The sequence below is a fragment of the Tenggerimyces flavus genome, from assembly GCF_016907715.1.
Classification (GTDB): domain Bacteria; phylum Actinomycetota; class Actinomycetes; order Propionibacteriales; family Actinopolymorphaceae; genus Tenggerimyces; species Tenggerimyces flavus.
The window spans coordinates 7,910,965-8,023,853 of record NZ_JAFBCM010000001.1 but is presented as its reverse complement, the minus strand read 5'-3'; the positions used below and the strand labels follow the sequence as shown (position 1 = coordinate 8,023,853).

The following is a 112,889-nucleotide window of genomic DNA, read 5'->3' as shown; positions in this document are numbered from 1 at the left end:
ATGTCGATCACGTACGACAACGTCGACTCGTCGCTGTTGCCGAACATCGTGGGCAAGGAGCCGGAGAAGCGGATGAAGAAGGGGCCGGGTACGTGCACGTTCTTCACGTACCTGGACGTCCGGAAGATCCCGCTCGAGGTGCGCCGCGCGATCCTGGTGGCCTGGCCGTACGACTCCGAGCGGCAGGCGGCGGGGAACAGCCCGCTGACGTCGGAGCCGGCGACCACGATCATGCCGCCGACCACGCCGGGCTGGCAGAACTTCGACGTCGCCGGGTACAAGAGCAAGGGCAAGGGTGACCCGGAGAAGGCCAAGTCGATGCTCCAGGCGGCGGGCAAGCTGAACTTCGAGCTGATCTGGAACTTCGTCTCCGACGACCCCGTGTCGCCGCAGGTCTCGGAGGTGCGGAAGCAGGCCATGCAGAAGGCCGGCTTCAAGGTCACCGCGATCCCGCTCCAGCAGGCGCAGGCCCGGATCGAGGCGAACAACCCGAAGTCGCGGACGAACGTCAACCCCGGTGGCGGTTGGTGCCTGGACTGGCCGTCGGGCGGGACGATCTTCCCGGCGATCCTGTACGGCCCGCTGATCGCGGCGAACCCCGACGGCGTACCGAACGGCTCGTTCCTCGACGAGGACAAGGTCGACAACGCGATCGACAAGGCGCTGGTCCTGCCTTCGGAGGAGCAGCCGGCGGCCTGGGCGGCGATCGACAAGATGATGATGGAGGACTTCGCGCCGGTCGTGCCGGACTACTACGCGAAGAACGCGTTCCTGCACGGCTCGAAGGTGGGTGGCGTGCGGCTGGACGTGTACGCGAACGGGCCGGACTTCACCCGGCTGTTCGTCACGCAGTAGTTGGTGGGAAGGTGACCGCCGCTGTCGGGGCATTGGCCATCTGGGGGTGCCCATGGCCCCGGCAGCGGTACGGGGGAGAGATCGTGAACGCGCTCAGACGAGGCGGCGGTCGGTGGCCCAGCGGGTGAGCTCGTAGCGGTTGGACAGCTGGAGCTTGCGCAGCACCGAGGACACGTGGGTCTCGACGGTCTTGACCGAAATGAACAGTTCCTTCGCGACTTCCTTGTACGCGTACCCGCGCGCGATCAGCCGCAGCACCTCGCGCTCGCGCTGGGTCAGGCGGTCGAACTCCTCGTCCACCGTGCCCGGGTCCACCGCTCCGGCGAAGGCGTCCAGCACGAAGCCGGCCAGCCGCGGCGAGAAGACCGCGTCCCCTTCAGCGATCCGGCGCACGCCGTCGACGATTTCCTGGCCGGTGATCGTCTTCGTCACGTACCCACGCGCCCCGGCGCGGATGACACCGATCACGTCCTCGGGCAGGTCCGACACCGACAGCGCGAGGAACTTGATGTCCGGGTTGCGGTCCAGCACCTGCCGGCAGACCTCGGCGCCACCGCCGCCTGGCAGGTGAACGTCGAGCAGCACGACCTCGGGCAGCGTCGCCAGCACGACCTTCACCGCGCTGTCCACGTCGCCGGCCTCGCCCACGATGTCGACCTGGTCGCCGATCTCCGTGCGCACGCCGGTACGGAACATCGCGTGGTCGTCGACCAGCACGACCCGCTTCTTGCCGTCGGCAGCGGGAGCGGGACCGGGAGCGGCAGCGCCCTCAGGCGTCGGGGTAGTCACGGTCGAATCCTCTCACCCTCGGTGCGATCCACAACCAGCTTGACCTCGGTGCCCTCGCCGGGCGAGCTGCGGATGTCGGCCTTGCCGCCGTGGCGTTCCATCCGCTCGTAGATGCTGCGGCGCACGCCCAACCGGTCCTCGGCCACCGTGTTCGGGTCGAAGCCCATCCCGCGGTCGCGTACGAAGACCTCGATCCGCGCTGGCTCCACCTCGACGAACACGTCGATCTTCGGCGCGCCGGAGTGCTTGGCCGCGTTCGTCATCGCCTCGCGCGCCGCGCGGACGACGGCCGTCAGCGGCTCGTCCAGGGGAGCGTCGCCGACCGCGACGACCTCGACCGGTACGCCGTGCAGGTCCTCGACCTCGGCGGCCGCCTTCTTCAGCTCCGAACGCAACGTCGCGTCGACGTCGTTCGGCGAGCCGTACAGCCAGTCGCGCAGCTCCCGCTCCTGCGAACGGGCCAGCCGCGCCACGGCCTTGGGGTCGTGCGATTGCTTCTGGATCAACGCCAACGTCTGCAGCACGGAGTCGTGCAGGTGCGCGGCCATGTCGGCGCGTTCCTGTGAACGGATCCGCTCCTGCCGTTCCTCGGTCAGGTCGCCCGCGAGCCGCCAGACCCACGGCCCGACGATCAGGCCGACGCCGAGCAGGCCGACCGCGACGGCCGCGAGCACCGTGCCGAGCGCCGACATCTTGCCGGACGCCGCGAGCAGCAGGACGGCCGCGCCGATCACCAGCGCGACGCCGAACGCCGAACGGACCAGCGTCGACATCCCACCAGAGCCGGTCAGCAGCCCGAACCAGCGCACCCGCTCCGCGTCGCCGCGCCGCGCCCGCTGCGCCTCGTCGGCCTGCCGCCACAGCAGCGCCAGCCCGACGCCGCCGAGCACGATCGGCCAGAACACACCGGCCGGTATGCCCACCCACTGCTGGAACAGCAGCAGGACACCTGCGGCCAGGACGCCGACAGCGACCAGCTGCCCGGTGTCCTCGCGCTTGCGGCCCGTCCGCGTGGTGCTGAAGTTCTTCCGTTCGGCCCAGCCCGCCGGCCCCGCCACGCCCTTGACCGCGGACTCCTGGGGCAGGAACACCCAGAGCGCGGCGTAAAGCGGCAGGCCGAACCCGCCGATGATCGTGAGGGCGATGAACGCGAGGCGTACGTGCAGGGGCTGCAGGCCCAGATGGTCCGCGAGGCCGGCGGCCACACCGCCGAGCATCTTGCCGTCCGTACGCCGAACACAGCGCGGGGCGAGCTCGCCCGGCGCTTCCATGGTCGACGCGGTGCCAGCGGTGGTGGTGCCGGCCGGATCGGTGAAGATGACAGCTCCTTCGCAGGTGGGATGCTGATCCAAGGGTCACACGCGCGGGCGCGCCCCGCCACCAGGACGCTCCCCCAGCGGTTCCCGGTCCGTCCAGGGTGTGTCCCAGGGACATCCCCGATGGCGGACCCCGGCCCCAGCGCGGAGGATCGGTTTCGTGGCCGTTCTCTGCGGTCCGCATCGACCACTTACCGTGACGAGAAGGAGCCGGCAGGCGTCATGAGCTCCGCGACACCACCGCCCAGACCGCCGGGTCCGCCCGACGGATCGGGCTTCCGAGTCGACGCGACCCTCGCGTACCTGCGCAAACTGCGTCGCGTCCGCGACGGCCGCGTGCTCGGCGGCGTGTGCGCCGGCATCGGCCGGGGCCTCGGCGTCGACCCGGTCGTGATCCGGGTCGCGCTGGCGGTGCTCACGTTCTTCGGTGGGGTGAGCGCGCTGCTGTACGGCGCCGCCTGGCTGCTGATCCCCGAGGAGGGCAAGGACCGTTCGGTCCTCGAGCACCACCTCGGCCGGCGGCAGAACGGTTCTCCGGACAACGCTGTCGTGATCGGCGGCGTGGTGCTGGTGGCGATCGTGCTGCTGTCCACCCCATGGTGGGGCCTGCCGTGGCAGGCGCCAGTGCTCCTGCTGCTCGCGATCGTGGGCCTGATCGTGCTGGCCCGGCGCAACGTCGTGGCCGGCGGGACCGACCCCGGCGCGCCCGGCGTGCCGGCGAGCCCGGGCGACCCGAACGCGCCGACCCAACCGCTGGCCGGCTGGCCCGCCGCACCGACCACCACCGTGGACGAGGTGACCGGCGTCGTCGCCGGCACCGGCTCGTGGCGGGACGCGGTGCCCGCGCCCGCCTCGTTCTGGAACCACCCCGACCCGTTGGGGCTCGCCGACCCCGATCCCGATCCGACCCAGGCGTTGGTGGAGGCCCCGCCGCCTCCGCCGTTGCCGGTCAAGCGCCGGTCGGCTGTGTTTCCGGTGACGATCGCCTCGACGCTGATCGCGATGGGTGGGCTCGCGGCCGTCGCGGAGGCCAACGGCTGGAGCCTCGAGCCGGGGGCGTTCATCGCCACCGCGCTCGCGGTCGTGGGCGGCGGCCTGCTGGTGGGGACGTGGTACGGCCGGGCCCGCGGGCTGATCGCGATCGGCGTGCTGCTGACGATCGCGCTGATCCCCGCGACGGTCGCCGAACGCGTCGACACCGGCGACTTCGCCACCCAGGCGACCGGGCACAGCCCGACGACGGCGGAGGACGTGATGAGCCGGTACGACATCGAGGCCGGCGACTTCACCCTCGACCTGTCCGGCGTGACGTTCGACGACCGGACGAACCTGACGACGAAGCTCGACGTGGGTGCGGGGCACGCGATCGTGATCGTGCCCGACGACGTCGACGTCCAGCTCAGAGGTGACGTGGGGCTCGGCAGCCTGGAGTTCTTCGGCGTGGAGGAGGGCGGCGTCGACCTGCGCCGTTCGCACCAGAACCTGGGAGCAGACGGGGCCGGTGGCGGGACGCTCGTCCTGCAGCTCGACCTCGGCCTCGGCGCCGCCGAGCTGTATCGGACGTCAATGGCTCCGCCCGAGGCGTTCCGGATCGAGCCGCCTGAGGCACCCGTACCCCCTGAGCCCCCGCAGCCGGCCGACAAGCCGACGCCGAAGGGGTTCCGATGAGCAAGACACGTACTCCTGCCGGGCGGCACACGGCGAACGTCGTGTCGCTCGTGGCGGGCCTGATCTTCTGTGGGATCGCGTTCAGCTGGATGCTGATCGCGACCGAGGTGCTGAGTACGAACGACCTGGCCTGGATCGTGCCGACGCTGCTGATGGGCGCCGGCATCACGGGCGTCGTCGCGTCGATCAGCCGGAACAAGAAGGGACAGCGCCGATGACCGGGGAGACACCTGAGCGCGGTCAGGGGCAAGTCGGGGATGGGCCAGGACCGTTCCCGATACCCGACGGGACCGCCGAACGGCAAGCTGAAGACATGACCGACACGATGACTCCCGCGACCACCACGTACAAGAAGCTCCAGCGGACCCGCGACGGCCGGCTGATCGCCGGTGTCGCCAGCGGTATCGCCCGCTACCTGGGCGTCGACCCGGTGCTGGTCCGGCTCGCGTTCGTGATCCTCACCGCGTTCGGCGCGGCCGGGATCCTGCTCTACGCGGCCTGCTGGATCCTGATGCCCGAGGACGAGCCGGCGCCGACCGCCCCGTCCATCTACGACGACCCCAGCTCGCCGATCGCCTGACCGTGTCGGGCGCACCCGCCCCGGCAGTCCACCCCGCAGCAGACCCGCATGAACAGGCTCGGTCGCCCCTGACGCCTCTTCATGCGGGTCTCTTCGCGTTTGGCCCGATTTCCCTGAACCGGTTCCTCTCACTCGTTGTAACCAAATCCGAGTCTGATCCGTCTCACTACCAAGGCGGCGGGGGCGAATCGGAGGGGGAGAGCGAAATGGTGGACCTGACCGAAGAGATCGAGCACCTGGCCGAGCAGCTGCACGACGTCGAGTGCTGCGGCGGCCGCTGCGGAAGCATGGACCGGCGCTCCTGTTGGAAGTGGACGAGCGGCATCTTCCACCGCGCCGTCGAGCACCAGGTGTTGCTCGTTCGTTCTGCTTAGACCCCGGGGTGCGTCAGCCGGTGCGGGCGACGAAGAATGGTTCGGCGAGGTGGCCGTCTCCGAGGTCGAAGGAGCGGGCGACGCGGCCGAACGCTTCGGTGAGGCGAGGGCGGATCGCATCCGGGCTGGGGTGTTGGCTGGTGTGCTCCAACACCGCGGCCAGCTTCAGTTCGAACGTCTCCGTCACGTCGACAGCGTGGTTGTACGTCGGATGCCCCGACACCCACACCTCCCGTACGGTCCACGGCTCCAGCCCCTCCGCGGCGAGCTCGGGGAACGCGAACGGGTTCCGCGCGGCGGGGTAGACCGCGCGGTACGCGGCCTCGCCGGCCGCCAGGTGGTCGGGGTGGCTGCGCCCCACGGTGGACCAGTCCCGCTCCGGGCTCTGGATCACCATCCGGTCCGGCCGCACCTGGCGGATGACCCGCGTGAGGTCCCGAACCAGGGGAAGAGCAGGCGTCAGCTCGCCGTCCACGTACCCAAGGAAGTGCAGGTCCGAGACCCCCACCACGCTCGCGGCCGCAGCCTGCTCCAAGCGGCGGATGCGCGGGATCTCGGCCCGGTCCAGGGCGGGGTCGAAGCCGCCGGCCTGGCCGTCGGTCACGACGCAGTACTCGACCTTGATCCCCGCGGCGGTCCAGGTCGCCACCGTTCCGGCACACCCGAAGTCGACGTCGTCGGGATGCGCGGTCACCACGAGAACGCGGGAGACCTCGTCGGCCGGCAGCAGGTCAGGGGCGGGTTCCGAGTCACGTTTCACAGCTTCAGAACCTACCGCTGCAGAACCCCTACACCGCCGACTGGCGCAACGGCGTCGGCAGCAACGACAGCCGGTACCCGACGCCGCGGATCGACGCGACGACGAGCTCGCCCGTCACCGACGTGAGTCGGCGCCGCAGCCGCTTGACGGCCGACACCACCGCCTCCACGTCGCCGAGGTACGGCCGCCGCCACACCGCTTCGGTCAGGTCGGCGAACGTCCACACCCGGCCGCCGTCGCTCACCAGCGTCGCCAGCAGGTCGAAGTCCCGAGTCGACAGGTCCAACGCCCGCCCGCGCCAGGTCGCCTCGCGCAACGACGAGTCGATCAGCAACGGGCCGAACTCGACCGGCCGCGAGACCACCGTCGGAGCAGGCGTCGCTGTAGACGACCGCGCGTTCTGCAGGACCCGCAGAGCGGCACCGGCGTCGGCGGCCATCATCACCACCGCGTCCGGCCCCACACTTCTCAACACAGCTGTGCATTGGTCGGCGGTCGTGCCGACACACAGAATGAGCGCGGGTGCGGCGTCGGCGAACTCGGCCGCACCATCGAGGATGTCGGAGTACAACTGATCCTCCCCCTTGGGGGAACGCCGGACAAAGTCGGCGGGATCTCCACCAAATGCCCTGCATCCCCAACGCCACGTAACCCCTTGGTGACTGCAGGATTCTGACACGGAGAATGTTTCGGGCGTAAGTACTTCGCGAGCCAGATGGGGCAAACGTCGTGTCCTGATCCGGTCGTGCCCCGGTCAGGGCGAATTCCCTTATTTCGTACGCAATCCGGGCGTATTGATTCGCCAAAGCAACCTTCGGCCGAGAACTGCCCGCCGTACGACCGACAGCGAGCCTGGCCGGAGCGACCCCACCGCAGCAATGTCGGTTCCCACACCTGCAACCCGCCGCCGATCCCCCGGGGCGGGTCCGATGCGGGTGCCCTTGGGAGGGGATCGTGGCTCGACTAGACCCAGGCGGCGGACGCGCTGCCTTCAAACGGACGTTCGCGGCGGTGGCCATCGCGTCGATGGCCGTCATCGGCGGCCTCCTCGCGCCCACCGGCGCCGTAGCGGCGGGGAACGACGGCAAGGCCGACGACCCGCAGTCCGCACCGATCGCACCGAGCGTCGAGAAGGCGCTCGACGCGAAGGGCTCGACGGACATCTACCTGGTCTTCAAGGACAAGGCGGACCTCGACGCCGCCTCGAAGATCAAGGACTGGACCGCGCGCGGCGACGCCGTCGTGAAGGCGCTGCAGGACACCGCGAACGCGAGCCAGGCCGAGGCGCGAGCAGAGCTGACCAAGGCCAAGGCCGACTTCACTCCGTTCTGGATCTCCAACCGGATCCTGGTACGGAGCTCCACGGCGGCGCAGACGAACAAGCTCGCCGCGCTGCCCGGAGTCGAGCGCGTCGCGGCCAGCCAGACGGCCGACCTGATCAAGCCGGAGCCGGCCGCCGCGTCGGCGCCGACCGCCGTCGAGTGGGGCATCGCCGCGATCAAGGCAGACCAGGTCTGGGGCACGTACGGCGTCCGGGGTGAGGGCATCACGGTCGCCAACATCGACTCGGGTGTGCAGTACACCCACCCCGCGCTGGTCGGGAAGTACCGCGGCAACCAGGGCGGCGGAACGTTCGACCACAACTACAACTGGTTCGACCCGTCCCGCGTGTGCGGCAACCCGTCGCTCGCGCCGTGCGACCCCGACGACCACGGCAGCCACACCATGGGCACGATGGTCGGCGACGACGGTGGCGCGAACCAGATCGGTGTCGCACCCGGCGCCAAGTGGGTCTCGGCCGTCGGCTGCGACTCCCCGCTCGGCTGCTCGGAGAACGCGCTGCTGACCTCGGGCCAGTGGGTGCTCGCGCCCACCGACCTGCAGAACCAGAACCCGCGTACCGACCTGCGCCCGAACATCGTCAACAACTCCTGGGGCGCGCCGAACGGTCCCGAAGAGGACCCCTGGTACGACGACATCATCTCCGGCTGGACCTCCTCCGGCATCTTCGGTGTCTTCTCCAACGGCAACGCCGGACCGGGTTGTGACACGGCGGGTTCGCCGGCGGACTCCGCACTCGCCTACGGCGTGGGCGGTTTCCAGTCGAACGGTGCCGTCTACAACAACTCCAGCCGTGGCCCTGGCGCCAACGGCGAGATCCGGCCGAACATCTCCGCCCCCGCGGTGAGCGTCCGTTCGTCGATTCCGGACAACTCGTACGCGAACTTCACCGGAACGTCGATGGCCGCACCGCACGTGGCGGGCACGGTCGCGCTGATGTGGTCCGCGGCTCCCGCCCTCGTCGGCGACATCGCCACCACGCGGACGCTGCTGAACCAGACCGCGATCGACACCGACGACACCACCTGTGGCGGAACGCCGACCAACAACAACGTGTGGGGTGAGGGCAAGCTCGACGCCCTGGCCGCCGTGACCGCGTCGCCGCGAGGCGAGTCGGGCACGTTGACCGGTACGGTCACCAACGCCACGACCGGCGCGCCGATCTCCGGCGCCCAGGTCAAGATCACCGGTGCCAGCTCGCGCACGCTCACCACGACCGCGACCGGCACGTACACGGCGAAGCTCTCGACCGGCGACTACAACCTCGAGGTCTCGGCGTACGCGTACGGAACGGCGACCGGAACCGCCACGGTGGCGACCGATGCCACGGTGACGAAGGACTTCGCGCTCACCCCGGTCGGCTCGTGGCCGGTCCTCGGCGAGGTCTCCGACTCGCGCGGCGACCCTGTCGCGGGCGCGGTCGTCAAGGTGAACGGCACTCCGCTGGCTCCGGCGACGACCGACGCCGACGGTGTGTACGAGTTCGCGCAGGTGCCCGTCGGCACGTACAACATCTCGGTCACCTCGCCGGGTGGCTGCAGCGCCGACGCCTCCAAGGACGTCGTGGTCAACGCCCGGAAGATCGTCAACTTCCGGCTCGCGGACCGCGTCGACGCGTACGGCTATCACTGTGAGAGTGCCGCACCTGCTTACCAGCAAGCAGATACGGGTCTCGCGCTCACTGGTGACGACGCCGTTCAGGCCGTCAACCTGCCCTTTACGGCGGTGCTGTACGGCCAGGCGTACACGAAGGCGAACATCAGCACGAACGGTCTGGTGAACTTCGCGGCACCCGCGACCTCGTTCACCAACACCGCGATCCCGGCCCCGGCCGCCCCGAACGCGTCGGTGTACGCGTTCTGGGACGACCTGGTCATCGACGCGACCGCCAAGGTCTACACCAAGGCCGTGGGGACCGCGCCGAACCGTTCGTTCATCATCGAATGGCGGAACGCGTTGATCCGCAGCACGACCTCGCGCGTCGACTTCGAGATCGTGATCAACGAGAACAGCGACATCGTCGTCCACTACCGCAACCTCGACCCGAACAACTCCCGTGAACGAGGCGACTCCGCCACGGTCGGTGTCGAGAACTCGGCGGGCAACGTCGCGGTGCAGTACTCGTTCAACTCTGGTGTGCTGAGCGACAGCAAGTCTGTCAAGTTCACCTTGCCCCCGAACGGCTTCGTCTCCGGAACGATCACCGACGCCAACGACGGCCTGCCCGTCACTGGCGCGGCGGTGACGCTGACGCCGGAGACCGGCGCGGCGCAGACCGTGTCGACCGGCGCCGACGGCAAGTACTTCGCCCAACTGTGGAACGGCGTTTACAAGGCAACGGTCAAGGCGCCGAACTACACCAACGCGGCGGCGAACAACCTCGTCGTCACGTCGAACAAGTGGATCGCGAAGAACTTCGTGCTCAAGACCGGTCGCGGAGAGATCGACACCGAGGGTCTGCGCTGGGTGTTGCCGCAGGGCAACAAGCAGCAGACGACCTTCACGCTCTCCAACACCGGTAGCGCCGCGATGAACTGGAGCACGGTCGAGCTCGGTGGCTCCAAGGTCACGGCCGTCGCTGCCAAGCAGTCGAAGGCGCTTGCGGCCAAGGAGAACCCGGCCGCCCGCAGTGCCGCTGGCAGCGTCCCGTCTGCCGAGAAGTCGAAGGCGGTGCCGTTCGCCGCCGGTGACGTCCTCGACTCGTGGCCGACCGGGCTGTCGGTCGCGTGGGGTGTCGGCAAGAGCACGTCGAACGTGTGGGTTTCGAACCCGGAGACGGTACGCAACAAGGAGTTCGCTCCCGACGGCACCGCGACCGGGCGCGACTGGCCGGGCGGTTACGGCAGCGCGCAGTGGAACGCCGACATGGCGTTCGACACGCGTCGCAACCTCATGTGCCAAGTCGCCGTCCTCGGTGACAACGCCATCCACTGTTGGGATCCCGCGACCGGCAACGAGGTCTACTCGTTGGCCGGTGGGGCCAGCACGACCGCCCAGCGTGGACTGGCGTACAAGGCCGACGACGACACGTTCTACGTCGGCGGATGGGTGCAGGACGTCCTGTTCCACGTCGCGGGCGCGTCGCATGCCACGCCTGGTGCGGTGCTTTCCCAGTGCCCGTTGGCTTCCGGGATCGCCGGACTGGCGTACAACCGGGCGTCCAACACGCTCTGGGTGACGAACAGCGACGAGGGCAACACCATCACCCAGCACAACCCGGACACGTGCGCTCCGATCTCGTCCCTCTCGCTGGACGAGCCCGAGGGCTTCGCGCTCGCGGGTGCGGATCTGGACGCGGCCGGCAACGTGTGGGCGACATCGCAGAACACGCAGACCGCGTACCTGCTCGACACGGGCGTTCCGCAGGAGACCAACGTTCCGTGGCTGACGCTCGCGCCGGCCAAGGGACGCGTCGCGGCGGGTGGTTCGGTCGAGGTGACCGCGAAGGTCAACACGACCGGGCTCGCGGCTGGTGTCTACCGCGCGGTCGTCGAGATCCACACGACCTCCGGGCGGCAGCCGGTCATCAAGGTGCCGGTCGAGGTCGTCGTGTCCGGCTATTGGAAGGGTGTGAACTCCGCGGGTGCCGCGGGTGTCGACACCGGCGGAATCCCGTGGGTCGCCGACAAGGCGTACACGGCGGGAACGTTCGGCTGGATCGGTGCTTCGACGACTGCCGAGGCGCCGGCTGGTACGGACATCCGCGGGACCGAGGACGACGCGCTGTACGTGAACCAGCGCATCGGCATGGACGCTTACCAGTTCGACAAGCTGCCGGGCGGGAGGTACGAGGTCACCCTCGACTTCGCCGAGCTCGAGCTGTCGCCGCGGGTCGACTGGCGAGCGTTCGACGTGGAGGTCAACGGCCAGTACGTGTTGGTCAACTACGACATCGCGGACGCCGTCGGTGGGCAGCGTGCCGACCGCAAGTCGTTCGTGGTGGACGTGCCGGCGAACGGGAACCTCAAGGTCGGGTTCCACGACCGTCGGGGCTACGAGCCCTCGGTCGTGAACGCGATCCGCGTGGTGCACCGTCCGGACCTGTAGGAGTCTGACTCTGTAGAAGGGGCGATCGAAAGAAGAGGCTCCCCGTCCCCAGGCTTTCGGCCTGGGGACGGGGAGCCTTCTGTTCGTCCTACGCGTGCTCTTCCGGCTTCTCCCAGAAGTAGGCCTCCGGGTCGTACACCGCCGGCGAGGGCTGGATCCACGGGTTGACGAAGCCGCCGAGGGCGAGGTTCTCCTTCATCGGCACATTCTTCAGCCCGTCCCGCACCAGCACGGTCCGCGGGTAGTTCGACACGAAGCCCAGCATGAACGGGCCCTCGTTGATGTGGACCTTCACGATCTCCCACAGCAACTGGTTGCGCTTCATCGCGTCCGACTCGACCCGTGCCTGCGCGTAGAAGTCGTACAGCTTCGCGATCGGCGAGCCCTCCTCCGGGAGGATCCACCGCGGCGTGCGCTTCCAGGGATCGATGTTCGCCTCGGACTCGATCTTCTTCGGGTCACCGGTCTGCAGGATGAACGCCTGCCCGTGCATCGGCGCCCAGTGCGACGGCTCGACCGGGATCACCCAGCCGGGGTACACCAGGATCTGGTTGTCGCCGATCTCCCACGTCGTCGTGGTCTGGAACTCCGAGTTCTTCCATCGGTCGCCCCACGCCTCGGGCGGGCTCGGGCTCATCTGGACGTCGAGGCCGATCGCTTCCCAGTCCCGCTTGAGGAACTCGTTCTTCCGCAGGTTCTCGCTGCCGGTGTCGGCCTGGAAGTCGAGCGAGATCTTCAACGGCGAACCGTCCGGGTGCTCGCGCTTGCCGTCGCCGTTCTTGTCGACCACGCCGATCTCGTCGAGCATCGACTTCGCCAGCGCCACGTCGTACTTCACGGCGAGGTCGCGCCACTCCTCGTAGAGCTTCTTGCCCTCGTCGTTGATGTTGAAGATCACGCCCTTGACGCTCAGCGTGCCGGTCGTCGCCTCGCCGGTGTCGTAGTAGATCGCCTTGCGGATCTCGGCCCGGTTGACCGCGTGCGACAACGCCTTCTGGAACTTGTTGTTGCGGAACAGCGCGCGCAGCTTCGCGTCGGGGTGGTCGTAGTTGAAGAACAGCATCGAGCCGGTGCCCGATCCGCTGTCCCAGAAGCGAAGCCGCACACCGGTCTTCGCCTCTGCCTGCTTGAAGGTTGACACGTCACCCAAAACGATCGGGTGGTGGCCGCCGTGGATGTAGTCGTACTTGCCCTGCGTCATGTTGAGCTTCTGGACCTGCTCGTCCTTCACGACGCTGAAGTTGACCTCGTCGATGTACGGAAGCTGCTTGCCGTCCTTGTCGACCACCCAGTAGAACGGGTTGCGCTCGAGCGTGAGGCTCTGCGCCTCGCGATAGGCCTTGCCGCGCCAGCCGGTCATCGTCGGGCAGTCCGGGTTGCGCTGGAAGTCGGACTTGAGGTCGTGGTTGGAGAACCAGTCGCTCCCCGCCTTGATCGCGGTGTTGTACTTCGGGTGGAACTGCTGCACGTAGTGCTTCGGCAGCATCCAGAGCGGGCCGAGCGTGCCGGTCTCCGCGTACTGGTTGACCCAGGCCGCGATCCGCTCGGGCGTGATCGGGGCTGGCGCGTCGAAGGTGAGCACCATCGTGGTGTCGTCGGGACAGGTCAGCTTCGCGACCGTGTTCTTGCCCGAGCGGACGTCGTCCGGCGGGGTGAACGGGTGGTCCTCGTTCTGCACGAGGTCCTCCCACCAGTACATGATCGACTCGGTCGTCCACGGCTTGCCGTCGGACCACTTCAGGCCCTTGCGGAAGTTGAACGTCCACTCCGAGGCATCCGCGTTCGACTCCCAGGTCTCGACCAGACCGGGCCCGATGTCGAGGCCGTCGTTGAGGAAGCGCAGTGGCGAGCCGCCGTACATGTACTCCTTGACCGCGCTGGACTCGCTCTTGCCCTGCACCATCTGCAGCACGCCGCCGTAGTTGCCGGGGACGAGCCAGCGGTGCGGCACCACGTACGGGTTTTCCGGCAGGCGTTCCTCGACGGCGGGCAGCTTGCCGGCCTTGACCTGCTCGGCGAGAGCGGGCGCCTCGCTGTACTTCGCGGGCTTCGGCAGCGGCTTGACCTCCGATCCCTTTCCGGTCGGCGCGGACGGCTCTCCGCTGCTGCCGGTTCCGCTGCCGGAGCCGGCCCCTCCGTTGCCGCTGGAACACGCCGCGAGAGCGGCGCCGCCGGCCGCCACGGCCGAGCCATAGAGAAGCGAACGTCTGGTCAATCCCTGCAACTGGGCCATCAGTGGCGCACCCTTCGCATCCGTGGTTTCTGGCACGCGGGACCCCCGAGCCCGCCTTGGCGGGAAGTTACGAAGACTTTACGGGCGTGGAACGTTAAAGCGCTACCCCGGAAAGAAATTACCGTTGCGGCCTGGACCGATGCCGAGAAACCGCTTGCTCACGTATAACTCAGCTACGGAGCGAGATACCGATTACTGACCGAAAACGGCCGAGTCACGTTTCGGTCAACGTCGCGGTCATGACCTGGAAGTTTCGGGTGACCCGAAAGCCGGCCTTCGTGTAGAGGTGGCCGGCGGGTGAGTCGGCGGTGGTCCAGAGGAACCAGGCCTTGGTGGCGCCTGCGGCGCGCATGCGTGCGAGGGTGCGGTGCAGCAGGATCCTGCCGAGTCCGGCGCCGCGTTGGCTCGGGTGGACACCGAACGGGCCGAAGCGCTCGATCGCGTTCGCGTACGTCCCGTGCATGGCCCAGCCGACGAGCTCGCGGGCGGCGCCTCTCGCCACGACGATGCGCTCGAGTGGACTGCCCTGGGCGAGGCTCTCTCGGATCGCGCGTGCCCAGTCGGCGCTGAACTGTCTCGCGAGCCCGATCAGGGCGGGGAGCTCGTCGGTCTCGGGGGTGCCGAAGTCGTAGCCGTTCCTGGCCTCGAGGTGCGGCGGCTCGTACGCGGTGAGGTCGCGTTCCATCGCCACGGCTTCGTACCTGGTGGTGAAGCCGAAGCGCTCCAGCAGTGCACGGCCTTCCGGGTAGGCGGTGGCGTCGAGGCCGGGGAGGAGGTAGTTCGGCGTGTACGGCGAGAAGTGCACCTGCGTCGCGCCGCGCTCGCGGAGCCAGTCGAACGCGTTCGACAGCAGCCCGGAACCGACTCCACGCCGGCGCACCGCGGGGTCGACGAAAGCGAACGTGATCCAGCCGTGCTCGGGTTCGAGGTCGCCGCCTTCCATCGCGACCTGGCGGCGCATGGCCGCGACCGCGCCGACGACGCGCCCGTCGACCTCGGCCACCCGCAGCCCGTCCGCATCGAAGTTCGGGTCGAGCAGCACGAGGTCGCGGAACCGTTCGGCGGTGATCGGATCGCGCGGCATCGCCTGCTGCCACGCGTCGACGATCGCCGCACCGTCGCCAACCTGGAACCCACGAAGCCGCATCCGGGCAACGTAGCCGACGACGAACGTCCACCCTCATCTCCATCGTTCGGAGGACGCCAGCGTCGCGGCAGCGTCCGTAGCGTCCCTGGCATGAACAGAACGACTACACGACACCGCAAGGTGTGGTTGACACGGGGAGTCGTGTCGCTCGCGCTCATCGCCGGCGTGGCTGGCGTGGTGCCCGCGTACGCGGATACGGCGCCGGACCTGCGGGCGGACGTCAACCGGGACGGCTTCCTCAGCCCGAACGACGAGAACGGCGAGGCGACGTGGACCAAGGACCGCGGCGCGATCTTCCTGCCCAACCTGGACGACGACCAACGGCGCTGCAAGGTCGCGCCTTCCGATCTCGACGAGCCCGGGCTGGCGATCGACCGCCGATTGGCCGCCTGCAACGACGCCGCGGACTCCGTCGTCAATGGGCGCCGGGACGCAGCCGACCTCGCGCCCGTACGGATCCAACCCCTCGCGGCAGGCGCGTCGCTCAGCATCGACCGATCCGACAAGGTGCGGGTTTTTGTCAAGCAGGGCGGCGCATTCCACGACACTGACGGCACGTTCACCGCTCGCCAGCTCCGGTTCGGGGTCGAGCTCGCGGTCGAGGGGCGCGACATCATTCGCGACGCGGAGAAGTGGGACGGTGTCGTACGCCTGACGCTGACCGGCGCTGGCGGAGCGAGCGACACCGTGGCGATGCGCGTCGCCCCGCTGCTGTTGCAGAACGACCTGCAGCGTGCGACGACCGTGTTCGCCGGCAAGCCCGGTCCTGGCGCTGGTTGGCCGGCGACCGCGGCCGAGGCTCCCTGGCAGTACGACGAGGGCCGGCCGGGGGAGTGGGAGCCGTTCGCCGCCGGTCTGCGCTCAGCGACCAAGGCCGCTGGCGTACCCGCGCCGCGCTTCGTCGAAGGCACCGCGAGGTGGTGGAAGGACGTCTGGTGGCAGGACACGTACGAGCCGGCTGTGGCGACGATGCCTGCTGTGGGCGGTCCGCGGACGATGCGGGTCGCGATCCGTTCGGCGAACCGGTGGAACCTCGCCGGCTCCGACGGCGTGGTGCGGCCGACGCTCCGCCCGGCTGGGCGGCTGCTGTTCCGCGACCTGCGCGGGCCTGACGTGGCCGTCGTGCAGGAGTTCACCGACGAGGACCGCGAGCCGATGCACGATCTGCTCAACATGGGCGGGAACATCGAGTCGTTGCCGCCGTACTCGCACGCCGGAAAGTCTTACCCACAAGGGCGGATCGTCTACGGCTCCGGTGTGCGGAAGCCGGACCACGCGTTCGTCGGCATGCTCGCCGCGCAGGGGTACCAGAAGCCGGTGGTGATCGACACGTCGTGGTTGCTGGTCGGGCATGCCGACGAGACCATGCACGTGGTCCCGGCGCGCACCAAGCACGGCTGGACGCTGATGGTCGCGGACCCGCGGCAGGCGGTCAGATTACTGCGTTCGGCGCAGGCCGCGGGTGCTGGCAAGGCTCGGTTGTTCGAGGGGACGAACGTTTCGGACCAGCCGACCGTGGACTCGTTGCTCGCCGATGCGAAGTTCCTCGCGGAGAACGAGCTCGCGGCGAAGCAGATCGACAAGCAGATCGCTCGGATCCTTGCGGAGACCGGGCTGCGACGTTCGGACCTGGTGTCCGTACCCGTGCCGTTCCGTCAGCTCGACTTCGCGCCGGTGTTCCGCGCGGTGACGCCGGGCATCCCGAACGGGCTGTCGCTGACGCCGCGTGAGTTCGCTCCGCCGGACCCGCACGGGCCGCGCGTACACGGCCGCGATGTGTTCAAGGTCGCGACCGAGCGTGCCCTGGGAGCTCATGGCGTGCGCGTCCGTTGGGTCGAGGACGCGTTCTGGGCGCACCTCAACGGCGGCGAGGTGCACTGCACGACGAACGCCTGGCGGGACGTCGGTTCGATCGCCCGCTGGTGGGCCGCGCGTTAACTGTCAGCGGCGACGGGGACCATGGGCTCATGTTCATCAAGCATCGAGGGCATGAGCCCGAGGTCCACCCGTCGGCGTGGGTGGCGCCGAACGCGACGCTGGTGGGAGCCGTGCGGGTGGGGCCGCGGGCGCGGATCATGTACGGCGCGGTGTTGGACGCGGAGGGCTCGCGGGTCGAGGTCGGCGAGGCGTGCGTGATCGCCGAGCACGCGGTGCTGCGGGCCTCGGCGATCGGCGACGAGGAGCGGCCAGTGGTGGTGGGGGACCATGTCCTGGTCGGCCCGCACTCGACCGTGCTCGGCTGCGTGATCGAGCGCTGCGCCTACCTCGCGGCCTCCGCGACCGTGCTGCACGGGGCTGTTGTGGGCGCTGGGGCCTGTGTGGCGGTTGGGGCGTTGGTGCACGCCCGATCGGTGGTGCCGACGGAGTTCTTCGTACCCCCGAACACCGTCGCGATCGGCGACCCGCTGCGCGTGATGGCCCCCGACCAGCGCGAGGCGGTGGTCGCGGCGATCGGGAACGTCGGCTTCACCTCGGCGGCGTTCGGGGTGTCGACCCGCTTCGAGGACCGCGTAGCGCGCTACCAACAGGTGACCGAGGCACGGGTGGCGGAGTTCGGCGAGCACGCGAACGACGAGCTCCTCTGACCGCCGGCTCGCTTCGAAACCCCCACGCCGTCCGCGGGCGCCCGTGATCATGAACGTGATCATGTAGGCGTTGCAGCTCCCTGCGCCAGATTCGCTTCATGATCACGTACATGATCACCGGCACATCGGCCCTGTCGCGTCCGCACCACGCGTCGCCGGTTGGATGAAGGGCACCTTCATCCAACCGGCGAGCGCGTCTCATGGGGCCATGAACCGTGCCTGGTGGTTTGGGTCGGGGGCACCCCGGTCCCATAGGTTCGGACCAGGGTGCCCCCGACCCAGCCAGACCTCGCCCCCACCCCCGCCACGTCTTTGGATGAAGGGCACCTTCATCCAATAGGTTTGGATGAAGGTGCCCTTCATCCAAACGAAGCGGCGGTGGCGGCGGACGTGTCGCTCGCGAGCTTCCATGATCGTTGGACACACGTTCGAAGAGTCGCCGAGCCTTCGTCGGTGCTCGACCGTAGGCTGGTCTGCACGATGACTGCGCTGCCCACCGAAACCCAGCTGCCCCTCGCGGTCACCGTCGAGGGGGCCGACGACGCCGACCGGCCTGCCCCGGCGCCGCGTCGACGCGACCCGGACTCGATCCTCGAGGGGCTGAATCCTGCCCAGCGAGCCGCGGTCGTGCACGAGAAACACCCGCTGCTCGTGGTCGCCGGGGCGGGTTCGGGCAAGACCCGCGTGCTGACCAGGCGCATCTCCTGGCTGCTCGCCCAGCGCAACGCCCGGCCGAGCTCGGTGCTCGCGATCACGTTCACCAACAAGGCCGCCGGCGAGATGCGCGAACGCGTCGCCGAGCTGATCGGGCCTAAGGCCGCGTCGTACATGTGGGTGAGCACGTTCCACTCCGCCTGCGTCCGCATCCTGCGCCGGGAGATCAAGCGGTTCGGCTACCCGAGCTCGTTCTCCATCTACGACGCCGCCGACCAGCGCCGCCTCATGACCCTCGTCTGCCGCGACCTCGATCTCGACGCCAAGCGCTACAACCCAAGAGCGATCCTCAACTGGGTCTCCGACCGCAAGAACGAGCTCGTCGACTACGAGGAGGCCGCGCGGGTCGCGCAAAACCACCTCGAGAAGACGTACGCCGAGTGCTACGCGCTCTACCAGCAGCGGCTCCGCGAGTCGAGCGCGCTCGACTTCGACGACCTGATCATGACGACCGTGCACCTGCTGCAGGCGTTCCCCGAGGCCCGGACGTACTACCGGGAGAAGTTCGCGCACGTCCTCGTCGACGAATATCAGGACACCAACCACGCGCAGTACGTCCTCGTCCGCGAGCTCACCGAGGTCGACCCGACCGCGCCGGAAGTCCCGCACGGCGAGCTGATGGTGGTCGGCGACGCGGACCAGTCGATCTACGGCTTCCGCGGCGCGACGATTCGCAACATCCTCCAGTTCGAGGAGGACTTCCCGGACGCCAAGGTCATCCTGCTCGAGCAGAACTACCGCTCCACCCAGACGATCCTGTCCGCCGCCAACGCGGTGATCAGCCGCAACGAGGGCCGCAAGGCGAAGAACCTCTGGTCAGACGCGGGTGCCGGCGACAAGATCGTCGGGTACGTCGCGGACGACGAGCACGACGAGGCGCAGTTCGTGGCGGAGGAGATCGACCGGCTGGGCGACGAGAAGCTAGCGAAGCCCAAGGAAGTCGCGATCTTCTACCGGACGAACGCGCAGAGCCGGGTGTTCGAGGAGATCTTCATCCGCGTCGGCATGCCGTACAGGGTCGTCGGCGGCGTGCGCTTCTACGAGCGGCGCGAGGTCCGCGACGCGCTCGCGTACCTGCGGCTGCTGTCCAACCCCGAGGACACCGTCTCGCTACGGCGCATCCTGAACGTGCCCAAGCGCGGCATCGGCGACCGCGCCGAGGCGTGCATCGAGGCGCTCGCCGCGCGCGACCGGATCACGTTCTGGCAGGCGCTGCGCAGGGCCGGCGACGCACCGGGCATCGCGACCCGGTCGCAGACGAACGTCGAGGGGTTCGTGACGCTGCTCGACGAGCTGCTCGCGATGGTCGAGGCCGAGGTGCCGCCGGCGGAGATTCTCGAAGCGGCGATGGCGAAGACGGGCTACCTCGCGGAGCTCGAGGCGTCCGACGACCCGCAGGACAAGACGCGGATCGAGAACGTAGGCGAGCTCATCGAGGTGGCACGTGAGTTCTCCGACGCCGCGGTGGTGAACGGCACGCCGGGTCTGCTGTCGGACTTCCTCGAGCAGGTGTCGCTGGTGGCCGACGCCGACCAGATCCCCGACTCCGAGGAGCAGGAGGAGGGCGAGCACGCGGAGGACGGCGGCGTGGTCACGTTGATGACGCTGCACACCGCGAAGGGCCTGGAGTTCCCAGTCGTTTTCCTTACGGGCATGGAGGAAGGCGTCTTCCCGCACAGCCGTTCGGTGAACGATCCCTCCGAGCTGGAGGAGGAGCGGCGGATCGCGTACGTCGGCATCACCCGCGCGGAGAAGCGGCTGTACGTGTCCCGCGCGATCTCGCGTGGCTCGTGGGGCGCGCCGCAGCAGAACCCGCCGTCGCGGTTCCTGCCGGAGATCCCCGAGGACCTCATCGAGTGGCGGCGTACGGAGGCCGACCAGACCTCCTGGCATTCGAAGTCGTCCTCGTCCCGCCGGGCCGAACGCCGCGCGGCCCGCACCGCCGGCGGCGGCGCGGTGCCCTCGCTGGAGCCGGGCGACCGCGTGGTGCACGACACGTTCGGCCTGGGCTCGGTGGTGACCGTGCGCGGCGTCGGCGACAACGCCGAGGCCACGGTCGACTTCGGCTCCGAGGGCGTGAAGCGGCTGCTGCTCCGGTACGCGCCGGTGCAGAAGCTCTAGCCTCGCCGGGCAGGCTGAGGGATGCGCAGCACAGACACCGAGGTCGCCGTCAGCTACGGGCGCTTCCTCCTGTCGATCGGCACTACCGGCGAGCTCACCAACATCTTCGAGATCGACCTGCACGGAGAGATCGCCGGGCACGGATCCGGATGGATCGTGTTCGACAGCGGGACGCATGACCACTCCCCGGCGGTGTGCCTCGAGCTCCACGACGAGGAGCCACCGCCGGATGCGGATGCTGAGGCGTCCTGGCTCAGCAGCTTCACCCGCGAACGCGGCGACGTCCTCGAGATCCTCGACGACTCCTACGTGCCGCGTCACGATGCTCCCGTCCTGCACCTGCCGCAGGGCGGGCCGCACGAGATCCGCGTGACGGTCCGCGGCCGCGAGGCTGCCCGTGCGCTCGGGGAGGGGAGCTTCGCGCACGGCGTCGAACGGTGGCGCATCCAGATCTGGCCCCGACGCCTGGCAGGCCCGCGCTGAAAACCCTTTGCCCGCAAGGGTAAACGTGGCTACCGTCGAGAGCGTGAGTCGACTACTCCTACGGATCAGGCAGGCGAGCCCACCGCAACGGTAGGTCCTCGCCCAACCCCCAGCCGCCCGCCTGGACGCGTGCGCGACCGCTGCGGCCATCCGTACTCACGTATCGACTCATCGCGGAGTTCTCCCATGCCTGCTGACGAAAACCTGCCCGAAGAGGTCGAGCAGCTGCTCGCTCTCGGCAATCTCGACGGCGCGATCCTGTTCCTGTTCAGCCGACCGACCTTCCTCGCGAACCGCTTCTTCGCACTGTTCCGCCGAAAGCCTTGACAGGTCCCGAGCATTGCTATCTGCGGAAATCCCCATGTGCGTAAGGGGAAATTCCGCCCTACCCTCGCGGGATGACGATTCTCGTAACCGGGGCTTCCGGCAATATCGGTCGCTGTGTCGTACGCCAACTCGTCGGCGCGGGGCAGCGTGTGAGGGCGATGTCCCGCACCCAGCTCGCCGCCGGTGTCGAGGTCAGGTACGGCGACTTCGAACGTCCCGCCAGCTGGGCGCACGCGCTCGACGGTGTGCGCCGCGTCTACCTGTTCTCTGCCGCACCCGAGGGCTTCATCGAGGCAGCGGTGAGCGCTGGCGTCGAGCGGTTCGTGACGCACTCCGCCGCCGCGGCTGGTTTCGAGGAGCACGACTCGGAGACCGCGCTCGGCAGACATCTCAACGAGGAAAGGGGATTCCACCGCGACCTCGAGCTCGCGGTCGAGGCCTCAGGGGCTGAGTGGACGCACGTACGACCCGGCCTGCTCGCGGTGAACGCGCTCGGCTGGGCCGAGCAGATTTGCGCCGAGGGCGTCGTCCGCGGACCGTACGGGGCTGCCGGCTATCCGTGGGTGCACGAGGCGGACGTCGCGGAGATCGCCGTTGCCGCGTTGGTCACCGACGACCAGCTGGGTGCGGCGTACACGCTCACCGGGCCGGCGAAGGTCAGCCAGGCCGAGCAGATGCGAGCGATCGGAGCGGCGATCGGGAGGGAGCTGAGGTACGACGAGGTCGGACCGGACGAGGCTAGAGCGCAGTGGCAGAGGGAGGGCCTGGACGAGGGGACTGCCGAGTGGCTACTGGCGCTCTACGCCGACGCGGTCGAGGGGTGCGGCGCGTTGCCGCCGACGCGGACGTACGAAGGACTGACCGGGAGATCACCACGCACGTTCGCCCAATGGGCGCGAGATCACGTACGGGACTTCGGCTAGCGGGGAGGACTCAGACGTCGAGGCCGAGATCGCGGAGCCAGGGCTCCGGGTCGATCGGTTCGTCGGCGTCCGGCCGTACCTCGAGGTGCATGTGCGGCCCGGTCGAGTTGCCGGTCGACCCGACGTACCCGATGACCTCGCCGGCCTCGACGTGGCCGCTGCGGCGCTCGTAGCGCGACATGTGGCAGTACCAGAGCTCGGTGCCGTCTTCCAGGCGGACCTTGATCCGGTTGCCGTACGACCCGGAGTATCCGGCCTCGACGATCTCGCCTTCGCCGACCGAGCGGATCTTGGTGCCGGTCGGGGCGGCGAAGTCCAGGCCGGTGTGGTCGGCCTTCCACAGCGAGCCGGCGTCGCCGAAGCGGCCGGTGAGCCGGTACTTCGCCAGCGGGAGGGACCACTTGATGTAGCGGTCGAGAACGAGCGGCCGGTCGTCGATCCCGGCGGCGAGCTTCTCCTGCTTGGCGATCTCGGCGCTGCGCGAGGCTTCCCAGGTGGCCCGGGCCTTGAGGTCGGCGGTCCGCTCGGCCTCTTGCTTCTGCAGGTCGGCCAGCGTCTGGCGGCGTTCCCGGTCGGCGCGGTCGGCCGCGGCCTTACGGGAGTTGCGGAGCTGGTTGAGGCTGGCAGCGACGTCGCTGGCGCCCTCGGCCTTGTACTTCGGCTTGATCGGGTTGCCGGCTGCGGCGGCGAGGGAGTCGTTCGTGTGGAGGGCGATCGCTCCAGTGGCGGCGGCGACGATGGTCGCGAGGCCAGCGATGGCGGGAACGGCACGGATGGGGCGACGTTCTACCTGTTTCTTGCGCTGGCCGGGCTTGCGGTGGCGACCGGCCGACTGGCTCCGGCGGCCTTGCGCTTGCTCCGGCACGTGCGGGAAACCCTTCCGTGGGAAATCTTCCATGGACGATCTACCGATCCAGACCGGCAGGACGATAACGGATCGGACTACCGCTGCCAAATCCCCACGCACAGAAAGTGCCGAATTCGGCCTTCGAATTACGCCATATCGGACAAATTGGACGAAAAATCTGTCTCAGGGTAGCCGCTCGTGACCGAAGCGTGACCTGTTCTCTCGCTACCGAACGTGACCACCGTGTCGCTGGCCGAGTCGAGTTGGGCCAGCATGCGGGCAAGTTCACGTGCCACCCGGCCGTCGATCGGCAGCGTCAGGTGCCCGACGCCATGCACGGGAACGTTGCGTACGTGCAGGTCGGGGTGCTCGAGCTGGGCGTTGGTCTGCGGGTGGATGACCTCGTCGAGGTCGCTCCAGAAGGCGACGAACCGGGTCGCAACCTCCGGCGCCGGCGCGGCGAGCTCGGTCAGCAGCGTGCTGCCCGGGCGCAGCTGCTTGAGCAACGGGAGGGGCAGGATCTTGGCCGCGTTCGTGCCGAGATGCGGCGTCCCGAGCGTGACGAGCGTATGGACGCGTTCGTGGCCGCCCAGCTTCTGGACGCAGTAGCGGGCGATCAGCCCGCCGAGGCTGTGCCCGACGAGGTGGATCTTGTCGTACCCGGTCTCCTCGCAGACCTCCTCGAGCGCCTCGCGGAGCGCCTCGGCAGGCTCGCGTACGTCGGTCGGGAGGGGTCCGTACGAGAACGACAGCACCCGGCCGAACCCGCGCCGGTGCAGGCTGGCGCGCAGCGGCCCGAAGATCGAGCGGTTGTCGACGATGCCGTGCACGAGCAGGATCGGCGTGCCCGCGGCCTCAATGTTGCCGACCAGCAGCCCGCGCTGGATCGGTGGCAGGCGGTCGATGGAGAACGGGTGGCCGGGTGACGGCTCCTCGCGGAGCAGGCCGAGCGGGTACGTGGCGAGGTGCACGCCGATCCAGGTGGCCTCGATCGCGGCAGCACGTACGCCGACAGCCACGTCGGCGCACACCTTCCATACCGGTTCGAGCACTCGTCCTCCGACCCATCCCGCTTGTTACCTGTAAGTACCCCTCAGGTCATGATCGGCAACCGGTTGCTGGACGGCAACCTCGGATTCGTGGGGTTAGGCTCCACCTCGTGACTGGCGGAACGCCGGCTACCAGCCCGATCCGGGTCGTGGTGGCCAAACCCGGACTAGACGGACACGACCGCGGTGCCAAGGTCGTCGCCCGGGCGCTGCGCGACGCCGGCATGGAGGTGATCTACACCGGCCTGCACCAGACGCCGGAGCAGATCGTCGAGACCGCGATCCAGGAGGACGCGGACGGCATCGGCCTGTCCGTCCTGTCGGGCGCGCACATGACGCTGTTCCAGCGCACAGTCGAACTGCTGCGCGAACGCGGCGCCGAGGACATCGCGGTGTTCGGCGGCGGGATCATCCCGGACGCCGACGTACCCCTGCTGGAGAAGATCGGCGTCGCCAAGGTCTTCACTCCGGGCACGCCGACGCACGACATCGTGGCCTGGGTCCGCGCGCATCTTGGGGACTCGGCGGGCAGCTAGCTGCCAGATCCCTGGCTCCGTGGGCGCCGGCGCTGGGACGCTTCCGGGTACGAGCGGAACTCGATCCGGGGGTGGACGATGAGACGTACGTTCCTGCGCGCTTTCGGTGCATCGCTTCTGGCGCTGGTTTGCGTCGCTGGCCCGGCTGTTGCTTCGGCTGTGCCGGACGTGGATGGATCGTTCCTGATCTCCGACCCCGACACGCGGCGCTTCGCGACGGCCGAGACCCAGACGGTGGATCCTCTGGTCTCGATGCTGGACCGCGGCCTGCCGGCTCAGACCTGGGGGATCACGTCGGACCCTCGTGGGAACCATGAGATCCGGAACACGTCCACGAACACGTGCTGGGCGGTGCCGCGGATCACCGTCGGGCCTGGGTCGCTGGTGAAGCACGTGGCTTGCACGGGGGCGAGCGAACAGCAGTGGGAGATCCAGACGATGAGTACGGATGGGACCACTCGGCTGATCAGCGTCCACTCCGCCCGGTGTGCCGGCTTGGCCTTGACGGAGCCTGGCAACAAGCCGGTGCTGCGAGAGCTGGACTGCACGGGCGGGGCGAACCAGAAGTTCTTGCTCCTCCGGCTGACCTGACGGCGCGGATGGAGCCGGGGCCGCGGTCGCTCCGTGCTCTGACCCCGGCGCCCTTCGTCACTGGTGGCGGGGTTAGGCTCCGCTTCGCTGGGGCGTTCGAATGCCGGAGCCGAAAAGAAGTGCGGGAGAGCATCCGTGGACCTGATGGAGTACCAGGCGAAGGAGCTCTTCGCCAAACACGACGTTCCGGTCACTCTGGGCCGGGTCGTGCAGACCCCGGAAGAGGCCCGTGCCGCGGCTGAGGAGTTCGGCGGGCTGGTGGTGGTCAAGGCCCAGGTGAAGACCGGCGGCCGCGGGAAGGCTGGCGGCGTCAAGCTCGCCAAGACTCCCGACGAGGCCGAGACCCATGCCCGCGCCATTCTCGGGATGGACATCAAGGGTCACATCGTCCACCGCGTGCTGATCTCGCCCGGTGCCGAGATCGCCGAGGAGTACTACTTCTCGTTCCTCGTCGACCGCGCCAACCGTGCCTACCTCTCGATCGCGAGCGCCGAGGGTGGCGTGGAGATCGAGGAGGTCGCCAAGACCAACCCCGATGCCGTCGCGAAGGTGTCGATCGACCCGATCACCGGCGTCGACGAGGCGAAGGCACGCGAGATCGCGACGGCCGCGAAGTTCCCGGCCGACATCGCCGACGACGCCGCGGCGACGATCCAGAAGCTGTGGACGGTCTTCATCGAAGAGGACGCGACGCTCGTCGAGGTCAACCCGCTCGTCAAACTCGGCGGCGCCGGGGGCATCGAGGCGCTCGACGGCAAGGTCACGCTGGACGAGAACGCCGCGTTCCGGCACGAGGACCATGCCGCCTTCGAGGACAAGGCCGCGAACGACCCGCTCGAGCAGGCGGCCAAGGAGAAGGACCTCAACTACGTCAAGCTGCAGGGCGAGGTCGGCATCATCGGCAACGGTGCCGGGCTGGTCATGAGCACGCTGGACGTCGTCGCGTACGCCGGTGAGGAGTTCGGTGGGGTCAAGCCCGCGAACTTCCTCGACATCGGTGGCGGTGCCTCCGCCGAGGTGATGGCGAACGGGCTCGAGATCGTGCTGTCCGACCCGGACGTACGGGCCGTCTTCGTCAACGTGTTCGGCGGAATCACCGCCTGCGACGCGGTCGCGAACGGCATCGTCGCCGCGCTGAAGCTGCTCGAGGAGCACGGCCAGGCCCTGACGAAGCCGCTCGTCGTACGGCTCGACGGCAACAACGCCGAGCTCGGGCGGCAGATCCTCACCGAGGCGAACCACTCCCTCGTGGAGCAGGTCGACACGATGGACGGAGCCGCGCGCCGCGCGGCCGAGCTCGCCGCGCAGGCGAAGTAGAGGGGCTGGCTTACTCGCATGGCGATCTTTCTCAACGAGGAAAGCCGGATCATCGTTCAGGGGATGACCGGCGCCGAGGGCTCCAACCACACGCGCAAGATGCTGGCGGCCGGTTCGCAGATCGTCGGCGGCACGAACCCGCGCAAGGCCGGTCAGCACGTCGACTTCGACGGCACGAAGCTACCGGTGTTCGGCACCGTGGCGGACGCGATGTCGGAGACCGGCGCGAACACGTCGGTGATCTTCGTACCCCCGGCGTTCGCGAAGGCCGCCGTCCTCGAGGCGATCGACGCCGAGATCGGGCTGGCGATCGTGATCACCGAGGGCATCCCGGTGCACGACTCGGCGACGTTCGTGGCCCGTTCGCTGGTCGAGGGCTCGAAGACGCGCGTGATCGGGCCGAACTGCCCGGGTGTCGCGTCGCCCGGCAAGTCCTACGCCGGCATCATCCCCGCGTCGATCGCCGGCCCGGGACGGATCGGGCTGGTGTCGAAGTCGGGCACGCTGACGTACCAGATGATGTACGAGCTCCGCGAGATCGGTTTCTCGACGTCGGTCGGCATCGGCGGCGACCCGATCGTCGGCACCACGCACATCGACGCGCTCGCGGCGTTCCAGGAGGACCCCGAGACCGACGTGATCGTGATGATCGGCGAGATCGGCGGCGACGCCGAGGAGCGCGCGGCCGACTTCATCAAGGCGAACGTGACGAAGCCGGTCGTCGGCTACGTCGCGGGCTTCACCGCACCCGAGGGCAAGACGATGGGCCACGCCGGCGCGATCGTGTCGGGCTCGTCGGGTACGGCGGCGGCCAAGCAGGAGGCGCTCGAGGCGTGTGGCGTGAAGGTCGGCAAGACGCCGTCCGCGACCGCCCAGCTCGTCCGCGAGGTCGTCCAGTCGCTCGGCTGACCACCGCCCGCTCGGTTGGGTCGGGGGCACCCACGTCCCATAGGTTCGGACGAGGGTGCCCCCGACCCATGCTCGGGTGGCGGTGACCGCTGGGTGAGGGGCACCCCGGTCCCATAGGTTCGGACGAGGGTGCCCCCGACCCATGCTCGGGTGGCGGTGACCGCTGGGTGAGGGGCACCTCGGTCCCATAGGTTCGGACGAGGGTGCCCCCGACCCAAACTCGGCTCGGGTGCCCAGGCTCTGCGTGTCAGTCCCGAGCACGTGCCCGTTCGGCTGCGACGATGGCGGGGATGACCGGCGTACTCACCCGACCGTTCCTGCGCGACCCAGGTGATCGGGGCGAGGAACAGAGTCCCCGTGAGCTCCGCCCGCCGGTCGTCGGGGGACTGCTCGCCGCCGGCTGGGCCGCGCTCGCCGGCAGCCTGCTCTGCGGGGCGCTCGCCGTCATCGGCTGGTTCACCGCCAGCGGGGGTACGGCCCACGCCGCGCTCCGCCTCGGCCTCGACGCGTGGCTATTGGCCCACCGCGTCCCGCTCGAGCTCACCGACGGGCACCTCGCGCTCCCGCCGCTCGGGCTGTCGATCCTGCCGCTCGCCCTGCTCTACCACGCCGGCAAGTGGGTCGGCCGCACCTGCGTCTTCCGCGTCCGCACCGACCTCGCCGTCGGCGCCATCGCCCTCGCCGCCGGGTACGCCGCACTCTCGGAGCTGCTCGGCCTCCTCGCCCGTACGCACGGCGCCATCCCGCACCCCGGCTGGGCCGCCGCGGCTCCCGCCGCAGCCGCGCTCGTGGCCGGCGGAATCGGCATCCTCGCCGGCAGCGGCCGGCTGAGCCGAGCCTGGGCCCAGCTCCCCGAAGAGATCCGGGCGACCGTCACCGGCGGAGCCGCCGCCCTCGCCACCCTCCTGGCGGCGGGCGCGATCGCCCTGACCGCGGCCCTCGTCCTCAACTTCGGCCGCATCGTGTCCCTCACCGAAGCCCTCGGCGCCGGCTTCGTCGGCGGCATCCTGCTGCTGCTCGTCGGCCTCGCGTACGTCCCGAACGCCGTCGTCTTCGCCGCCGCGTTCGTCGCTGGCCCCGGCTTCGCCCTCGGCACGGACACGGCCGTGTCCACCACCGGCGTCACGCTCGGCCCGATCCCCGCGTTCCCGCTCACCGCCGCGCTCCCGACACCGGGTGCGCAGCCGACCTGGATGTACGGGCTCCTCGCGCTCCCGTTCCTCGCGGGGCTGGCCGGCGGCGCGCTCGCCGTACGCCGTTTCCCCACCCAGACCGTCGACCGCGCGGCGATCCGCGGCGCGCTCACGGGCGCCGCGGGCGGCTTGGCGTTCGCCGCCGTCGCCACCATCGCGGGCGGGGGAGCCGGCCCCGGCAGGCTGAGCGAGGTCGGCCCGCCGCCGCTCGAGACCGCGCTGCTCGTCACCGTCACGTTCGCCCTCGCCGCGGCCATCGCCGCGGCAGCTGTCACCGGCTGGAAACTCTGGCGCGAAGCCAAAGCGATGAGTTTTCCCGCCGAGTCCGTCAGTACTGAGCAAGAACCGACGGACTGAAGGAGAAGACCATGGGCAAGGTTCTCTGGCACCGCTCGACGTCCCTGGACGGCTTCATCGCGGGCCCGAACCACGAGATGGACTGGATGGGCACTTACACGCACGACACCGATCTGGTCAACGAGGTGATCGCGACGACCGGCGCGATCCTCAGCGGCAGGCGCGCGTACGACTGGGGCTCCAAGCTCTTCCCCGGCGAGACGGCCAAGCAGGCATACGGCGGCGCCTGGAACGGTCCGGTCTTCGTACTCACGCACCATCCCGAGGACACCGTGCCCGAGGAGGGCCTCACGTTCCTCGACTGCAGCCTGGAGGAGGCCGTCCGGATCGGGCTGGAGGCCGCGAACGGGAAGAACCTCGAGATCTTCGGCGGCGACCTCGCCCATCAGGCCGCGCGGCAAGGCCTGATCGACGAGCTGATCATCCATCTCCTGCCGGTGATGATCGGCACCGGCGTGCGGCTGTTCGAGAGCGAGGAGCTGGTGCGGCTCCAGTGGGAGCGGACCGGGGTCTACACGTCCCAGGACCAGACCGTCAGCCTGCGCTACCGTCCGCTTCCAAGCGCTCAGTGAGCCGCTTCCGCATCGTCTCCTGGCAGCCCTCCTGCGAGGTGCGGGTGTTCGCCCCCTCCATGCAGGTGTAGTACTCGCTCACCTCGTCCCAGAACACCGCGGCGGTCACCGCGACGAAGCTGGCGAAGACCGTCGCGACGATGCCGAGCACGATGCCTGGCACCGCTCCCGGAGCGCGCACCCGAGCAGGGCGCGCGCTCCGGCGGGCCAGCGCACCGAGCACGATCGCCGCGACGCCGAGGATCAGGCCGAGCGGGAACGCGAGCACGGCGAAGATCAACGCGCCCGCGCCGAAGATGACGGCCAGCCGCGCGCGGATGCGCAGCTTGCGGTCGTCCGCTTCCGACAACTTCACTGGCGGCGGCCCGTCGCCGCCAGGGCCGCCGGCCGGAGCACTGAATGGATGCGACGGCGGCGCCTGTCCGAACACCCGGTTCGCGTCCGGGGGCGCCGAGGTGCCCTCGGACGGGATCGGTGCGGGGTCGCCTCCCGCACGTTCGTCGCTCACGCCGGTCTCCTCATCCTGTGTCCGTGATCGATTTCGGCTCCCGCTATCGTGGCCGACGGTCCCGCACTTCAACGCACCGCGGTCCCGCCGAAGTTTCAGAGCAGTCCCAAGGAGCCCACGCTGAGCGCCCGCCTCGTCGTCCTCGTGTCCGGTTCGGGCACGAACCTGCAGGCCCTGCTGGACGCCACGGGTGACGCGTCGTACGGCGCCCGCATCGTTGCCGTCGGCGCCGACCGTACCGACATCGAGGGCCTGCGCCGAGCCGAACGCGCCGGCATCCCCACGTTCGTCGTCCGCGTGAAGGACTACGAGACCCGCGACGACTGGGACGCCGCGCTCGCGGCCAAGGTCGCGGAGTACGAGCCGGAGCTCGTCGTGTCGGCCGGGTTCATGAAGCTCGCGGGCAAGGCGTTCCTCGAGCTGTACGGCGGCCGGTTCGTCAACACCCACCCCGCACTGCTGCCCTCGTTCCCTGGCATGCACGGGCCGCGGGACGCGATCGAGTACGGCGTGAAGCTCAGCGGCGTCACGCTGTTCGTGGTCGACGAGGGCGTCGACAGCGGACCAGTCGTGGCGCAGGCCGCCGTTCCGGTCGAGGACGACGACACCGTCGACGCCCTGCACGAACGGATCAAACGGGCCGAACGCCAGCTGCTCGTCGACACCGTGGGCCGGATGGTCCGCGAAGGCTTCACCGTGAACGGCAGAAAGGTCACCATCCCTTGAGTACTCAGGACGGCCGTCGCCCGATCCGCCGGGCGTTGGTCAGCGTGTACGACAAGACCGGCCTCGAGGACCTCGCCCGCGGCCTCGCCGCGGGCGGCGTCGAGCTCGTCTCGACCGGCTCGACCGCGGCGACGATCGAGGGCTTCGGCCTCGCGGTGACGCGGATCGAGCAGGTGACCGGCTTCCCCGAGTGCCTCGACGGACGCGTGAAGACGCTGCACCCGAACGTGCACGCCGGCCTGCTCGCCGACCTGCGCAAGCCCGAGCACCAGCAGCAGCTGGACGAGTTCGGCATCGCCCCGTTCGACCTGCTGGTGAGCAACCTCTATCCGTTCCGCGAGACCGTCGCCTCCGGCGCCGGGCCGGACGAGGTCGTCGAGCAGATCGACATCGGCGGGCCGGCGATGGTCCGTTCCGCGGCGAAGAACCACGCCTCGGTCTCGGTCGTCGTCTCGCCGTCGCGGTACGCTGACGTGCTGGCGGCGGTCGAGGCGGGCGGCTTCACGTTCGACCAGCGCAAGCGGCTCGCGGCGGACGCGTTCTCGCTGATCGCGGAGTACGACGTGGCCGTGGCGGCCTGGTTCTCCGCGCAGTACGCGCCGTCCGACAGCGGCTTCCCCGAGTTCACTGGCGCGACCTGGTCGCTCGGCGCGGTGCTGCGGTACGGCGAGAACCCGCACCAGCGCGCCGCCCTCTACACGCACTGGCGGCCGGGGCTGGCGACGGCGGAACAGCTGCACGGCAAGGAGATGTCGTACAACAACTACGCCGACACCGACGCGGCGCTGCGGGCGGCGTACGACTTCACCGACCCGTGCGTGGCGATCATCAAGCACGCCAACCCGTGCGGCATCGCGGTGGGCGCCTCCGTCGCGGAGGCGCACGCCAAGGCGCACGCGTGCGACCCGGTGTCGGCGTTCGGCGGCGTGATCGCGACGAACCGCCCGGTCTCGACCGACATGGCGACGCAGGTCGCCGACGTCTTCACCGAGGTCGTGTGCGCGCCGGACTTCGAGCCTGGTGCGTTGGAGATCCTGACCAAGAAGAAGAACATCCGGCTGCTGCGATGCCCGGAGCCGGCGCCGCACGGGTTGGAGTTCCGCCAGATCTCGGGCGGCGTGCTCATGCAGAGTCAGGACCGCATCGATGCCCCGGGCGACGACCCGGCCGAATGGAAGCTCGCGACCGGCACGGCGGTGGACGACGCGACCCTGGCGGACCTCGCGTTCGCCTGGCGGGCCGTTCGGGCCGTGAAGTCGAACGCGATCCTGCTCGCCTCAGGTCGCGCGACGGTCGGCGTCGGCATGGGCCAGGTCAACCGGGTCGACTCCGCGCGGCTCGCCGTGTCGCGGGCAGGGGAGCGGGCGGCCGGCTCGGTCGCGGCGTCGGACGCGTTCTTCCCGTTCGCCGACGGCCTGCAGGTGCTGCTGGACGCGGGCGTGAAGGCGGTCGTCCAGCCCGGTGGCTCGGTCCGCGACGAAGAGGTCATCGCGGCGGCCGCGGCGGCCGGCGTGACGCTCTACCTGACCGGGACGCGGCACTTCTTCCACTAGGTGGGCGTGCTTCACCTGGCCGGCCTGGGACGTTCATGTCGATCTTGGTCGGTACCCGTTACTACTGTGTCGCAAGATGCGCGTAGGTGTGTACGTCGACGGCTTCAACCTCTACTACGGAGCACGGCAGTCCTGTGGTCGGGGTACTTCCGGCTGGCGTTGGTTGGACGTACGCGCGCTCGCCTGCGACCTGATCGGCGAACGGCGGAACTGGGAGGACGCGCAGGTCGAGCGCGTCGTCTACTGCACGGCTGTGATCGACGGCGCGAGCAACCCCAAGGGCCAGCAGGACCAGGACGTCTACCTCAAGGCCCTGCTCGCGAGCGGGAGCGTCGACCACATCGAGTACGGCTACTACGTCTCCCGCGTACGCACCTCGCCGCTCGCCACCCGGGACGCCAAGGGCCGCCCGTTGCTCGTCCGTTCGGACTGGCCGGTCGTCGTGCACGACGGGCACAAGCGGATCAGCGGCGGGATGTTCATGGTGTCGTACGCCTATCGCGAGGAGAAGGGCTCCGACGTCAACGTCGCGAGCCACCTGCTCGTCGACGCGCTCGGCGGAAAGATCGATGCGGCCCTGGTCATCTCCAACGACAGCGATCTACGATTCCCCTTGCAGGAAGCGCGTCAACGCGTTCCGGTCGGCCTGGTCAACCCGAGCCCGACCTATCTCGCCGGCGCGCTGCGCGGTCTGGCACGCGAAGGCGCCGGCAGACATTTCTGGCGACAGTTGGTCGCACACGACTTTCGGGACCACCAGCTTCCGGACCCAGCCGCTACCTATTCCCTCCCCGAGGGATGGTGAAACTTCGATCCATTGAAAACTTTACGTTTCGTCCCTGTCCGGCCAGCCCCAGACCGGCTAGGGTTCCTCACGTATACCACCCGGCTCCTCGTGGGCCGGGTTTTCTTTTGCCCGCATGCCGCCGACTGCCGAGCGAGTGAGGCGGGCGCCGAGGTCGAGGACCGCGTCGCGGAGCACGTCCGGTGACAGGACTTCGAACTCCCAGGGAATCATCGTGACCGCCCCGACGAGCGGGCCGAGCTCGTTCGCCGCCATGCGGACCAGGCAGGTCGACTCGTCGATCGGCTCGACCACGCCGCGGCCCGGCGGGATCTGCCGGCGCGCCGTCTCCGCGGGTACGTGCACGCGCAGCGTCGCCTTGATCTCCCACGGCGTAACGCCCGTTCCCTCCGCGACGAGCGCGACCGCGTCGGGGGGATCCTCGAGCCGGTACCGCATTCCGGTCAGCTGCGGTGCGGAGATCCGGTCGATCCGGAACGTCCGCCACTCGCCGTGCGAACGGTCCCTCGCCACCAGGTACCAGCGGCGGCCGGTGTGCACGATCTGGAACGGCTCCACCGACCGCTCCGACTCCTCGCCACTGTGCCGGCGGTACCGGAACCGCAGCCCTTCGGTGTGCCGGCAGCCGGCGGCGAGCGTGACGAGGACGTCGGCGTCGACCTGCGGCAGGTCGCCCTGCGGCAGCTGGACCATGCTCGCGCCGATCGCGGTGACCCGTTCGCGCAGCCGCGCCGGCAGGACCTGGTGCAGCTTGGCCAGCGCCGCGATCGCACCGTCCTCGACGCCCGACACCGTCGTGGTCGTCGCCACCCGCAGCCCGACGGCGATCGCCACTGCCTCGTCGTCGTCCAGCAGCAACGGGGGCAGCCGCCCGCCTGGGCCGAGCCGGTAGCCGCCGCCGAGCCCGGCCTCGGCGGAGACCGGGTAGCCGAGCGAACGGAGCCTCGTGACGTCGCGGCGGACCGTACGCGTGGTGACCTCCAGCCGGTGGGCCAGTTCCTCGCCGTCCCATTGCGGGCGGGACTGGAGCAGCGTCAGCAGCCGGAGCAGGCGCGAGGCGGTGTCCACGTTCTCCATTGTCCCCGCTCTGCGGACCGATCCTGTCCGCAGAGCGTCCTAACGTTGAGCCCATGACCGAACTCAGAGAAGACCTGTTGGGACTGTCCGACTTCGCCTGGGAGCGCCTCCGTACCCGCGTGGAGGGCCTGACCGACGAGGAGTTCTCCTGGGAGCCCATGCCGGGTTGCTGGTCCATCCGCGACGGTAAGGCGGACGGGGACGCACTGCCGCCCGACCCGCCGCCGTTCACCACGATCTCGTGGCGGCTGAACCACCTGATGGACGTCCTGCAGGCCGAACGGACCGCGACGTGGTTCGGCCACCAACCCCTGCCGGACGACGGGCTGCCGACGACGCGCACCACCGCCGCCGCGGCCATCGAGGGGCTCGACCACGCCTACGCCGTCTGGCGTCGCCGGCTCGCCGCGCTCAGCCAGGACGACCTCGACCGCCCGATGGGCGAGCTCGCCGGCCGATACGGCAAGGACAGCGGCAACACGTTCGCCCTGCACATCCTCGACGAGCTCATCCACCACGGCGCCGAGGTCGGCGTGGTCCGCGACCTCTACCGCGGTCAGCAGTCCGAGGACCCCTCGGTCACCGCCCTGCTGAACGGCGACCGCCCGGCCGACCTGGACCGTGTCCGCACCGAACGCCCCAGCCTGGTCGCCGAGGCGGCCGCGGCCAAGCGCTGGGACGCGGTCCCGCCCCTGCTCGCGCTCGGCTTCGCCATCGACGCCCGCTCCGCCCTCGGTCGTACGGCAGTCCAGCTCGCCGCCGGCTCCGGCGAGTTGGAGACGCTGAAGCTGCTGGTGGAGGCCGGTGCCGACCTGACTGCCGAGGATCCGGCGTTCCACGCGACGCCGCTCGGCTGGGCCCGGTACTTCGACCAACCCGACGCCGCCGCGTACCTGCTGGAGAAGGGCGCGCGGTGACCGTCCTCGGCGCCCGGACCCGACGACCATTCCCCGTGTAACAACTGTCTGCAATCATGCGTTGGTGCGGACGCGAGGGGTCGGCTGGTGCCTGGCGGTGGTGAGCGTGCTCATCGTGCTGCCCGCCGGGTCGGCGTTCGCCTCCCCGGATCCCGACCGCGCGGTCGGTAGGTCCGCGAGCACGGACTTCAACTGCGACGGCTACGCCGACCTCGCGATCGGCGTTCCGTACGACGCGGTCGACGGCGTCGAGGACTCCGGCGGCGGGGCGGTCGAGATCCTGTACGGCGGCACCAAGGGGCTGTCCGGCAAGGGCGCGCAGTACCTGACCAGGGACACCCCCGGCGTCCCCGGCACCCCCGCGCCGAACGAGAGCTTCGGCGGCTCGGTCGCCGCCGGTGACTTCGACGGCGACGGGTGCAGCGAGCTGGTGGTCGGCGCTCCCGGAACGGACGGGCGGGCCAGCGAGGTGCTCGTGTTCGAGGGCGCGTCCGCGGGCGTCGAGGTCTCGCGCGACCAGCCGGCCCGCGTGATTCGCCAAGGTGCGTTGAACGTTGGCGCGGACTGGAACCCGGCGGCCAAGTTCGGCTCAGCGCTCGCGGTCGGCGACTTCGACGGCGACGGCCGCGACGACCTCGCGGTCGGTGCCCCGGACGACAACGTGGACTGGATGTTCGGCGCGGTCGACGAGGCGGGTTCGGTGACTGTTCTGTACGGAACGCCGCACGGCCTGCCGATCGTGTCCAGCCGCAGCCAGTACTGGAACCAGAACAGCGAGGGCGTCCCCGACGCCGCCGAGCCTGAGGACGGCTTCGGCAGCAGCCTCGCCGCGGGCGACTTCGACGGCGACGGCGCGGAGGATCTCGCGATCGGCGTACCAGGCGAGGGCGTACGCGGCATCGACGACGCCGGCGCCGTCCAGGTGTTGTCCGGCTCCTCAGCCGGGCTGGTCGCCGGTCCCTCCGCCTTCCCCTGGAGCCAGGGCGAGGATGGCGTGGCCGATGTCGCCGAGGACGGCGACCGGTTCGGCGAGAGCCTCGCCGCGGGCGACTTCGGCGCCGACGGGCACGACGATCTGGCGGTCGGCGCCCGGTTCGAGGGCATCGGCGCCGCGCGCGGCGCCGGCGAGGTGGACGTGATCGAGGGCTCGGCAGTCGGCCTGGTCGGGCGCGGTGGGATTCTCCATCAGGACTTGGCGAACGTGCTCGGCATCGCCGAGGCGGGCGACGTGTTCGGCACCGCGCTCGCGGCCGCGGACTTCAACGGCGACGGCGCGTGCGACCTCGCGGTGGGCGCGCCCAGCGACGAGGACACGGCGCAGGGTTCGGTGACGGTGTTCTACGGCAGCGAGTCCGCGGGGCGGCTGACCGTACGCGGGAACGTGCTCGACAGCCAGGACAGCGGCTCGGTGCCAGGCGAGGCGGGCGAGAACGAGAGCTTCGGCGAGGCGCTCGCGGCCAACGACTTCGACCGCGACGGCCGCGCGGACCTCGTCGTCGGCGTACCGAACGACAAGCGCGACGCTGGCGCCAGCTCAGCCGGCGTGGTGAACGTCCTGTACGGCTCGGCGAAGGGCGTCCAGACCACGTCACGTGCGCAGCTGTGGTTCCAGGGCTCGGGCGGCCTCGGCGGTAAGCCGACCGCCTTCGAGTTCTTCGGTTCCGCTCTCTATTAAGGCCAGACGACGTCGTCGAGGAACGTCTCGACGGCGGCCACGACCTGACCGAGGACGGCCGCCGACTCACTCAGCGGACCGGGCAGGAACATGCCGTGGTCGGCGCCCTCGATCTCCAGTACGTACGGCGTCAGCTCGCGGGCGAGGTCACCCACCCACAGCTTGTCCGCCGTACCGCCCACGAGCAGGAACGGTGCGGTCGCGCGCCGCAGGCCCTCCACGCAAGGCGCCTCGGTCAGCAACGGCGTCAGCCACACCGCCGGCAGCTCCCGGTCGGCGGCGAGCGGGGCGCTCAGTGTGCCGAGGGACTTGCCGACGACCAGCGCGCCAGGCCCGGCCTCGTCGAGCACCGGCGCGACCCGTTCGTGCACCCACGGCACTCGCCGGTCCGCCGGGGTGTCGAGCGGGTACTCCCAGTCGATCGGATGCACGACCGCGCCACGACGTTCGGCCGCCTCGCCGGGGTAGAACAGCAGCGGCGCGGACGGGCCGTACCGCCCGCCCGGCGCGATCACGACGTGCCGCTCGCTCATGGCGCGACCTTCCACACGTAGAGCCCGCCGACGAGCTCGCCCTCCTCGCCAAGGAGCTCGTCGACCGCGGTCTTCAGCTCGTCTCGGTGCGGTTGGTCGCCGAGCACGACCACGGACGCCTTCCAGAACTCCAGATCGGCCTTCGCCTGCGCCTTGTCCGCCTCGTTGACCGTCAGTCCCTCGCCGTCGCGGATCCGGCGCAGCAGCCACGACATCGGCCGCGGGTAGGCGCCGTACGACGCGCGCCCGGTCTCGTCCCACGGCCCGACGAAGTAGCCCTCGGGGATGTGGAACTCCATCCCCGTCTTGACCTGCCAGTCGTACGCGTCCACATCGCCCGGCACCGTTGGCGGAACGGGGATCACGGTGCCGCCCTCCGGGACGTACGCGCGGTACGTTCCGTCGGCGAAGAACTCCGGTAGCGGCTCGCGGTCGGCGGCCCGCAGGGGAGTGGGGAAGATCGGCAACAGGGCAAGGGCAATCGCCGCGTACCCGACCACCCGATAGCGTGTCGGCGCGGTCGACTTGCGCAGCCGGTCGATGCCGAGCGCGATGAGGATGCCCATCGCTGGCACGCAGATCATCGCGAGCCGCGACTCCAACAACGAGTCCAGCAAGGGCATATGGCGGAACAGGATCCACGGTGCGGGCATCCAGGTGGCCTCGCCGTTGAGCACGACCCTCGGGCCTAGCGAGAGCGCCGCGGCGACGACGATCACGATCATCAGGACGCGCGCGACCTTGCGCTTCCACAGCCACACGACCAACGCGATCGTCAACGCCAGCAGGGGCCAGCCGAAGAACGAGTTCTCCTCGGTCCGGTTCATCGACAGCTGTCGCGCGATCTCCGCGTGGCCGAGCAGCGACTCGGTCGAGAACGACCAGAACGACTCGAGCGGGTTGCCGGAAGGCCCGTGCAGCAAGGCGCTGTAGCTCTGTGGTCCCGTGAACTGGAACCACAGTGGGTACGCGCAGATCACCAGCGAGACGGCCGCGCCGATCGCGACGCCGAGTGCGGTCGTACGGAATCGGGCGCGGAACTCCGACCAGTGCATCGCGGCCCACGCGACGATGAACGTCGCGATCCCGATCGCCGCGATCATCAACGCCTCTTCGCCGATGAACAGCTGCCACGTCACGATCAGCCCGAGCAGGATCCCGTTCAGCACGATGCGCTGGCCGCGATACAGCTTGATCAGTTGGATGATGATGAACGGGACGGGGAACAGCACCATCATCTGCGGGTGCGCCTGTGCCTGCGAGATCATCGACGGCGCGAAGCCCGCGAGGCCGGCGCCGATCGCCGCGCCGAGCCGCGAGGTGACGAGGTAGCGCGACATCAGCCAGTACCAGCCGATCGCCGTACCCGCGAGGCCGACGAGGAGCACGATCGCCCACGTGACCGAGGCGCCGAGCGTCAGCGTCACTGGTGCGAGCGGGATGGAGAGCCCGAAGCTCGCGGTGTTCGCCATCACGTTGATGCCGGTCGGGAAGTTGATGAAGTTCGAGAACAGCAGGTCGTCGCCGCGCACGAGCGCGTGTGCCGTCTGCGCGAAGAACCACTCGAACAGCTGCTGGTCCGACGCGCCGTCGATCAGGTAGCGGCGGGTTGGATCGACCCACAGCCTGGCGAAGACGAGGAAGGCGAGCGCGACCATGCTCCCCATCGCCGCGAGGTCCGCGAGCAGGCGTCTGCCTCGCTTCGGCTGTTCTGCTGTCGTGGCGGGCGATTGAGCGGTCAGCGTTCCCACGTCTCCCAAGACCCCAAGCCTGTCCAGTCCGTTATGTGACCTGCGTCACTCCGGGCTCCCTGTGTTGCGCTGCAGCGTAACGGGAAATCCTGGGACGGCTGGTGTGGCGGGCTCGTAGTCCCGCAACGTGATGGACTCGATCGCCTTGGCCACGCCGCCCTGGAAGTTCGACAGGGTTCGTTGGAGGCTGATGGGGAGCTTGGGAACGACGCGCAGCATGGCCGCGGTGGTGGCGATCTGGGCCTTGGTGCGCGGGACGATCGTCTTCATCGTCGTCGGGCCGACCGTGCGGAAGCGGGTGACGATCTGCCTCATGGCTTGCTCGTACTCCGGGAACGCTGTGGTGTGGTCGCCGTTCGCCTGGCGGAGCTCGCCGGCGAGGACGTACGCGCCGACCATCGCGATGCTCGTACCGCCGCCGACCGCCGGCGCGGGGGAGTAGCCGGCGTCGCCGACGAGCGTGACGCGGCCGCGCGACCAGGTGTCCATGACGATCTGGCTGATCGAGTCGAGGTAGAAGTCGTCGGCGTGCTCCAGCTCTTGAAGCAGTCTGGGGATTTCCCAACCCACGTTGGCGTATTCGCGTTGGACGAGGCGCTTCTGCTGCTCGGTGTCGCGGTAGTCGTAGTCGAGTTCGTCGTCGCGCAGGAAGATGAACGCGGCGCGCGCCTCGCCGGTTTGGCGGACGCCGTAGAGGCCGGCGAGCTTGCCGGGCGTGTTGTACGCGCGCATCTCGCCTTGCAGGTCGAGGTAGTTGGGGACGGTGAACGCGGCGAGGTAGCCGCCGAGGAAGGTGCGGTAGTCGTTCTCTGGTCCGAACGTGAGGCGTCTGACGTTCGAGTGCAGACCGTCGGCGCCGATGACGAGGTCGAACGTGCGTCGTGCCGAGCTGTGCTCGAACGTGACGTGGACGCCGTTTGCTGTGTCGTCGAGCGTGGCGATGGAATCGCCGAAGACGTACTCGACGTCGTTCTTGGTCGCGTCGTGCAGGATCGTCGCGAGCTCGCCGCGCATGATCTCAACGTGCTGGTCGGAGATGCCGGCGACGATGCGCTTCAGGTCGACCTCGAGCGGGCGCTTGCCTTCGCGGTCGAAGAAGAGGCGCTCGGTCATCGTTCTGGCGGCTTGTACTCGCGGGAGGACGCGCATCTTGCTGGCGATCTCGACGGCCGGGCCGAACAGGTCGACGGCGTGGCCGCCATACCCGGCCCTGAGCTCTTGGGTGCGCTCGAGGACGGTCGTGTGGAAGCCGTACTTGTGGAGCCAGTAGGCGAGGGTCGGGCCGGCGACGCTGGCGCCGGAGATCAGGACGGTGGTCATGGCGCGGTTCCTTACCGGGAGTTCGTTTACTTACCGGAAGGTAAACGTCGGTTTCTGGCTGCGTCAAGGGTTTACTGAACGTTAAGTAAGTGATCTAGGATGCGTAGCCATGGCGAGGCCTCGATCCACCGACACGCGTGACCGCATCCAGGCGGCGGCGATGGAGCTGTTCCTCGAGCGTGGGGTGCAGCGGACGTCCCTGCAGGACATCGCGGGCCGGCTGGGGATCACCAAACCGGCGCTGTACTACCACTTCGACTCGCGCGAGGCCCTGGTGCGATCGCTGGTGCAGCCGCTGGTCGACGAGTTCGAGGCGTTTCTCGCCGAACGAGAGGCGGGCGACCCGCTGCCGAAGCGGGAGCTAATCGGGGTGTACTTCGACCTCACGTTCCGGAACCGGCACATCAGCCAGTTCATCCTGCGGGACCTGAGCACGTTGCACCTCGTGCGGGACAAGTTCGAGGGGTGGCGGACCCGGATGATGCTGCTGCTCATGGGTCCGACGCCGACCGTCGAGGAGCGGGTGGCCGCGATCGTGGCGATCGGCGGGATGGCGGACACCACGGTGATGTTCCCCGACCTCCCTGCCGACGACCTCCGCGCCGCCGCGGTCAAAGCCGCCTGCGCCACCCTCGGCCTGCCCCCGGATCGCTAGCGGGCGCTGACTTGTTGGACAGATCTCGGGAAAGAGACCGAGATCTGTCCAACAAGTCCAGCCACTCCGTCGGCTAAACCCCACCTGCGGCGTCTGGCTGGTGGCACTTCGCCGTCGGGGCGGATGGCGTAACCTGCGGGGCAGATCCCAGAGGCTTTCCAGGAGGACCCCGATGTCGGACCAGCCGGTCCGGGGGGCTGCGCCGGCGCGTCCGTCGGTGCCGGCCGAGGTGCGCTCGAACGGTGGTCCTGTCCACGCGGTCCCCGCCGCCCAGCAGGAGCAGGAGCAGGCGCAGGAGCAGGAGAACGAGCCCCAGCATCGGCAGCCGCGACGACCAACCCACGCCGCGCCCACGCCGATCAACGAGGCATCCATCGACCCGCGCGAAGCAAGAAGAGCAGCCCGCGCGCGAGCCTGGCGCTACGGCAAGTACTCCTGGCTCCGCCGCCAGTGGCCACTCCTGCTCGTCCTCGCCGTCGTCGCCGTCGGACTCGTCGTCGTGGTCGTCGACGACTTCCGGACCGGCGCCATCCTGTTCGCCGCCGCGGTGATCCTCGCGGCCGCGTTCAGGCTGTTCTTTCCGTCGAGAATCGTCGGCCTGCTCGTCCTGCGCAGCCGCGCCATCGACGTCGTCACCCTCACCGTTCTGGGCGTCGCCGCGCTGGTGCTCGCGCTGATCGTCCCAGACATCCGGTGAGCACCACCCAGCTGTTATCTTGATGCCAAGAGATTTCGTCAGGAGGCGAACAGAACCATGGCGCGCAAGGGCAAGGTAGCCGTCGTCGGAGCCGGCTTCTACGGGTCCACGACCGCCCAGCGACTCGCGGAGTACGACCTGTTCGAAGAGGTCGTCCTCACCGACATCATCGAGGGCAAGCCCGCGGGCATCGCGCTCGACATCAACCAGTCGCGGTCGATCGAGGGCTACGAGACCAAGGTCACCGGCGTCACGACGACGCCCGACGGCGGCGGGTACGAGGCGATCGCCGGATCCGACATCGTCGTGATCACCGCCGGCCTCCCGCGCAAGCCCGGCATGAGCCGCATGGACCTGATCGAGACCAACGCGAAGATCGTCCGCAGTGTCTCGGAGAACGTCGCCAAGCACGCGCCGAACGCCGTCGTGATCGTCGTCTCCAACCCGCTCGACGAGATGACCGCGCTCGCCCAGCTCGCGACCGGCTTCCCGAAGAACCGCGTGCTCGGCCAGGCCGGCATGCTCGACACGGCGCGCTTCACGAACTTCGTCGCCGAGGAGCTCGGCGTCGACACCGGCTCGGTCACCACGCTGACGCTCGGCTCGCACGGCGACACGATGGTGCCCGTTCCCTCCCGCAGCACGGTCGACGGCAAGCCGCTCACCGAGGCGCTCCCTCAGGAGAAGGTCGACGAGCTCGTCGACCGTACGCGCAACGGCGGCGCCGAGATCGTCGCGCTGTTGAAGACCGGCTCGGCGTACTACGCCCCGAGCGCCGCGGCCGCCCGCATGGCCAAGGCCGTCGCGGAGGACTCCGGCGCGGCCATGCCGGTGTGCGCCTGGGTCGACGGCGAGTACGGCATCTCCGGCGTCTACCTCGGCGTCGTCGCCGAGCTCGGCAAGGAGGGCGTACGCAAGGTGTCCGAGGTCGAGCTGACCGACACCGAGCTCGCCGCACTCAAGGAAGCCGCCGAAGCCGTCCGCGCGAAGCAGGCCGACGTCCAGAACCTGTAGTTGTACCTACACAGTGGTACCCTCACGTAGGTACAACTGCGAAGGGATGGTGACCGGATGACGACGGTGACTGTTCGGGAGTTCTCCTACAACCCGAGCGCGATGTTCGCGCGCGCGGAGCAAGGAGAGACCATCGAGGTGACCAGGCATGGCAAGGTCATCGCGACACTGATTCCCGGTCAAAGAGAATACAGCCGTTACGACGAGCTCGTGGCTAGTGGTGCGATCCGACCGTCCGGCAAGACGTCGGCCGACGTCGACACGTTCACGCGGATCGAGATCCCGGACGACGCCGACCCGCTCCAAAGGCTGCTCGCGGACCGTTACAGCGAGTCGGACTGGGAGCGGGAGTTCCGGGAGGAGCTCGAGCGCGGTCAGGGGAACGGCGCGTGATCTACTACGACGCGTCGGCGCTCGTCGTGCTGATCACAGGCCGACCGCCAGCCTCGGAGCTTCGCGCCTACTTGAGGGAGCGAAGCGAGCCGGGCGCGACGAGCACGGTCGGCTTGATCGAGACCGTGCGCACCTGCGACACGTACGGGAACTTCCCCCAGCTGATGGCCCGACTGCTCCGGGACTACGACGAGATCGAGATCACGTCGCAGGTGCGCGACCGCGCCGCTGGATTCCCTATCCTCAGGACGCTGGACGCGATCCACGTGGCCTCCGCGGAGCTTCTTGGCAACGAGCTGTCGGCGCTCATCACCTATGACAAGCGCATGGTCGAGATCGCGGAGTGGCGCGGCATTCCCGTGGCGTCGCCCGGCATGACGACGTAGCAAGCACCGATCAAGAGGAGATCCACGTACCGATGGCGAAGATCAAGGTAGCGAACCCGGTCGTCGAGCTCGACGGCGACGAGATGACGCGCGTGATCTGGAAGGAGATCAAGGACCAGCTGATCCTTCCGTATCTCGACGTTCCGCTGGAGTACTACGACCTCTCGATCGAGAACCGCGACGCGACCGACGACCAGGTCACCGTCGACTCCGCGAACGCGATCAAGCAGCACGGTGTCGGCGTCAAATGCGCGACGATCACGCCGGACGAGGCGCGGGTCGAGGAGTTCGGGCTGAAGAAGATGTGGCGGTCGCCGAACGGCACCATTCGCAACATCCTCGGCGGCGTGATCTTCCGCGAGCCGATCGTGATCAGCAACGTGCCGCGGCTCGTGCCCGGCTGGACGAAGCCGATCATCATCGGCCGTCACGCGCACGCGGACCAGTACAAGGCGACGGACTTCGTCGTTCCCGGTGCGGGCAAGCTGACGGTGTCGTTCGTTCCGGCCGACGGCTCGGAGCCGATGGAGTTCGAGGTCGGCGAGTTCCCCGGCGGCGGCGTCGCGCTGGCGATGTACAACTTCGACGACTCGATCCGCGACTTCGCGCGGGCCTCGCTCAACTACGGCCTGCAGCGCAAGTACCCGGTCTACCTGTCCACGAAGAACACGATCCTCAAGGCGTACGACGGCCGCTTCAAGGACCTGTTCCAGGAGGTCTTCGAGGCGGAGTTCAAGGCCGACTTCGACGCCGCTGGGATCACGTACGAGCACCGGCTGATCGACGACATGGTCGCGCAGGCTCTCAAGTGGGAGGGCGGATTCGTCTGGGCGGCGAAGAACTACGACGGTGACGTGCAGTCCGACACGGTCGCGCAGGGCTTCGGCTCGCTCGGTCTGATGACGTCGGTGCTGATGACGCCAGACGGTTCGACGGTCGAGGCCGAGGCAGCGCACGGTACGGTCACGCGGCACTATCGCCAATGGCAGAAGGGCGAAAAGACGTCGACGAACCCGATCGCGTCGATCTTCGCCTGGACCCGTGGCCTCGCGCACCGCGGCAAGCTGGACTCGCAGCAGGAGCTGATCGACTTCGCCGCGAAGGTCGAGGCCGCGTGCATCGAGACCGTCGAGGACGGCCAGATGACCAAGGACCTCGCGCTGCTCGTCGGTGGCGACGCGCAGTGGCAGACGACGGACGAGTTCCTGTCCGCCATCGCGACCAAGCTGGCCTCGAAGATCTCCGCCTGAGCCAGCCGCATCCCCACGGCACCAACTGTGGGGTTCTGGTAGGGACACGCCGGTGTGTCCCTACCAGAACCCCACACTTTGCAAGGTGAGAGGACGTGATGATGCGGGTCACCGAAGTCCGCGTGCGGTACGAGAACCGTCCGCACGCGGCCAACCCGATTCGCGATGCCCTGCAAACGTTGACCGGCGGTGGTTCGGTCCACGTCGAGATCCAGACCGACGACGGGCTCGTGGGCGTCTCGTCCTCGAGCTTCGGTCGCGGTGACGGTGCGCCGCGTTCGCTCGCGGTGCTGATCGAGTCTGAGCTCGCACCGGTGGTCGTCGGCCAGGACGCCGCCGAGATCGGCGCGATCATCGAAGCGTTGAAGGTGCAGACCGAGTACTACGGGACGTTCGGCCTGCCCACGTTCGGGATCAGCGCGATCGACGTCGCGTTGTGGGATCTGCTCGGCAAGGCGCACGGCGTGCCGACGTACCGGCTGTGGGCGCCGTACCGCGACCGCGTGCCGGCGTACGCGATGGTCGGCTGGTCGAACTACTCGCTCGACGAGCTGAAGCAGGTCGCCGTGAAGGCGGTCGAGCAGGGCTTCCGTGGCGTGAAGATGAAGGTCGCGGCGTCGACGTTGGACGAGGACGTCGAGCGAATCTCCGCCGTACAAGCCGAAGTCGGCGACGGCGTCCGCGTGATGGTCGATGCCAACCAGGTGTTGACGCTCGACGACGCGGTGCTCTACGCGTCGGTGTTCGCCGACCTTGGCGTGTACTGGTTCGAAGAGCCTCTCCGGGCGGACGACATCCGCGGGTACGCGGAGCTGAAGCAGCGTTCGCTGACGCCGATCGCGACAGGGGAGAACCTCTACTCCGCAAGGGAGTTCCGCGAGCTCTTCGAGCAACGTGGGGTTGACATCGTGCAGCCGGACCTGCGCCGAGCGGGCGGTCCGACGGAGATCCGCGCGATCGGCGGGCTGGCCGGGGCGTACGGGATCCCGTACGCGTCGCATGGTGGCGGTCCGGCCGCCCTGAGCCTGCTGATGTCGGTCCCGACGGCGACGTGGCTCGAGACCGGGCTGCGGTCGTCGGAGCGGTCGTTCCCGCTGCTCGAGGACGGCTGCGCACTGGCGCCCACGGGCGCCGGATTCGCCTGGGAGTAGGGCGATTGTCGGCTTGCTGCGGTCCGTCGCGCGAGGATGAGGTCGGCGACTTCACCACGGGCTATGTGGTGTCGACGCCGTTTGACGTGCCGGCGCGGTTCGACACCGACGTGCTGCGCGGCATGGTTCGCCTGCCGGCTGGCATGTTCCGCATGGGTGGCGACGATCCCGACGCCTTCGTCGACGACGGGGAAGGTCCCGTCCGCACGGTGACGGTGCGGCCGTTCGCGATCGACGCCACCGCGGTGACCAATCGGCAGTTCGCCGCCTTCGTCAAAGCGACGGAGTATGTCACCGAAGCGGAACGCTTCGGCTGGTCTTACGTCTTCCACCAGTTCGTGGAGCCGGGCGCGCCGCTGGTGGACGGATCGGTGCCGGGCGCGCCCTGGTGGCGGCCCGTTCGTGGCGCCACCTGGTGGTCGCCGGAGGGGCCGGGCTCGTCGGTCACGACCCGGCCGCAACACCCTGTCGTGCACGTGTCCTGGACCGATGCGCTGCTCTACGCGACGTGGGCCGGGAAGCGGCTGCCGACCGAGGCCGAGTGGGAGTATGCGGCCCGCGGCGGGCTGGACCAGGCTCGGTTCGCCTGGGGCGACGAGCTCACGCCGCGGGGCCGGTGGCGGTGCAACATCTGGCAGGGCGAGTTCCCTCGGTCCAACACCGAGGACGACGGACACGTCGGCACGGCGGCTGTGAAGTCCTTTGGTCCCAACGACTTCGGCCTCTACGAGGTCGCTGGCAACGTGTGGGAGTGGTGCATGGACTGGTTCAGTGCGGACTGGCATGTGGAGGAGAGCGGGCCTACTCGGATCGACCCGCAAGGCCCGGTTGACGGCACGTCTCGGGTGATGCGCGGCGGCAGCTATCTCTGCCACGAGTCGTACTGCAACCGCTACCGCGTCGCCGCCCGTACCTCCAACACACCGGACAGCTCGACGGGCAACCTCGGTTTCCGCTGCGCGTTCACACCGAGATGACGACCTTCGCTCGCGCGTGTTCGTTCTCCACGTAGCGGATCGCGTCCGGGACTTCGCTCAACGAGTACTGGCGATCGATCGCCGGCGTGACCCGGCCCGCCTCGATCAGCTCCCGCAACTCCGCCAGGCTTTCGCCGCTCGGCGCGACGGTGATCTCCAACAGGCGTTGGGGAACGAACCGCGCGGACAGCTTCGCCCACAGGAACAGCCCCATCGGGCCGACCAACGATCCGCCCTTCGACGTGCCACCGCCGGACAGCACGACCGCGGCCTCGGGTGTCGCCACGCTCCGGAGTGTTGTCAACGAGCGGTTGCCGACCAGGTCGAGCACGATGTCGTACCGCTGCCGGGTCTTGGCGAAGTCCTCGTGGGTGTAGTCGACGACGTGGTCCGCGCCGAGCGATCTGACGAGCTCGACGTTGCGGGTACGGCACACCGCCGTGACGTGCGCGCCGAACGCCTTGCCGAGCTGCACGGCGTACGTTCCCACGCCGCCGGTAGCTCCGTTGATCAACAGGCGTTGGCCAATCTGGACGTTCGCGACATCGCGTAGCCCGATCAACGCGGTGTTCGCCGCGATGGGTACGGCCGCCGCCTGCTCGAACGTCAGGTTCGCCGGCTTCGTCGCGACCAGGTTCTCGGGGGCGCAGACATACTCGGCGAAGGCTCCGTTCGCGTCGCCGACGTCGCAGTACACCTCGTCGCCGGGCTTCCACTGCGTGACGTTCGCGCCCACTGCCTCGACGATCCCCGCGACGTCGCGGCCGCGGATCCGTCGCTTCGGCGCGCGGAGCCCGAACACGGCCGGAGACGCCAGCCGCGCGAGCGCGGGATCGCCTCGCATGAGATGCCAGTCGTACGCGTTCACCGAGGACGCGCGCACCCGCACGAGCACCTCGTTCGCCGCGGGTACCGGCTCGTCGACGTCTGAGAATGTCAGGACGTCAGGGGAGCCGTACCGATCCTGAACGATCGCCTTCATGCTCGCGAAGGTAGGCGCGCGGCCTCGGCCCGCCTACTAGGGACATCCCGGACTGAGCCCCTACTCGACGACGCGATAGCCGTAGGTGTCCTTCATGCGCTCGAAGATCATGACGTTCTCGCCCTGCGGGTCGCTGACGTCGAGCCGCCGCCCGAACGCCTCGTCCACGATGCGCGCATCGGAGAATCCCGCGTCGTGCAGGCGCTTCTGCAGGTTCTCCATATCCTCGTCGGTGTCGAAGACGACGTCGCTCTTCTCGTAGTCCGCGGCATGCAGCGACATGATCCCGACGTCGCCGCGCATCGAGACCCAGTCCGGCCCGACCTCGGAGATGATGTGGGACTTGAAGCCAAGCAGCTCGAAGAACTCGCGCATCGCCGCGACGTTCGCCGTGAACCGAATCGGCGCTGGGGTGATCATCGGCTCGCCTCCTTGGTGTTGTCGAGATAGCTCTGCAGGATCCGTTCGACGAACGAGCTCAACGACCGCTCGTCCTCGTCGATCGCCTGGTGCTTGACGCGCGTCACGAGCTCCCGGGACAGGTAGATGTTGAACTGCACCTTGTCTGAGTCGACCATGGCTAGGATGCTAGCAAGCTAGGTTCGGGGGTGCAAGACCTGCGAGGATGAGGCTCGTGGTCCTCGATGACACGCTCGTCGTCACCGCCGAGCCCTCGACGCCCGTGATCATGAACGTGATCATGAAGCCGAACTGGTCGTATACGCAGGGTTTGCCTTCATGATCACGTTCATGATCATGGCCAGGTCGCGCCGAGGGTTGGGGTGAGGGGCACCCTGGTCCCATAGCCCAGCCCATCCACCACGTCCCATCAAACTGTGGGGTTCTGGTCGCGACACGCCGGCGTGTCGCGACCAGAACCCCACACTTTCGCGAAGGGCGGAGGGTCCCCTCGCTCGAGGAGGTTCGGACAAGGGTGCCCCCGACCCCATCGCGAACAGCGGGGCACGCCGCAGGGCAGCCGGGGATCCCTGGTGGGCGGACAGGTTTCGCATGGATCCGGATGAGCCGCTCGTCCGCGCCAAAGGAAGGCAGAGCGGGGCTGGCAGGGTGGTGATCATGGTGAACGAGACGACGACCGGGGCCAGGCTGGTCGATCGGTGGCCGAGCGCTGTCGGGCTCATTCTCGCGGCCGCCGCCATCGCGGGCATCGTCGCGACCAAGGGCGGCGTCGACCTGACCCCGGGCGTCGCCGCGATGATGGCGATCTACCCCGCCACGTGGGCGACCGGCAGGCCGATGGCCGCGTTCCTGATGTTCGGCGGAACGATCGTGGTCGGCGCCCTGGCGTTCATCCTGAAGCTCGAAGGCGCCCTCGTCATGACCGTCGTCCTCGTCGCCGCCTGGCTCTGGGCCATCGTCGTCGGCCGGGCCCAGGACCGCTACTGGTTCACCGTCGAGACCGTCGGCATGATCTTCTTCGGCGGCCTCACCATCGCTGCCTTCGTCGTCGACAGCAACCTCGGCGTCGTCATCGCCGGCGTCGGCTGGCTCACACACGGACTGTGGGACGCGTTCCATTACGTACGTAACAAGATCGTCAGCCGCAACTGGTCCGAGCTCTGCGCCGTCGTCGACATCCCCGTCGGTGTGGCCCTGATCATCGCCGGAATCGTGCGCTAACGCCCCTGGATCCCGGTCATCACCACGCCGCGGATGAACGAGCGTTGCGCGACGAAGAACACCAGAAGCACCGGGATCACCAGGAACATCGACGCCGCCATCGAGATGTTCCACGACGCGTCCGTCGGACTGATGAACGCCCGCAACCCCAGCGCCAGCGTCTTGTTGCCCTCCGACTGCAGGTAGATCAGCGGCGCCAGGAAGTCGTTCCAGTGGAAGACGAAGGAGAAGATCCCCACCGCGATCAGCACCGGACGCGACAACGGCAGGATGATGTGCCACCAGATCCGCCAGTTCGACGCGCCGTCCAGTCGCGCTGCCTCGTCGAAGTCGCGCGGGATCGTCAGGTAGAACTGCCGCACCAGGAAGATGTTGAACGCGCCCCCGCCGAGGAACGAAGGCACGATCAGCGGCAGGAACGTGTCCACCCAGCCCAGCGACTTGAACAGCACGAACTGCGGCACCAGCGTCACCACGTCCGGCAGCATCATCGTCGACAGCAACAGCACGAACAGCACGTTCCGCCCCGGAAACCGAAGCCGGGCAAAACCGTACGCCACCAACGAGCACGTCAACAACGTCCCGATCAGCGCGAAGACAGTGATCGTGATCGTGTTCGTCAGCCACACGAACAGCGGCGCCCGCGCGAACGCGTCGAGGTAGTTGGCGAATCGGACCGGATCCGGCACGAACACCGGTGGGTACGCGAAGACCTGCCCCTGCTCCTTCAAGGAGGTCGACGCCAGCCACAGCATCGGCGTCAGGAACACGATCCCCAACGCGGCCATGAAGACGTACAGCAAGCCCCGCTTGACAAGAGCGATCATCGCTGGTCACCGCCCTCGTAGTACACCCAGCGCCGCGACATCCCGAGCTGCACCAGCGAGAACACCATGATCACGAGGAACAGCAGCCACGCGTACGCCGACGCGTAGCCCATCCGGAACTGCTCGAACCCCAACCGGTACAGGTACAGAACGGAGAACAGCGTCGACTGCTCCGGCCCGCCATCCTGGGTCAGCAGGTACGCGCTGGTGAAGATCTGGAACGACCCGATGATCCCCAACACCAGGTTGAACAAGATCACCGGCGACAGCATCGGCAGCGTCACCGCCCGGAACCGCTGCCACGCGCCGGCCCCGTCGACCAGCGCCGCGTCGTACAGCGACTGCGGCACCCCCTGCAGCCCGGCAAGGAAGATCACCATCGAGTTGCCGATGCCCCACATCGTCATCAGGATGAACGCGGGCTTCGCCGTCGCTGGGTCCTCCAGCCAGCGCAGCTCCGGCAACCCGAACCGCCGCAGCAGCAGATTCGCCAAGCCCACCTCGGGATTGAGGATCCAGAACCACAGGATCGCGTTCGCCACCGCCGGCATGATCGCCGGCAGGTAGAACGCCGTACGGAAGACGGACCGTCCGCGGATCCGCAGGTTGAGCAGCAGCGCCGCCCCCAGCGCCGCCGCGAGGTTCAGCGGCACGCTGAAGAACGTGAAGAACGCCGTGTTGTACAAGGACTTTCCGACAAGCGGGTCGGAGAACAGCTGCTGGAAGTTCGCCAGCCCGATCCACCGCGGCGAGGACAGCAGGTCCCACTCGGTGAACGACATCAGCAGCGACGCGATCATCGGCCCCGACACCAGGAACACGAACCCGACCAGCCACGGCGCGATGAACAGGTAGCCGTCGATCGCCTCCCGCACCCGATGCCGCGGCATCCTCCGCCGGACGTTCGCCCGCCGCCGCGTCCTCGCCACCGTGTCGACGCTCATCGCGTCATCCCCAGGTGGCGCGACTTTACCCACCGAGGTGGGGGTCGGAGCGCTGTTGCCACGTTGGAGAACCCCGGTTCGGTGGGTGAAGTGCGGAGGTGTGTGGAGCGCTGGTCCATGGCGAGAAGCCTCAGCTGGCCAGGACGGTGTCCACTGCCTGCTTGGTCTTCTGCGCCGCGCCCGCCACGTCGTCGGTGGAGCACGTGGTCCAGATCGGGTCGAAGTTCGCCGCGTACGCCTGCTGGATCCGCGACTGGTTCGCCGGGAACTTGAACGTGATCACCTCGCGGTCGCTCTTCCCGCGCATCGGATCCACGTGCACCTTGACGAATCCGTCCTTCGGGTCCGTACGCACCAGCTGGTCCATCGCAGCGCGTACCGACGGTCCCCACCGCTTCTGCGCCGCGATCTTCGTCTGCACCTCCGGGCTGGTCAGGTGCTTGATCAACGTCCACGCGCCCTCGGGGTTCTTCGCGTCCGCCGCGATCGCCCAGCCGCTGCAGCCCACCGGGACGAACTGCCCACCCGGCCCGGACGGCAGGTACGTCACGCCCCAGTCGAACTTCGCCTTCTCCTCGCGCAGGAAGAAGTCCGCGTTGTGGAACGCGACCGTCATCGCGGTCAGCCCCGCCCGGAACGGGTCGCCCTGGCCGAGCTCCTGCGACGGCGACGGCGTACTCCCATCCACGCAGCGCATCCGCCGGAACATCTCGAACTGGGCGTGCGCCGGCGGCTGGTCGATCAACGTCGCCTGGTACGCCTCGTCGTACCAGTCGCCGCCGAACGCGCGTACGAAGCCGCGCGAGTTCTCCGACTCGGTCGGCGTCGGCGCGAGCCAGTTCAAGCCCCACTGCTTGATGCTGCGTGGATCGAAGCCCGCGTCGCCCGGTGACCGCCCGGCCTTGTCCACCGTCAGATCGCGTACGGTCTGTTGGAACTGCTCCATCGTCCAGTCGTCCGCCGGGTACTCCACGCCGGCCTTGTCGAACAGCCCCTTGTTGTAGTAGACGCCCCAGGCCGCGCAGTCCTTGGGAATCCCGTACACCTTCTCGCCGTCAGCGAACGCGTCGAACAACTCTGGGACGAACGCCTCCCGGTCGACGTTGTCCCGTTTCATCAACGGAGCAAGGTCAAGTAGTGCGCCACGTTGCCCGTAGTCCTGCACGATGCTCATGTGCTGGTGGATCAGGTCCGGGATCGCCCCGCCGGCGAGCAACGTCGGAAGCTTGGTCATGTAGTCGTCCCAGGCCTCGAACGTCACCGTGACCTTCGTCCCCGAGTTCGCCGACTCGAAGTCCTTCAGGAAGCCGGTGTAGAGCTCGCGCTCCAGCCCGAGGTCGGCTGGGGTGATGAACCTGATCGTCTTCGTCTCTCCGCCGCTCCCGCCAGCGTCACCGCTGGTGTCGCGGCCGCCGAACGGCGAGCACGCGCTGACGATCGCGGCGGTCGAAGCAGCGCCGAGGAGCTGGCGACGGGTGAGGTGCCTCTGGTTCACGATCGACCCCTTTCACCGGTTCTACTCTGGAGGGTCCTGCTTTCTTGCGTGCTTGGTGAACGAGCGTTCGCCGTGCGCCGCCAGGGCCTCCAGGACGGCGTCGGGATCGCCCGCCTCGATGACCTCGAGCAGCTGTCGGTGGCGCTCGACGTGCGTCAGAAGATCTTCGTAGAAGTTCTCGCGGGCATAGAGATTCATCGCCATGCAGAGCAGCAGCTGGTCGTGCAACGAGTGGTAGAGCGCCAGCAGTCGGCGATGTCCCGCGAGCGCGACGATCGAGCTGTGGAACGCATACCCGCGCTCGACGAGGCCGGCGCGGTCCTCGTCACGAGCGCTTTTCTCCATCTCCGCAAGGGCTTTGCGGCAGTCCTCAAGTCGTTCCTCGTCGGTGACGGGGACGCCGAGCTCGACCGCGAGCCGTTCCAACGCCGAGCGCAGCGTGAGGATCTCGCGTACGTCCTGGTCCGACAGCTCCGTGACCGCGACGCCGCGGCGGGGCGTCGCGACGACGAGCCCCTCGCGCTCCAGCAGGCGGAGAGCCTCGCGAAGGGGCGGCCGGCTGATGCCGAGTCGTTCGGCGAGCTGCTCCTCGCGCAGCCGGTCGCCCGGGCCCAGCTCGCCCTCGAGGATCATCGCGCGGATGGCGTCGGTCGCCAGCGCGACGAGGCTTTGAGGTTCGAGACGGTCGGGCGACATCGAGGTCCTTGCGCAGTGTTGACCGGATTGGGTTGACCGGATTGGACAGTCCGTCTATTGACTCTTGTAGACAATAGAGCACGCTGCTTAGCCTGTCAGCAAGGCTCATAGCCAGACACGGCCAAAGTCCATTCGGCTCCTTTGCTAAGGAGATCTGCATGTCGACCACGGTTTCCGAAACCGGCCAGCTCGCCGCCCTCTACAAACACCTTCGTGTCGTGGACGTCGCCGACGCGATGGACGGAATCGGGTATTTCGACATCGGGTTGATGTCCCGCGACGTCAGGCCGATCTGGCTGGGCATGAAGTTCTGGGGGCCGGCGGTGACCCAGCGCTGCGTACCGTCGAACCGCCCGATGTGGAAGCTCGACACCACGCAGGACATCGTCGAGGCGCACCGGATCTGGTTCGCCGAGGTGGGCAACGTCCGCATGCCCGAGCTCGAAGCCGGCGCGGTCGTCGTGACCGACGGTGGCGGCGCGCGCGAGGTCGGCTTCTGGGGTTCGATGAACGCGATGGCGACGCACGCGAACGGCGCAGCGGGCATCGTTACCGACGGCTTCTGCCGCGACACCGCGGAGATCGCATTGCAGAAGACGCCGGTCTGTGCGGCGGCGCGCGGCCGGACGATCATCCCCGGCCGCATCCAGCTCGTGGAGGTCCAGGGCACGATCGGGTGCGGGGGCGTGCAGGTACGGCCGGGTGACATCGTCGGCGCGGACGACGACGGCGTGATCGTCGTACCTCTCGAGGTAGCCGAGGAGGTCGCCCTGCACGCTCGTGCGGTGTTGATCGCGGACATGCACGCGCGGAAGAAGGTGTACGACAAGCTCGGGTTGCCGGACGACCCGACGATCGACATCGAGTCGGTCGAGGCCTACTACTCGGCCCTGTGAGCAAGACTGTTGGGTTCGCCGGCCTCGGCAACCTCGGGTTGCCGATGGCCTTGGCGCTCGTCGACGCCGGGTGGTCGGTGACGGGGTACGACCCGCGCGCCTCGCAGGTCGACGCGCTTGTCGCTGGCGGCGGTGTCGCCGCGTCTGGCGTCGGGGACTTGGCGTCCTCGGTGCTGGCGTTGGCCGTACCGGACGACGACGCGGTCCGAACTCTCTTGCTGGACGAGGATCTGCTCGCTTCGGTGCCCGATGGCGGCGTTGTGGTGGTGCACAGTACGGTGCTGCCGGCGACGGCTCGTTCGCTCGGCGAGCTCGCCGCTTCGCGTGGGGTGGCGTTCGTCGATGCGCCGGTGTCGGGTGGGTTCGAGCGTGCTCGCGCTGGCTCCTTGACCGTGATGGCCGGGGCGTCGGCAGGATCTCTGGAGCTCGCGCAAGGCTACCTTGACGACGTGGCTTCGGACGTTGTGCACGTCGGCGCTCCCGGTTCCGGGGCGGCGGCGAAGTTGGCGAACCAGCTGATGATGTTCGCGGCGCTCGCCGGTACGCACGAGGCGCTGTCGCTCGCCGCTTCGTACGACGTCTCGGTGGAGAACGTGCTCACGGTGGCGTCGACGAGCACCGGCTCCTCGTGGGTCTCGCAGCACTGGGGGTTCTTCGACGAGGTGGCGGCGGCGTACGACGCGGCGGGGACCGCGGTGCCGTTCCGCCCATGGAGCAAGGACTTGTGGGAGATCGTTGCGGCCGCTCGTTCGGCGGACGTCTCGGTGCCGCTCGCCGGGTTGCTCGCGCAGACGCTGGCCGAGACCGTGGAGCGCCATGCCCATCGTTGACGCGCATCATCACTTCTGGCGGGCTGGGGCGCAGCATCAGTCGTGGCGACCGGCGGACACTCCTGAGCTGGAGCGCGACTTCGAGTCAGCTGAGCTGGCGCCGTTGATGGCGGAGGCCGGTGTCGACACGACGGTGCTGGTCGAGCACGTGGACGAGCAGGCCGAGAACGTGCGTCTGCGCGAGTACGCGACGTCGCCGTTCGTCGCCGGCGTCGTCGCTTGGCTGCCGCTGAACGACCCGCCGACCGCTCTGGCTGAGCTGGGCCGGTTCGACGCGTCCTTTCGGGGTGTGCGGTTCCTGATCGGGCGGAATCCCCTTGCTTGGTTGACGAACTCGGACACTCTCGACGTGCTTCGGGAGCTTGCCGCCCGTTCGTTGACCTGGGACGTTGTGGTGCTTTCCGACGAGCAGGCGGCTCAGGTGTGCGCGGTGGCCGAACGGCTGCCGTCGTTGCGGATCGTCGTGTGCCACCTCGCCCGGCCGCCGCTGGGATCGGGAACCTGGGATGGGTGGACGGCGCGGCTCGACCGGCTGGCCTCGTACCCGAACGTCGCGCTCAAGGTGTCCGTCGGCCTGGACGTGCTGACCTCATGGGAGTGGTCGGGCGACGAGCTGGCGCCGTGCGTCGAGCACGCGGTGTCGACGTTCGGTACCGAACGCTGCATGCTCGCGAGCAACTGGCCAGTGATCCTGCTGCGCCGCGGGTACGTCGAGTCCTGGACCGAGCTCGCCTCAGCGGTCAGCCACGACCCCAACGTCCTCGGCGCCACCGCCACCCACTGGTATCGACTCTAGGCGCCGAACGCGGTGCGCGGGTTGTCGACCATCAGGGCCTGGTGCCAGGCGGGATCCAACGCGGGGAGCAGCTCCTCGTACAGGCGGCCGTAGCCCACGTAGTTCCCGCCGCCGGGTTCGCTGACGTGGTACCAGCCGGAGTCGTTCGCCACCAGCGTTCGCCCCAGCAGACCGGCGCCGGCGAGGCGTTCGACGCAGGTCTGTTGCCACGAGATCTCATCGGAGAGCAGCCCATCGATCTCCACCCACGCGCCAGCCCGGGCGACCTGCTCGTGGAACGAGGCGTCCGGCTCGGCCTGCGCGTGCACCCACACGAACTTCTCCGCCGGCACACCGACCTCCGCGAAGACCTCGAGCTGCTGCACCGCCGCCCGCCCCGTCGTGGTGTGCGACGCGACCGTCATCCCCGTCTCCAACGCCGTGAGCGCGGCGGCGCGAACGAGCTTGCGGTCGAGCTCCTCGAGGTCGCCGTCCCGTACTGCCGTCTTGACGAACCTCGGCAGCCCGTCGGTGTGCTCGGCGATGAACCGCTTCGCCAGCGACTCGGCCGACTCGGTCCACGCGTAGTCCGGCACCGCGATCCGGTCGGCGGCACCATAGATGCCGGTGTTCGTCCAGATCTCGATCCCCGTCGCGTCCGCCATTCGCCGCAAGAGCAGCGGATCGCGAGCTAGATACCTCGGCGTGCACTCCTGCAACCGCCGGCACCCCAGCGCGTACGCCTCGTCCAGCTTGGGCTTCGCCACCGCGAAGACCTCGTCGGCATCGTACGTACCGGGGTTCGCAACGCCGCCGAAGTCGACGAGGACATGCTCGTGCACCAGCACGCTGTCAGGGACGCTCACCATGCCGCCCACGCTAGCGGTTGGGTTTGAATGAAGGGCACCTTCATTCGAACCTATTGAATGAAGGTGCCCTTCATCCAAACCGGTCAGCTGGCGAAGGGGTCGGGGAGGACGAGCTCGACGTTCCGATCCAGGACAGTCCCACGCCGCGCGCTCTCCGACGGGCTGTTCGCGCGCACCTGCCAGTCGTTCGCCGACAGCGCCCGCGACAGCGAGGCCAGCTCCCCGGGCGACGAGATCCCACCCGACCAGGCGGCGTCGCCGTCGTGGTCGACCATCACCGAGTACGCCGACAACGTCCCGTTCCCGTTGCGCACCAGCTCGATCGACCGCCCCTGCTGCGGCCAGTCCACCAACGACGGGCTGGTGATCTCCCACAACGAGTCGTGCGGCTGCACCGTGCACGTGTGCGTGTGCCCGTTCACCCACAGCACCACGCAGGAGTACGACTGCAGCAGCCGCAGGATCTCGGGCCCCAGCACGCGATGCGCCGCGGACTTGGCCGGCGCCTGCCCGTTCGTCAGCGTGTCCAACGTGTGGTGCGAGGCGACCACCACGTACCGCCGCTCCGCCTGCGCTGCCGCGAGCTCGGCCATCAGCCAGCGCAGCTGCCCGCGGTCCAGCGAGCCGTCGTATCCGCCGTGCTCGTTGACCGTGTCCAGCACCAGCACCGACGCGAGCCCGGAGTCGTACCGGTAGTACGCCGTCCCCTGCTCCTTGTTCGTCGTCGAGAAGCCGTGCCCCTCGGGCTTCCCCTGCGAGGCGAAGTGAGCGGCCACGAACTCCGGTCGCGACAGCAGCCGCCGCTCGGCGTCCCGCGTGACGCGACGACGCTTGGAACGCAACAGGGCAAGGATCTTCCCGAGATCGATGTGGCTGTCACCCTTCGAGATCGCAGCCGGGTCCAGGCCGGCGGGGATCTCGATCAGCTTCGTCCCCAACGTCGCGAGTGCCCGCACCACACGCGTCGAGCGGGCCATGCCCTGCAGGTGCGCGTCGTGGTTGCCGTACACCGCGAGCCACGGAACGACCAAGCCCGCCGCGGCGAACGGCGACCGCACCGCATCCAGTAGGCCGGGGACGACCGGATACCCGTAGAGCGAACGCGGCAGGTCCTCGGCGAACCCGTCCGGCGAGCCCTCGGGGTGCCAGTAGCGAACGTCGTAGCGCGCGAAGTCGGCGACGCCCTCGTACCGGCGCCGATCGCCGGAGTCCGGAGTCACGGATCCGCCGTCCAGCAAGGCGAGATACCACGCGACCTCGTTCGCCTGCGCGTTGTCCACCAGGTCGCCGGTCGCGATCGCGAAGCCCAGCGGCATCCCCGTCACCGGGGCGCCGGCCGCCAGCGAGTTGACCGAACGGACCGCCGCGTCGAGCACGTGCGTGGTCATCAGCTCCTGCGGCCGGTACGCGCCGAGGGAGTCGACCTGCCCGCGGTACGGCGAGTCCGGGTCGGCGTACCGATCGCAGAACTCCACCCGCGCTGGCGATTGGTGGTCGCAGACATGTAGATCGGACAGGTGCGCGAACGCGAGCAGCGGCTCGGCTCGGCCGCCCGCATCGGCCTGCGACGGGTCGGTTTTGAGGAAACGTCGGACTAGCGGCTCACCCGCGCCCACTGTCAGGTCATGCCATCCCCGTGAGCTAGGCGCCGTCGCGGTGATCGTGCGATCCAGCGTCGTGGCCACGCTTCCAGTGTGAGTGGTCGATTCCACCGTGCGAAGCGGGCGCGCGAACACCTCACCAATCGTTCAGCTTCCGTTACGCCAAGCGATGTGCGCCAGCCGAGGCGGTCGCGACGAACGAGGTCGGGGCGGTGAAGCCTCGTTCACCGTACGCTCGCGTGACGGCTGCCAGCACGTCAGAATCCGCGCTCGCGTCGATCAGTGCGATCACGCAGCCGCCGAACCCGCCGCCGGTCATCCGCGCCCCGTACGCGCCGGCCGCGAGCGCGGCCTCGACGGCCACGTCGAGCTCGGGCACCGTGACCTCGAAGTCGGTACGCAGGGACTCGTGCGACGCGGTCATCAACGGCCCGATGTCGCGGACCCGCCCGGCGCGCAGCAGGTCGACAGTCTCCAACACGCGGGCGTTCTCGGTGACGACGTGGCGTACGCGCTTGCGCATGATCTCGTCGTCGAGGGCTGCCAGGGCTGCGTCGAGATCGGTCACGTCGCGGAGCGCCGGCAGGCCGAGGACGGCGGTCGCCTCCTCGCAGGTACGGCGGCGCGCGGCGTACTCGCCGTCGACGAGCGCGTGCGGAGCCTTGGTGTCGATCACCAACAGGGCAAGGGATTCCGCGGCAAGCTTGAACGGGACCTGCTCGGTCGACAGGTCGCGGGTGTCGAGGAACAGCAGGTTGTCCTCGGCGCACAGCAGCGACGCGGACTGGTCCATGATCCCGCACGGCACGCAGACGAAGTCGTTCTCCGCGCGCTGCGCGATGCGCGCCAGCGTGGGACGCTCGATCGTCAACGCGTACAGGTCAACGGCCGCCAACGCGGTCGCGCACTCGAGCGCGGCGGACGACGACAGGCCGGCGCCGAGCGGCACGTTGCCGTCGATCGTGAGGTCCATCCCGCCGACCTCGTGGCCGGCCTCGCGGAGCGACCAGACGACGCCGGCGACGTACGACGCCCAGCCCTCGACCGCGCCGGGCGCCAGCTTCGCGACCTCGGTCTCCACGGTCTCGGGTTCCTGCTCGGACGCGATTCGCAGCAGGCCGTCGTCGCGGGTCGACGCGGTGGCGACCGCGCGTTGCGGCAACGCCAGCGGCAGCACGAAGCCGTCGGTGTAGTCGGTGTGCTCACCGATCAGGTTGACGCGGCCGGGGGCCGCCCACTGGCCGGAGGTCATGCGGTGCTGCCCTTCTGCCGGAACGCCCACGCGTCGGCGACCATCGCGTCGAGGTCGCGCTCCGGAACCCAGCCGAGGACCTCGCGCGCACGTTCGTTCGAAGCCACGAGCGAGGGCGGATCGCCAGCCCTGCGGGGGCTTTCGACCACGGGGATCGGGTGGCCGGTGACCTTGCGTACGGCGTCCAGCACCTCGCGGACGGAGTAGCCGGTGCCCGTGCCGAGGTTGCAGATCAGGTGTTGCCCGGGCTTCGCGGCCTCGAGCGCGCGCAGGTGGGCGTCGGCGAGGTCGACGACGTGCAGGTAGTCGCGTACGGCGGTCCCGTCGGGCGTCGGGTAGTCGGTGCCGAACAGCTGCGCGCTCTCCCGCGTGCCCGCCGCGACCTCGAGCAGGTTGGGGATGAGGTGCGTCTCGGGGTCGTGCTTCTCGCCGTACCGTTCGAACGCGCCAGCCACGTTGAAGTAGCGCAGGCTGACCGCGGCGAGGTCGTACGCGGCCGCCTCGCCGGTGAGCATCTGGTCGACCGCGAGCTTCGAGGCACCGTACGGGTTCGTCGGCTGCGGCGGTGTGGTCTCGGTGATTGGCATCGTCTCCGGGGCGCCGTACGTCGCGGCGGTGGAGGAGAAGACGATCCGCTTGATGCCGTGCTTGCGCAGCGCGTCGAGCAGGTCGAGCGTGCCGGCGACGTTGTTGCGCCAGTACAGGTCGGGCTTGGCGACGGACTCGCCGACGAGGGACTTGGCGGCGAAGTGGAGCACGCCGTCGAAGCTGTTGTCGAGCACGTTCGCCGCGTCCTGGATGCGGCCTTGGACGAACGTGGCCCCGTCGGGGACATTCTCGGCGTGCCCGGTCGAGACGTCGTCGAGCACGGTCACGTCGTGGCCGGCCTTGATCAGCAGGGCCCCGACGATGCTGCCGATGTAGCCGGCGCCTCCGGTCACGAGCACCTTCATCTAGGCCGTGCCTCTTAAGTAGCGCTGGTCATCGCGCGTAGCGCGATGGCGCGCGGCCCAAAGGAAATTCACAGAGCGCGCCCGGCTGGGCGTGGTGCAGAAGGAATTCATAGCTTCTCCTATGGGTGACGAACTGGACCGCGGCCAGGCGGGATGCGAGGTGTCGCGCGCCAGGCGATAGTTAAGAGGCACGGCCTAGAGCACCTCCCGCAGCCTGGCCGCGATCGTCTCCGGCGCGATGTCGTTCACCCAGGCGCCCATGCCGGACTCGGAGCCGGCGAGGTACTTGAGCTTGTCGGGGGCTCTGCGCACCGAGTAGACCTGCAGGTAGGCGCCGAAGTCCTCGCGACCGGTGCGTACGGGCGCCTGGTGCCAGGCGGCGATGTACGGCAGCGTCTTGTCGAAGTAGCGGTCGAGGCCGTTGAGAATCCTCAAGTACAGCGGGCCGAAGTCGTCCCGCTCCTCCTCGGTGAGGCTCGGCAGGTCGGGGACGCGGCGGAGCGGGGCGAGGTTGACCTCGACGGGCCAGCGCGCGGCGTCGGGGACGAACGCGACCCAGTGGTCGGTCTCGGCGACGACGCGCACCTTGGCGTTGCGTTCGCCCTCGACGAGGTCCTCGAACAGGTTGCGGCCGCCGGTCCCGTCCTTGTACTTGGCGACGCTGGCGAGCATCTGGGTGGTGCGCGGCGTGACGTACGGGTAGGCGTAGATCTGGCCGTGCGGGTGGTGCAGGGTGACGCCGATCTCCTCACCGCGGTTCTCGAAGCAGAAGACCTGCTCGACGCCGTCGGTGTCGTTGAGCTCGAGCGTGCGGTCGACCCACGCGGCCATGACCGTACGGACGCGGTCCTCGGTGAGGTTGGCGAACGCGGTGTTGTGGTCGGAGGTGAAGCAGACGACCTCGCACCTGCCGACGCCGGCGCGGCGGCCGAACGGGTCGGCGACCGGGTCGCTGTGCAGGTCGGCGTCGGTGGAGAACGAGGGGAACCTGTTCTCGAACACCACGACGTCGTAACTTTCGGCCGGGATCTCGCTCGGGCGCCCGGGCTTGGACGGGCAGAGCGGGCACTGGTCGGCCGGCGGCAGGAACGTCCTTGTCAGCCGATGGCTGGCGACGGCTACCCAGTCGTCGGTCAGCGCGTCGTACCGCAGCTCGGCGCCCTTGGCCCGCTCGGGCAGGTCGCGGGTGTCGGGCGCGTCCCGAACGGTGTCGTCGCGCTCGTCGAAGTAGATCAGCTCGCGACCGTCGGCGAGTCTGGTCGAGGTCCTCTTCATCGAGACGAACCCTAGCCGGGCACCCTGCACTCACCCTGGCCCCCGGCGTGATCATGTACGTGATCATGAAGCCGGGGCCGTCCCATACGCCTGTTTCGCTTCATGATCACGTACATGATCACCGCGCAGGGGCGGTGGGGTACGGCGGTGTCGCGCGGGGGTAGTTACGCTGGATGGATGGACGAAGGCTGCAGTCCGGGCCGACATCGAAGCCCCGCTGCTCTCCCCTCCCGGTGACTGCCCTGTGCACACGATCCTGAGCAGCGCGCTCGCCGCCGCCAATGAGCCGACCGTGGCCGACAACGTGCGTGACGTACTGACCAACATCGGCCTGGCGCTGCTGTTCGTCCTCATCGGCGGTGTCTTCTCCGCCGCCGAGATGGCGCTGGTCTCGCTGCGAGAGAGCCAGGTCCGTTCGCTCGCCCAGCGCGGCAAACGCGGCCAGGTGGTCGAACGGCTGAGCAACGACCCCAACCGCTTCCTGTCCACCGTGCAGGTCGGCGTGACGCTCTCCGGCTTCCTGGCCGCCTCGTTCGCCGGCGCCACGCTCGCCGAGGATCTCTCGCCGGTGTTCGTCGGCTGGGGGCTGCCCGAGGGCGTCTCGTCGACGATCGCGCTGATCCTCATCACGCTGGCGGTCTCGTACGTCTCGATCGTGCTCGGCGAGCTCGCGGCCAAACGGCTCGCGCTGCAGCGGGCGGAGGCGTTCTCCCTCGCGCTCGGGCCGCTGATCGAACGCGTCGCGCGCGGCTCCCGGCCGATCGTGTGGTTCCTGTCGAAGTCCACGAACGTCGTCGTCCGCATCCTCGGCGGCGACCCGCGGGCCCAGCGCGAGCAGATGTCCGACGAGGAGCTCCGCGCGCTCGTTTCGGCCCATGAAACGCTCGGGACCGAGGAACGCGCGATCGTCGAGGAGGTCTTCGCGGCCGGCGAGCGGCAGATCCGCGAGGTGATGGTGCCTCGTACGGAGGTCGACTTCCTCGACGCGAGCACGCCTGTCGTCAAGACCGTGACGATGGCGACCGAGCGCCCGCACTCGCGCTATCCGGTCGTCCGCGGGTCGACCGACGACGTGATGGGGTTCGTGCACGTCCGCGACCTGCTCAACCCGGAGGTCTCGCGGCGCTCGCTCCGGGTCGGTGACCTGGCACGCGACGTTCCGCTGCTGCCCGGCACCAAGCGCGTGCTCGCCGCTCTTTCCGAGATGCGGGACGGCGGGCATCACCTCGCGATCGTGCTCGACGAGTACGGCGGCACCGCGGGCATCGTGACGCTCGAGGACCTCGTCGAGGAGCTGATCGGCGACATCCGCGACGAGTACGACGAGGACGAGGAGTTCTCGTACCGCCGCCTGCAGACCGGCGACGTCGAGGTGGACGGCCGGCTGAACCTCGAGGATTTCGAGGACGAGACCGGCGTGGTGATCCCAGATGGGCCGTACGAGACCGTTGCGGGTTTCGTGATCGCCCGCTTGGGGCATCTCCCGGTGGTCGGTGAGTTCGTCGAGTTCGACGGCCATCGATTCACGGTGACCGAGCTGGACGGCCGGAGGGTCGCGCTGGTGAGGTTCACAGCGGGTGTAGCAGCTGCGCCGGACCCGTCGGATTTGTCGCAGAACGCGACTGCTCCTGAGCAGGGAGTATCGACGGAGCGTAGCTGACGCCTGCCGTACGTCCAGGTGTGGACGGGGCGCCTGCGGGGCGCGACGGTGCTGGCACAATTCGCAGCATGCAGTACCGCCCCCGTGTGCTTTCGGGCATCCAGCCGACTGCCGACTCGTTCCATCTCGGCAACTACCTGGGTGCGCTCCGTCAGTGGGTCGCGATGCAGGACACGCACGACACGTTCTACTGCGTGGTCGACCTGCACGCGATCACCGTCGAGCACGACCCCGCCCTCCTGCGCGAGCGCAGCCTCCGCTCAGCCGCCCAGCTGCTGGCCGCCGGCCTCGACCCGGACCGATGCACGCTGTTCATCCAGAGCCACGTGCCGGAGCACTCCCAGCTCGCCTGGGTGCTCGGGTGCCTGACGGGCTTCGGCGAGGCGTCGCGGATGACGCAGTTCAAGGACAAGTCGTCGAAGGGCGGCACGGAGTCGGCGACCGTGGGGCTGTTCACGTACCCGGTGCTGATGGCGGCGGACATCCTGCTCTACCAGACCGACCAGGTGCCGGTGGGCGAGGACCAGCGGCAGCATCTGGAGCTGACCAGGGACCTGGCGGGGCGGTTCAACGGGCGGTACGGCGAAACTTTCAGGCAGCCCTCGGCGTACATCGTCAAGGACGTGGCGAAGATCCAGGACCTGGCGAACCCGGTGGCGAAGATGAGCAAGTCGTCGTCCTCGCCGGCGGGGATCGTGGAGTTGCTGGACGACCCGAAAGTTTCGGCGAAGCGGGTGCGGTCGGCGGTGACGGACTCGGATCGTTCGATCACGTTCGATGTCGCGGCCAAGCCGGGAGTTTCGAATCTTCTGACGATTCTTTCGGCGCTGCGTTCGGTGCCGGTGCCTTCGCTGGTGGAGTCGTACGAGGGCAAGGGTTACGGCGACCTCAAGGGTGATGTCGCCGACGCGGTCGTGGAGCTGGTGACGCCGTTCCGGGACCGGACGTTCGCGCTACTGGAGGATCGGGAGTCGCTCGACGGCATCCTGGCCCACGGCGCCGAGCGTGCCCGCGCGGTGGCGTCGGAGACCATGTCGCTCGTCAACGAGCGCGTCGGCTTCGTTCCGGCGAAGCGGTAGGCGGGTTGCCTCGCGTGCGAACCATCGGCGTAGCGATCGCTATCCCCGAGCCCTATGGCGGGGAGTTGCAGCGATGGCGGGCCACGTTGGGGGACCCGCTGGCGGACGGGATCCCGACCCACGTGACCCTGCTGCCGCCGACGCGGGTGCCGGAGGACTCGCTCGACGCGATCGAGCGGCATCTGCTGGCGGTGGCGGAGTCGTACCGGCCGTTCACGATGCGGCTGCGCGGGACGGCGACGTTCCGGCCGGTGTCGCCGGTGGTGTTCGTGGCGGTGTCGGAGGGCATCTCTTCCTGTGAGGTGCTGGCGAACCGGGTGCGGACGGGGCCGTTGGCGCGGGACTTGGCGTTCCCGTACCACCCGCACGTGACGATCGCGCACGATCTGCCGGACCACGTGCTGGACCGGGCGTACGAGGCGTTGGACGGGTACGAGTGCGCGTTCGACGTGCAGACGTTCTCGTTGTTCGAGCACGGGGCTGACTCGGTGTGGCGGCCGCAGCGGGACTTCGCCCTCGGTGGGCCGTTGCCGGGACCCTTGCCGAGACACGAGGCTCAGGCGCTGCGGGCGTAATCACCCGAACGTCCGGGTATGGCTTTGATCATGAACGTGCAGCGGCTGAAGCAACGGGCACTTGACACCTTCGAGCGGGTGAAGGCGCGTTGGCCGGTGGTCGATCACGCGGTGCGCGCCGGGTCGCACTACGGCGACCGGCTGGGCAGTCAGCTCGCCGCAGCGGTGACGTACTTCGGCTTCCTGTCGTTCTTCCCGATCATCGCACTGGCCTTCGCCGTCGTGGGTTATGTGGTGGCGTACGTGCCGGGGGCGGATGCGGCCGTCGAGTCGGCATTGTCGTCGATCTTTCCGGGCATGATCGGCGACGCGTCCGGCCAGATCAACGTCGCGGCCATAGCGTCGCGGCGTGGGTCGGTGGGGCTGATTGGCCTTGTGGGGTTGCTGTATTCGGGGCTGGGTTGGATCTCGGCCTTGCGTACGTCGCTGCAGTCGGTGTTCGACGTGGTGGCCGAGGAGGGGCGAAACTTCCTTCTGGGCAAGCTCTTCGACCTGATCGTGCTCGGCGTGATCGGGCTGGTGCTCGTGCTGTCGGTGACGTTGGGAACGGCGGTGACGGGCTTCACGGACACGGTGATCGGGTGGATCGGCCTGTCCGGGGTCCCGGGCATGGGCACGCTGCTGACCATCGTCGCCATGGCAGTAGGGATTGCCGCGAGCACGTTGCTCTTCTTCACCATGTACCGCCTGCTGCCCAAGCACAACGCGCCCACGCGGTCCGTCTGGCAGGGAGCGCTGATTGCTGCGGTGGGCTTCGAGATCCTCAAACAGCTTGCGGGCTTGGTGATCGGCAACGTGACCGGCAACCCGCTGTACGGAGCGTTCGCGATCATGATCGCCCTGCTGGTCTGGATCAACTACTTCGCCCGCCTGGTCGTGTTGGGCGCGTCCTGGGCCGCAACCGCAACCCTGCCTGAAGAATCGACCGAAGAGCCTGAACTCGAACCCAAGAAGCGCAAGCTCGCCGAGCGATTCGCCGCCGTCGCCGCAGTCGGCGTCCTCGCCACTCGCCGCAGCCGGCGTACGTAGCAGCCTCTGGCGCTCAACGCCCCCGCTGGTGCATAGTGACCCCGTTGTGTCCAGCATCCTGTGGGGGGATCGCCATGCTGCGCAAGACTGTCCGAACCCTGGCCGGAGCTACGCTCGCCGCCACCCTCATCGCCACCGCGGCCCCAGCCGCCCAGGCAGCCAACACCCAGACCGAACTGCCGTTCAACACCTTCGGCGACATCGTCGCAACGAACACCCGCATCTTCATCAGCGGCGGCGAGACCTCGACCTCCATCGTCGTCGCCCGTCCGACCGGCTCGATCCTCGGCGAGATCCGCAACCTGCCTGGACCCACCGATCTCCAACTCAGCGCCGACCGCCGCCTCCTCTACGTCGCCTTGCATGGCGGCGGGATCGCGGCGTTCGACACGCAGTCACTCGAGGAACGCGCCCGCTACGACACCGGCGACACGTGCCCTGGATCCCTCGCGCTGTCGAAGCGGAGGCTGTACTTCGGCTACAACTGCTCGCGACATGGCTACGAGGGCAACGTGGGTCTCATCGACCTCGACCACCCGTCGTCGCCGCCACGGCTCCCGCTCATAGCTCCCGCGGTCCTCGGTGTGCCGCTCCTCAACGCGCCGACGAGTGGAGCGAACGTCTTGCTCGTCAGTGAGACGGTGGCTACGCCAGGCGACATCTATCTCTACGCGAGCGATCCGGATGGCGGGTTGACGCGCTTGCGCAAGAGCGACCACGGTTCCCTGGGAGAGGCCCTGACGGACCTGGCAATCAGTAGCGATGGCTCAACCGCGTACAGCACGTCGGCCTGGCCGTACGGGATCGTCGAGTTCGCGACCAACGACCTCAGCGTCCGACGAGTCCTCCCGACGCGCGCGTTCCCCAATGCCGTCGACGCTTCTCCCGACGGGCGCCTCCTCGCCTCCGGATCGTTCTCCTGCTGCGATCCCGACCTGTTCTTCTTCCGCACCGACGGCACCCCGACCGGCGTCGTCGAGCTGGGCGACGACCTCTTCCATCGCGCGCTGACCTGGTCACCCACCGGCCGCCGCCTGTACGCAGTCACGGGCGACATCGGCTGGAACGAACGCCCCGCGGTCCTGCACGTGCTCAACGCCCCACGCTAGAGCTGGCCTTGTGAGGACTGCAGGAAAGACCATCGAAGAGTGAACGACTCAGTCGGCCGGTACGTGGAACCGCCCGAGGGAGACTTTGGGATCTTCCGTAGTGCCATCGATGCGGGAGAGTGGGGGTCCGCTGGGCGCGAGCTCGTTGGGCTCGCTATGCACAGCGACGACTGGAGAATGGTGCAGGAGCTCTGCCTTGCGCTGTTGGACCACGATGACGTCGACCTGCGATCAGTGGCGATCATCTGCCTCAGTCACATTGCCAGGATTCACAGAAGGCTTGGCCCTGGTGCGATATCGGAGCTTGAGGCGAGGGCGTCCGATCCGAGTGTGGGTGCTTTGGTCCACGAGATTCTCGAGGAAATAGAGATCTACTTGCGAAGCGGTGGAGATAGAGGATGAGGGTATTCAAGCCTTCCTAGGGCCATTGGTCGCGATGGTTATTCGACCAGGGCCAATCATGCGTGAATGAATCAGTCAACGAATGATGGCGTATTGGACGTATGACTACTGCTCTGCCTAGCGTTGGCAGGGTGACGGTGAGCGAGGCGGCTGCGAAGGAGCGGACGCGGTTCGGGAGGGTGACCGCGTCGGTGGTGGCCGCGGGGATTGCTGCCTACGCGCTTCTGTACGTCACACAGCCGCTGCTGCCACAGCTTGCGGGGGAGTGGGGCCTCGATCCTGGTGCGGCTTCTTGGTCGGTGAGCGTCGCCACCGGTGCGCTGGCGTTGGGGGTGTTGCCGGCGGCGATGGTTTCGGAGGTTGTGGGGCGACGGCCGGTTTTGGTGACCGGTGTTGTCGTGGCTGCTGGTGTGGGGTTGTTGATCGCGGTGGCTCCCTCCTACGAGGTGTTGCTGGTCCTGCGTGCTGTGCAGGGGCTCGCGATTGCGGGGATTCCGGCTGTCGCCATGGCCTATCTCGCCGAGGAGGTGGGGCAGCGGGGGGTGGGGGCGGCGATTGGGGTGCTCATCGCAGGCAACTCGGTTGGTGGGTTGGTGGGGCGGCTGCTCTCCGGGACTGCTTCGGATTTCTTCGGGTGGCGGGGTGCCGTCCTGGCCGTCGGAGTGCTGGGCGCTGTATGCGCTGGCGTTCTGCTCGTCGCCATGCCGCGGGGTGGGGTTCGGCGGGTGGAGAGGTCGCAGCTCGGCAGGGGGATGCGGGCCGCCCTCACGGACAGGACGCTCCTAGCTCAGTACGTCACTGCCGCGCTGCTCATGGGTGGGTTCGTGGCCGTCTACAACGCCGTGGGCTTCAGGTTGGCTGAGCCGCCGATCGGCTTGTCGCCCGCGATCGCTTCGCTGGTGTTTCTCGCGTACGCGATCGGTGGGCTGTCTTCGACGACTGCTGGAAGGTTGGCGGACCGGTACGGGCGCAAAGAGGTCCTGTTCGGGACGTTGGCGGTCACCATCGTCGGAGTCGGCGCCACGGTCTCGAGCAACGTCGCGATCGTGCTCGCCGGGCTCGCGGTGATGACCGCCGGGTTCTTCGCCGCGCACGCAACCGCCTCCGGCTGGGTCGGCGCGCAAGCCCCAGCAACAGCGCGCGGGCAAGCCTCCGGCCTCTACCTCACCGCCTACTACCTCGGCAGCAGCGTGCTCGGCACGACCGGCACCGCCGCGTACGGGAACGTCGGGTGGAACGGTCTCGTCGCGCTCGACGCGGCGTGGCTGGGACTCTGTGCGGTCGTGATTCTGGTGCTCACCGCCAAACGCTGAGTCCGAGATGCGTTACCAGCCAGGACCGCTACCCTGTTCCGCACCATGCGATGGCTCCCCGGAACCCGTCGTGTCGCGATGGCGCGAGCGACGGCCGCAGCAGCTGTGTTCGCCGGCTCGATCTTCGGGCTCCTCGCAATTCCGTTGCCGGCGAGCAGTGCCCCGACCCCGACTCCGACTCCGACGTTCACCGCGCCGACAGCGAGGCCGAATCCGGCCAGCCCGTTCGAGGGCTTCGTCGGCGGCGCGCAGCTCGGCCAGCACGGCGTCGTCGTCGACCACGACGCGCAGCCCAAGCTCCCGCCCGTGCACGTCGAGTCGTTCGTCGTCGCCGACCTGGACACCGGCGACATCCTCGCGGCCAAGAACGCGCACTCGCTGATGAAGCCGGCGAGCACGCTCAAGATCCTGACCGCGGTGACGCTGCTCCCGCGTCTGGACAAGCGGGCGACGTACGTGGCCACCGCCGCCGACGCGAACATCGAGGGCAGCCGCGTCGGACTGCAGGTGGGCAGCAAGTACACGATCGACCAGCTCTTCTACGGCCTGTTCCTGCCGTCCGGGAACGACGCCGCCAGCGCTCTGGGCAACGCGGCCGGCGGGTTGCCGAAGACCGTCGGCCTGATGAACCGCGAGGCCGAACGGCTCGGCGCGTTCGACACGTACGTCGTCAACACCAGCGGCCTGGACGAGCCGGCCCAGTGGAGCTCCGCGTACGACCTCGCCCTGTTCGCGCGGGAAGGCCTGGCGCGGGCGGACTTCCGCAAGTACATCCGGACACCGAAACTCCAGTGGCCCGGCAAGCCCGGCCAGACGTACCAGATCCAGAACGGCAACAAGCTGCTCTCCCACTACAAGGGCGCGTACGGCGTGAAGAACGGCTTCACCACGCTCGCGCGCAACACCCTCGTCGGCGTCGCCGAGCGGAACGGGCATCGCATCCTCGTCAGCGTCATGCGCACCCCCAAGCCGTCCTGGGAGAAGGTCGCGGCGCTGTTCGACTGGGGCTTCGCGTCGGTCGGCAAAGCCGAGCCCGTCGGCCGGCTCGTGTCCGCCGACGACGTGACCCGCGCCGCCGCGGCTCAGACCGCGAGCCGCTCGCGCAGCCCGTCCGGCTCTCGGTCGGCCGCCTCGACCAGCCCGTCCGGTACGCCGGACGTGACCGTGGCGGCGCCGGACCCGACGCAGCAGCCGAGCATCAACGTGGTCGCCCAACTCGGCCGCATCCCACTGTGGATCTGGGCCGCGCTGCTGATGTTCGTGATCCTGACCAGCCTGCGCGTCCGCTCCTACCTGCAGACCAAGCGCCGCAAGGAGTGAACGGTCAGACGTCGACGATCTCGATGCCGTAGGTGCTCCGGAGGTCCGCGGCCAGTTCCGCTCCACCCCGCCGTGGCGGGTGCGCGGCCCACCAGTGGTCCGGGAGCGATGGGGGAGGAGAACGGGGAGCAAGAGCTCCCTGAAGCGGCGATCGAGCTCCTCAACCTCCGCCCGGACCCAGCCCAGCTCGAGCATCGCCGCCAGCCGCTCGTCGTGCAGGAGGCATTCGATCAGCAGCCGCGTCGAGGTCGTTGTCGTACTCGTAGATGCTCATCGCATAGCCGCGCTCGCACTCGTCCACGACGTCTCGCCACGCGCCGACGACGGCGGTCGGCAGCAAGGGGCGTGCGGAGCCGAACGCCCGCTGCGCCTCGATGAACCGCTCGACGAACGCCTTTGCCGTCACAATCCAGCATGATAGGGGCGGGATCGATACATCGGCGAATGAATGGACGAGGCATGGAGAGCTCCGAAGCCGCCGAGTTGGCGGCGGCGTTGGCGCCGCGGTTGGCTTTGCTCGAGGCGATCGCGGTCGAGCGGCATGTCACGCGGGCGGCGGAGCGGTTGGACATGCCGCAGCCGACGGTCAGTCGGTGGCTGGCCGGGCTGAGCGAAACTCTCGGTGCCCCCGTCGTCGTCCGGCACGGCCGCGGCATAAGGCTCACGCGGGTCGGCGAGGTCCTCGCCCAAGCGTCCGAACGGGCGATGTCCGCCCTCGAGGCAGGCTGCCGCGCTGCGCTCGAAGAGGCCGATCCCGAACGAGGCCAGGTCGCTTTCACGTTCCTGCACAGCACCGGCGCGCACGAGGTCCCGGAACTCCTCCGAAAGTTCCGCGCCAGCCACCCCACCGTCCGCTTCAACCTCGCTCAGGGCTCGCACGAGACCATGCTCAGACGCATCCACGCCGGCGAGATGGACCTGGCCCTCACGGCGCCGGTCCCCGTCGAAGAACCCGGCCTCGAGTCCACCGTCCTGTACGAGCAGCCCCTCGTCCTCACGGTCCCCACCAAGCACCGCCTCGCCACCAGGAAGCGGGCCAGGCTCGAAGAGGTGGCCGAGGAGCAGTTCGTCGGCATGAAGCACGGGTACGGCCTCCGCCAGATCACCGACGCCCTCTGCGAGCACGCCGGCTTCGCCCCCACCCTCGCGTTCGAGGGCGAGGAGGTCGACACCGTCCGCGGCCTGGTCGGCGCCGGCCTCGGCGTAGCGATCCTCCCGCCCGCGCGACCCAAGCTGCCGGAGGTGGTCGAGCTCAACCTGATCCCCGCCGCCAAGCGCGCGATCGGCCTGGTCTGGGCCGCGGACGTACCCCTCGCACCCGCCGCGAGAACATTCCGCGAGTTCGCGATCAAGGCCCGCCCGTTGGCGCTGTTCGCGGGCCGTGGCAGCGTAGAAGCGTGACGATCCCACTCCGAGTCCCCGACGCCGCCGAGCTGAAGGCCGCCGCCGAACGCCTCCGCGGCCGCATCAGGCGGACCCCGATCCTCGAGCTCGACGGCCAAGAGGTCGGCGTCCAAGGCAGCGTCCTCCTCAAACTCGAGCTCCTCCAGCACGTCGGCGTCTTCAAGACCCGCGGCGCCCTCAACACGCTCTTGTCCACCGAGGTCCCGCCGGACGGTGTCGTCGCCGCCTCGGGCGGCAACCACGGCGCGGCCGTCGCCTGGGCCGCGAGAGAGGTCGGCGTCAAGGCCCAGATCTTCGTCCCGAAGACGTCTCCGCAAGCCAAGGTTGACAGGGTGCGTTCGTACGGCGCCGACGTCCACCTGATCGACGGCTACTACCCGGAAGCCCTCATCGCCAGCAAGGAATGGGCAGCCGAACGGGACGTCCTCCAGATCCACGCGTACGACATGACGTCCGTCGTCGCCGGCGCGTCGACGCTCGGCCAGGAGCTCGTCGAGCAGGTCCCCGAAGCCACGGCCGTGCTGGTCTCCTGCGGCGGTGGCGGCCTGTATGCGGGCACGGCGCTCGGCGTCGGCGACGCCGCACAGGTGCACATCGTCGAGCCCGAGCTCTGCCCCACGATGCACGCCGCCCTCGAAGCCGGAGAGCCGGTCGAGACCACGCTCGGAGGAGTCGCCTCCGACAGCATGGCCGCGCCGAGGGCCGGCGCCATCCCGTACGCGGTCGCGACGTCACACCACGCGCGCTCGTTCCTCGTCACCGACGAGGCGATCATCGCCGCGCGGAAGTTCCTGTGGGAACGCTGCCGCCTGCTCGCCGAGCCGGGCGGCGCCACGGCGTTCGCCTCCCTGCTCAGCAAGGCGTACGTCCCTGGCGAGGGCGACACCACGGTCGTCGTGATCTCCGGCGGCAACCACCTGGATTTCCCTTCACCGAGCGATCCGGCTCGTCGAGGAAGCCCCAACAGTCCATCGTGAAGCCGCCCCGACAGGCCGTGGCGTGCGGCGAAACTGAGCGAGCCGGATCGCTCCAATGTGGGGATAACATGACGATTCGCGTCGGCATCTCCGGCTGGAACTATCCGCCGTGGCGGAAGGTGTTCTATCCGGAAGGACTGCCGCAGAAGCGCGAGCTCGAGTACGCGTCCAGCAAGCTCAGCTCGATCGAGATCAACGGATCGTTCTACGCGCTCCAGCTGCCGAGCTCGTTCGAGCGCTGGTACAACGAGACGCCGGACGACTTCGTCTTCTCGCTCAAAGGCCCGCGGTTCATTACCCAGATGAAGAAGCTCGCGGACGTCGACGGCCCGCTCGCCAACTTCTTCGCCTCGGGAGTCCTTGCTCTGAAGGAGAAACTCGGCCCGATCCTCTGGCAGCTGCCGCCGACGCTCGGGTACGACAAGGACAGACTCAGCGCGTTCTTCGAGCTGCTCCCGCGCACGACCGACGCGGCGGTCGAGCTCGCCAAGCAGCACGAGGAACGCATGAACGACCGCGCCTACCTCAGCACCGACGAGCACAGGCCGATTCGGCACGCCCTCGAGGTCAGGCACAGCTCGTACGAGAACGAGGAGTTCGTCGACCTCCTGCGCGAGCACGACATCGCGCTCGTCTGCGCCGACACCGCGGGGAAGTGGCCGATGGTCGACGACGTGACCGCGAACGACTTCGTCTACGTCAGATTGCATGGCGCCGACCAGCTGTATGTCAGCGGCTACGACAACCAGGCACTCGACCGCTGGGCGGCCAAGGTCACCAGGTGGGCGAGCGGCCAGACCCCCACAGATGGCAAGACTCTGTCGAAAGACAAGGCGAAACGCCAACCGCGCGACGTGTTCGTGTACTTCGACAACGACGCGAAGGTGCGCGCCCCGTTCGACGCGATGGGACTCGCCGATCGGGTCGGCGTCGGGAAATAGGCAAGGTCCCGAACAGATCTAGGCAACCAACGCCGATGTAGGCGCGAGCCGAGCGATCTACAAACGAAGACATGGCGCCCCTGGACCTCACCGGCGACGAGCTTCGAGCCGCTCTCGCGACGGCAACAGACTACGTCGCGGACTTCGTCGACCGACTCCCGAACGCGCCCGTGCTCGACGACCACGGGTTGACCGAGCTGCTGGACGATCCCGCGCTGCGACGCGAGCCACCGGAGTACGGTCGCCCGCTGGACGAGCTGCTCCGGCTGGTCGATCGCGCCGCAGCCAAGGGCATCAACAGCGCCAGCCCCGGAGCGCTCGCGTACACACCGGGCGGCGGGCTCGTCAGCGCCGCGATCGCCGACCTCGTGGCGAACGCGATCAACCGCTACACCGGCCAGGCCGCACCCGCGCCTGCCCTCGTGGCGATGGAGCTGGACGTCCTGAGCTGGCTGCGCGACCTGTTCTCGTTCCCCGCGTCGACGGCCGGAGTCCTCACCACCGGCGGCTCGATGGCCACGCTCTCGGCTGTCATCACCGCCCGCGCCGCGATGCTGCCCGCGAACTTCCTCAACGGCACGCTCTATGTCACCTCGCAGACCCACCACGCCACGGCGAAGGCCGCGAAGCTGGCGGGCTTCCCGGACCAGGCGGTACGGATGGTGCCGGTCGACTCCGAGCTGCGGATGGATCCGTTCGCCCTGCAGGAAGCGATTCAGCGGGATCGCGAGGCCGGCATGGTCCCGTTCTTCGTGACGGCGTCGGCGGGAACGACGAACACGGGGACGATCGATCCCCTTCCAGCGTTGGCGGATGTGGCCTCGGTCAACGGGTTGTGGCTGCACGTCGACGCCGCGTACGGCGGGTTCTTCCACCTCACCTCGCGCGGCAGGCAACGGATGGACGGCATCGAACGTGCGGACTCGTTGGCGCTCGATCCGCACAAGAGCATGTTCCTGCCGTTCGGCACGGGATGTCTGCTCGTTCGGGAGGGCTCGTCGCTGGCCTCGGCGCACTACCTTGCGGACCTCCGGGGTGCGTCGCTGCCCGACTTCTCCGACTACGGCCCGGAGCTGACCCGCGAGTTCCGCGGCCTGCGCATGTGGTTGCCGCTGCACCTGCACGGAGTCGGCGCGTTCCGGGCGGCGCTGGACGAGAAGCTGGACCTCGCCGAGTACGTCTACAAGTCGCTGTCGTCGATGCCGTCGTTGTCGGTCCAGCAGGTGCCGGATCTGTCCGTCATCGTGTTCAAGTGCCGCACCGCTGTCGAGACGAAGGCCTTGCTGGACAGGGTGAACGCCTCTGGGCGCGTGGCGTTGTCGTCGACGCGGATCCATGGCGAGTTGGTTGCCCGAATGTGCGTGCTGAGCTTCCGAACGGGCAAAGCACGCGTGGACGAGGCGTTGGAACTGATCCGAGAGCAGGTTTCATAGCACCATGACCAGCGTGAAGAGCTACGACGAACGCGACCTCTATCTCGGTCTCGCTGCCGAGCACTGGGGAGCGATCTCCGACACCGATCCGCGGGAGGACCAGGAGTACTTCCAGCGGGTCATCGAGAGCCAGAACGGCCGCGCGCTCGAGCTGGGCTGCGGGGCGGGCCGGCTGTTGCTCGCGTACCTGCGGGCCGGCCTCGACGTCGCCGGCAGCGACATCTCCGGCGACATGCTGGCGATGCTGCGGCGCGACGCGGAGGCGGCCGGTCTGGAGCCGGAGGTCTACGAGCAGCCGATGCAGGAGCTCGACGTTCCGGGCACGTTCCGCACGATCTACGTCCCGTGCGGCAGCTTCGTCTGCGTGATGGATCGCGAACAGGCGTTGGAGACTCTGCGTCGTTGCCATGCGCAGCTCGACCCGGGCGGCGTGCTCGTGTTCAACCTTTTCCTCTTCCCCTACGACTACTCCGCCGAGGAGCTTCCGACCTTCCCGGGCCCGTGGGAGTTCAAGGCCGAGAAGTCCCTGCCGGACGGCCGTCGGCTCGTGATCTCGAACCGCGACACCGGACTCGACCCGGTCGAGCAGGTGTATGAGGAGGAACGGAAGTACGAGCTGTACGAGGACGACAGACTCGTCCGTACCGAGGTCCGCACCGGGCAGGGTCGCTGGTACTTCCGCAACGAGCTGCTGTGGATGGTGCGGATCGCCGGCTTCGAGCAGGTCGAGGTGACCGGCGACTACACCGACGACGAGCTCAATCCCTCACACCGCAAGGTGATGGTGGTCCGCGCGACGCGCAGGTGACAGCTCAGTAGCGGACGGCCGCGCGGTTGATGTGCACCGGCAGACGGGGCTCGCCGTCGTGCTCGTTCGCACCGGGGATGATGCCGCCCGCCGCGATCTTGTCGAGCACGTCCATGCCGTGCGTGACGCGCCCGAGCACCGTGTAGGCCGGCGGGATCAGCGCCTGCGAGTGCACGAGGAAGAACTGGCTGCCGTTCGTATCCGGCCCCTGGTTGCCCATCGCGACCGTCCCGCGCGGGTACGTCTCCGCACCGGTCAGCTCGTCGGCGAACCGGTAGCCAGGCCCGCCGATCTCCGCTGCGAAGATGTCGCCGCACTGCAGGACGCCGAGGCGCTCGTAGTCGGTCAGCCGCCAGCACTGGGTGTCGTGGTAGAAGCGGCTCCACGCCAGGTGCGCGAGATTGTGCACCGCGCACGGCGCGCCGGCGCGGTCGAGCTCCATCACGACCTTGCCGTGGTTGGTGTGCAGCGTGACGGTCACCGTGCCGCGCGCGAGCGTCCAGGGGAACGGCGGCCTGACGGGCTTGGCGGCCGGCTTGTCCGGCGTCGGGATGTACTCGCAGCGAACGAGTGCTCCGCCGGAGCTGGGCTCGGCCGTGTCAGCCATGGCGACTCCGGGACTGAAGAGGCTGCAGAGAACGACAAGAGCGGCAGCGACGGCGACGACCGGTTTCCCCATGCGGGCCAAGCTATCGGGCTCGTCAACCCCCACGAGTCCCGCTAGTAGAACGTGTCCGGCGGCGTGTAGACGCCCCACACCTCGCGCAACGCGTCGCAGACTTCGCCGACGGTCGCCAGCGCGGCGAGCGCGGACTTCATCGGGTACAGCACGTTGTCGCCGCCGCGCGCGGCGTCCTGCAGCGCGGCGAGGCAGCGCTGGACCTCCTCGCCATCGCGTTCGGCCCGCAGCCCCGCCAGGCGTGCGCGTTGGGTCTCCTCGATCGCCGGGTCGACGCGCAGCGGCTCGTACGGGTCCTCCTCGGCGAGCGCGTACTTGTTCATGCCGACGACGATCCGCTCGCCGGAGTCGATCTCACGCGCGACGCCGTACGCCGATCGTTCGATCTCCGACTTCTGGAAGCCCTTCTCGATCGCGGCTACTGCACCGCCGTACCCCTCGACCGAAGCCATCAGCTCCAGCGCCGCGCTCTCGACCTCGTCGGTCATCGACTCGACCGCGTAGGAGCCCGCGAACGGATCGACAGTCTTCGTCACGTCGGTCTCGAACGCCAACACCTGTTGCGTTCGCAGCGCCAGCCGAGCCGCCTTCTCGGTCGGCAACGCGATCGCCTCGTCGTAGGAGTTCGTGTGCAACGACTGCGTTCCGCCAAGCACCGCGGCGAGACCCTGCACGGCGACGCGAACGAGGTTGACCTCCGGTTGCTGCGCCGTCAGCTGCACGCCCGCGGTCTGCGTGTGGAACCGCAGCATCCACGACTTCGGGTTCTTCGCGCCGAACTCGTCCCGCATCACCGACGCCCAGATCCGCCGCGCGGCACGGAACTTCGCGATCTCCTCGAGCAGTGTCGTCCTTGCCACGAAGAAGAACGAGAGCCGCGGCGCGAACTCGTCGACATCCAGCCCCGCGTCGAGCGCGGCGCGGACGTACTCGCGCCCGTTCGCCAACGTGAACGCGATCTCCTGCACGGGCGTCGCCCCGGCCTCCGCCATGTGGTAGCCGGAGATCGAGATCGTGTTGAACTTCGGGAGTTCTGCCTTGCAGTACGAGAAGATGTCGGAGATCAGCCGGAGCGACTGCGCTGGTGGGTAGATGTACGTGCCGCGCGCGATGTACTCCTTGAGGACGTCGTTCTGGATCGTCCCGGTCAACTCCCGCGGCGCGACGCCCTGCTCCTCGGCGACGATTTGGTAGAGCAGGAGGAGGAGCGCGGCGGGGGCGTTGATCGTCATCGACGTCGAGACCTGGCCGAGCGGGATGCCGTCGAACAGGATCCGCATGTCGTCCAGCGAGTCGATCGCGACGCCGACCTTGCCGACCTCGCCGTGCACGAGGTGCGCGTCGGAGTCGTACCCCATCTGGGTCGGCAGGTCGAACGCGACGGACAGGCCGTTCGTGCCGGCGTCGATCAGCTGGTGGTAGCGGCGGTTGGACTCGACCGCGGTGCCGAAGCCGGCGTACTGGCGCATGGTCCAGGGGCGTCCGGTGTACATGGACGGGTAGACGCCGCGGGTGTACGGGTACTCCCCGGGTGCTCCGAGACGCGTTTGAGGGTCCCAGCCGGTAAGGTCGGCGGGATCGTAGACGGGCTTGATCGGAAGCCCGGACTCGGACTCGGGGGAGGTCACGCCGTCAGCGTACGACTTGGTGCACTCCGCGTAGTTACTCACGGCTCGGATCGTCGAAGAAGCGGGTTGCTGCTGCGGCTTCTCGGCGGATCGCAACGGAGTGAAACTGAGCGATCCGAGGCCGTGACCAGATGGCAGAGTATTGCTCGCCGACGCGCAACTCGGGGTGTGCCGTTCGTTCATCTACGACACCGAAAGTCAAGAAATGTGCGAGTAGCCGTGGTCGCGGAGTCCTTCCTCCCCCAGGTCAACGGTGTCGCGAACTCCGTTCGACATCTGGTGGATCAGCTCGTCGCTCGTGGGCACGAGGCGCTGATCATCGCGCCGGGGCCAGGCGAGACGACGTACGGCTCCATCCCTGTGGTGCGAGTCCGGAGCTTCCCGTTCCCGATCTATCGCGATCTGCCGTTGGGGCTACCTGACGCCTCGGTACGGCGCGCGATCACCGAGTTCGCTCCCGATGTCGTGCACCTCGCGTCGCCGATCGTCGTCGGCATGTCGGGGCTGCGCGCGGCCGAGCGGCTCGGCATTCCTACTGTCGCGATCTACCAGACGGACATCGTGGGATTCGGTCATCAGTACGGGCTCGTCGGCATCGACCGTACGGTCTGGGCCTGGACCCGCCGCCTGTACAGCCGCGCCGGGCGGACGCTCGCGCCCTCGTCCGCGGCGGCCGCGCAGCTCTCGGCGATCCGCGTTCCCCGGGTCCACCTCTGGCAGCGCGGCGTCGACCTGCGGCAGTTCCGCCCGTCCCGGCGGTCTCCGGCGTTGCGGGCTTCTCTCGCGCCGAACGGTGAGGTGCTCGTGGGGTACGTCGGGCGGGTGGCGATGGAGAAGCGCGTCCATCTGCTGCGGCATCTCGCGGACCTGCCGGGCACGCGGCTGGTGATCGTGGGCGACGGGCCGGAGCTGGAGGAGGTGCGCCGGCTGGCGCCGTCGAGCGTGTCGTTGGGCATGTTGCACGGCGCGGAGTTGGCCGCAGCCGTGGCTTCGCTGGACGTGTTCGTTCACACCGGTGCGCACGAGACGTTCTGCCAGGCGGCTCAGGAGGCGCTGGCGAGCGGGGTGCCGGTGGTGGCGCCCGGGGCTGGCGGACTGCTCGACCTGGTGACGCCGGGGGAGACGGGGTTCCTGTTCGACCCGGCCGAGTCTGCGGTGGGGGTCGCGGAACTGCGCGCCGGCGTACAGACGTTGGCAGAGAATCCGGTGCTGCGGCGCGCGATGGGGCAGGCGGCTCGGATGTCTGTGCTGGAACGAGGCTGGGAGCGGATCATCGACCAGTTGGTGAACGTCCACTACCGCGCTGTGATGCGGCCGGCCGCGAGCCGTGACACGGTGGCGGCCTGATGCCGATGCGGATCGCCCAGCTGGCGAACTTCTTCGGGCCTTCGTCGGGCGGCCTTCGTACGGCGGTGAACGCGCTCGGGACGGGTTATCTGGCGGCGGGACACGAGCGCTTCCTGCTCGTACCCGGACCGGAGGACTCCTGGGTCGCGGACTCGTCGGGTACGACGGTGACGTTCCGCGCGCCGCTGATGAAGAAGAGCGGGTACCGGATGGTGCTCGAGCCCTGGCGGGTGCTGGACGTGCTCGACCAGCTGCGGCCGTCGTCGGTCGAGGTGTCGGACAAGACGACGATGATCGCTGCCGCTCGATGGGCTCGGAAGAACTCTGCTGGGTCGGTGTTGTTGTCGCACGAACGGCTGGACTCCCATCTGGAGCAGCGGATTCGATGGGACGCCGGTCGGGTGGCTGGTGTGGACACTGTCAACCGGCTGTTGCTGCGGATGTTCGACTCGGTGGTGGTGACCTCTTCGTACGCTGAGGAGGAGTTCAACCGCGTGGGGACTCGGCCGGTGCACCGGATTCCTTTGGGAGTTGACCTTTCGACGTTCCATCCTTCTCGGTTCTCGGGGTCATCTGGGGTCGTGCCTCGGTTGATCCATGTGGGGCGGCTGTCATTCGAGAAGCGGCCTGACTTGGCGATCTTGACTGCGGTGGCTTTGCATCGGCAGGGGTTCGCGTTCACGATGGACGTGTACGGGGACGGGCCGGATCGCGCTGAGCTGATGGCTCTGGCGGGGGATGCGCCGATCATCTTTCATCCGTACATCGCTGATCGGCGGGTTCTCGCTTCGCACATTGCTTCTTCTGACGTGGCGTTGTCTGTTTCGCCTTGCGAGACTTTTGGGCTGGCCATCTTGGAGGCTCAGGCCTGCGGGACGCCGGTGGTGACGGCGGACCGTGGGGGTGGGCGGGAGTTGGTGACGTCCTTGTCCGGGGCGTTCGCCGCGCCGGTGCCTTCGGCCTTGGCTTCAGCTGTGCGGGATGTGTTGTCGCGGCCGGCTGGTGAGCGGCGGTTGGCTGCTCGGGAGCAGGCTGAACGGTATCCGTGGAGCGCTACGGTTTCCGCGATGCTCGATGTGCATGCTGCGGTGCGGGAAGACGCTTTGGGCGTGGTGGCTTAGGCCGCTCTCGCCAGCTGGCATCCCGCTCCGCACTTCTTCGACTCGCTTCGCCAACCGTTCCTTCGCAGCGCACTCATCACCTGCTCCGCTATGGAGCAGGTGTTCCCCATCACGTCACTCCATCCAAATCTGAGCGTGGCGAAGCCACGCTCGGTCGACCTGTTGTCTCTCTTGTGATCGCGGAACACTCCTTCCTCGATGTGGCCCAGCCGCCCATCGAGCTCCACGATCAGTCGGTAGTTCTCGTAGATCGCATCGACCCAATGGCCGGTTGCGATCTTCCGTTGGCGTGCTGCTGACGGCAGGTTGTGGGGGCGTTCGACGCGTCTTACGTATTCGAGCTCGAGCGGGGATTCTGCTCCGTCTTCGACCTCGGCCAGGACTTTCGCTGTGAGGTCGCGCCAGGCTTGGCGGGGGCGGGCGTTCAAGGCGGCATGGAGGCGATCGGGGGTGGTTCGCCTTCGTTGGCAGGCTCGGGTGATCCAGGTCATGACCTCTTCGAGGTTCTTTGCTTTGTCGATCAGGTCGATCACCGTGTCCTCCACCCTGGTCACTGGCGGCCTCTTCGTGGGATGTCTTGCTGCTTCTAGCCCCTCTGCGGTGTGGATGCGCAGCCCTGCTTGGGGCGTCACCCGTCGCGTACTCGGGATGGTGACGTGGACCGGGCCAACGGTGCGCTCGTTGAGTCCCCAGACCTCTGCAGCCGACTCAAAGCTGAGCACGGCTCCCGAGCCCGCGTAGAGCACTGCCGCCCACAGCTCGGCCGCCCGTGGCAGTGGGCCGGTGAAGAGCGCATGGACGCGAGGGTGGATGCGTTGCCAGCGCCGAGCGGCCACGTGAGCTCGGATCTGGGCTCGGGTGATTCCCGCGGCGAGCAGCTGGTCGATGCGCACCACGCCGGCCTGGCGCCTGACGAGTTCGTACATCGTTCGACGATCGGGCATCCGCCACCCACATGGCCGCTCGAGGCGAAATCTGTGGAAAACAGATAGGCCGAAGATAATTAGCGCTATAGCAACGAAAAGTCTTCGGGCTAACTCCGGCGACCCCTGTGGTGGTTACGGAGGGTAGTGAAGGTGACCGTTTGTAGGGGTCCTCGCGTCTATATCACGGGGGGCGTGGACAATTGATCGGGTGCCCCTCCATTCTGAACTGGTCGCCGACGTCGATCGGCTCGTCAAGACGTACGTTGACGAGCTGGTGCTGTTCCGGCGTGACCTGCATGCGCACCCTGAGCCGGGGCGGGAGGAGTTCCGTACGACCCGCGTCGTGTCCGAGCGACTCATCGAGGCGGGTCTGCAGCCCAGACATCTTCCTGTGGGTACCGGCCTGATCGCCGACCTGGACGGCAACGCGACCGACCGCACGACGCGGGTCGGGCTGCGGGCTGACCTGGACGCGCTGCGCGTCGCCGACGAGAAGGGCGTTCCGTACCGTTCGACCCGCAACGGGGTCTGCCACGCCTGCGGGCACGACGTGCACACCACGGTCGTGCTCGGTGCCGGGCTCGTGCTCGCCGAGCTGCAGGCCCAGGGCAAGCTTCCGCACGGCGTACGGCTGATCTTCCAGCCCGCCGAGGAGCTCATCCCCGGCGGCGCGCTCGACGTGATGGCGGCCGGCGGGCTCGAGGGCGTCGACCAGATCTACTGCCTGCACTGCGACCCCAAGCTCGAAGCGGGCCAGGTCGGGCTGCGGAGCGGCCCGATCACCGCCGCGGCCGACCGGGTGCACGTACGGCTCACCGGGCCTGGCGGGCACACGGCACGGCCACACCTGTCCGCCGACCTCGTGCACGCGCTGAGCACACTCGTCAGCCAGCTCCCCGCCGCCCTCTCGCGCAGGGTCGACCCGCGCGCCGGCCTCACCATGGTCTGGGGGCGGATCCACGCCGGAGCCGCCGCGAACGCGATCCCGATGGAGGGCGAGGCCGAGGGCACGCTCCGGTGCCTCGACCGCGACGCCTGGGAAACCAGCGCCGAGATCGTGCCGGAGCTCGCGAAGGAGATCGTGCGCCCGTACGGCGTGGAGATCGACGTCGACGTGCACCGCGGCGTCCCGCCGGTCGTGAACGATCCCGTCGCCACCGCGATGCTGCACGACGCGGCGGAGTCGATGCTGGGACGTTCGGCGATCACGACGACCGACCAGAGCCTCGGCGGCGAGGACTTCGCCTGGTACCTCACCGAAGTCCCCGGCGCCCTCGCCCGCCTCGGCGTCCGCAGCCCGGGCAGCCACCCGGGCGGTGACCTGCACCAGGGCACGTTCGACATCGACGAGCACGCCATCGGCGTCGGCGTACGCCTGATGGTCGCCGCCGCCCTGCTGGGCGGCAACGCCTGGCACGACGCGGTCGTCTAACCCGCCCAGCGCCTCGTGCCAACGGTCGTTGCCGAGCTGGTCGTGGGGCAGTGGTGTCGCCAGGGAGTTGGCTGGGAGTCGATCAGGCGCCACGTCGATCTCGTCCATGCGCCTTTCCGGTCGCGGTGGAGCTAGTCAACGGTCGAAGATCGCGAAGCGACGCCTCTCTCCCGCGCGAAGCGCCACCTAGAGAGGCGCCCTTGACTCGCTCAGCCGCGACCGGACCATGGCGGACGAGATGACGAGGCGGAGTTCCGGCGCAGGAGCACGTCGCCAAACAGCCCGCGAAGGCCCGGGGATCGTTACCGACAGGTAACAGGACGGGCGCGATCCACAGGTACCACAACGCCGCGACCGCTTCCGGTCCTATAGTCACCCAAACGCGCAACGCTGGGCGCCCGCATGGCGGCAACGCCGCGTGTGCGGTCAGACACATAGGGGCACGAGGAGGCGTTCGTGAAGAAGTACCTGTGGGGACTCGCGGTGGCTGGCGTGGCCGCGGTTGCGCTGGCGGCATGCGGCAGTCCGCCGCCGGAGACCTCACCTGGAAGTGACGGCGGCGGTGCGACGGGGACGGCCAGTCAGGACCCCGCCAAGAAGGACTTCAAGGCCTGCATGGTCTCCGACTCCGGTGGCTTCGACGACAAGTCGTTCAACCAGACCTCCTACAAGGGCCTGCAGGACGCGGTCAAGGCGCTGGGGATCGAGGAGGGCAAGGCGGAGTCGCAGTCCGACACCGACTACCCGAACAACGTCAACGGCATGGTCACCGCCAAGTGCAACGTGATCGTGACCGTCGGCTTCAAGCTCGGTGACCAGACCGCGCTGTCGGCGACGGAGCACGCGGACATCAAGTTCGGCATCGTCGACTACGACATCAACGTCACCGACACCAAGAAGCTGGGCATCCCGTCGATCCCGACGAACGTCAAGGGCCTGCTGTTCAACACCGCCGAGTCGAGCTTCCTCGCGGGCTACCTCGCCGCGGGCATGACGCAGTCCGGCACCGTCGGTACGTTCGGCGGCCTCAACATCCCGACCGTGTCCATCTTCATGGACGGGTTCTGGGAGGGCGTCCAGCACTACAACACGACCAAGAGCAAGACCGTCAAGGTCGTGGGCTGGGACGAGCCGACCCAGAAGGGCCTGTTCACCGCTGACTTCGAGAACAAGGCCAAGGGCCAGACCACCGCGCAGAACCTGATCAGCCAGGGCGCCGACATCGTGTTCCCGGTCGCCGGTCCCGCCGGCCTCGGCGCGCTGCAGGCGGCCAAGGCCAGCAACGGCAAGGTCAACGCGATCTGGGTCGACACCGACGGCTGCGTCAGTGCGCCGGAGTACTGCTCCGTGCTGATCTCCAGTGTCTACAAGGGCATGGACATCGCCGTGCAGGACGTCATCACCACCTCGTACGAGGACAAGTTCGACAACACCCCGTACGTCGGCACGCTGGAGAACGAGGGCACCGGACTCTCGCCGTACCACGAGTTCGACAGCAAGGTGCCAGCCGAGCTGAAGTCCGAGATCGACCAGCTGAAGCAGGACATCATCGGCGGCAAGATCACCCTGAAGTCGAAGGTCCAGCCGAAGGCGTCATAAGGCGCGACGTTCGCGGAGGAGGGGACCTCGGGGCATGGGTCCCCTCCTCCGGGCACTCACGGGCAAGGGGTACGGATGACGCTCGAGCTCCGAGGTCTGACCAAACGATTCGGCGCCCTGGTCGCCAACGACCACATCGACCTCACCGTCGAACCAGGCGAGATCCACTGCCTGCTGGGCGAGAACGGCGCCGGCAAGAGCACGTTGATGAACATGCTGTACGGCCTGCTCGCTCCCGACGAGGGCACGGTCACCCTCGACGGCAAGGCGATCACCTGCTCCTCACCCCGTGAGGCCATCAACGCCGGAATCGGCATGGTGCACCAGCACTTCATGCTCGTTCCTGTCTTCACAGTCGCCGAGAACGTCATGCTCGGCCGCGAGCAGACCAAGGGCCTCGGCCTGCTCGACCGAGCCGCCGCCGACAAGCTCGTCCGCAACCTGTCGGAGCAGTACGGCCTGTCGGTCGATCCGGCCGCGAAGATCGAGAACATCCCGGTCGGCGTCCAGCAGCGTGTCGAGATCCTCAAGGCGCTGGCGAACGAGGCCAAGGTCCTCATCCTCGACGAGCCGACCGCGGTGCTCACGCCGCAGGAGATCGACGAGCTGATCGAGGTGATGCGCTCGCTGAAGGCGAACGGCACCGCGATCGTGTTCATCACCCACAAACTCAAAGAGGTCAAGGCGATCGCCGACCGGATCACCGTGATCCGGCGCGGCAAGGTCATCGCGACCGTCGAACCGACGACGTCGGAGACCGAGCTCGCCGAGCTGATGGTCGGACGGGCCGTCCAGCTCGTCGTCGACAAGGCGCCCGCGACGCCGGAGGACGTGAAGCTCGAGGTCGACCACCTCTCCATCGCCGACCTGAACGGCTACGCGGTCGTCGACGATGTCTCGTTCGACGTACGCGGCGGCGAGATCCTCGGCATCGCCGGCGTCCAGGGGAACGGGCAGAGCGAGCTCGTCCAGGCGCTCGTCGGCCTGATGCCGCCGGCGAAGGGCGCGATCAGGCTCGGCGGTCGCGACCTCGCCGGGCTCACACCACGCGAGCATCTCGACGCCGGCATTGGCTACGTCCCGGAGGACAGGTCGCTCGACGGGTACGTCGGGTCGTTCTCGGTCGCCGAGAACCTCGTCCTCGACCTCGTGCGCAGCGCCCCGTTCTCCCGCGGTGGCACGATCTCGCCCGCTGCCGTACGCAAGAACGCCGACAACCGCGTCGAGGAGTTCGACGTGCGTACGCAGTCCATCGAGACCCCGGTGAGCTCGCTGTCCGGCGGTAACCAGCAGAAGGTCGTGCTCGCGCGGGAGCTGTCGCGGCCGCTGCAGCTGTTGATCGCGAGCCAGCCGACGCGCGGACTGGACGTCGGGTCGATCGAGTTCGTCCACAAGCGGCTCGTCCGTGAACGCGACCAGGGTACGGCCGTGATCCTGGTGTCGACCGAGTTCGACGAGATCTTCGCGCTGTCGGACCGGATCGCGGTGATGTACCGCGGCCGGATCGTCGGCATCGTCGGACCCGACACCCCGTGGGACCAGCTGGGCTTGATGATGGCAGGGTTCGCGCCGGAGGAGGCCGCACAGGAGGCCGAGGAGCACCCGACGATGTTGGGGAGTGTCGAATGAGCGACCAGCCGCCGGACGCCACGCCGGCTCCGACCCCGGCGCCCGCCCCGGCGCCGTCACCGTCGCCCGCGCCCGTACGCAGCGCCCGCTTCTCCTGGGTCCGAGAGCTGATCGTCAGCCTCGCCGCCGTCCTGCTCGCGCTGGTCGTCGGCGCGGTGCTCATCATCATCAGCGACCAGAACGTGCTCCCGACGTTCACGTACTTCTTCTCCCGGCCGGCAGACGCGCTCATCGCCTCGTGGACCGCGGTCTCCGAGGCCTATCTCGCCTTGCTGCAAGGGGCTCTGGGCGGTTGGCGGCCGATCTCGGAGACGCTCACGCTGGCCTCGCCGCTGATCTGCGGCGGCCTCGCGGTGTCGCTCGCGTTCCGCGCCGGCCTGTTCAACATCGGCGCCCAGGGCCAGCTGATCGTCGGCGCGCTCTGCGCCGGCTGGGTCGGCTTCACCTGGCACCTGCCGATCGTGCTGCACGTGATCGCCGCGGTCGTCGCGGGCATCCTCGGCGGCGCGCTCTGGGGCGCGATCGCCGGCTTCCTCAAGGCGCGAGCCGGCGCGCACGAGGTCATCACGACGATCATGCTCAACTACGTCGGCCTCTATCTGCTGCAGTGGTTGCTCACGACGGACGTTCTGCAGCGGCCCGGCCGGGACGACTCGATCAGCCCGGTCGTCGACAGCAGCGCACAGTTCTTGAACGTGCCGGGGACGCGGCTGCATATCGGCTTCCTCGTCGCGATCCTGGCCGCGGTCGCCGTCTGGTGGATCCTGTCCCGGTCGACGATCGGCTTCGAGCTGCGTGCGGTCGGTGCCAACCCGGAGGCTGCGCGTACGGCCGGTATGAGCGTCGGACGTTCGTACACGTTGGCGATGCTGATCGCCGGCGGCCTCGCCGGTCTTGCCGGCGTCCAGCAGGTGCTCGGCACCGATCTCCCGCTCACCGACGGTATCGCCGGGTCGGTCGGCTTCGACGCGATCACGGTCGCGCTGCTCGGGCGGGCGACACCGTTAGGCACGGTCGTCGCCGGTCTGCTGTTCGGCGCGCTGAGCGCCGGCGGCCTGCAGATGCAGCTCGCCACGCAGACCCCGTTGACGCTGACGACCGTGCTGCAGGCGACGATCGTGTTGTTCATCGCCGCACCCGCGCTGGTGCGGGCGATCTTCCGGATCCGCGCGCAGGGCGCGGGCGGAACCGTTCTGGCGAAGGGGTGGAACGCGTGACTGCCACCGTCGAGAGGGTCGAGCCCGCTCCCGTCGTCGAGAGCGTCGCCGACCGCCGGCGCCGCAACCGCAACGGCGTGCTGCTGGGGTTCGTCGCGTTGGTCGCCGTGGTGCTCGCGGTGACCACCAAACCAGGAACGGTGACGTTCCGGCTGTCCGGTCAGTTCGCCGAGACTCCGTTGAACCTCGCCCTCCCCGCCCAGCCGCTCGCGTGGATCGGCGCCGTCGTCGCCGTCGCGGTCGCGGTGCTCTACGTCCTGCAGAAGCTGCCGGCCCGCTGGGCCTGGGTGCTGTGGGCGCTGCTCGCGACCACGTTCATCTTCACGTTCCTGAGCTGGGCGGCGTCGGGGAAGGTCTTCCCGCTGACCAACCAGTTCCAGGGCACGATGAGCTTCGCGACACCGCTGATCCTGGGCGCGTTGGCCGGTGTGCTGTGCGAACGCTCGGGCGTCATCAACGTCGCGATCGAAGGCCAGTTCCTCGTCGGCGCGTTCGCCGCGGCGGTGTTCGCGACGGTGTTCGGCAACGCGTACGTCGGCATGATCGCCGCGATCGGCGGCGGGGTTCTGATCGCCGCGCTGCTCGCGGTGTTCAGCATCCGCTACCTGGTCAACCAGGTCGTGCTCGGCGTCGTGCTCGTGGTGTTCGCGACGGGCATCACCGGCTTCCTGTTCGACCAGTTCGTGCAGGACGATGCGTCGGCGTTCAACAACCCCGACGTGCTGCAGGCGATCCCGATCCCGTTGCTGTCCGACATCCCGGTGATTGGCGACGTGCTGTTCCGGCAGACGATCCTGGTCTACGCGATGTACGCCGCGGTCGCGATCGTGACGTACGTTTTGTTCAAGACCCGTTGGGGATTGCGCGTTCGCGCCGTGGGCGAGCACCCGCGGGCGGCGGACACCGTGGGCATCAACGTGCTGCGGGTGCGGTACCAGGCGGTGCTGCTGGGTGGCGTGTTCGCGGGCCTCGGCGGCGCGTTCTTCACGGTCGGCTTTGGTGGCTCGTTCAACAAGGACATGACCGCAGGCAACGGCTTCATCGCGCTCGCTGCGTTGATCATGGGGCGGTGGCACCCGGTCGGTGCGACGCTCGCGGCGCTGTTCTTTGGGTTCGCGACGCAGCTGCAGAGTCAGCTGCAGATCATCGACACGCCGATCCCGGGCGACGTGCTGTTGATGGCGCCGTACCTCGCCACGATCATCGCGGTCGCCGGGCTGGTCGGCAGGGTGCGGGCGCCGAAGGCCGACGGCGAACCGTACGTGAAAAGCTGAGCTTCATGGTGGATTGGGAAGCGCTGCGCGCTGCCGCGCGCGAGGCGATGACGCATGCGTACGTACCGTACTCTCGCTTTCCGGTGGGCGCGGCGGCGCTCGTCTCCGATGGGCGGATCGTGGTGGGCTGCAACGTCGAGAATGCCTCGTACGGCTTGACGTTGTGCGCGGAGTGCGGGCTGGTGTCGGCCTTGGCTCTGAGCGGTGGCGGGCGGCTGGTGGCGTTCTCGTGCTGCGACGGGCAGGGTGCTTTGTTGATGCCGTGCGGACGTTGCCGGCAGTTGCTGTACGAGCACGGCGGATCCGCGTTGCTCGTCGATACGCCGGAGGGTGTGCTCTCGATGAACGAGGTGCTGCCGCAGGCATTTGGCCCAGAGACTCTGCTGTCAAAAGAGGGGGGAGTTGTGGGGCATGGCTGAGGGCTTCGACGTCGTCGATCTGATCCGCGCGAAGCGAGACGGCGGCGAGCTCAGCGACGAGCAGATCGACTGGGTCGTCGACGCGTACACGCGTTCGGTGGTGGCTGACGAGCAGATGTCCTCGCTCGCGATGGCGATTCTGCTGCGGGGCATGGAGTTTCGGGAGATCTCGCGGTGGACCGACGCGATGATCCGTACGGGCGGACGGCTGGACTTCTCGTCGTTGGGAGTGCCGACCGCGGACAAGCACTCGACCGGTGGCGTCGGTGACAAGATCACGCTGCCCTTGGCGCCGTTGGTCGCCGCTTGCGGGGTGGCTGTGCCGCAGCTGTCCGGCCGGGGCTTGGGGCACACTGGCGGGACTTTGGACAAGCTGGGTGCGATTCCTGGGTGGCGGGCTTCGCTCTCGTTCGACGAGGTTTTGTCGCAGCTTGGCTCCGTGGGCGCGGTGATTTGCGCGCCGACGTCGTCGTTGGCGCCGGCGGACCAGAAGCTGTACGCGCTGCGGGACGTGACGGGGACCGTGGAGTCGATCCCATTGATCGCGAGCTCGATCATGTGCAAGAAGATCGCCGAGGGCACGGGCGCTTTGGTGCTCGACGTGAAGGTCGGGTCGGGCGCGTTCATGAAGAACGTCGCCGACGCGCGGTCGCTGGCCGCGACGATGGTGGAGCTGGGGACGGCGGCGGGCGTACGTACGGTCGCGTGCCTCACCGACATGTCGACGCCTTTGGGTCTGACTGCCGGGAACGCGCTCGAGGTGCGCGAGTCCGTGGAGGTGCTGGCCGGCGGCGGTCCGGCGGACGTGATCTCGCTGACCGTGACGCTGGCGCGCGAGATGCTGTCGGCCGCAGGGGTGGACGGGGTCGACCCAGCGGACGCGCTGTTGGACGGGCGCGCGATGGACGTGTGGCGGCGGATGATCGTTGCGCAGGGCGGCGATCCGTCAGCTGCGCTGCCGGTGGCGCCGGAGACGGAGTCGGTGTTGGCGCCATCTTCTGGGGTGCTGGTCAAGCTGGACGCTTACGCGGTGGGCGTGGCCGCTTGGCGGCTGGGTGCTGGTCGGGCGCGCAAGGAGGACCCGGTGTCGGCTTCGGCTGGGGTGGAGATCCACGCAAAGCAGGGCGCTGAAGTCCGGGCGGGCCAGCCGTTGTTGACGTTGCATGCCGAGGACCCTTCGCGCTTCGCCCGCGCGATGGACGCGTTGGTGGGTGCGATCGAGATCGCCCCCGCGGGCTCGCGCCCGGAGTCGAAGCTGGTCCTCGACCGGATCGGCTGACCTCGCGACAGGGAGCGGCATGATTGTGGAAACTTTGGGTCGCTATAGCGCCCATAGTTTCCACAATCATCGCTGGCGCCGGCTCGGGCCGCGGTCGGAGGTTAGCGCGAAGACTTTTGGTCGCTATAGCGCTCATGTTCTTCGCGCTAACGAGAATGGTGACGGCCACCGCTGGAGGTGGCCGGGGTGTGGCCGCGGGAGGTGAGTGCGTGAAGCTGAGCGTCTTTGGATCTCAGCGCTGCTGCTCGTGCCGGGTCGCCGCGGGGCACGGGTGGGCAGGCGGAGCCTGCCCTTAACGACCTGCGTCGGGCCGCCGAGAGGCTCAATGTCAAGGGTCAGGCCGGCCACGGCCTGATCTCGTGGCAATCAGCCCCCAGCCACGCAACAACACCAACCACGCAAGCTGATTGTCACGAGACGCGAACGCGCCCTTGACATTGAGGGCGGCCCATAAACTCACGAGGCGACCCATCAGCTAGAGATCTCGACTCCGCGCACCGACAGCCCGCCGCGCAAGGTGGAGCTGCGCAGAGGACAGCCGAGCCGATGACCGCACGCCTCATCGCGCGGGGTCCTGCGCGAACGACAGCCGAGCTGATGGCCGCACACCTCATTGCGCGGGGTGCTGCGCGCCGGCGTGGCGTGAGAGAGCTCTTCTTTGGTCAGCTCTTCACTGTTGCGACAGGGTCTCTCCGGGAGTTTGGTGCTCTCGGGGTCTGTGGCGGCGTCCGAGTGTGGTGGCCGGTCCGGGGCGCCTCAAGGGCGCCTCTCCGGGGGCGCTTCGCGCAGGGGGAGAGGCGTCGCTTCGCGACCGCGTTGCGGCCCTTGACCCGCCCCGGCCCGGCCACCAGTTTCAAACGCGCCGCCCCGCCCCCCGGAACAGGTGTCCCGGGACAGGCCTGCTTGCGGGCCAGGTCTGCTGCGGTGTTGCCGTCTCCTGTGGGCCCTCTGCTTCTTGTGGCTCGGATGAAGCCGGGGTGTGGCCTGGTCACCCGGGGCAGGCCTGCTTTCGGTTCCGGTCTGTTGCCGTGCTTGCGTCGCTTGTGGGGGCTATGCGCTTGCCCAGGCTTGTTGGAGTGGTCGGTAGTCGATGCCCTTGATTCTCTCCTCGTCGAGTACCTCTCTGGCTCGTGCTGACGTCAGGAAGTCGTGGTCCGTCTGCCGTACTCTCCAGCCTCCAGGCTCGATCTCCTGCCACTCCTCCGTACCAATCGCTGGGTGGATTGCCCACTCCGTCAGGCCCGGCTTGAGCGATCGCAGCAGTCGTTCGTAGGTCGCCGACTTGTCGTCCAGCTCTAGCGAGAAGCTGTCCAGGAAGCCGTGGTCCACCACCGGCTTGCCCTCTGCTCGGGCGAGGCGGAGGCCTTCGTCCAGCCACACCCGGGCTGCTAGGCCGTGCTCCGCGGCTAGGGACACGGCGAGCGCCAGGATGTCGGGGCGGCCTCCGTCGGCGAGGCAGTGCCAGTCGAGGTGGGTGGGCTTCAGGCCGGCGTCGAGGACGATCTGGAGCTGCGCGCGCAGTTCCCGCTCGACATCGGAGAGGCGCGCTTGGGCGAGCAGCCGCTGGCGGTTCGCGGGCGAGTCCACGAACAGCTCGCCCGTAGCCGGATCGAGCAGTGACGGTACGTCGTCCGCCAGTGGCTCCCAGTAGTACTCCGCCGAGTCGCGGATCAGTGAGAAGTGGATGCCGAACGACACGTCTGGTCGCGCTCGGAGGTACGTCATCGCGTCAGCAGCCGCTGGGCAGGGGGTCATCAGGCTGCACGAGCTGGCGATGCCGTTCTCGAGAGCGTCGATGATCCCTCGGTTCACCGCGTCGTGCATGCCGAAGTCGTCGCAGTTCACGAGCAGGACGCGGTCGTCGGGCGCGAAGCCGAGAAGCTCACTCGAGAGGCGGGTCATTTGGCCCAGTCTGGCCGCCCAGAAAATCGGCTGCCACCTTTGGGGGTAGTCGAGGCGTCTTTAGCTATGAGAGGGCGCTCGACAGCTGGGGAGAACGAATTGTTGACGGCGACCACGCAGGCTGCTCTGCCCGTACGGAGCCCCACACGGCTCGTCGTCCAGCGGCTCAGCGTGTCCGCGTACCTGGACGCACCGGTCGAGGACCGGAGCTTCCTGCAATGTCCCGCATGGGCGAAGGTCAAGCTGGGTTGGGACTCGGAGCTGCTCGGCTGGGTCGACCCGTCCGGGCGCATCGTGGGCACCGCGCACGTGCTCTACCGCAAGCTGCCCGGCGTCGGGCGGTCGTTCGCGTACCTGCCCGAGGGCCCCGTGATCGACTGGTCGGAGCCCAACCTCGACCGGTGGCTGTCGCCGCTGCTCGACCACGTCGCTTCCGCCGGGGCGTTCGCGATCAGGATGGGTCCGCCGCTGATGCTGCGGCGCTGGCACGCCGCGACGCTCAAGGCCGCCGCCGCGCCGGGCCTGCGGATCGGGGACGTGCTGGCCGACCGGGTCGAGCCGCTGGGCCACGCTGTCTACGAGCGCCTGAACATTCTCGGCTGGCGCCGCCGCGAGGGTGGGCGGCTCGAGGGTGGGGACGCGCAGCCGCGGTTCCAGTTTCTCGTACCGCTGGCCGGCCGCTCGCTGGACGAGGTGTGGACCGGCTTCAACCAGGAGTGGCGCCGCAACATCAAGAAGTCCATGCGCTCCGGCGTCTCCATCGAGCTCGGCTCGGCGTCGGACCTGCCGGCGTTCCATCAGCTGTTGAGCCTGACCGAGGAGCGGAACGGGTTCAAGCTCAACCGCTCGCTGGAGTATTACCAACGCCAGTACGACGCGCTGAACGGCGAGTATCCCGGCCGGATGCGGCTGTACGTCGCGCGCCACGACGGCGAGATCCTGGCGGCGCACACGATGAACGTCGTGGGCAAGCGTGTCTGGTACCAGACCGGCGCGTCCGCCAACCACCGCCGCGACGTGAAGCCGAGCAACGCGCTGCAGTGGCGGATGATGCAGATCGCCCACGAGATCGGCGCGGACGTGTACGACATGCGCGGCGTCAAGGATCCGCTGGACCCGGAGTCGCGCGATTTCGGCTTGCTGCGCTGGAAGTTGGGCACCGGCGGCGAGGTTGCCGAGACGCTGGGGGAGTGGGAGCTCACGCTGCCCGGCCCTGTCAACCACAGCTTGCACCGCGCCATGCGCGCCTACCAGGCCCACCGCGCCAAGCCCCGCTAGATCCACACCATCCACAACCCGCCGCACTTCCCTAGCCGAAGTGGGGTTTTCGAGGCGATTGCCACGTGGTAAACCCCGGTTGGGTTAGGGAAGTGCGGTCGGTTGGGGACACGTCAGGCGGGGGTGACGGGGAGTTGGGGGCGCGAGGTGGTGTCGATCGCGTCCGGGAGCAGCTCGTTCGTCTGGTCGTCCACGACCGTGACCCGGATGAGCGGGTTCGTGGTCGTGTCGATCGACGCGTTCGCATCCATCGCGAACAGCACGGAGACGGGCCGTGTACCGGACGGTCCCTCCCACGCGCCGGCGAAGCGGAGGATGCGCCAGCCGTCGGCGTCCCAGTGTTCCAACAGCGACGAACGAACAACCGGTGCCGAGGCTGCCCACGCCTGGCTGAGCTCGAGCAGTTCCAGCGACGCGTCGTACGGCACCGGCCCGCTCGCCACCGCTGTCGAGCTCAGCGGATGGCCCAGCAGGCGAAGCCGCAAGCGACGCAACGGCAACAGCCACAGGTGATCGAGGTCCGTCGACATCGTGCCCACGAGCGCGACGGCTGCCACGACGACCAAAGCCGAGCCCAACGGCGCGGCGGCCACCGCGGACCACCACGCGGTCGACGCGAAGACAGCCACAACACCGCCGACCACCACCAGCGAAGCCCGGACGAACGCCCGCCAGGTGATCGGCGCCTCCTTGCGCGCGGTGCAGCCGCACGACGAGTCCGGCGCGTTCACCTTCGCCCACCCCAGGTACGCCAAGAAGCCGACGCCCAGAGCAACGGAAGCGACAGCGGGGACGACCGACAACGGCAGCACCACCAACCCCAGCGCGACGACGAGTTCCACAGCGCCGAGGGCGCGGAACGTACGCACGACCCACTCCGAGTCGTGCAGGATCCGCATCAGCGCCGTGTCCGCCGCCTGCTGCTGGGTGGTGCGACCGAACAGCTTGGCCGCACCCGTCCACGCGAGCAGCCCGCCGAGCAGGACCGGCGCGAGGTCAGCGAGCAAGAGCATGCGTACCCCCTCAGTGGTGGCCGACGGAGATGCGGACGATCTCCACGCTGTTGTCCGCCGGCCGCCAGGTCCCGAGCACCTGGACGGGCTGGTCGATCTTCAGCCCGGACAGGTTCGCGGTGATCGCGCCGCCGTGCAGGTACGACGCCGTGGTGATGCCCTTCGTGACGCGGCCGACGAGCGCGTGGTGGCCGTGCGCCAGGTCGATCTTGTCGGTGCCGATGCCCTTGATCGTGCAGTACAGGTTGACGATGTTGACCCACACCGCGTCGACGGCGATCGTGCCGTCGGGCATCGGGATGCCGCGCGCGTACAGGCCGTCGCCGTCCAGGATCGCCGCCGCGGTCGTCGGGCGGCTCTTCCAGATGCTCGTCGCGTTCGTGAGCTGGAGGACGTAGTCCTTGTCGTACGAGCCCTTCACGTGCACCTGCGAGCCCTTGACCTGGCGGACGACGCCCTCGGCGAAGGAGGACTTGGAGATCGCGGGGTCGAGCGACGGGGTCGGGTCGGCGAACGCCGCGTCGGCGTCCAGCCCGCCGAGCGCCGACGCGCCGACGATCGTGGCCCCGCCGACGGCGGCCGAGGTGAGGAACTTCCGGCGGTCGATGTTGGCTGTGGTCATGGTCGGATCCCCCGTCCCTACTCGTAGATCCAGACCGGCGCCTTGCCGGCGTTGAGATTGCCGATCGCGGCGAACGCGGCGGGCGTCATGTCGAAGATCCGGTTCGAACGGCACTCGCCGTTGCAGCACGCGAGCTCGCCGCACCAGCTGCGCGTACGCGGGCCGCAGTCGCGGATCGTGACGCACACGGTCGCGCCGCACTGGTGCCGTACGTTCATCACCGAGCCGCAACCCCGACGGGGGATCGCGCCCTCGCCGCACTGGTCGGGGCGGGTGATGTTCCAGCAGGACTGGTACGGGTTCGGCCAAGCCGCGTGCATGCTGTCCGACCGACAGCCGCCGCAGGCTCCGCCGCCCGCGCTGCCGCACGGTCCCCAGCCGGGACCGCAGCAGAACCAGGTGGTTTCGCCTCTCCACAGATACGTCTGACCACAGGCCACGGTGACGCTCCTTCCCTCGGGCGACAGGTCGCTCGCCGAGGGCGCGGGCGGGCGGCCACGAACGGATGGTGCGTGCGTCTGGTCACGGATCCCACGGTCCCCGCAACCCAGCTTCGACACTGCTGGTCAGGCGATTCCGGCGTCAAGGAACGAACTGTTAATTTCCCCCACGGGGCACCAAGCTGCCACCACACGAGCGACCGGCTACCTCGAGTGGTGGGGTCCTTCGGTGCTGGCGGATGGGGCCGGATGCCGCTTTACCTGGCGAGTGGGTGCCTTACGCGCGGTGTATCCCACGTAGAGCGGCAATTGATCATGTAAACATGATCATTTGCCGTCCTCGGGGAGGCGCTAGGGGCGGGTGGCGATGGCCTCGACGAGCGCTTGGAGGTCGTCGAGGTCGGCTTCGAACTCGGCGTCCCAGTCGATGGGCTGGTCCAGGTGCTCGGCCAGGCGGTAGTGGGCGGGGATGGCGTCCTCAGGTAGCTGGGCTCGCCGGCCGCGGGACGACAGCGTGCCCTTGCTGAAGCGGCCGTTCACCTCCGACGCGGCGAAGCCCAGGGCGAACGTCGACACCAGGCGCTCCACGCGCGCGACGTCGGCGGACGGCACCCCGGCGTCCACCAGCACCTGGTACACCCCGTCGGTGACCCGCACCGCGTCGGCGGTCACCGACGGGCGGGCGAGCAGCAGCGAGAACGCGCTGGGATGCCGTCGGGCCAGCTGCCGTACGCCCTGCGCCATCGCCCGCAGCCGGGTCCAGTGGTCGGCGCCGGCGGGCAGCGCCGCGAGGACCGGGAGCTGCTCGGCCAGCAGCAGGTCCACCACCCCGTCCAGCAGCGCCTCCTTGCTCGACACGTGCGGGTACAGCGCCATCGCGCTCAGGCCCACCCGTTCGGCCACGCTGCGCATCGACACGGCGGCCAGGCCGCGCTCGTCGGCGATCGCCAGGGCGGCGGCGAGGATCTTGTCACGGACGTCGGTCACGATTTACAGTGTAGATCTATACAGTGTAAATACGGTGTAAGAGAGGCTGGTGACATGGCGGTTCTCGAGGCACGGGACGTCCGCAGGCGGTTCGGCGACGTCCAGGCCCTCGACGGGTTCGACCTGCGCATCGACGCCGGCGAGATCGTCGGGCTGGTCGGCCACAACGGCGCCGGCAAGACCACGTTCGTCGAGATCGTGGCCGGCCTCACCAAGGCCGACTCGGGGACGGTCAAAGTCGACGGCATCGATACCGCCGCGCGGTCGGTCCAGGTCCGCGAACGGGTCGGCCTCGCGCCCCAGGAGATCAGCCTCTACATCTCGCTCACCGTCCGCGAGAACCTCCGCCTGTTCGCCGGCCTCGCGGGCCTGCGTGGCAAACGCATGAGCGCTGCGATCGACGAGACGAGCGCCGCATTGGGCCTGGAGGAGGTGATCGACCGCCAGGTCGGCTACCTGTCCGGCGGGCAGAAGCGCCGTACGCAGGCGGCCACCGCGCTGATCCACCGGCCACGACTGCTGCTGCTCGACGAGCCGACGGCCGGCGCCGATCCGGGGACGAGGCGGGCGCTCCTCCAGCTCGTCCGCCAGTGCGCCGCGGACGGCGCCGCGGTCTGCTACACCACGCACTACCTGCCCGAGCTCGCCGACCTCGACGCCACGATCGCCGTTGCCAGCAAGGGGAAAGTCATCGCACGCGGCACCCAGCAGGAGCTCCTCGCCGGCCTCCCGACCGACGTCCAGGTCGTGCTGACGAACGGCGAGGAACGGGTGATCCGCTCCAAAGACCCCTCCGGCGCGCTCGCCGAGCTGCTGGCGCAACGCCTTCCGCTCAAGGGGATCGACGTACGTCAACCCTCGCTTGACGACCTCTACCACGCCCTGGAAGGTGACCATGTCGCCCCTTGAGCGCACACTCCCGCTCGTCGTCAACAACTTCACGCTCTTCGGCCGCGACCCCGGCCCGCTCATCGGCCGCGTGACCCAGCCGGTCCTGCTGGTGTTGCTGATTCAGCCGCTCTTCGTCGCCGCCATGGGCGATCGGGCGCGCGGAACGACGCAGGTCGTTCTCGGCTACCTGGTGATGTTCAGCCTGCTCGGCATGTCGATCGTCGGCGCCTCGATCCTGACCGAACGCCGGTGGAACACCCTCGACCGGCTCCGCGCCACGCCCGCGGGTGTGCACGAACTCCTTGTGGGCAAGGCGATTCCCGTCATCGCGTTCCTCCTTCTCCAGCAGGCGATTCTCATCACCCTCGGCGCGACTGTGCTCGGGCTGCGGATCGCGAGCCCCGGCCTGCTGCTGTTCGCGAACGTCGTCTGGGCGATCACGATCCTCTGCCTGGGTGCCGCGATCGCGATGACGGTGAAGAGCATGGCTCAGTTCAGCGCGGTCGTCGACATCGGATCCACGGTCATCGCCGGCCTCAGCGGCGCGCTCGTTCCCCTGTCCGCGATGCCCGACTGGGCTCGCGCGATCGCACCCGTCTGGCCGGGCTACTGGGCGATGGAGGCGCTCCGGTCCGCGACCGACGGTGACGGCAAAGCGACGCTGGCGGCGTCGGCGATCCTGCTCGCGTTCGCGGCCGTCGCCGCCGTCGTGGCAGCCGTACGGCTCCGCAACGGCTGGGGCCGCAACACGCTCCTCTAGATGGGCGTCACCAGCGCAAACCGGCCCGCGCCAGCTCGACCTCGAGATCGAGCCGGGCGATGTTCGACAACGGCGGCCGCGCGGCGGTCGAGACGCCCAGCGCGTCCGCCGCGAGCAGCAGCGTGTCGTCGTACGCCATCGCTGCCGCGTGCAGATGGAACGCGCGGGCGGCCACGCGCTGATCGGTCTGGACGCGCACACCCTCCCGGCCCAGGCGGCGCAGGTCCTCCACGAGCACCTCGAGCGGACGTGTGCCCGGAACGTTCGGGCCCTTGTCCGGATCGGAGGGATCGGACCCACGACGCATCGCCTGGCCGAGCCAGTCGAACATCCGTGGCGAGGCCACGCCGCGACCTCCTCGTAGACGAGCCCCTTCCCCGCCCTCCAGCATGCGCCTCGGTGGGGCCCGTTGTCACGCCCGTCCGGTCTGCATCTGCGCGAACGCGCGCTCCGCGGTCAGCGCCGAGTACCCCGGCTTGATCACGTCGTTGATCAACGCGAGCCGCCGGTCGAACGGCAGGAACGCGCTCTTCATCGCGTTCACCGCGAACCACTGCAGGTCAGACAGCCCGTACCCGAACGCCTCGCAGAGCCGGTGCAGCTCCTTGGTCATCGAGGTGTCGCTCATCAACCGGTTGTCGGTGTTGACCGTCACCCGGAACCGCAGCCGGGTCAGCAGGCCGATCGGATGCTCCTCGATCGACTTCGCGGCGCCGGTCTGGATGTTCGAGGTCGGGCACATCTCCAACGGGACCCGCTTGTCGCGAACGTACGCCGCCAGCCGTCCGAGCTGCACCGAGCCGTCCGGCGCGACCTCGATGTCGTCGATGATTCGTACGCCGTGGCCGAGCCGGTCGGCGCCGCACCACTGCAACGCCTGCCAGATCGAGGGCAGCCCGAACCCCTCGCCCGCGTGGATCGTGAAGTGCGCGTTCTCCCGCTGCAGGTACTCGAACGCGTCGATGTGCCGGGTGGGCGGGTAGCCCGCCTCGGCGCCGGCGATGTCGAAGCCGACGACGCCCTGGTCGCGGTAGTGCACGGCGAGCTCGGCGATCTCCATCGACCGGGCGGCGTGCCGCATCGCGGTGAGCAGCTGGCGGACCACGATCTGGCGCCCGGCCGCCCCGGCGCGGCGCTCGCCGATCGCGAAGCCGTCCCGTACTGCCTCGACGACCTCGCCCAGCGTGAGCCCGCCCTCGAGGTGCTGCTCCGGCGCATACCGCACCTCGGCGTAGACGACACCGTCGTTCGCGAGGTCCTCGACGCACTCCGCGGCGACCCTGGCGATCGCGTCCTTCTGCTGCATCACGGCGACGGTGTGGTCGAACGTCTCGAGGTAGCGCTCGAGCGAACCGGAGTCGGAGGATTCCTGGAACCAGCGGCCGAGCGAGGCGGCGTCGGCGCTGGGTAGCTGATGGCCGATCTCGGCGGCGAGCTCGACGACCGTGGCAGGCCGCAAACCACCGTCCAGATGGTCGTGCAGGACCACCTTGGGCGCTCGGGCGATCTCCTGCTGACTCAACGTCATGATCTGATCATCCTCCCGAAGCCGCCCGAGCGTGTGGCGCCCCGCCGTTCCCACGCGTGCGGTACTCCACTTAACGTAGTAGTGTCCGGCCTGTGGATCAGAGCCAGCTCCTCAAGGGAGTGCTCGATGTGGCGGTGCTCGCCGTCCTTCGAGAGTCCGACGGTTACGGCTACGACGTGCTCCGCCGGCTCCGGGCCGCTGGCCTGGACGAGGTCGCGGACGCGTCCGTCTACGGGACCTTGCGCCGCCTCTACAACGCGGGGCTGCTGACGTCGTACGTCGAGCCCAGCCTCGAAGGCCCGCACCGCAAGTACTACAGCCTGAACCCCCGGGGGCGGGACCAGTTGGTGGAGTCGACGAAGACCTGGCATGAGTTCGCTGCCGCCCTGGGCGGCCTGCTTGCGGAGGATCGATGAACACGTACGGGGTGGACCTGGTGTCGTACGAACTGCGGGTACGTGACGCGCTGGCCGACCTGCCGGCTGACGAGGTCGAGGAGCTGATCCAGGACCTCCGTGGCCATCTGGCCGAGATCAACGCGGAGTTCCCCGAAGGGGTGGACGAGCACGCGCTGATCGACCGGCTCGGGCTGCCCGAGGTGTACGCGGGGGAGCTGCGCGCGGCGGCCGGCTTCGAGGTGCCGACCCGTACGCCGTGGAAGCCGACCCTGCGCCGGAGGTGGGCCAGCCGCTACCAGCGGCTGCGTGAGCACCCGCGGCTGTCGCGGCTGCACGAGTCCTGGCCGACCGTCCGCGTTGGCTGGTGGGTGCTGCGGGGCTGGCTGCTCGGCTTCGCGTTGTCGATGGGCTTCACCGACCAGCAGACGATGTCGCCGCTGCCGAGCCTCCGGACCGACGACGGCTGGATGGGGCTCGTGGTCATCCTCGCCTCGATCGCCGTGTCGGTCGGGTTCGGGCGCGTCATGGCGAACAGGCGCGGCCGGCGATGGATGCTGCTGCTGGTCCCGGTGAACATCGCGGCGCTGATCGGGCTGAGCGTGCTCGCGTTCGGCTATCGAGCGGACGTCCAACTGCCGGACTACAACGAGGCTCATGCTGCCGAGCCGAGCAACGGCAACCTGGTCGGGTCGAACGGCGGGCCGATCATGAACATCTACGCGTTCGACCAGGACGGCAAGCCGCTTCCGAACGTGTACCTGTTCGACCAGGACGGGATGCCGATCGAGCTGGCGCGGGAGACGTGCAACGTGACGGGCGAGTTCGCGCTGGACAACCAGTACCCGCGGCCCCTGATCACCTACGACGAGCTCGGCGAGTGCAAGGAGGACGCCACGATTCCGTTCACCGCGGTGATCAAACCGGTGGCGCCCTCCCTGACGCTGACTTCCAAGACTCCCGAGACTCCCGAGGGTCAGTAGGCCGCGCGCATCCGGTTCTCGGACGGGATCAGCACCCACGCGGCCAGGTAGAACAGGATCTGCGGTCCCGGCAGCAGGCAAGACAGCAGGAACAGGATCCGTACGGCCAGCGGCGAGATGCCGAACCGGTGCGCCAGTCCGGCGCACACGCCGGCGAAGACGCGGCCGTGACGGGGACGGCTGAGCGAGGCCATGATCAAGACTCCTTCGGGATGAAGATCCAGAGCGCGATGTAGAGCAGTACCTGCGGTCCCGGCAGGAGGCAGGAAATGATGAAGGCCAGCCGAACGGCGTTCGGTGACCAGCCGTAGCGGCGGGCGATCCCGGAGCACACACCGGCGATCACCTTGTCGCGGCGGGGACGCACCAAGCTCGCCATGATGAGATCCTTTCGTTGTCTTTCGGTCACCAGATGGACGGTTCAGTCCCTCCGGTCGCTCCCGATCGTGCCTATAACCAGGGGTGAGTAAGGGTCCCCCTGAGCTACGGGCAACAAATCTGGGGGCCGAGGCATCGGGATAGGTACGGGGGAGAGGGCGTCGGCAGGTGGCAGCTGGGGGAAGGCGATGATGACGAGGCGGGTCGTGGTGCTCGTGCTGGCCGCGGCGCTCGCGTCCGGGCTCGTCATCGGCGTCTCCGGCGGGGTGTACGGCGTACGCGACCTGCTCGGCGCCCTCGGCATCCCGTTCCTCTCCTCCCCGCCTGCGCAGGACGCCTCGTACGTCGAGGTCGAGCCGCCGCTGCAGACGGTCGCGTTCACGTTCACCGGGAAGCACCTCGACGGCTCGGGGCGCGGAACGGTCGACGTCCAGATCCCCGACGGCTGGCGCGAGCTGGTCAAGGCCGAGCTCTGGCGCGACTTCCACGACCCGTCCGAGGAGCTCAACCTGCGGATTCGCGCCGACCTGCCGGAGAAGACGCCGGAGGAGGCCGCGGCCGCCCATCAGGAGAAGAACTCCGGTCTGCCGAACTACCAGCTGCTCAGCTCGGAATGGGTCGACCTCGGGCCGGACTTCCCGCCGACGTACGAGGTGCGCTACTCCTACACCGACAAGGGCCGGATCCGGTACGTGATCGAGACGTTCTTCGGCGAGAAGAAGGTCTTCCTCGTCGGTGGCTACTACTGGGAGGGCCAGGAGGACCGGATCACCGAGCCGATGTACGAGGCCACCCGGACTCTCGACTACACGGCCAGACGGTGAGCGGCATGCCCAGCAGACGGGTGGTGGTGATCGTGCTCGGCGCGGCGGTCCTGGTCGGAGCGACGGCGGGCGTGAGCGCGGCGGTCGGGAACGTCGAGTTCCCGCGGCTGCTCGCGGCGGGCCCGAGCCGTACGCCGGACGCACCTGAGCCTCCGAAGGCGTCCCCGAAGTCCTCGCCAAGCGTGCCGGCGCCGTCCGTTCCGCCGCCGGCCGCGTCGCCGCCTCCGCCGAGCGCGTCGCCCCAGCCCACCGTTCCCGCCTTGCCCGACCCGAGCGAGGAACCCGAGCCCGCGGCCAAGCCGGTGGCGCCGACCGCGTACGTCGAGGTCGACTTCAGCCTGCCGGGCATGGGTCCGAACGGAGAAGGCGGCTCGACCAGTCGCGTCGAGGTGCCGAAGGACTGGCCGGTGGAGGGCAAGGGCACCCAGTGGCGGGACTTCCGCGACCCGACCAACAACCTGCTGCTGCGGATCCGCGGCGACCGGTGGGCCTCGAGCGACGAGGAGTACGCGAACCAGGCTCGGGAGGAACGCAGCAAGGCGAAGGGCTACCGGGAGCTGGGCTGGAAGGAGTTCACGCTCGACGAGTTCGGGGAGCCGGGGACGGGGATCGAATACCGGTTCTCCTGGGTCGGTACGAAGGGCACCCGGTACGGCGTCGAGCGGTACTTCCTGGACGGGAACGTCATGGTCGGCGGCTACGCCTGGGAGGACCAGCTCGACCTCGTCGCGCCGGCCGTCGAGCGCGCGAGCCACACGTACGTGGGCGGCGGCGGGTAGGGGGAGAGATGCCGAAGCGGAGGACGGTCGGGACGCCGCTGCCTCGCGTCACGACCGCACCGTCATCGCGGACGACCCACCGCGCCCTCGGCCGGGCCGACCCCGACGCCGATGTGGACCGAGTCCCCGAAGCCGCCCAAGCCGCAGAAGACCCTCGCTCCGACGAGTGGTATCCCACCGTCCAGTCGTATGGCGGCGGCGGCGAGTCCTACACCGACTTTCCGGTCGACAAGTGAGCACAGGCAACGTACGGGCGAGAACGAGCGTCTGACCAGGTAGGACAGGGGGTGGACGGATGCCGGGCAAGAGGGCCGCGGCCGTGGTGCTCAGCGCCGCGTTGCTCACGGGAGCGATAGCGGGCGGTACTGCCGCGGCGTCCCGCGTCGACCCCTGGGGCCTGCTGAAGCTGGCCGGGCTGACCCGGGCGGAGGCCACGCCCGAGCTCACGGAGGGGCCGACTCCCACCCCCACCGTCACGGTGACCGTGACGCCGCACCCCACCTCGCCCACCGCTGTCGCGACCGGGCCGGCGGAGCCGACGCGGTTCGAGACCGTGCGGCTCGGCCGATCCGGGCGCGAGGTCGACGTACCGGACGGGTGGAAGCAGGTCGATCAGTCCGACACGTGGCACGACTTCCTGGACCCGACCCTGAACCTCCGGCTGCGGATCCGCTTCGACAAGGTCGGTGCCGACGCGAAGGCGGCCGCCGAGGCCGCGTTCGCCAAGCGGGGCGACGAACTCGCCGACTTCCGCAGCCCGGGTGTCGACCGGATCACTACGCGGCTGCACGCGGGAACGTCGCGGGAGCAGGACGTCACGTACTACGAGTTCCGGTTCACCTCGCAGGAGAAGGAAGGCGTGCGGTACGGCGTGGAGTGGTATCTCGACGGGTCCACGATGGTCGGAGGGTTCGGCTGGGCCGGGCAGCTCGACCTGGTCGAGCCGGCGATGCTTCGCACTCTCGAGTCGATCGTGGACGACGGCAATGCCTAGCCGCCGGGTCGCGACCATCGTGCTCAGCGTCGCGCTGGTCACCGGTGCGACGGCCGGGGTGGGCGCCGCCGCGGCGAACTTCGACGCCTGGGGCCTGCTGCACACCACGCCGCCGCCCGCCGCGGCCGGTCCGGAGCCCACGGAGCCGTCGCCCACGCCGGCCGGTACGCCCATCCCCAGCGCCACGCCGTCGCTCACGCCAACGCCGAGTCCGACTCCGACTCCGACACAAACCAAGACCCCGAAGCCCAAGCCGTCGAAGACCCCCACACCCGATCCCACGCCGACGAAGCCGCCGGAGCCGAAGGCGCCCACCGAGTTCGTCAACGTGGCGATCGGCGACTCGACGATCTCCGTCGACGTGCCCGTCGACTGGGACGCGATCGAGAAGTCCGCGTACTGGCGCGACTTCCTCGACCCGACCAGGACCCTCAACCTGCGCATCCGGGTGGACGACTTCGGCGCCGACAACGAGGAGGCGGCGAACAAGCAGCGAGAGATCCGTTCGGGGCTGCGGGGCTTCACGGGCTACGGGATCTCGCCGTTCAAGCGGATGACGCGGAACGCGGACGGCGAGCAGGTCGAGGAGACCGGCTACGCGTTCCGCTACTCCTACACGGACGAGCGCGGCGAGCTCGACGCGACCCGGTACGCCGTGGAGCGGTTCATCGAGGGCGGGTCGGTGATGGTCGGCTCGTTCGCCTGGTACGGCCAGCTCGACCTGGTGGAGCCGGCCGCGCAGCGCGCGATGGACACGTACGCGACGGGCTGAGGCTGCCTCAGCCGACCATGCGGTACGCGGCGTAGAACGCGCCGGCGAACAGCACGACGACGCCGAGCGCAAGTCCGACCCAGCCGAGCACGGCGCGACCCGTGCGCTTGCGCTGCCGCGGCGGCGGGTCCGGGCGGATGCCCTTCATCGCGGTACGGAACGCGCGGGCCAGCTCGGTCGCGGACTCGAACCGTTGCTCCGGGTCGTGCGAGAGCGCGCGGGTCAGCACCAGGTCGACGGCGCGCGGCGCGTCCAGCCCGGCGGCGGACAGCGAGATCGGCCGGACGTTCGGGCCGCGCGACGTGACGTCGAGCATCGAGGTGGCGGCGAACGGCGGCTTGCCGGTGAGCAGCGCGTACGTCACCGCGCCGACCGCGTAGACGTCGGCCCGCGCGTCGAAGCCGTGCCCGCTGGCCTGCTCGGGCGCCATGTACGACGGCGTACCCATCGCCTGGGTGAGACCGGACGACTCGGCAAGCGCTTTCGCCATGCCGAGGTCAGCGAGCACGAGCCGCACCTTGCCGTCCCGGTCGGTGCGCAGCAGCAGGTTGCCCGGGGTCACGTCGCGGTGGACGACGCCGTGCTGGTGCAGGACGGAGAGGGCCTCGGCGGCCTGGATTCCGTAAGCGACGGCTTCCTCGACCGGGATCGTGCCCTCGTCCATGCGCTGGTCGAGCGAGCCCTTGTCCGCATAGTCCATGACGAAGTACGGACGGCCGTCCTCGAGCTCGCCGATGTCGAAGACGCGGACGATCCGTTCGTTGTCGATCTTGCGCAGAATCCTTGCCTCGCTGAGGAACCGGCCGCGGATGTCGGCGCGCTGAGTCCAGTTGTCCGCGAGGACCTTGACGGCCACGGAGACGTCGAGCTCGTCGTCGCGGGCGGCCCACACGGTCGCGAAAGCGCCCACCCCGATGCGCTCGAGGAGGCGGTACCGCCCGACCCGTTGCATTGTGGGCCTTTCTCGCTCGACCACCGGTAAGACAGTAGTCTCGCGGATAACGGGAGGCATGGTCACGCGAGGTAGTGCGGGGAGGGCATCGATGGAAGGCTTGGAGGAGCTCGCGGGGCGGGCGGCTGCCGGTGAGAAGGCGGCGCTGGACGAGCTCTTGGCGCGCATCCGGCCCGAGGTGATGCGCCGCTGCTCGCGGTTCCTGCCTTGCCGGGAGGACGCGGAGGAGGCGGCGCAGGACGTTCTGGTGACGGTGGCGACGAAGATCGGAACGCTGCGGGAGACCGCGCGGTTCGCGCCCTGGCTGGGCGTCGTGACGTCGAACTGCGCGCGGCAGACGTACCGGTCGCTGAAGCGGCGGTTCAACGAGCACACGACCGAGGACCCGCCGGAGCGCCTGGACCCGCGGACGACGAGCGTGATCGCGGGGTCGCGGATCGACCTGCTGGAGGCTTTGGAGGCCTTGGAGCGTTCCAAGCCCCAGCTGGTGTCCCCGTTCGTGCTGCGGGATCTCGGCGGGCTGAGCTACAACGAGATCGCCGAGCAGCTCGACACGCCATTGGGCACGATCAAGGCGCGCATCCACGAGGCCCGCGGCCTGATGGCCGCCCGCCTGGGAGTCGTCGACCCCGCGCGCTGAGCTTTGCTGGGAAGTCCTCGGAAAGGTTTCGGGAGCTCGTTGTCGGATCGCGGCAGCGGTGTTCGTAGCGGGGGTGAGTCACCCACGAACACGTCTCAATGAGCTTCCACGGAGGACGCCATGACGACCGCACCGATCGACCCGACTCTTGCTCTGCCCGGCCGCCCGCCGGTGGTCGACCTGGCCACCTGGCAGGCCGCCCGTGCCGAGCTCCTGGTCCGCGAGAAGGCTCACACCCGCGCGGGCGACGCCATCGCCGCGGCCCGCCGGCGGCTGCCGATGGTGGAGGTCGACGCGACGGCCGAGGTCGTCGGAGCGGACGGGCCGATCCCGTTCCTGGACCTGTTCCAGGGGCGCGACGAACTCGTGGTCTACCACTCCATGTGGCACGACGGCGCGCCACACCAGGGACAGTGCGAGGGCTGCACGTTCAACGTCTGGCAGATGAAGGACGCCTCCGTCTACCTCAACGCCCGCGGCGTCTCGTTCGGTGTCCTGACCTCCGGCCGGTGGGAAGAGGTGCCTCCTTACCTGGAGTTCATGGGCTACACCCACCCCTGGTACTCGGTCCGTGGCCTGGAAGCCTCCATCGCCGCGGATGAGGGGCACATCATCTGTTACCTGCGCGACGGCGATCGTGCGTTCCTCACCTATTCCACGACGGCACGGGGCAACGAGCCCGCCGACGGCTCCGTCGGGCTGCTCGATCTGACGCCGTACGGCCGTCGCGAGGCCTGGGAGGAAAACCCCGATGGCTGGCCCGAGGGGCGCGACACCTGCTGGTACTGGCGTACGGATGCCGAGGGACGCGCCGGATGGGATCCGACCAGCCGCCCCGTGCCGCAGTGGACGCGACCCGGCGCCACCCCCGAGAAGACCCTCGGCCGGCACGACCACGACCACTGACGGCGTCACTCACCTCTCCTGAGGAGTTTCTCGTGCGTTCTCTCATTCTCCGCAACAGCCTGTCCCTCGACGGCTACGCCGCACCCCCAACCAACGTGCCCGAAGACTTCTTCCTGGAGTACGACGAAGACGAGGAGTTCGTCGCGCACATGACCGACATCCTCGGCAGCGCCGGCGTCCACGCGATGGGTGCCCAGGCGTACCGCGAGATGGCGGGGCACTGGCCGTACACCGACGGCCCCGAGGCCGACGCGATGAACAGGATCCCGAAGGTCGTCTTCTCCCGCGGCCCGATCGACACCCCGTGGGAGAAGACCACGGTCTGCTCCGGAGACCTCGCCACCGAGATCGCGGCACTGAAGGCGCAGGACGGCGGCCCGATCCTCGCCCACGGTGGCGTACGGTTCGCCCAAGCACTCGTTCGCGCCGATCTCGTCGACGAGTACCACCTGCTGATCAACCCCATCGCCCACGGCAGCGGCAGCCCGCTGTTCACCCAGTCCACGAAGCTGAAGCTGGTCGACGTGAAGTCGTTCCCGCGAGGCAACCTCGCCCTGACCTACACGCGTCCGTAGGGCTGCTGAGGATCAGACGTCGATGAGGTGGACCTTGGCGTACACCGCTTCGACCAGGCGGTTCCAGGCGTCCTGCACGGACTTGGTGTCGGCCGAGCCCAATGCCTGCTCCGAGCCGGGGCGGTCCTGGGCGCGGTCGATCGCGACCGTGACCATGAACCGGCCGACCGGCGACTCCGTACCCAGCAGCGCGGCCACGTCGGCCCACTTGCCCCAGGCGGTGAGGCGGGACAGCTCCGACCACGCGGTCACCAGGCGGTCGGCCTGCTCGACCGACAGCGCCGGGCTGATCGAGTCGGCGATCTCCACCAGGTCGAAGATGAAGTCGTCCGCCGGCGTCAGCGAGAGGTCCGGGCGCGTGTCCACGTCGGGCAGGCGTACGCCCGGCAGCGTGCCCGCCTTCCCCGAACCCAGCTCCGAGCGCAGCGTGTCGACGTCGGTCGCGGCGAGCAGCGACATCGAGCCGCTGGAGTAACGGCCGAGGTAGTTCGGCCGGCCCTCGTGCAACGTGGTCGTCCGCAGCGTGTACGCACCCTGCTCGGAGAACGCGAACCACACCGTCACCGCGTCGACGATGTCCTCGATCGGGGTGCTGTCGCCCGAACCCGAGGCCGCGGCCGAGCCCGGCAGCGAGCTGGTGTCCACCTGCTCGATGCCCTTGGTCACCGCGTTCACGCACCACACCCAGTGCGCGCCCATCAGGTCGACGACGTGCTGCCGCCGCTTCTCGGTGCTGAACAGGCCGCCGGCCTGCTCACCGGCCGCCAGGTGCTCGACCTCGTGGTCGTCGCGCAACGCGTCGGCGTGCTCATCCTGGATGTCCTGGTAGTCGAGCAGGTCGAGCAGCAGCGCCAGCGTCGAGCCGAGCGACGCCTGCTCCTCCTCCTCGAGGTGACCGTCCGCGAGCTCCGGCGGGGCACTGAGGTCGTACGCGCACAGTTCCTCGGCGTACTTGTCGATGTCCCAGTCCTGCACCCCGGACAGGTACGGGCTCGCCGTGAGGTCGTGCTCGGCGTCGGACTTCACGAACCGGGACAGCGTGCTCAGGTCCGGGAACGCGAAGACCTTGCCTTCCTTGCCCAAGAACGCGGCCGATCCGTCGTCGACGGCCTGCCAGCCCGGCTGGTACAGGGTCATCACGGTGCCCGTCGGCAGCTTCAGCTCCACCGGCACGATCGGCTCGTTGACGAAGGTCGTTGTCACCCACCGAAGCCTAGCCACCCGCCCCGCCCGCCTGGACGTTGGCGCCGGACGGCGTGGGCTGCAGGTGGTCGCCTCACACGGCCAGTGGCCCCTCTACCTGGCGTACACCCCACGCAAAGGGGCCAATGATCATGTAAACATGATCATTGGCCCAAGGTGCCGGACCGGACGGAGCTAGCTGGCTGGCTGGCTGGCTAGATGCCTATCGGGTGCCAGACCGTCTTCGTCTCGAGGTACGCGGTCAGCCGGCCGATGCCCGGGTCGGCGGACCAGTCCGGTGCCTTGTCGGGGACGCGAAGCACGCGCTTGAGGTTCTCGGCCGCCGCGAGCTCGAGCTCCTTGCCCAGTTCGGCATCGGCGACGCCGACGAGGTCGATCGCGTTCACGTCCATGTGCCCGGCGAGCCAGGGCGCGACCTCGGCCACCCGGCCGGTGAGGATGTTGACCACGCCGCCCGGCAGGTCGCTGGTCGCGAGCACCTCGCCGAGCGTGATCGCCGGCAGCGGGCGTTCCTCGGCGGCGAGGACGACAACGGTGTTGCCGGTCACGATCGCCGGCGCCACGACGGAGATCAGCCCCAGCAGGCTGGAGTCCTGCGGCGCGACGACCGCGACGACACCGGTCGACTCGGGCACCGAGAAGTCGAAGTACGGGCCGGCGACCGGGTTGGTCGAGCCGACCACCTGCCCGATCTTGTCCGCCCAGCCCGCGTACCAGACCAGCCGATCGATCGCCTCGTCGACGGAACGTTCAGCCTTCGCCCGCGACGAACCCTCGCCGGCCGCGACCTCGTCGACGAACTGCGAGCGCCGGCCCTCGAGCATCTCCGCGATCCGGTAGACGACCTGGCCGCGGTTGTACGCGGTCTTGCCGGTCCAGCCCGGCCACGCCTTCCGCGCCGCCACGACCGCGTCGCGCGCGTCCTTGCGGGACGCCAATGCCGCATTGGCGAGGAAGGCCCCGCGAGCGTCGTTCACCACGTAGCTCCGGCCGGACTCGCTGCGGGGGAACGCCCCGCCGACGTACAGCTTGTAGGTCTTGCGGACCGCGAGCCGGTTGTCAGTGCTTGGCAAGGTAGGCCTCCAGCCCGTGCCGTCCGCCCTCGCGGCCGTAGCCCGACTCCTTGTAGCCGCCGAACGGCGAGGTGGGGTCGAAGCGGTTGAACGTGTTCGCCCACACCACGCCGGCGCGGAGCTTGTCGGCCATCCAGAGGATCCGCGAGCCCTTCTCGGTCCAGACGCCGGCGGACAGGCCGAACGGGGTGTTGTTGGCCTTCTCGATCGCCTCGGCCGGCGTGCGGAACGTGAGGATGCTGAGGACGGGGCCGAAGATCTCCTCGCGCGCGATCCGGTGCGCCTGGGAGACGCCGGTGAAGATCGTCGGCGGGAACCAGTAGCCGCGCTCCGGGAGGTCACAGGGGGCGGACCAGCGCTCGGCACCCTCCTGCTCGCCGACGTCGCTGAGCATGCGGATCTTGGCGAGCTGCTGGGGCGAGTTGATCGCGCCGATGTCGGTGTTCTTGTCGAGCGGGTCGCCGACGTTCAGCGTGCCCATCCTTCGCTTGAGGCTGGCGAGGACCTCTTCGTACACGCTCTCCTGGACGAGGAGGCGCGAACCGGCGCAGCAGACATGACCCTGGTTGAAGAAGATCCCGTTGACGATGCCCTCGACGGCCTGGTCGATCGGGGCGTCCTCGAAGACGATGTTCGCGGCCTTGCCGCCGAGCTCGAGCGTGACGCGCTTCTTCGTACCGGCGACACTTCTGGCGATGGCCTTGCCGACGTCGGTCGAGCCGGTGAACGCGATCTTGTCGACGTCCGCGTGCGTCACCAGCGCCTGGCCAGTCGCGCCGGCCCCGGTGACGATGTTGACGACGCCCGGTGGCAGGTCGGCCTGCTGGCAGATCTCGGCGAACGCGAGCGCGGTGAGCGGCGTGGTCTCGGCAGGCTTGAGGACGACCGTGTTGCCGGCTGCGAGCGCGGGTGCGATCTTCCAAGCCAGCATGAGCATCGGGAAGTTCCACGGGATGACCTGCCCGGCGACGCCGTGCGGCTTCGGGTCGGCGCCGAAGCCCGCGTACTCGAGCTTGTCCGCCCAGCCCGCGTAGTAGAAGAAGTGGGCGGCGACGAGCGGGATGTCGACGTCGCGGGCCTCCCGGATGGGCTTGCCGTTGTCGAGGCTCTCGAGCACGGCGAGCTCGCGGCCCCGTTCCTGGATGATGCGGGCGATGCGGTAGAGGTACTTGGCGCGGTCGCGGCCGGGCATCGAGCCCCAGGTCTTCTTGAACGCCGTACGCGCCGCCGCCACGGCCCGGTCGACGTCCTGCGGTCCCGCCTCGGCGACCTCGGCCAGGACCTCCTCGCTGGAAGGGCTGACCGTCTTGAACATCCGGCCGTCTTTCGGCTCGACGAACTCGCCGTCGACGAACAGCCCGTACGACGACCGGAGGTCCACGATCGAACGTGACTCCGGTGCCGGGGCGTACTCGAACTTCCCCATCGCTGACCCGTCCTCCGCCGTGTCCGACGCACAGCCTGCGGCCCAGCGTAGACGCCCGGCGGAGAACGGGTCAGTGCCCTGGTCAGAGCAGGTCGGTGGCCACCGAGATCGAGTCCTGGACCGTGGAGCCGACGACCTCGGTGAACGGGGACTCCTGCTCGGTCTCGGCGTCGACAACGACCAGCTCCTGGCGTGACCGCGAGTCGTCGAGGTACCCGTTCGAGATCAGGACCCGCTCGTTGTCCAGCCAACCCAGGACCGAATGGCGATCGGCGTCCCCGTCTCCGGAACCCATCCCGATGTAGATCGGGACCCTGGGCGGTTCGAGACGGAGGGTCCTAATCTGTGCCGGATCGTCGACCACGGCGCGCATCACGACAGCCAGGTGCTTGCCGTCGGGGGAGACCAGGCCGGTGGCGCCGCTTCGATCCCGGGTGAGGCTCAGGGCGTTCGGCAACGTACCTCTGGTCACTCCCGTGCGGTCGACCATCGGCAGCTCTTGCTCGTCGAGCGTGTCGAACGGGATCAAGGCCTCGGCGTTCGGCAGCCCCAGCAACCACCCGTCCTTCAGGGTCGCCGTGACCTTGCCGGTCATCACATCGACGAGCTTGGTCTGGGACTTGCCCGAGACGGTGAGGTTGAACGCGACCGCCTTGCTGGCCGGAGCCCACATCGCGCGTCCGTAGGTCGTGTCCTCGAGCTCGAACAGTGGCGTCACCGTGCCGCTTGCCAGCTCGCGGAGTACCAACCAGTCGCCGCGGGTGTACGCGATCTGCTTGCCATCCGGCGAGACGGTGATCGCCTCCTTGCCGTTCGTCGACGGGCGGGCGTCGACAACGGCCCAGTGCTTGTTGTCCTCGGTCATGATCCGCGGCTCCACGCAGTCCGGCGTGGCCGTCGGGGAGCCCCC

113 protein-coding genes (2 of these 113 only partly in view) are annotated in these 112,889 nt (G+C 68.7%); 70 read left to right on the top strand and 43 right to left on the bottom strand.

What is annotated here, in order from left to right:
• A protein-coding gene (locus JOD67_RS37330; protein ID WP_205122371.1) for an ABC transporter substrate-binding protein crosses the window boundary here: on the top strand, window positions 1–855 show its final stretch. The gene continues 909 nt to the left of window position 1, outside the view; only the last 855 of its 1,764 coding nucleotides appear in the window; its start codon lies beyond the left edge, outside the window; the stop codon is at window positions 853–855.
• Window positions 856–948: 93 nt separating this feature from the next.
• Here JOD67_RS37330 and JOD67_RS37325 read toward each other — a convergent pair whose 3' ends face one another.
• Window positions 949–1,644, bottom strand: coding sequence for a LuxR C-terminal-related transcriptional regulator (locus tag JOD67_RS37325; RefSeq protein WP_205122370.1), 696 nt, complete (start codon window positions 1,642–1,644; stop codon window positions 949–951).
• A complete protein-coding gene (locus tag JOD67_RS37320; RefSeq protein ID WP_239554231.1) occupies window positions 1,641–2,996 on the bottom strand; it encodes an ATP-binding protein in 1,356 nt (451 codons plus the stop codon). The genes JOD67_RS37325 and JOD67_RS37320 overlap by 4 nt, the downstream gene beginning before the upstream one ends.
• 186 nt (window positions 2,997–3,182) lie before the next feature.
• Here JOD67_RS37320 and JOD67_RS37315 point away from each other — a divergent pair, with 186 nt between their 5' ends.
• From JOD67_RS37315 to JOD67_RS37300, 4 genes are all read left to right on the top strand, one after another.
• A complete protein-coding gene (locus JOD67_RS37315; RefSeq protein ID WP_205122369.1) occupies window positions 3,183–4,628 on the top strand; it encodes a PspC domain-containing protein in 1,446 nt (481 codons plus the stop codon).
• Complete coding sequence (locus JOD67_RS37310; RefSeq protein WP_205122368.1) at window positions 4,625–4,846, top strand: hypothetical protein; 222 nt, start codon at window positions 4,625–4,627, stop codon at window positions 4,844–4,846. Before JOD67_RS37315 ends, JOD67_RS37310 begins: the two co-directional genes overlap by 4 nt.
• Before the next feature lie 95 nt (window positions 4,847–4,941).
• Entirely contained in the window at window positions 4,942–5,208 is a 267-nt protein-coding gene (locus tag JOD67_RS37305; RefSeq protein ID WP_205122367.1) for a PspC domain-containing protein, read from the top strand.
• A gap of 206 nt (window positions 5,209–5,414) precedes the next feature.
• A complete protein-coding gene (locus JOD67_RS37300; protein WP_205122366.1) occupies window positions 5,415–5,582 on the top strand; it encodes a hypothetical protein in 168 nt (55 codons plus the stop codon).
• A gap of 13 nt (window positions 5,583–5,595) precedes the next feature.
• Here JOD67_RS37300 and JOD67_RS37295 read toward each other — a convergent pair whose 3' ends face one another.
• Together JOD67_RS37295 and JOD67_RS37290 are read right to left on the bottom strand one after the other, a co-directional pair.
• Window positions 5,596–6,342 (bottom strand): PIG-L deacetylase family protein, encoded by a 747-nt coding sequence (locus JOD67_RS37295; RefSeq protein WP_205122365.1) that lies wholly within the window; start codon window positions 6,340–6,342, stop codon window positions 5,596–5,598.
• 28 nt (window positions 6,343–6,370) lie between these two features.
• Entirely contained in the window at window positions 6,371–6,913 is a 543-nt protein-coding gene (locus JOD67_RS37290; RefSeq protein ID WP_205122364.1) for a winged helix-turn-helix domain-containing protein, read from the bottom strand.
• Window positions 6,914–7,296: 383 nt separating this feature from the next.
• Between JOD67_RS37290 and JOD67_RS37285 the strand changes: the two genes are divergently transcribed.
• Window positions 7,297–11,730, top strand: coding sequence for a S8 family serine peptidase (locus JOD67_RS37285; RefSeq protein ID WP_205122363.1), 4,434 nt, complete (start codon window positions 7,297–7,299; stop codon window positions 11,728–11,730).
• A gap of 88 nt (window positions 11,731–11,818) precedes the next feature.
• Here the strand turns inward: JOD67_RS37285 and JOD67_RS37280 are convergent, their stop codons facing one another.
• Together JOD67_RS37280 and JOD67_RS37275 are read right to left on the bottom strand one after the other, a co-directional pair.
• Entirely contained in the window at window positions 11,819–13,963 is a 2,145-nt protein-coding gene (locus tag JOD67_RS37280) for an ABC transporter substrate-binding protein (protein WP_205122362.1), read from the bottom strand.
• Between the two features lie 214 nt (window positions 13,964–14,177).
• A complete protein-coding gene (locus JOD67_RS37275; protein ID WP_205122361.1) occupies window positions 14,178–15,110 on the bottom strand; it encodes a GNAT family N-acetyltransferase in 933 nt (310 codons plus the stop codon).
• 90 nt (window positions 15,111–15,200) lie between these two features.
• On the opposite strand from JOD67_RS37275, the gene JOD67_RS37270 reads away from it, so the two are divergent.
• The 6 genes from JOD67_RS37270 to JOD67_RS37245 all read left to right on the top strand — a co-directional run bounded on the left by JOD67_RS37270 (window position 15,201) and on the right by JOD67_RS37245 (window position 22,263).
• Window positions 15,201–17,048 carry a protein-arginine deiminase family protein gene (locus JOD67_RS37270; protein ID WP_205122360.1) on the top strand — a complete coding sequence of 616 codons (1,848 nt, stop codon included), beginning with the start codon at window positions 15,201–15,203 and terminating at the stop codon, window positions 17,046–17,048.
• 29 nt (window positions 17,049–17,077) lie between these two features.
• The gene (locus JOD67_RS37265; protein WP_205122359.1) at window positions 17,078–17,695 is read left to right on the top strand and encodes a gamma carbonic anhydrase family protein; all 618 of its coding nucleotides are present in this window, start codon (window positions 17,078–17,080) and stop codon (window positions 17,693–17,695) included.
• A gap of 480 nt (window positions 17,696–18,175) precedes the next feature.
• Window positions 18,176–20,530 (top strand): DNA helicase PcrA, encoded by a 2,355-nt coding sequence (gene pcrA, locus JOD67_RS37260; RefSeq protein ID WP_205122358.1) that lies wholly within the window; start codon window positions 18,176–18,178, stop codon window positions 20,528–20,530.
• Between the two features lie 21 nt (window positions 20,531–20,551).
• Window positions 20,552–21,013, top strand: a complete 462-nt coding sequence (locus JOD67_RS37255; protein WP_205122357.1) for a hypothetical protein — start codon at window positions 20,552–20,554, stop codon at window positions 21,011–21,013.
• Between the two features lie 186 nt (window positions 21,014–21,199).
• Window positions 21,200–21,340 carry a hypothetical protein gene (locus JOD67_RS37250; RefSeq protein ID WP_205122356.1) on the top strand — a complete coding sequence of 47 codons (141 nt, stop codon included), beginning with the start codon at window positions 21,200–21,202 and terminating at the stop codon, window positions 21,338–21,340.
• A 71-nt stretch (window positions 21,341–21,411) separates the two neighbouring features.
• Entirely contained in the window at window positions 21,412–22,263 is an 852-nt protein-coding gene (locus JOD67_RS37245; protein ID WP_205122355.1) for an NAD(P)H-binding protein, read from the top strand.
• 10 nt (window positions 22,264–22,273) lie between these two features.
• Here the strand turns inward: JOD67_RS37245 and JOD67_RS37240 are convergent, their stop codons facing one another.
• Entirely contained in the window at window positions 22,274–23,128 is an 855-nt protein-coding gene (locus JOD67_RS37240; protein WP_205122354.1) for a M23 family metallopeptidase, read from the bottom strand.
• Window positions 23,129–23,256: 128 nt separating this feature from the next.
• Entirely contained in the window at window positions 23,257–24,162 is a 906-nt protein-coding gene (locus tag JOD67_RS37235; protein WP_307782694.1) for an alpha/beta hydrolase, read from the bottom strand.
• Between the two features lie 107 nt (window positions 24,163–24,269).
• Between JOD67_RS37235 and icmB the strand changes: the two genes are divergently transcribed.
• The 6 genes from icmB (at window position 24,270) to JOD67_RS37205 (ending at window position 29,634) form a co-directional block, all read left to right on the top strand.
• A complete protein-coding gene (gene icmB / locus JOD67_RS37230; protein WP_205122353.1) occupies window positions 24,270–24,695 on the top strand; it encodes a coenzyme B12-dependent isobutyryl CoA mutase small subunit in 426 nt (141 codons plus the stop codon).
• 159 nt (window positions 24,696–24,854) lie between these two features.
• Complete coding sequence (locus JOD67_RS37225) at window positions 24,855–25,286, top strand: RICIN domain-containing protein (protein ID WP_205122352.1); 432 nt, start codon at window positions 24,855–24,857, stop codon at window positions 25,284–25,286.
• A gap of 135 nt (window positions 25,287–25,421) precedes the next feature.
• Window positions 25,422–26,603: an ADP-forming succinate--CoA ligase subunit beta gene (gene sucC / locus JOD67_RS37220; RefSeq protein WP_205122351.1), complete on the top strand. Its 1,182-nt coding sequence runs from the start codon at window positions 25,422–25,424 to the stop codon at window positions 26,601–26,603.
• A gap of 18 nt (window positions 26,604–26,621) precedes the next feature.
• Window positions 26,622–27,512, top strand: a complete 891-nt coding sequence (gene sucD, locus JOD67_RS37215; RefSeq protein WP_205122350.1) for a succinate--CoA ligase subunit alpha — start codon at window positions 26,622–26,624, stop codon at window positions 27,510–27,512.
• A 290-nt stretch (window positions 27,513–27,802) separates the two neighbouring features.
• Window positions 27,803–29,062: a cell division protein PerM gene (locus JOD67_RS37210; protein ID WP_205122349.1), complete on the top strand. Its 1,260-nt coding sequence runs from the start codon at window positions 27,803–27,805 to the stop codon at window positions 29,060–29,062.
• Window positions 29,063–29,073: 11 nt separating this feature from the next.
• Window positions 29,074–29,634 (top strand): dihydrofolate reductase family protein, encoded by a 561-nt coding sequence (locus JOD67_RS37205; protein WP_205122348.1) that lies wholly within the window; start codon window positions 29,074–29,076, stop codon window positions 29,632–29,634.
• Here JOD67_RS37205 and JOD67_RS37200 read toward each other — a convergent pair.
• Window positions 29,597–30,142 carry a DUF4190 domain-containing protein gene (locus JOD67_RS37200; RefSeq protein WP_205122347.1) on the bottom strand — a complete coding sequence of 182 codons (546 nt, stop codon included), beginning with the start codon at window positions 30,140–30,142 and terminating at the stop codon, window positions 29,597–29,599. The genes JOD67_RS37205 and JOD67_RS37200 overlap by 38 nt on opposite strands.
• A gap of 120 nt (window positions 30,143–30,262) precedes the next feature.
• Between JOD67_RS37200 and purN the strand changes: the two genes are divergently transcribed.
• The 3 genes from purN to JOD67_RS37185 all read left to right on the top strand — a co-directional run bounded on the left by purN (window position 30,263) and on the right by JOD67_RS37185 (window position 33,226).
• Entirely contained in the window at window positions 30,263–30,868 is a 606-nt protein-coding gene (gene purN, locus JOD67_RS37195) for a phosphoribosylglycinamide formyltransferase (RefSeq protein ID WP_205123328.1), read from the top strand.
• Window positions 30,865–32,421: a bifunctional phosphoribosylaminoimidazolecarboxamide formyltransferase/IMP cyclohydrolase gene (gene purH / locus JOD67_RS37190; protein WP_205122346.1), complete on the top strand. Its 1,557-nt coding sequence runs from the start codon at window positions 30,865–30,867 to the stop codon at window positions 32,419–32,421. The genes purN and purH overlap by 4 nt, the downstream gene beginning before the upstream one ends.
• A gap of 76 nt (window positions 32,422–32,497) precedes the next feature.
• Entirely contained in the window at window positions 32,498–33,226 is a 729-nt protein-coding gene (locus JOD67_RS37185) for an NYN domain-containing protein (RefSeq protein WP_205122345.1), read from the top strand.
• A 57-nt stretch (window positions 33,227–33,283) separates the two neighbouring features.
• On the opposite strand, the gene JOD67_RS37180 is transcribed toward JOD67_RS37185, so the two are convergent.
• Window positions 33,284–34,294, bottom strand: a complete 1,011-nt coding sequence (locus JOD67_RS37180; RefSeq protein ID WP_307782693.1) for a helix-turn-helix transcriptional regulator — start codon at window positions 34,292–34,294, stop codon at window positions 33,284–33,286.
• 62 nt (window positions 34,295–34,356) lie between these two features.
• Here JOD67_RS37180 and JOD67_RS37175 point away from each other — a divergent pair, with 62 nt between their 5' ends.
• Window positions 34,357–35,220: a DinB family protein gene (locus JOD67_RS37175; RefSeq protein ID WP_205122343.1), complete on the top strand. Its 864-nt coding sequence runs from the start codon at window positions 34,357–34,359 to the stop codon at window positions 35,218–35,220.
• A gap of 64 nt (window positions 35,221–35,284) precedes the next feature.
• Entirely contained in the window at window positions 35,285–36,895 is a 1,611-nt protein-coding gene (locus tag JOD67_RS37170) for an FG-GAP repeat protein (protein ID WP_205122342.1), read from the top strand.
• Here the strand turns inward: JOD67_RS37170 and JOD67_RS37165 are convergent.
• The 3 genes from JOD67_RS37165 to JOD67_RS37155 are packed head-to-tail and all read right to left on the bottom strand — an operon-like array spanning window position 36,892 to window position 40,499.
• The gene (locus tag JOD67_RS37165; protein WP_239554228.1) at window positions 36,892–37,428 is read right to left on the bottom strand and encodes an alpha/beta hydrolase; all 537 of its coding nucleotides are present in this window, start codon (window positions 37,426–37,428) and stop codon (window positions 36,892–36,894) included. The genes JOD67_RS37170 and JOD67_RS37165 overlap by 4 nt on opposite strands.
• Window positions 37,425–39,188, bottom strand: coding sequence for a glycosyl transferase (locus JOD67_RS37160; RefSeq protein ID WP_205122341.1), 1,764 nt, complete (start codon window positions 39,186–39,188; stop codon window positions 37,425–37,427). Before JOD67_RS37160 ends, JOD67_RS37165 begins: the two co-directional genes overlap by 4 nt.
• 36 nt (window positions 39,189–39,224) lie before the next feature.
• Window positions 39,225–40,499 (bottom strand): FAD-dependent monooxygenase, encoded by a 1,275-nt coding sequence (locus JOD67_RS37155; RefSeq protein WP_205122340.1) that lies wholly within the window; start codon window positions 40,497–40,499, stop codon window positions 39,225–39,227.
• Between the two features lie 109 nt (window positions 40,500–40,608).
• On the opposite strand from JOD67_RS37155, the gene JOD67_RS37150 reads away from it, so the two are divergent.
• From JOD67_RS37150 to JOD67_RS37115, 8 genes are all read left to right on the top strand, one after another.
• The gene (locus tag JOD67_RS37150) at window positions 40,609–41,154 is read left to right on the top strand and encodes a TetR/AcrR family transcriptional regulator (protein ID WP_205122339.1); all 546 of its coding nucleotides are present in this window, start codon (window positions 40,609–40,611) and stop codon (window positions 41,152–41,154) included.
• A gap of 172 nt (window positions 41,155–41,326) precedes the next feature.
• Window positions 41,327–41,851, top strand: coding sequence for a DUF3017 domain-containing protein (locus JOD67_RS37145; protein WP_205122338.1), 525 nt, complete (start codon window positions 41,327–41,329; stop codon window positions 41,849–41,851).
• Between the two features lie 57 nt (window positions 41,852–41,908).
• Complete coding sequence (mdh, locus tag JOD67_RS37140; protein ID WP_205122337.1) at window positions 41,909–42,865, top strand: malate dehydrogenase; 957 nt, start codon at window positions 41,909–41,911, stop codon at window positions 42,863–42,865.
• Between the two features lie 57 nt (window positions 42,866–42,922).
• A complete protein-coding gene (locus JOD67_RS37135; protein WP_205122336.1) occupies window positions 42,923–43,258 on the top strand; it encodes a type II toxin-antitoxin system Phd/YefM family antitoxin in 336 nt (111 codons plus the stop codon).
• Window positions 43,255–43,644, top strand: coding sequence for a type II toxin-antitoxin system VapC family toxin (locus tag JOD67_RS37130; RefSeq protein ID WP_205122335.1), 390 nt, complete (start codon window positions 43,255–43,257; stop codon window positions 43,642–43,644). Before JOD67_RS37135 ends, JOD67_RS37130 begins: the two co-directional genes overlap by 4 nt.
• A gap of 32 nt (window positions 43,645–43,676) precedes the next feature.
• Entirely contained in the window at window positions 43,677–44,894 is a 1,218-nt protein-coding gene (locus tag JOD67_RS37125) for an NADP-dependent isocitrate dehydrogenase (protein WP_205122334.1), read from the top strand.
• Window positions 44,895–44,995: 101 nt separating this feature from the next.
• The gene (locus tag JOD67_RS37120) at window positions 44,996–46,045 is read left to right on the top strand and encodes a mandelate racemase/muconate lactonizing enzyme family protein (protein ID WP_205122333.1); all 1,050 of its coding nucleotides are present in this window, start codon (window positions 44,996–44,998) and stop codon (window positions 46,043–46,045) included.
• A gap of 65 nt (window positions 46,046–46,110) precedes the next feature.
• A complete protein-coding gene (locus JOD67_RS37115; RefSeq protein ID WP_504970714.1) occupies window positions 46,111–47,022 on the top strand; it encodes a formylglycine-generating enzyme family protein in 912 nt (303 codons plus the stop codon).
• Here JOD67_RS37115 and JOD67_RS37110 read toward each other — a convergent pair.
• From JOD67_RS37110 to JOD67_RS37100, 3 genes are read right to left on the bottom strand one after another with little or no spacing between them, the layout of a single operon-like run.
• Window positions 47,009–48,004, bottom strand: coding sequence for an NAD(P)-dependent alcohol dehydrogenase (locus JOD67_RS37110; RefSeq protein ID WP_205122332.1), 996 nt, complete (start codon window positions 48,002–48,004; stop codon window positions 47,009–47,011). The genes JOD67_RS37115 and JOD67_RS37110 overlap by 14 nt on opposite strands.
• 60 nt (window positions 48,005–48,064) lie before the next feature.
• Window positions 48,065–48,424, bottom strand: a complete 360-nt coding sequence (locus JOD67_RS37105) for a VOC family protein (RefSeq protein WP_205122331.1) — start codon at window positions 48,422–48,424, stop codon at window positions 48,065–48,067.
• Window positions 48,421–48,582 carry a ribbon-helix-helix protein, CopG family gene (locus JOD67_RS37100; RefSeq protein ID WP_205122330.1) on the bottom strand — a complete coding sequence of 54 codons (162 nt, stop codon included), beginning with the start codon at window positions 48,580–48,582 and terminating at the stop codon, window positions 48,421–48,423. Before JOD67_RS37100 ends, JOD67_RS37105 begins: the two co-directional genes overlap by 4 nt.
• Before the next feature lie 433 nt (window positions 48,583–49,015).
• Between JOD67_RS37100 and JOD67_RS37095 the strand changes: the two genes are divergently transcribed.
• Window positions 49,016–49,645 (top strand): hypothetical protein, encoded by a 630-nt coding sequence (locus tag JOD67_RS37095; RefSeq protein WP_205122329.1) that lies wholly within the window; start codon window positions 49,016–49,018, stop codon window positions 49,643–49,645.
• Here JOD67_RS37095 and JOD67_RS37090 read toward each other — a convergent pair.
• From JOD67_RS37090 to JOD67_RS37075, 4 genes are all read right to left on the bottom strand, one after another.
• On the bottom strand, window positions 49,642–50,472 hold the full coding sequence (locus JOD67_RS37090) for a carbohydrate ABC transporter permease (RefSeq protein WP_239554227.1): 831 nt from the start codon (window positions 50,470–50,472) through the stop codon (window positions 49,642–49,644). The two genes, JOD67_RS37095 and JOD67_RS37090, sit on opposite strands and share 4 nt — an antisense overlap.
• Window positions 50,469–51,416 carry a carbohydrate ABC transporter permease gene (locus JOD67_RS37085; protein ID WP_205122328.1) on the bottom strand — a complete coding sequence of 316 codons (948 nt, stop codon included), beginning with the start codon at window positions 51,414–51,416 and terminating at the stop codon, window positions 50,469–50,471. The genes JOD67_RS37090 and JOD67_RS37085 overlap by 4 nt, the downstream gene beginning before the upstream one ends.
• A gap of 130 nt (window positions 51,417–51,546) precedes the next feature.
• On the bottom strand, window positions 51,547–52,911 hold the full coding sequence (locus tag JOD67_RS37080; protein WP_205122327.1) for an ABC transporter substrate-binding protein: 1,365 nt from the start codon (window positions 52,909–52,911) through the stop codon (window positions 51,547–51,549).
• A gap of 21 nt (window positions 52,912–52,932) precedes the next feature.
• A complete protein-coding gene (locus tag JOD67_RS37075; protein ID WP_205122326.1) occupies window positions 52,933–53,607 on the bottom strand; it encodes a GntR family transcriptional regulator in 675 nt (224 codons plus the stop codon).
• 158 nt (window positions 53,608–53,765) lie between these two features.
• Between JOD67_RS37075 and JOD67_RS37070 the strand changes: the two genes are divergently transcribed.
• From JOD67_RS37070 to JOD67_RS37060, 3 genes are read left to right on the top strand one after another with little or no spacing between them, the layout of a single operon-like run.
• Window positions 53,766–54,503, top strand: a complete 738-nt coding sequence (locus JOD67_RS37070; RefSeq protein WP_205122325.1) for an RraA family protein — start codon at window positions 53,766–53,768, stop codon at window positions 54,501–54,503.
• Complete coding sequence (locus tag JOD67_RS37065) at window positions 54,500–55,333, top strand: NAD(P)-dependent oxidoreductase (protein ID WP_307782691.1); 834 nt, start codon at window positions 54,500–54,502, stop codon at window positions 55,331–55,333. The genes JOD67_RS37070 and JOD67_RS37065 overlap by 4 nt, the downstream gene beginning before the upstream one ends.
• On the top strand, window positions 55,320–56,129 hold the full coding sequence (locus tag JOD67_RS37060; RefSeq protein WP_205122324.1) for an amidohydrolase family protein: 810 nt from the start codon (window positions 55,320–55,322) through the stop codon (window positions 56,127–56,129). The genes JOD67_RS37065 and JOD67_RS37060 overlap by 14 nt, the downstream gene beginning before the upstream one ends.
• Here the strand turns inward: JOD67_RS37060 and JOD67_RS37055 are convergent.
• From JOD67_RS37055 to galT, 5 genes are all read right to left on the bottom strand, one after another.
• Window positions 56,126–56,977, bottom strand: coding sequence for a phosphotriesterase family protein (locus JOD67_RS37055; protein WP_205122323.1), 852 nt, complete (start codon window positions 56,975–56,977; stop codon window positions 56,126–56,128). The two genes, JOD67_RS37060 and JOD67_RS37055, sit on opposite strands and share 4 nt — an antisense overlap.
• An 83-nt stretch (window positions 56,978–57,060) precedes the next feature.
• On the bottom strand, window positions 57,061–58,662 hold the full coding sequence (locus JOD67_RS37050; protein WP_205122322.1) for a TIGR03767 family metallophosphoesterase: 1,602 nt from the start codon (window positions 58,660–58,662) through the stop codon (window positions 57,061–57,063).
• 73 nt (window positions 58,663–58,735) lie between these two features.
• Window positions 58,736–59,830 carry a galactokinase gene (gene galK / locus JOD67_RS37045; RefSeq protein ID WP_205122321.1) on the bottom strand — a complete coding sequence of 365 codons (1,095 nt, stop codon included), beginning with the start codon at window positions 59,828–59,830 and terminating at the stop codon, window positions 58,736–58,738.
• Window positions 59,827–60,783 carry a UDP-glucose 4-epimerase GalE gene (gene galE, locus JOD67_RS37040; protein WP_205122320.1) on the bottom strand — a complete coding sequence of 319 codons (957 nt, stop codon included), beginning with the start codon at window positions 60,781–60,783 and terminating at the stop codon, window positions 59,827–59,829. Before galE ends, galK begins: the two co-directional genes overlap by 4 nt.
• Window positions 60,784–60,978: 195 nt before the next feature.
• Entirely contained in the window at window positions 60,979–62,058 is a 1,080-nt protein-coding gene (gene galT, locus JOD67_RS37035; RefSeq protein WP_205122319.1) for a galactose-1-phosphate uridylyltransferase, read from the bottom strand.
• A 304-nt stretch (window positions 62,059–62,362) separates the two neighbouring features.
• Between galT and JOD67_RS37030 the strand changes: the two genes are divergently transcribed.
• The 8 genes from JOD67_RS37030 (at window position 62,363) to JOD67_RS36995 (ending at window position 70,545) form a co-directional block, all read left to right on the top strand.
• Window positions 62,363–63,718: a hemolysin family protein gene (locus tag JOD67_RS37030; RefSeq protein WP_205123323.1), complete on the top strand. Its 1,356-nt coding sequence runs from the start codon at window positions 62,363–62,365 to the stop codon at window positions 63,716–63,718.
• Window positions 63,719–63,786: 68 nt separating this feature from the next.
• The gene (gene trpS, locus JOD67_RS37025) at window positions 63,787–64,797 is read left to right on the top strand and encodes a tryptophan--tRNA ligase (RefSeq protein ID WP_205122318.1); all 1,011 of its coding nucleotides are present in this window, start codon (window positions 63,787–63,789) and stop codon (window positions 64,795–64,797) included.
• 14 nt (window positions 64,798–64,811) lie between these two features.
• Window positions 64,812–65,372 carry a 2'-5' RNA ligase family protein gene (locus tag JOD67_RS37020; protein ID WP_205122317.1) on the top strand — a complete coding sequence of 187 codons (561 nt, stop codon included), beginning with the start codon at window positions 64,812–64,814 and terminating at the stop codon, window positions 65,370–65,372.
• An 18-nt stretch (window positions 65,373–65,390) separates the two neighbouring features.
• Window positions 65,391–66,401, top strand: a complete 1,011-nt coding sequence (locus JOD67_RS37015; RefSeq protein ID WP_205122316.1) for a YihY/virulence factor BrkB family protein — start codon at window positions 65,391–65,393, stop codon at window positions 66,399–66,401.
• A 74-nt stretch (window positions 66,402–66,475) separates the two neighbouring features.
• Window positions 66,476–67,510, top strand: a complete 1,035-nt coding sequence (locus JOD67_RS37010; protein ID WP_205122315.1) for a YncE family protein — start codon at window positions 66,476–66,478, stop codon at window positions 67,508–67,510.
• Window positions 67,511–67,549: 39 nt separating this feature from the next.
• The gene (locus JOD67_RS37005; protein ID WP_205122314.1) at window positions 67,550–67,912 is read left to right on the top strand and encodes a hypothetical protein; all 363 of its coding nucleotides are present in this window, start codon (window positions 67,550–67,552) and stop codon (window positions 67,910–67,912) included.
• 131 nt (window positions 67,913–68,043) lie between these two features.
• Window positions 68,044–69,225, top strand: a complete 1,182-nt coding sequence (locus JOD67_RS37000; protein WP_205122313.1) for an MFS transporter — start codon at window positions 68,044–68,046, stop codon at window positions 69,223–69,225.
• A 45-nt stretch (window positions 69,226–69,270) separates the two neighbouring features.
• Window positions 69,271–70,545: a D-alanyl-D-alanine carboxypeptidase family protein gene (locus tag JOD67_RS36995; RefSeq protein ID WP_205122312.1), complete on the top strand. Its 1,275-nt coding sequence runs from the start codon at window positions 69,271–69,273 to the stop codon at window positions 70,543–70,545.
• A gap of 160 nt (window positions 70,546–70,705) precedes the next feature.
• Here JOD67_RS36995 and JOD67_RS36990 read toward each other — a convergent pair whose 3' ends face one another.
• Entirely contained in the window at window positions 70,706–70,951 is a 246-nt protein-coding gene (locus tag JOD67_RS36990) for a hypothetical protein (protein ID WP_205122311.1), read from the bottom strand.
• A gap of 53 nt (window positions 70,952–71,004) precedes the next feature.
• Between JOD67_RS36990 and JOD67_RS36985 the strand changes: the two genes are divergently transcribed.
• The 5 genes from JOD67_RS36985 to JOD67_RS36965 all read left to right on the top strand — a co-directional run bounded on the left by JOD67_RS36985 (window position 71,005) and on the right by JOD67_RS36965 (window position 76,108).
• Window positions 71,005–71,946, top strand: coding sequence for a LysR family transcriptional regulator (locus JOD67_RS36985; protein ID WP_205122310.1), 942 nt, complete (start codon window positions 71,005–71,007; stop codon window positions 71,944–71,946).
• Window positions 71,943–72,926 (top strand): threonine/serine dehydratase, encoded by a 984-nt coding sequence (locus tag JOD67_RS36980; RefSeq protein ID WP_307782689.1) that lies wholly within the window; start codon window positions 71,943–71,945, stop codon window positions 72,924–72,926. Before JOD67_RS36985 ends, JOD67_RS36980 begins: the two co-directional genes overlap by 4 nt.
• Window positions 72,927–72,994: 68 nt before the next feature.
• Window positions 72,995–73,867: a DUF72 domain-containing protein gene (locus JOD67_RS36975; RefSeq protein WP_205122309.1), complete on the top strand. Its 873-nt coding sequence runs from the start codon at window positions 72,995–72,997 to the stop codon at window positions 73,865–73,867.
• A 71-nt stretch (window positions 73,868–73,938) separates the two neighbouring features.
• Complete coding sequence (locus JOD67_RS36970; RefSeq protein ID WP_205122308.1) at window positions 73,939–75,300, top strand: pyridoxal phosphate-dependent decarboxylase family protein; 1,362 nt, start codon at window positions 73,939–73,941, stop codon at window positions 75,298–75,300.
• A gap of 4 nt (window positions 75,301–75,304) precedes the next feature.
• Entirely contained in the window at window positions 75,305–76,108 is an 804-nt protein-coding gene (locus JOD67_RS36965) for a class I SAM-dependent methyltransferase (RefSeq protein WP_205122307.1), read from the top strand.
• Window positions 76,109–76,112: 4 nt separating this feature from the next.
• Here the strand turns inward: JOD67_RS36965 and JOD67_RS36960 are convergent, their stop codons facing one another.
• Both JOD67_RS36960 and JOD67_RS36955 read right to left on the bottom strand, forming a co-directional pair.
• A complete protein-coding gene (locus JOD67_RS36960) occupies window positions 76,113–76,787 on the bottom strand; it encodes a peptidylprolyl isomerase (RefSeq protein ID WP_205122306.1) in 675 nt (224 codons plus the stop codon).
• A 41-nt stretch (window positions 76,788–76,828) separates the two neighbouring features.
• Entirely contained in the window at window positions 76,829–78,457 is a 1,629-nt protein-coding gene (locus JOD67_RS36955) for an acyl-CoA mutase large subunit family protein (RefSeq protein WP_307782688.1), read from the bottom strand.
• Window positions 78,458–78,622: 165 nt separating this feature from the next.
• On the opposite strand from JOD67_RS36955, the gene JOD67_RS36950 reads away from it, so the two are divergent.
• Complete coding sequence (locus JOD67_RS36950) at window positions 78,623–79,762, top strand: glycosyltransferase family 4 protein (RefSeq protein WP_205122305.1); 1,140 nt, start codon at window positions 78,623–78,625, stop codon at window positions 79,760–79,762.
• The gene (locus tag JOD67_RS36945; protein WP_239554223.1) at window positions 79,762–80,883 is read left to right on the top strand and encodes a glycosyltransferase; all 1,122 of its coding nucleotides are present in this window, start codon (window positions 79,762–79,764) and stop codon (window positions 80,881–80,883) included. The genes JOD67_RS36950 and JOD67_RS36945 overlap by 1 nt, the downstream gene beginning before the upstream one ends.
• Here the strand turns inward: JOD67_RS36945 and JOD67_RS36940 are convergent.
• The gene (locus tag JOD67_RS36940) at window positions 80,880–81,779 is read right to left on the bottom strand and encodes a DUF559 domain-containing protein (protein ID WP_307782687.1); all 900 of its coding nucleotides are present in this window, start codon (window positions 81,777–81,779) and stop codon (window positions 80,880–80,882) included. The two genes, JOD67_RS36945 and JOD67_RS36940, sit on opposite strands and share 4 nt — an antisense overlap.
• A 238-nt stretch (window positions 81,780–82,017) precedes the next feature.
• Here JOD67_RS36940 and JOD67_RS36935 point away from each other — a divergent pair, with 238 nt between their 5' ends.
• The 7 genes from JOD67_RS36935 (at window position 82,018) to JOD67_RS36905 (ending at window position 90,658) form a co-directional block, all read left to right on the top strand.
• On the top strand, window positions 82,018–83,241 hold the full coding sequence (locus JOD67_RS36935; protein WP_205122303.1) for an amidohydrolase: 1,224 nt from the start codon (window positions 82,018–82,020) through the stop codon (window positions 83,239–83,241).
• Window positions 83,242–83,697: 456 nt separating this feature from the next.
• Entirely contained in the window at window positions 83,698–84,840 is a 1,143-nt protein-coding gene (locus tag JOD67_RS36930; RefSeq protein WP_205122302.1) for a BMP family lipoprotein, read from the top strand.
• A 75-nt stretch (window positions 84,841–84,915) separates the two neighbouring features.
• Window positions 84,916–86,469: an ABC transporter ATP-binding protein gene (locus JOD67_RS36925; protein ID WP_205122301.1), complete on the top strand. Its 1,554-nt coding sequence runs from the start codon at window positions 84,916–84,918 to the stop codon at window positions 86,467–86,469.
• Window positions 86,466–87,686 (top strand): ABC transporter permease, encoded by a 1,221-nt coding sequence (locus tag JOD67_RS36920; protein WP_205122300.1) that lies wholly within the window; start codon window positions 86,466–86,468, stop codon window positions 87,684–87,686. The genes JOD67_RS36925 and JOD67_RS36920 overlap by 4 nt, the downstream gene beginning before the upstream one ends.
• Entirely contained in the window at window positions 87,683–88,960 is a 1,278-nt protein-coding gene (locus JOD67_RS36915) for an ABC transporter permease (protein ID WP_307782686.1), read from the top strand. The genes JOD67_RS36920 and JOD67_RS36915 overlap by 4 nt, the downstream gene beginning before the upstream one ends.
• A gap of 5 nt (window positions 88,961–88,965) precedes the next feature.
• Window positions 88,966–89,379 (top strand): cytidine deaminase, encoded by a 414-nt coding sequence (locus JOD67_RS36910; protein WP_205122298.1) that lies wholly within the window; start codon window positions 88,966–88,968, stop codon window positions 89,377–89,379.
• Window positions 89,372–90,658, top strand: a complete 1,287-nt coding sequence (locus tag JOD67_RS36905; protein WP_205122297.1) for a thymidine phosphorylase — start codon at window positions 89,372–89,374, stop codon at window positions 90,656–90,658. Before JOD67_RS36910 ends, JOD67_RS36905 begins: the two co-directional genes overlap by 8 nt.
• Window positions 90,659–91,708: 1,050 nt before the next feature.
• Here JOD67_RS36905 and JOD67_RS36900 read toward each other — a convergent pair.
• Window positions 91,709–92,560 (bottom strand): polysaccharide deacetylase family protein, encoded by an 852-nt coding sequence (locus JOD67_RS36900; RefSeq protein ID WP_205122296.1) that lies wholly within the window; start codon window positions 92,558–92,560, stop codon window positions 91,709–91,711.
• Between the two features lie 66 nt (window positions 92,561–92,626).
• Here JOD67_RS36900 and JOD67_RS36895 point away from each other — a divergent pair, with 66 nt between their 5' ends.
• Window positions 92,627–93,838, top strand: a complete 1,212-nt coding sequence (locus tag JOD67_RS36895) for a lipid II:glycine glycyltransferase FemX (protein ID WP_205122295.1) — start codon at window positions 92,627–92,629, stop codon at window positions 93,836–93,838.
• 113 nt (window positions 93,839–93,951) lie between these two features.
• On the opposite strand, the gene JOD67_RS36890 is transcribed toward JOD67_RS36895, so the two are convergent.
• The 4 genes from JOD67_RS36890 to JOD67_RS36875 form a co-directional block, all read right to left on the bottom strand.
• Window positions 93,952–94,851: a MauE/DoxX family redox-associated membrane protein gene (locus JOD67_RS36890; RefSeq protein ID WP_205122294.1), complete on the bottom strand. Its 900-nt coding sequence runs from the start codon at window positions 94,849–94,851 to the stop codon at window positions 93,952–93,954.
• 10 nt (window positions 94,852–94,861) lie between these two features.
• Window positions 94,862–95,473: a cell wall protein gene (locus JOD67_RS36885; RefSeq protein WP_205122293.1), complete on the bottom strand. Its 612-nt coding sequence runs from the start codon at window positions 95,471–95,473 to the stop codon at window positions 94,862–94,864.
• Window positions 95,474–95,490: 17 nt separating this feature from the next.
• Window positions 95,491–95,793: an RlpA-like double-psi beta-barrel domain-containing protein gene (locus JOD67_RS36880; protein WP_239554222.1), complete on the bottom strand. Its 303-nt coding sequence runs from the start codon at window positions 95,791–95,793 to the stop codon at window positions 95,491–95,493.
• A gap of 471 nt (window positions 95,794–96,264) precedes the next feature.
• The gene (locus JOD67_RS36875; RefSeq protein WP_205122292.1) at window positions 96,265–96,900 is read right to left on the bottom strand and encodes a TetR/AcrR family transcriptional regulator; all 636 of its coding nucleotides are present in this window, start codon (window positions 96,898–96,900) and stop codon (window positions 96,265–96,267) included.
• A gap of 54 nt (window positions 96,901–96,954) precedes the next feature.
• On the opposite strand from JOD67_RS36875, the gene JOD67_RS36870 reads away from it, so the two are divergent.
• Both JOD67_RS36870 and JOD67_RS36865 read left to right on the top strand, forming a co-directional pair.
• On the top strand, window positions 96,955–97,809 hold the full coding sequence (locus tag JOD67_RS36870; protein WP_205122291.1) for an ABC transporter ATP-binding protein: 855 nt from the start codon (window positions 96,955–96,957) through the stop codon (window positions 97,807–97,809).
• A complete protein-coding gene (locus JOD67_RS36865; protein WP_205122290.1) occupies window positions 97,796–98,551 on the top strand; it encodes an ABC transporter permease in 756 nt (251 codons plus the stop codon). Before JOD67_RS36870 ends, JOD67_RS36865 begins: the two co-directional genes overlap by 14 nt.
• 7 nt (window positions 98,552–98,558) lie before the next feature.
• On the opposite strand, the gene JOD67_RS36860 is transcribed toward JOD67_RS36865, so the two are convergent.
• Both JOD67_RS36860 and JOD67_RS36855 read right to left on the bottom strand, forming a co-directional pair.
• Window positions 98,559–98,897 (bottom strand): hypothetical protein, encoded by a 339-nt coding sequence (locus tag JOD67_RS36860; protein ID WP_205122289.1) that lies wholly within the window; start codon window positions 98,895–98,897, stop codon window positions 98,559–98,561.
• A 66-nt stretch (window positions 98,898–98,963) separates the two neighbouring features.
• Window positions 98,964–100,079, bottom strand: a complete 1,116-nt coding sequence (locus tag JOD67_RS36855) for an adenosine deaminase (RefSeq protein ID WP_205122288.1) — start codon at window positions 100,077–100,079, stop codon at window positions 98,964–98,966.
• Window positions 100,080–100,171: 92 nt separating this feature from the next.
• On the opposite strand from JOD67_RS36855, the gene JOD67_RS36850 reads away from it, so the two are divergent.
• Together JOD67_RS36850 and JOD67_RS36845 are read left to right on the top strand one after the other, a co-directional pair.
• The gene (locus tag JOD67_RS36850; protein ID WP_205122287.1) at window positions 100,172–100,495 is read left to right on the top strand and encodes a PadR family transcriptional regulator; all 324 of its coding nucleotides are present in this window, start codon (window positions 100,172–100,174) and stop codon (window positions 100,493–100,495) included.
• Window positions 100,492–101,457 (top strand): HAAS signaling domain-containing protein, encoded by a 966-nt coding sequence (locus JOD67_RS36845; RefSeq protein ID WP_205122286.1) that lies wholly within the window; start codon window positions 100,492–100,494, stop codon window positions 101,455–101,457. Before JOD67_RS36850 ends, JOD67_RS36845 begins: the two co-directional genes overlap by 4 nt.
• Here the strand turns inward: JOD67_RS36845 and JOD67_RS36840 are convergent.
• Together JOD67_RS36840 and JOD67_RS36835 are read right to left on the bottom strand one after the other, a co-directional pair.
• A complete protein-coding gene (locus JOD67_RS36840; RefSeq protein WP_205122285.1) occupies window positions 101,451–101,651 on the bottom strand; it encodes a PspC domain-containing protein in 201 nt (66 codons plus the stop codon). The two genes, JOD67_RS36845 and JOD67_RS36840, sit on opposite strands and share 7 nt — an antisense overlap.
• Before the next feature lie 2 nt (window positions 101,652–101,653).
• Window positions 101,654–101,836, bottom strand: a complete 183-nt coding sequence (locus tag JOD67_RS36835) for a PspC domain-containing protein (protein WP_205122284.1) — start codon at window positions 101,834–101,836, stop codon at window positions 101,654–101,656.
• Between the two features lie 190 nt (window positions 101,837–102,026).
• Between JOD67_RS36835 and JOD67_RS36830 the strand changes: the two genes are divergently transcribed.
• From JOD67_RS36830 to JOD67_RS36810, 5 genes are read left to right on the top strand one after another with little or no spacing between them, the layout of a single operon-like run.
• The gene (locus JOD67_RS36830; RefSeq protein ID WP_205122283.1) at window positions 102,027–102,659 is read left to right on the top strand and encodes a hypothetical protein; all 633 of its coding nucleotides are present in this window, start codon (window positions 102,027–102,029) and stop codon (window positions 102,657–102,659) included.
• A 5-nt stretch (window positions 102,660–102,664) separates the two neighbouring features.
• Entirely contained in the window at window positions 102,665–103,438 is a 774-nt protein-coding gene (locus JOD67_RS36825) for a hypothetical protein (RefSeq protein WP_205122282.1), read from the top strand.
• Window positions 103,439–103,446: 8 nt separating this feature from the next.
• Window positions 103,447–103,674, top strand: a complete 228-nt coding sequence (locus JOD67_RS36820) for a hypothetical protein (protein WP_205122281.1) — start codon at window positions 103,447–103,449, stop codon at window positions 103,672–103,674.
• Window positions 103,675–103,733: 59 nt separating this feature from the next.
• Complete coding sequence (locus JOD67_RS36815) at window positions 103,734–104,432, top strand: hypothetical protein (protein ID WP_205122280.1); 699 nt, start codon at window positions 103,734–103,736, stop codon at window positions 104,430–104,432.
• Window positions 104,425–105,204 carry a hypothetical protein gene (locus tag JOD67_RS36810; protein WP_205122279.1) on the top strand — a complete coding sequence of 260 codons (780 nt, stop codon included), beginning with the start codon at window positions 104,425–104,427 and terminating at the stop codon, window positions 105,202–105,204. The genes JOD67_RS36815 and JOD67_RS36810 overlap by 8 nt, the downstream gene beginning before the upstream one ends.
• A gap of 7 nt (window positions 105,205–105,211) precedes the next feature.
• Here JOD67_RS36810 and JOD67_RS36805 read toward each other — a convergent pair whose 3' ends face one another.
• A complete protein-coding gene (locus JOD67_RS36805) occupies window positions 105,212–106,156 on the bottom strand; it encodes a serine/threonine-protein kinase (protein WP_205122278.1) in 945 nt (314 codons plus the stop codon).
• Window positions 106,157–106,247: 91 nt separating this feature from the next.
• On the opposite strand from JOD67_RS36805, the gene JOD67_RS36800 reads away from it, so the two are divergent.
• The 3 genes from JOD67_RS36800 (at window position 106,248) to JOD67_RS36790 (ending at window position 108,277) form a co-directional block, all read left to right on the top strand.
• Window positions 106,248–106,796, top strand: a complete 549-nt coding sequence (locus tag JOD67_RS36800; protein ID WP_239554221.1) for an RNA polymerase sigma factor — start codon at window positions 106,248–106,250, stop codon at window positions 106,794–106,796.
• Window positions 106,797–106,916: 120 nt separating this feature from the next.
• Window positions 106,917–107,702 (top strand): DUF899 family protein, encoded by a 786-nt coding sequence (locus tag JOD67_RS36795; protein WP_205122276.1) that lies wholly within the window; start codon window positions 106,917–106,919, stop codon window positions 107,700–107,702.
• Window positions 107,703–107,734: 32 nt separating this feature from the next.
• Window positions 107,735–108,277, top strand: coding sequence for a dihydrofolate reductase family protein (locus JOD67_RS36790; RefSeq protein WP_205122275.1), 543 nt, complete (start codon window positions 107,735–107,737; stop codon window positions 108,275–108,277).
• A 12-nt stretch (window positions 108,278–108,289) separates the two neighbouring features.
• Here the strand turns inward: JOD67_RS36790 and JOD67_RS36785 are convergent, their stop codons facing one another.
• From JOD67_RS36785 to JOD67_RS36770, 4 genes are all read right to left on the bottom strand, one after another.
• Entirely contained in the window at window positions 108,290–109,480 is a 1,191-nt protein-coding gene (locus JOD67_RS36785; protein WP_205122274.1) for a SatS C-terminal domain-containing protein, read from the bottom strand.
• Between the two features lie 194 nt (window positions 109,481–109,674).
• Window positions 109,675–110,553 carry an aldehyde dehydrogenase family protein gene (locus tag JOD67_RS36780; protein ID WP_205122273.1) on the bottom strand — a complete coding sequence of 293 codons (879 nt, stop codon included), beginning with the start codon at window positions 110,551–110,553 and terminating at the stop codon, window positions 109,675–109,677.
• On the bottom strand, window positions 110,540–111,979 hold the full coding sequence (locus JOD67_RS36775) for an aldehyde dehydrogenase family protein (RefSeq protein ID WP_205122272.1): 1,440 nt from the start codon (window positions 111,977–111,979) through the stop codon (window positions 110,540–110,542). The genes JOD67_RS36780 and JOD67_RS36775 overlap by 14 nt, the downstream gene beginning before the upstream one ends.
• Before the next feature lie 82 nt (window positions 111,980–112,061).
• On the bottom strand, window positions 112,062–112,889 hold the 3' portion of the coding sequence (locus tag JOD67_RS36770; protein ID WP_205122271.1) for a PD40 domain-containing protein. It continues 294 nt past the right edge of the window; the window shows 828 of its 1,122 coding nt (coding positions 295–1,122); its start codon lies off the right edge, out of view; it ends in the stop codon at window positions 112,062–112,064.

Excerpts from the sequence above, each read along its gene's own strand:
- JOD67_RS36835 (WP_205122284.1), bottom strand. The coding sequence starts at position 101,836 with ATGGCGAGCTTGGTGCGTCCCCGCCGCGACAAGGTGATCGCCGGTGTG.
- JOD67_RS36910 (WP_205122298.1), top strand. The coding sequence starts at position 88,966 with ATGGTGGATTGGGAAGCGCTGCGCGCTGCCGCGCGCGAGGCGATGACG.
- JOD67_RS37270 (WP_205122360.1), top strand. The coding sequence starts at position 15,201 with ATGAACAGAACGACTACACGACACCGCAAGGTGTGGTTGACACGGGGA.
- JOD67_RS36870 (WP_205122291.1), top strand. The coding sequence starts at position 96,955 with ATGGCGGTTCTCGAGGCACGGGACGTCCGCAGGCGGTTCGGCGACGTC.
- JOD67_RS36815 (WP_205122280.1), top strand. The coding sequence starts at position 103,734 with ATGCCGGGCAAGAGGGCCGCGGCCGTGGTGCTCAGCGCCGCGTTGCTC.
- JOD67_RS36830 (WP_205122283.1), top strand. The coding sequence starts at position 102,027 with ATGACGAGGCGGGTCGTGGTGCTCGTGCTGGCCGCGGCGCTCGCGTCC.
- JOD67_RS36820 (WP_205122281.1), top strand. The coding sequence starts at position 103,447 with ATGCCGAAGCGGAGGACGGTCGGGACGCCGCTGCCTCGCGTCACGACC.
- JOD67_RS37205 (WP_205122348.1), top strand. The coding sequence starts at position 29,074 with ATGGGCAAGGTTCTCTGGCACCGCTCGACGTCCCTGGACGGCTTCATC.
- JOD67_RS36970 (WP_205122308.1), top strand. The coding sequence starts at position 73,939 with ATGGCGCCCCTGGACCTCACCGGCGACGAGCTTCGAGCCGCTCTCGCG.
- JOD67_RS37150 (WP_205122339.1), top strand. The coding sequence starts at position 40,609 with ATGGCGAGGCCTCGATCCACCGACACGCGTGACCGCATCCAGGCGGCG.
- JOD67_RS37110 (WP_205122332.1), bottom strand. The coding sequence starts at position 48,004 with ATGAAGGCGATCGTTCAGGATCGGTACGGCTCCCCTGACGTCCTGACA.
- JOD67_RS37265 (WP_205122359.1), top strand. The coding sequence starts at position 17,078 with ATGTTCATCAAGCATCGAGGGCATGAGCCCGAGGTCCACCCGTCGGCG.
- JOD67_RS36920 (WP_205122300.1), top strand. The coding sequence starts at position 86,466 with ATGAGCGACCAGCCGCCGGACGCCACGCCGGCTCCGACCCCGGCGCCC.
- JOD67_RS37280 (WP_205122362.1), bottom strand. The coding sequence starts at position 13,963 with ATGGCCCAGTTGCAGGGATTGACCAGACGTTCGCTTCTCTATGGCTCG.
- JOD67_RS37015 (WP_205122316.1), top strand. The coding sequence starts at position 65,391 with ATGGCTTTGATCATGAACGTGCAGCGGCTGAAGCAACGGGCACTTGAC.
- JOD67_RS36900 (WP_205122296.1), bottom strand. The coding sequence starts at position 92,560 with ATGACCCGCCTCTCGAGTGAGCTTCTCGGCTTCGCGCCCGACGACCGC.
- JOD67_RS37310 (WP_205122368.1), top strand. The coding sequence starts at position 4,625 with ATGAGCAAGACACGTACTCCTGCCGGGCGGCACACGGCGAACGTCGTG.
- JOD67_RS37135 (WP_205122336.1), top strand. The coding sequence starts at position 42,923 with ATGACGACGGTGACTGTTCGGGAGTTCTCCTACAACCCGAGCGCGATG.
- JOD67_RS36865 (WP_205122290.1), top strand. The coding sequence starts at position 97,796 with ATGTCGCCCCTTGAGCGCACACTCCCGCTCGTCGTCAACAACTTCACG.
- JOD67_RS36965 (WP_205122307.1), top strand. The coding sequence starts at position 75,305 with ATGACCAGCGTGAAGAGCTACGACGAACGCGACCTCTATCTCGGTCTC.
- JOD67_RS36800 (WP_239554221.1), top strand. The coding sequence starts at position 106,248 with ATGGAAGGCTTGGAGGAGCTCGCGGGGCGGGCGGCTGCCGGTGAGAAG.
- JOD67_RS37155 (WP_205122340.1), bottom strand. The coding sequence starts at position 40,499 with ATGACCACCGTCCTGATCTCCGGCGCCAGCGTCGCCGGCCCGACCCTC.
- JOD67_RS37085 (WP_205122328.1), bottom strand. The coding sequence starts at position 51,416 with ATGAGCGTCGACACGGTGGCGAGGACGCGGCGGCGGGCGAACGTCCGG.
- JOD67_RS36810 (WP_205122279.1), top strand. The coding sequence starts at position 104,425 with ATGCCTAGCCGCCGGGTCGCGACCATCGTGCTCAGCGTCGCGCTGGTC.
- JOD67_RS36925 (WP_205122301.1), top strand. The coding sequence starts at position 84,916 with ATGACGCTCGAGCTCCGAGGTCTGACCAAACGATTCGGCGCCCTGGTC.
- JOD67_RS36995 (WP_205122312.1), top strand. The coding sequence starts at position 69,271 with ATGCGATGGCTCCCCGGAACCCGTCGTGTCGCGATGGCGCGAGCGACG.
- JOD67_RS37125 (WP_205122334.1), top strand. The coding sequence starts at position 43,677 with ATGGCGAAGATCAAGGTAGCGAACCCGGTCGTCGAGCTCGACGGCGAC.
- JOD67_RS37275 (WP_205122361.1), bottom strand. The coding sequence starts at position 15,110 with ATGCGGCTTCGTGGGTTCCAGGTTGGCGACGGTGCGGCGATCGTCGAC.
- JOD67_RS37095 (WP_205122329.1), top strand. The coding sequence starts at position 49,016 with ATGGATCCGGATGAGCCGCTCGTCCGCGCCAAAGGAAGGCAGAGCGGG.
- pcrA (WP_205122358.1), top strand. The coding sequence starts at position 18,176 with ATGACTGCGCTGCCCACCGAAACCCAGCTGCCCCTCGCGGTCACCGTC.
- JOD67_RS37165 (WP_239554228.1), bottom strand. The coding sequence starts at position 37,428 with ATGAGCGAGCGGCACGTCGTGATCGCGCCGGGCGGGCGGTACGGCCCG.
- JOD67_RS37315 (WP_205122369.1), top strand. The coding sequence starts at position 3,183 with ATGAGCTCCGCGACACCACCGCCCAGACCGCCGGGTCCGCCCGACGGA.
- JOD67_RS37010 (WP_205122315.1), top strand. The coding sequence starts at position 66,476 with ATGCTGCGCAAGACTGTCCGAACCCTGGCCGGAGCTACGCTCGCCGCC.
- JOD67_RS37300 (WP_205122366.1), top strand. The coding sequence starts at position 5,415 with ATGGTGGACCTGACCGAAGAGATCGAGCACCTGGCCGAGCAGCTGCAC.
- JOD67_RS37055 (WP_205122323.1), bottom strand. The coding sequence starts at position 56,977 with ATGGTGAGCGTCCCTGACAGCGTGCTGGTGCACGAGCATGTCCTCGTC.
- galE (WP_205122320.1), bottom strand. The coding sequence starts at position 60,783 with ATGAAGGTGCTCGTGACCGGAGGCGCCGGCTACATCGGCAGCATCGTC.
- JOD67_RS36945 (WP_239554223.1), top strand. The coding sequence starts at position 79,762 with ATGCCGATGCGGATCGCCCAGCTGGCGAACTTCTTCGGGCCTTCGTCG.
- galK (WP_205122321.1), bottom strand. The coding sequence starts at position 59,830 with ATGACCTCCGGCCAGTGGGCGGCCCCCGGCCGCGTCAACCTGATCGGT.
- JOD67_RS37305 (WP_205122367.1), top strand. The coding sequence starts at position 4,942 with ATGACCGACACGATGACTCCCGCGACCACCACGTACAAGAAGCTCCAG.
- JOD67_RS37210 (WP_205122349.1), top strand. The coding sequence starts at position 27,803 with ATGACCGGCGTACTCACCCGACCGTTCCTGCGCGACCCAGGTGATCGG.
- JOD67_RS36825 (WP_205122282.1), top strand. The coding sequence starts at position 102,665 with ATGCCCAGCAGACGGGTGGTGGTGATCGTGCTCGGCGCGGCGGTCCTG.
- JOD67_RS37185 (WP_205122345.1), top strand. The coding sequence starts at position 32,498 with ATGCGCGTAGGTGTGTACGTCGACGGCTTCAACCTCTACTACGGAGCA.
- sucD (WP_205122350.1), top strand. The coding sequence starts at position 26,622 with ATGGCGATCTTTCTCAACGAGGAAAGCCGGATCATCGTTCAGGGGATG.
- JOD67_RS36885 (WP_205122293.1), bottom strand. The coding sequence starts at position 95,473 with ATGACCACAGCCAACATCGACCGCCGGAAGTTCCTCACCTCGGCCGCC.
- JOD67_RS36975 (WP_205122309.1), top strand. The coding sequence starts at position 72,995 with ATGACGATTCGCGTCGGCATCTCCGGCTGGAACTATCCGCCGTGGCGG.
- JOD67_RS36985 (WP_205122310.1), top strand. The coding sequence starts at position 71,005 with ATGGAGAGCTCCGAAGCCGCCGAGTTGGCGGCGGCGTTGGCGCCGCGG.
- JOD67_RS37245 (WP_205122355.1), top strand. The coding sequence starts at position 21,412 with ATGACGATTCTCGTAACCGGGGCTTCCGGCAATATCGGTCGCTGTGTC.
- JOD67_RS36890 (WP_205122294.1), bottom strand. The coding sequence starts at position 94,851 with ATGCTCTTGCTCGCTGACCTCGCGCCGGTCCTGCTCGGCGGGCTGCTC.
- JOD67_RS36840 (WP_205122285.1), bottom strand. The coding sequence starts at position 101,651 with ATGGCCTCGCTCAGCCGTCCCCGTCACGGCCGCGTCTTCGCCGGCGTG.
- JOD67_RS36795 (WP_205122276.1), top strand. The coding sequence starts at position 106,917 with ATGACGACCGCACCGATCGACCCGACTCTTGCTCTGCCCGGCCGCCCG.
- JOD67_RS36805 (WP_205122278.1), bottom strand. The coding sequence starts at position 106,156 with ATGCAACGGGTCGGGCGGTACCGCCTCCTCGAGCGCATCGGGGTGGGC.
- JOD67_RS37250 (WP_205122356.1), top strand. The coding sequence starts at position 21,200 with ATGCCTGCTGACGAAAACCTGCCCGAAGAGGTCGAGCAGCTGCTCGCT.
- JOD67_RS37060 (WP_205122324.1), top strand. The coding sequence starts at position 55,320 with ATGCCCATCGTTGACGCGCATCATCACTTCTGGCGGGCTGGGGCGCAG.
- JOD67_RS36775 (WP_205122272.1), bottom strand. The coding sequence starts at position 111,979 with ATGGGGAAGTTCGAGTACGCCCCGGCACCGGAGTCACGTTCGATCGTG.
- JOD67_RS36845 (WP_205122286.1), top strand. The coding sequence starts at position 100,492 with ATGAACACGTACGGGGTGGACCTGGTGTCGTACGAACTGCGGGTACGT.
- JOD67_RS37120 (WP_205122333.1), top strand. The coding sequence starts at position 44,996 with ATGCGGGTCACCGAAGTCCGCGTGCGGTACGAGAACCGTCCGCACGCG.
- JOD67_RS37175 (WP_205122343.1), top strand. The coding sequence starts at position 34,357 with ATGACCGAACTCAGAGAAGACCTGTTGGGACTGTCCGACTTCGCCTGG.
- trpS (WP_205122318.1), top strand. The coding sequence starts at position 63,787 with ATGCAGTACCGCCCCCGTGTGCTTTCGGGCATCCAGCCGACTGCCGAC.
- JOD67_RS37100 (WP_205122330.1), bottom strand. The coding sequence starts at position 48,582 with ATGGTCGACTCAGACAAGGTGCAGTTCAACATCTACCTGTCCCGGGAG.
- JOD67_RS36880 (WP_239554222.1), bottom strand. The coding sequence starts at position 95,793 with ATGCACGCGGCTTGGCCGAACCCGTACCAGTCCTGCTGGAACATCACC.
- JOD67_RS37255 (WP_205122357.1), top strand. The coding sequence starts at position 20,552 with ATGCGCAGCACAGACACCGAGGTCGCCGTCAGCTACGGGCGCTTCCTC.
- JOD67_RS37090 (WP_239554227.1), bottom strand. The coding sequence starts at position 50,472 with ATGATCGCTCTTGTCAAGCGGGGCTTGCTGTACGTCTTCATGGCCGCG.
- JOD67_RS36960 (WP_205122306.1), bottom strand. The coding sequence starts at position 76,787 with ATGGGGAAACCGGTCGTCGCCGTCGCTGCCGCTCTTGTCGTTCTCTGC.
- JOD67_RS36855 (WP_205122288.1), bottom strand. The coding sequence starts at position 100,079 with ATGACGTTGAGTCAGCAGGAGATCGCCCGAGCGCCCAAGGTGGTCCTG.
- JOD67_RS36905 (WP_205122297.1), top strand. The coding sequence starts at position 89,372 with ATGGCTGAGGGCTTCGACGTCGTCGATCTGATCCGCGCGAAGCGAGAC.
- JOD67_RS37145 (WP_205122338.1), top strand. The coding sequence starts at position 41,327 with ATGTCGGACCAGCCGGTCCGGGGGGCTGCGCCGGCGCGTCCGTCGGTG.
- JOD67_RS37075 (WP_205122326.1), bottom strand. The coding sequence starts at position 53,607 with ATGTCGCCCGACCGTCTCGAACCTCAAAGCCTCGTCGCGCTGGCGACC.
- JOD67_RS37070 (WP_205122325.1), top strand. The coding sequence starts at position 53,766 with ATGTCGACCACGGTTTCCGAAACCGGCCAGCTCGCCGCCCTCTACAAA.
- mdh (WP_205122337.1), top strand. The coding sequence starts at position 41,909 with ATGGCGCGCAAGGGCAAGGTAGCCGTCGTCGGAGCCGGCTTCTACGGG.
- JOD67_RS37105 (WP_205122331.1), bottom strand. The coding sequence starts at position 48,424 with ATGATCACCCCAGCGCCGATTCGGTTCACGGCGAACGTCGCGGCGATG.
- galT (WP_205122319.1), bottom strand. The coding sequence starts at position 62,058 with ATGAAGAGGACCTCGACCAGACTCGCCGACGGTCGCGAGCTGATCTAC.
- JOD67_RS36895 (WP_205122295.1), top strand. The coding sequence starts at position 92,627 with ATGAGAGGGCGCTCGACAGCTGGGGAGAACGAATTGTTGACGGCGACC.